This is a genomic window from Klebsiella sp. CN_Kp075 (genome assembly GCF_040065055.2).
Lineage (GTDB): Bacteria > Pseudomonadota > Gammaproteobacteria > Enterobacterales > Enterobacteriaceae > Klebsiella > Klebsiella aerogenes.
In genome coordinates this window covers 2987592-3101006 of record NZ_CM198050.1, presented here as the reverse complement: position 1 = coordinate 3101006, position 113415 = coordinate 2987592, and the positions used below count along the sequence as shown (strand labels likewise).

The 113415-nt window shown below is 54.6% G+C and carries 108 protein-coding genes, 1 other RNA gene, 3 pseudogenes and 1 other annotated feature (2 of these 113 running past the window's edge); of the genes and pseudogenes, 71 read left to right on the top strand and 41 right to left on the bottom strand.

From position 1 onward, the window contains the following. Positions 1–710, top strand: partial view of a TonB system transport protein TonB gene (gene tonB / locus ABLV78_RS14870; RefSeq protein WP_348865258.1) — the 3' portion only. The gene continues 16 nt to the left of window position 1, outside the view; only the last 710 of its 726 coding nucleotides appear in the window; its start codon lies beyond the left edge, outside the window; its stop codon occupies positions 708–710. Positions 711–747: 37 nt separating this feature from the next. Here the strand turns inward: tonB and ABLV78_RS14865 are convergent, their stop codons facing one another. From ABLV78_RS14865 to pfkB, 3 genes are all read right to left on the bottom strand, one after another. Further along, positions 748–1614: a fructosamine kinase family protein gene (locus ABLV78_RS14865; RefSeq protein ID WP_047046724.1), complete on the bottom strand. Its 867-nt coding sequence runs from the start codon at positions 1612–1614 to the stop codon at positions 748–750. 105 nt (positions 1615–1719) lie between these two features. Further along, positions 1720–2004, bottom strand: coding sequence for a type V toxin-antitoxin system endoribonuclease antitoxin GhoS (ghoS, locus tag ABLV78_RS14860; RefSeq protein WP_047046721.1), 285 nt, complete (start codon positions 2002–2004; stop codon positions 1720–1722). A gap of 86 nt (positions 2005–2090) precedes the next feature. Beyond that, positions 2091–3023: a 6-phosphofructokinase II gene (gene pfkB, locus ABLV78_RS14855; protein WP_045397531.1), complete on the bottom strand. Its 933-nt coding sequence runs from the start codon at positions 3021–3023 to the stop codon at positions 2091–2093. Positions 3024–3380: 357 nt separating this feature from the next. Here pfkB and ABLV78_RS14850 point away from each other — a divergent pair, with 357 nt between their 5' ends. The 9 genes from ABLV78_RS14850 to ihfA all read left to right on the top strand — a co-directional run bounded on the left by ABLV78_RS14850 (position 3381) and on the right by ihfA (position 11737). After that, positions 3381–4139, top strand: a complete 759-nt coding sequence (locus tag ABLV78_RS14850; protein WP_015705111.1) for a DUF481 domain-containing protein — start codon at positions 3381–3383, stop codon at positions 4137–4139. A gap of 431 nt (positions 4140–4570) precedes the next feature. Then, complete coding sequence (thrS, locus tag ABLV78_RS14845; protein ID WP_045397528.1) at positions 4571–6499, top strand: threonine--tRNA ligase; 1929 nt, start codon at positions 4571–4573, stop codon at positions 6497–6499. Between the two features lie 3 nt (positions 6500–6502). Then, complete coding sequence (infC, locus tag ABLV78_RS14840; protein ID WP_004189469.1) at positions 6503–7045, top strand: translation initiation factor IF-3; 543 nt, start codon at positions 6503–6505, stop codon at positions 7043–7045. 90 nt (positions 7046–7135) lie between these two features. Then, the gene (rpmI, locus tag ABLV78_RS14835) at positions 7136–7333 is read left to right on the top strand and encodes a 50S ribosomal protein L35 (protein WP_001124225.1); all 198 of its coding nucleotides are present in this window, start codon (positions 7136–7138) and stop codon (positions 7331–7333) included. Positions 7334–7383: 50 nt separating this feature from the next. After that, positions 7384–7740 (top strand): 50S ribosomal protein L20, encoded by a 357-nt coding sequence (gene rplT / locus ABLV78_RS14830; RefSeq protein ID WP_004102963.1) that lies wholly within the window; start codon positions 7384–7386, stop codon positions 7738–7740. Positions 7741–7858: 118 nt separating this feature from the next. After that, positions 7859–7983 (top strand) — a sequence feature (Phe leader region). Then, complete coding sequence (gene pheM / locus ABLV78_RS14825) at positions 7864–7908, top strand: pheST operon leader peptide PheM (protein ID WP_001386830.1); 45 nt, start codon at positions 7864–7866, stop codon at positions 7906–7908. Its footprint overlaps the feature before it by 45 nt. 63 nt (positions 7984–8046) lie before the next feature. Beyond that, entirely contained in the window at positions 8047–9030 is a 984-nt protein-coding gene (pheS, locus tag ABLV78_RS14820) for a phenylalanine--tRNA ligase subunit alpha (RefSeq protein ID WP_015367044.1), read from the top strand. 15 nt (positions 9031–9045) lie between these two features. Continuing rightward, positions 9046–11433, top strand: a complete 2388-nt coding sequence (gene pheT, locus ABLV78_RS14815) for a phenylalanine--tRNA ligase subunit beta (RefSeq protein WP_045422920.1) — start codon at positions 9046–9048, stop codon at positions 11431–11433. Positions 11434–11437: 4 nt separating this feature from the next. Continuing rightward, a complete protein-coding gene (gene ihfA, locus ABLV78_RS14810; protein WP_015367042.1) occupies positions 11438–11737 on the top strand; it encodes an integration host factor subunit alpha in 300 nt (99 codons plus the stop codon). Positions 11738–11794: 57 nt separating this feature from the next. Here ihfA and ABLV78_RS14805 read toward each other — a convergent pair whose 3' ends face one another. Genes ABLV78_RS14805 through admX form a run of 3 tightly spaced genes read right to left on the bottom strand, consistent with a single transcriptional unit; the run spans position 11795 to position 14363 of the window. After that, positions 11795–12148, bottom strand: a complete 354-nt coding sequence (locus tag ABLV78_RS14805) for a RidA family protein (protein WP_072251454.1) — start codon at positions 12146–12148, stop codon at positions 11795–11797. After that, positions 12145–13398 carry a D-amino acid dehydrogenase gene (locus ABLV78_RS14800; RefSeq protein ID WP_047046716.1) on the bottom strand — a complete coding sequence of 418 codons (1254 nt, stop codon included), beginning with the start codon at positions 13396–13398 and terminating at the stop codon, positions 12145–12147. The genes ABLV78_RS14805 and ABLV78_RS14800 overlap by 4 nt, the downstream gene beginning before the upstream one ends. Before the next feature lie 50 nt (positions 13399–13448). Beyond that, positions 13449–14363, bottom strand: coding sequence for an HTH-type transcriptional regulator AdmX (gene admX / locus ABLV78_RS14795; protein WP_045396052.1), 915 nt, complete (start codon positions 14361–14363; stop codon positions 13449–13451). Positions 14364–14640: 277 nt separating this feature from the next. On the opposite strand from admX, the gene ABLV78_RS14790 reads away from it, so the two are divergent. Both ABLV78_RS14790 and btuC read left to right on the top strand, forming a co-directional pair. After that, positions 14641–16074 carry a gluconate:proton symporter gene (locus ABLV78_RS14790; RefSeq protein ID WP_045396055.1) on the top strand — a complete coding sequence of 478 codons (1434 nt, stop codon included), beginning with the start codon at positions 14641–14643 and terminating at the stop codon, positions 16072–16074. A 127-nt stretch (positions 16075–16201) separates the two neighbouring features. Beyond that, positions 16202–17188, top strand: a complete 987-nt coding sequence (btuC, locus tag ABLV78_RS14785) for a vitamin B12 ABC transporter permease BtuC (protein ID WP_045362716.1) — start codon at positions 16202–16204, stop codon at positions 17186–17188. A 36-nt stretch (positions 17189–17224) separates the two neighbouring features. On the opposite strand, the gene ABLV78_RS14780 is transcribed toward btuC, so the two are convergent. Next, positions 17225–18025, bottom strand: coding sequence for a MetQ/NlpA family ABC transporter substrate-binding protein (locus ABLV78_RS14780; RefSeq protein WP_045362713.1), 801 nt, complete (start codon positions 18023–18025; stop codon positions 17225–17227). Positions 18026–18256: 231 nt separating this feature from the next. Between ABLV78_RS14780 and ABLV78_RS14775 the strand changes: the two genes are divergently transcribed. From ABLV78_RS14775 to selO, 4 genes are all read left to right on the top strand, one after another. Continuing rightward, positions 18257–18808, top strand: a complete 552-nt coding sequence (locus ABLV78_RS14775) for a glutathione peroxidase (protein ID WP_042893936.1) — start codon at positions 18257–18259, stop codon at positions 18806–18808. Then, a complete protein-coding gene (gene btuD / locus ABLV78_RS14770) occupies positions 18808–19557 on the top strand; it encodes a vitamin B12 ABC transporter ATP-binding protein BtuD (RefSeq protein WP_047046710.1) in 750 nt (249 codons plus the stop codon). Before ABLV78_RS14775 ends, btuD begins: the two co-directional genes overlap by 1 nt. Positions 19558–19638: 81 nt before the next feature. Beyond that, positions 19639–20103, top strand: coding sequence for an NlpC/P60 family protein (locus ABLV78_RS14765; RefSeq protein ID WP_045396070.1), 465 nt, complete (start codon positions 19639–19641; stop codon positions 20101–20103). 113 nt (positions 20104–20216) lie between these two features. Continuing rightward, positions 20217–21659, top strand: a complete 1443-nt coding sequence (gene selO / locus ABLV78_RS14760; protein ID WP_047046707.1) for a protein adenylyltransferase SelO — start codon at positions 20217–20219, stop codon at positions 21657–21659. A 28-nt stretch (positions 21660–21687) separates the two neighbouring features. Here the strand turns inward: selO and hemP are convergent, their stop codons facing one another. The 3 genes from hemP to ppsR all read right to left on the bottom strand — a co-directional run bounded on the left by hemP (position 21688) and on the right by ppsR (position 24072). Then, complete coding sequence (gene hemP / locus ABLV78_RS14755) at positions 21688–21867, bottom strand: hemin uptake protein HemP (RefSeq protein WP_161799839.1); 180 nt, start codon at positions 21865–21867, stop codon at positions 21688–21690. Positions 21868–22037: 170 nt separating this feature from the next. After that, positions 22038–23084: a 3-deoxy-7-phosphoheptulonate synthase AroH gene (gene aroH, locus ABLV78_RS14750; RefSeq protein WP_047046944.1), complete on the bottom strand. Its 1047-nt coding sequence runs from the start codon at positions 23082–23084 to the stop codon at positions 22038–22040. A gap of 154 nt (positions 23085–23238) precedes the next feature. Next, complete coding sequence (gene ppsR, locus ABLV78_RS14745) at positions 23239–24072, bottom strand: posphoenolpyruvate synthetase regulatory kinase/phosphorylase PpsR (RefSeq protein WP_015367027.1); 834 nt, start codon at positions 24070–24072, stop codon at positions 23239–23241. 330 nt (positions 24073–24402) lie between these two features. Here ppsR and ppsA point away from each other — a divergent pair, with 330 nt between their 5' ends. Then, positions 24403–26781: a phosphoenolpyruvate synthase gene (gene ppsA / locus ABLV78_RS14740; protein WP_015367026.1), complete on the top strand. Its 2379-nt coding sequence runs from the start codon at positions 24403–24405 to the stop codon at positions 26779–26781. A gap of 82 nt (positions 26782–26863) precedes the next feature. Here the strand turns inward: ppsA and rprA are convergent. Further along, an RNA gene (gene rprA, locus ABLV78_RS14735) (antisense sRNA RprA) lies at positions 26864–26971 on the bottom strand. 170 nt (positions 26972–27141) lie between these two features. Beyond that, positions 27142–28266: an AI-2E family transporter YdiK gene (ydiK, locus tag ABLV78_RS14730; RefSeq protein WP_015367025.1), complete on the bottom strand. Its 1125-nt coding sequence runs from the start codon at positions 28264–28266 to the stop codon at positions 27142–27144. Positions 28267–28484: 218 nt separating this feature from the next. Here ydiK and ydiJ point away from each other — a divergent pair, with 218 nt between their 5' ends. Beyond that, positions 28485–31541 (top strand): D-2-hydroxyglutarate dehydrogenase YdiJ, encoded by a 3057-nt coding sequence (ydiJ, locus tag ABLV78_RS14725; RefSeq protein WP_047046704.1) that lies wholly within the window; start codon positions 28485–28487, stop codon positions 31539–31541. Beyond that, positions 31538–31948, top strand: coding sequence for a 1,4-dihydroxy-2-naphthoyl-CoA hydrolase (gene menI / locus ABLV78_RS14720; protein WP_047046699.1), 411 nt, complete (start codon positions 31538–31540; stop codon positions 31946–31948). Before ydiJ ends, menI begins: the two co-directional genes overlap by 4 nt. 46 nt (positions 31949–31994) lie before the next feature. Here menI and ABLV78_RS14715 read toward each other — a convergent pair whose 3' ends face one another. Next, positions 31995–32183: a YegP family protein gene (locus ABLV78_RS14715; RefSeq protein WP_045396087.1), complete on the bottom strand. Its 189-nt coding sequence runs from the start codon at positions 32181–32183 to the stop codon at positions 31995–31997. Between the two features lie 167 nt (positions 32184–32350). Here ABLV78_RS14715 and ABLV78_RS14710 point away from each other — a divergent pair, with 167 nt between their 5' ends. Continuing rightward, complete coding sequence (locus ABLV78_RS14710; protein ID WP_020079088.1) at positions 32351–32599, top strand: GlsB/YeaQ/YmgE family stress response membrane protein; 249 nt, start codon at positions 32351–32353, stop codon at positions 32597–32599. A gap of 523 nt (positions 32600–33122) precedes the next feature. On the opposite strand, the gene ABLV78_RS14705 is transcribed toward ABLV78_RS14710, so the two are convergent. Then, positions 33123–33719, bottom strand: coding sequence for a hypothetical protein (locus ABLV78_RS14705; RefSeq protein ID WP_047046943.1), 597 nt, complete (start codon positions 33717–33719; stop codon positions 33123–33125). 177 nt (positions 33720–33896) lie between these two features. On the opposite strand from ABLV78_RS14705, the gene ABLV78_RS14700 reads away from it, so the two are divergent. Both ABLV78_RS14700 and ABLV78_RS14695 read left to right on the top strand, forming a co-directional pair. Then, the gene (locus ABLV78_RS14700; protein WP_047046693.1) at positions 33897–34706 is read left to right on the top strand and encodes an MBL fold metallo-hydrolase; all 810 of its coding nucleotides are present in this window, start codon (positions 33897–33899) and stop codon (positions 34704–34706) included. Between the two features lie 93 nt (positions 34707–34799). After that, entirely contained in the window at positions 34800–34973 is a 174-nt protein-coding gene (locus ABLV78_RS14695) for a hypothetical protein (RefSeq protein ID WP_155958895.1), read from the top strand. A 148-nt stretch (positions 34974–35121) separates the two neighbouring features. Here ABLV78_RS14695 and ABLV78_RS14690 read toward each other — a convergent pair whose 3' ends face one another. Beyond that, positions 35122–35241, bottom strand: coding sequence for a small membrane protein (locus tag ABLV78_RS14690; protein WP_141097063.1), 120 nt, complete (start codon positions 35239–35241; stop codon positions 35122–35124). A 552-nt stretch (positions 35242–35793) separates the two neighbouring features. Between ABLV78_RS14690 and sufA the strand changes: the two genes are divergently transcribed. The 7 genes from sufA (at position 35794) to ldtE (ending at position 42402) form a co-directional block, all read left to right on the top strand. Further along, positions 35794–36171: a Fe-S cluster assembly scaffold SufA gene (sufA, locus tag ABLV78_RS14685; RefSeq protein ID WP_045396094.1), complete on the top strand. Its 378-nt coding sequence runs from the start codon at positions 35794–35796 to the stop codon at positions 36169–36171. A 2-nt stretch (positions 36172–36173) separates the two neighbouring features. Beyond that, entirely contained in the window at positions 36174–37661 is a 1488-nt protein-coding gene (sufB, locus tag ABLV78_RS14680; protein ID WP_047046690.1) for a Fe-S cluster assembly protein SufB, read from the top strand. Positions 37662–37677: 16 nt separating this feature from the next. Then, positions 37678–38424 (top strand): Fe-S cluster assembly ATPase SufC, encoded by a 747-nt coding sequence (gene sufC, locus ABLV78_RS14675; RefSeq protein ID WP_045396098.1) that lies wholly within the window; start codon positions 37678–37680, stop codon positions 38422–38424. Next, positions 38399–39670, top strand: coding sequence for a Fe-S cluster assembly protein SufD (sufD, locus tag ABLV78_RS14670; protein ID WP_047046687.1), 1272 nt, complete (start codon positions 38399–38401; stop codon positions 39668–39670). Before sufC ends, sufD begins: the two co-directional genes overlap by 26 nt. Further along, complete coding sequence (sufS, locus tag ABLV78_RS14665) at positions 39667–40887, top strand: cysteine desulfurase SufS (RefSeq protein WP_047046684.1); 1221 nt, start codon at positions 39667–39669, stop codon at positions 40885–40887. The genes sufD and sufS overlap by 4 nt, the downstream gene beginning before the upstream one ends. Before the next feature lie 11 nt (positions 40888–40898). After that, entirely contained in the window at positions 40899–41315 is a 417-nt protein-coding gene (gene sufE, locus ABLV78_RS14660; protein ID WP_047046681.1) for a cysteine desulfuration protein SufE, read from the top strand. A gap of 100 nt (positions 41316–41415) precedes the next feature. Then, complete coding sequence (ldtE, locus tag ABLV78_RS14655; RefSeq protein ID WP_047046679.1) at positions 41416–42402, top strand: L,D-transpeptidase LdtE; 987 nt, start codon at positions 41416–41418, stop codon at positions 42400–42402. A gap of 60 nt (positions 42403–42462) precedes the next feature. On the opposite strand, the gene ABLV78_RS14650 is transcribed toward ldtE, so the two are convergent. The 3 genes and pseudogenes from ABLV78_RS14650 to ynhH all read right to left on the bottom strand — a co-directional run. After that, positions 42463–42699 carry a major outer membrane lipoprotein gene (locus tag ABLV78_RS14650; RefSeq protein WP_002908860.1) on the bottom strand — a complete coding sequence of 79 codons (237 nt, stop codon included), beginning with the start codon at positions 42697–42699 and terminating at the stop codon, positions 42463–42465. Positions 42700–43010: 311 nt separating this feature from the next. Further along, positions 43011–44423, bottom strand: coding sequence for a pyruvate kinase PykF (gene pykF, locus ABLV78_RS14645; RefSeq protein ID WP_045396113.1), 1413 nt, complete (start codon positions 44421–44423; stop codon positions 43011–43013). Positions 44424–44430: 7 nt separating this feature from the next. Further along, positions 44431–44565, bottom strand: a pseudogene (gene ynhH, locus ABLV78_RS14640) (protein YnhH); the annotation flags it as partial. Here ynhH and ABLV78_RS14635 point away from each other — a divergent pair. Next, on the top strand, positions 44561–44692 hold the full coding sequence (locus ABLV78_RS14635) for a hypothetical protein (RefSeq protein ID WP_161801916.1): 132 nt from the start codon (positions 44561–44563) through the stop codon (positions 44690–44692). The pseudogene ynhH and the gene ABLV78_RS14635 sit on opposite strands and share 5 nt — an antisense overlap. 234 nt (positions 44693–44926) lie before the next feature. Then, complete coding sequence (gene fumD, locus ABLV78_RS14630; protein WP_045396115.1) at positions 44927–45139, top strand: fumarate hydratase FumD; 213 nt, start codon at positions 44927–44929, stop codon at positions 45137–45139. 26 nt (positions 45140–45165) lie between these two features. Here the strand turns inward: fumD and ABLV78_RS14625 are convergent, their stop codons facing one another. After that, the gene (locus ABLV78_RS14625) at positions 45166–45804 is read right to left on the bottom strand and encodes a TetR/AcrR family transcriptional regulator (protein WP_045396118.1); all 639 of its coding nucleotides are present in this window, start codon (positions 45802–45804) and stop codon (positions 45166–45168) included. Between the two features lie 127 nt (positions 45805–45931). Between ABLV78_RS14625 and ABLV78_RS14620 the strand changes: the two genes are divergently transcribed. The 4 genes from ABLV78_RS14620 (at position 45932) to ABLV78_RS14605 (ending at position 50832) form a co-directional block, all read left to right on the top strand. Then, a complete protein-coding gene (locus tag ABLV78_RS14620; RefSeq protein WP_047046676.1) occupies positions 45932–47782 on the top strand; it encodes a bifunctional sugar phosphate isomerase/epimerase/4-hydroxyphenylpyruvate dioxygenase family protein in 1851 nt (616 codons plus the stop codon). A 76-nt stretch (positions 47783–47858) separates the two neighbouring features. After that, positions 47859–49181: an MFS transporter gene (locus tag ABLV78_RS14615; RefSeq protein ID WP_047046674.1), complete on the top strand. Its 1323-nt coding sequence runs from the start codon at positions 47859–47861 to the stop codon at positions 49179–49181. Positions 49182–49196: 15 nt separating this feature from the next. Then, complete coding sequence (locus ABLV78_RS14610; protein WP_047046672.1) at positions 49197–50033, top strand: shikimate dehydrogenase family protein; 837 nt, start codon at positions 49197–49199, stop codon at positions 50031–50033. 55 nt (positions 50034–50088) lie between these two features. Next, positions 50089–50832, top strand: a complete 744-nt coding sequence (locus tag ABLV78_RS14605) for a substrate-binding domain-containing protein (RefSeq protein WP_226473477.1) — start codon at positions 50089–50091, stop codon at positions 50830–50832. Here the strand turns inward: ABLV78_RS14605 and ABLV78_RS14600 are convergent. The 3 genes from ABLV78_RS14600 to ABLV78_RS14590 are packed head-to-tail and all read right to left on the bottom strand — an operon-like array spanning position 50816 to position 53617. Continuing rightward, on the bottom strand, positions 50816–51565 hold the full coding sequence (locus tag ABLV78_RS14600; protein WP_047046668.1) for an ABC transporter ATP-binding protein: 750 nt from the start codon (positions 51563–51565) through the stop codon (positions 50816–50818). The genes ABLV78_RS14605 and ABLV78_RS14600 overlap by 17 nt on opposite strands. After that, positions 51562–52569, bottom strand: a complete 1008-nt coding sequence (locus tag ABLV78_RS14595; protein ID WP_047046667.1) for a FecCD family ABC transporter permease — start codon at positions 52567–52569, stop codon at positions 51562–51564. The genes ABLV78_RS14600 and ABLV78_RS14595 overlap by 4 nt, the downstream gene beginning before the upstream one ends. Then, complete coding sequence (locus tag ABLV78_RS14590; RefSeq protein ID WP_047046664.1) at positions 52559–53617, bottom strand: ABC transporter substrate-binding protein; 1059 nt, start codon at positions 53615–53617, stop codon at positions 52559–52561. Before ABLV78_RS14590 ends, ABLV78_RS14595 begins: the two co-directional genes overlap by 11 nt. A 198-nt stretch (positions 53618–53815) precedes the next feature. On the opposite strand from ABLV78_RS14590, the gene ABLV78_RS14585 reads away from it, so the two are divergent. After that, positions 53816–54535 (top strand): purine nucleoside phosphorylase YfiH/LACC1 family protein, encoded by a 720-nt coding sequence (locus ABLV78_RS14585; protein WP_047046661.1) that lies wholly within the window; start codon positions 53816–53818, stop codon positions 54533–54535. Between the two features lie 80 nt (positions 54536–54615). Continuing rightward, on the top strand, positions 54616–56019 hold the full coding sequence (locus ABLV78_RS14580) for a CBM96 family carbohydrate-binding protein (protein ID WP_348865256.1): 1404 nt from the start codon (positions 54616–54618) through the stop codon (positions 56017–56019). 53 nt (positions 56020–56072) lie between these two features. On the opposite strand, the gene ABLV78_RS14575 is transcribed toward ABLV78_RS14580, so the two are convergent. Next, entirely contained in the window at positions 56073–57653 is a 1581-nt protein-coding gene (locus tag ABLV78_RS14575; protein WP_047046657.1) for a rhodanese homology domain-containing protein, read from the bottom strand. Next, a complete protein-coding gene (locus ABLV78_RS14570) occupies positions 57646–58251 on the bottom strand; it encodes a cysteine dioxygenase family protein (RefSeq protein WP_047046655.1) in 606 nt (201 codons plus the stop codon). Before ABLV78_RS14570 ends, ABLV78_RS14575 begins: the two co-directional genes overlap by 8 nt. Before the next feature lie 107 nt (positions 58252–58358). Here ABLV78_RS14570 and ABLV78_RS14565 point away from each other — a divergent pair, with 107 nt between their 5' ends. From ABLV78_RS14565 to ABLV78_RS14535, 7 genes and pseudogenes are all read left to right on the top strand, one after another. Then, on the top strand, positions 58359–59252 hold the full coding sequence (locus ABLV78_RS14565; RefSeq protein WP_045396152.1) for a LysR family transcriptional regulator: 894 nt from the start codon (positions 58359–58361) through the stop codon (positions 59250–59252). A 145-nt stretch (positions 59253–59397) separates the two neighbouring features. Then, a pseudogene (locus tag ABLV78_RS14560) lies at positions 59398–60502 on the top strand (LLM class flavin-dependent oxidoreductase). Next, positions 60480–61631 (top strand): acyl-CoA dehydrogenase family protein, encoded by a 1152-nt coding sequence (locus tag ABLV78_RS14555; protein ID WP_348865254.1) that lies wholly within the window; start codon positions 60480–60482, stop codon positions 61629–61631. The pseudogene ABLV78_RS14560 and the gene ABLV78_RS14555 overlap by 23 nt, the downstream one beginning before the upstream one ends. A gap of 5 nt (positions 61632–61636) precedes the next feature. Next, complete coding sequence (locus ABLV78_RS14550; protein ID WP_047046645.1) at positions 61637–62611, top strand: ABC transporter substrate-binding protein; 975 nt, start codon at positions 61637–61639, stop codon at positions 62609–62611. Continuing rightward, positions 62608–63645 carry an ABC transporter substrate-binding protein gene (locus tag ABLV78_RS14545; protein ID WP_047046642.1) on the top strand — a complete coding sequence of 346 codons (1038 nt, stop codon included), beginning with the start codon at positions 62608–62610 and terminating at the stop codon, positions 63643–63645. Before ABLV78_RS14550 ends, ABLV78_RS14545 begins: the two co-directional genes overlap by 4 nt. Then, on the top strand, positions 63626–64621 hold the full coding sequence (locus ABLV78_RS14540; RefSeq protein WP_047046639.1) for an ABC transporter permease: 996 nt from the start codon (positions 63626–63628) through the stop codon (positions 64619–64621). The genes ABLV78_RS14545 and ABLV78_RS14540 overlap by 20 nt, the downstream gene beginning before the upstream one ends. After that, positions 64615–65391 (top strand): ABC transporter ATP-binding protein, encoded by a 777-nt coding sequence (locus tag ABLV78_RS14535; protein WP_047046636.1) that lies wholly within the window; start codon positions 64615–64617, stop codon positions 65389–65391. Before ABLV78_RS14540 ends, ABLV78_RS14535 begins: the two co-directional genes overlap by 7 nt. Before the next feature lie 95 nt (positions 65392–65486). Here the strand turns inward: ABLV78_RS14535 and ABLV78_RS14530 are convergent, their stop codons facing one another. Next, positions 65487–67559: a TonB-dependent siderophore receptor gene (locus ABLV78_RS14530; RefSeq protein ID WP_072251462.1), complete on the bottom strand. Its 2073-nt coding sequence runs from the start codon at positions 67557–67559 to the stop codon at positions 65487–65489. Between the two features lie 505 nt (positions 67560–68064). Here ABLV78_RS14530 and ABLV78_RS14525 point away from each other — a divergent pair. From ABLV78_RS14525 to ABLV78_RS14490, 8 genes and pseudogenes are all read left to right on the top strand, one after another. Next, complete coding sequence (locus ABLV78_RS14525) at positions 68065–68886, top strand: ABC transporter ATP-binding protein (protein ID WP_047046631.1); 822 nt, start codon at positions 68065–68067, stop codon at positions 68884–68886. Further along, positions 68883–69908 (top strand): FecCD family ABC transporter permease, encoded by a 1026-nt coding sequence (locus tag ABLV78_RS14520; protein WP_047046628.1) that lies wholly within the window; start codon positions 68883–68885, stop codon positions 69906–69908. Before ABLV78_RS14525 ends, ABLV78_RS14520 begins: the two co-directional genes overlap by 4 nt. Then, positions 69905–70957 (top strand): FecCD family ABC transporter permease, encoded by a 1053-nt coding sequence (locus ABLV78_RS14515; RefSeq protein WP_047046626.1) that lies wholly within the window; start codon positions 69905–69907, stop codon positions 70955–70957. The genes ABLV78_RS14520 and ABLV78_RS14515 overlap by 4 nt, the downstream gene beginning before the upstream one ends. Before the next feature lie 11 nt (positions 70958–70968). After that, positions 70969–71921 (top strand): annotated as a pseudogene (locus ABLV78_RS14510) (iron-siderophore ABC transporter substrate-binding protein). Continuing rightward, complete coding sequence (locus tag ABLV78_RS14505) at positions 71918–72817, top strand: MurR/RpiR family transcriptional regulator (protein WP_045396181.1); 900 nt, start codon at positions 71918–71920, stop codon at positions 72815–72817. The pseudogene ABLV78_RS14510 and the gene ABLV78_RS14505 overlap by 4 nt, the downstream one beginning before the upstream one ends. Before the next feature lie 95 nt (positions 72818–72912). Then, positions 72913–73680: a basic amino acid ABC transporter substrate-binding protein gene (locus tag ABLV78_RS14500; protein WP_047046620.1), complete on the top strand. Its 768-nt coding sequence runs from the start codon at positions 72913–72915 to the stop codon at positions 73678–73680. Between the two features lie 63 nt (positions 73681–73743). Beyond that, positions 73744–74508: an amino acid ABC transporter permease gene (locus tag ABLV78_RS14495; protein ID WP_020079062.1), complete on the top strand. Its 765-nt coding sequence runs from the start codon at positions 73744–73746 to the stop codon at positions 74506–74508. Continuing rightward, positions 74495–75217, top strand: coding sequence for an amino acid ABC transporter ATP-binding protein (locus ABLV78_RS14490; protein ID WP_032715551.1), 723 nt, complete (start codon positions 74495–74497; stop codon positions 75215–75217). The genes ABLV78_RS14495 and ABLV78_RS14490 overlap by 14 nt, the downstream gene beginning before the upstream one ends. Positions 75218–75271: 54 nt before the next feature. Here ABLV78_RS14490 and ABLV78_RS14485 read toward each other — a convergent pair whose 3' ends face one another. After that, positions 75272–76471 carry an MFS transporter gene (locus tag ABLV78_RS14485; protein ID WP_047046941.1) on the bottom strand — a complete coding sequence of 400 codons (1200 nt, stop codon included), beginning with the start codon at positions 76469–76471 and terminating at the stop codon, positions 75272–75274. Between the two features lie 257 nt (positions 76472–76728). On the opposite strand from ABLV78_RS14485, the gene ABLV78_RS14480 reads away from it, so the two are divergent. Together ABLV78_RS14480 and ABLV78_RS14475 are read left to right on the top strand one after the other, a co-directional pair. After that, a complete protein-coding gene (locus ABLV78_RS14480) occupies positions 76729–77892 on the top strand; it encodes a M20 aminoacylase family protein (RefSeq protein ID WP_047040950.1) in 1164 nt (387 codons plus the stop codon). A gap of 55 nt (positions 77893–77947) precedes the next feature. Next, a complete protein-coding gene (locus ABLV78_RS14475; protein ID WP_020079058.1) occupies positions 77948–78439 on the top strand; it encodes a 2-thiouracil desulfurase family protein in 492 nt (163 codons plus the stop codon). A gap of 105 nt (positions 78440–78544) precedes the next feature. Here the strand turns inward: ABLV78_RS14475 and ABLV78_RS14470 are convergent, their stop codons facing one another. The 3 genes from ABLV78_RS14470 to ABLV78_RS14460 all read right to left on the bottom strand — a co-directional run bounded on the left by ABLV78_RS14470 (position 78545) and on the right by ABLV78_RS14460 (position 80990). After that, positions 78545–79291, bottom strand: a complete 747-nt coding sequence (locus tag ABLV78_RS14470; RefSeq protein WP_047046617.1) for an SDR family NAD(P)-dependent oxidoreductase — start codon at positions 79289–79291, stop codon at positions 78545–78547. Between the two features lie 70 nt (positions 79292–79361). Continuing rightward, positions 79362–80051, bottom strand: a complete 690-nt coding sequence (locus ABLV78_RS14465) for a helix-turn-helix transcriptional regulator (protein ID WP_047046614.1) — start codon at positions 80049–80051, stop codon at positions 79362–79364. Positions 80052–80090: 39 nt separating this feature from the next. Further along, on the bottom strand, positions 80091–80990 hold the full coding sequence (locus ABLV78_RS14460; RefSeq protein WP_045396202.1) for a LysR family transcriptional regulator: 900 nt from the start codon (positions 80988–80990) through the stop codon (positions 80091–80093). A gap of 295 nt (positions 80991–81285) precedes the next feature. Between ABLV78_RS14460 and ABLV78_RS14455 the strand changes: the two genes are divergently transcribed. Both ABLV78_RS14455 and ABLV78_RS14450 read left to right on the top strand, forming a co-directional pair. Continuing rightward, positions 81286–82515: an MFS transporter gene (locus tag ABLV78_RS14455; RefSeq protein ID WP_047046611.1), complete on the top strand. Its 1230-nt coding sequence runs from the start codon at positions 81286–81288 to the stop codon at positions 82513–82515. A gap of 13 nt (positions 82516–82528) precedes the next feature. Continuing rightward, positions 82529–83557, top strand: coding sequence for an alpha/beta hydrolase (locus ABLV78_RS14450; RefSeq protein WP_047046608.1), 1029 nt, complete (start codon positions 82529–82531; stop codon positions 83555–83557). A 266-nt stretch (positions 83558–83823) separates the two neighbouring features. Here the strand turns inward: ABLV78_RS14450 and ABLV78_RS14445 are convergent, their stop codons facing one another. From ABLV78_RS14445 to ABLV78_RS14435, 3 genes are all read right to left on the bottom strand, one after another. Beyond that, positions 83824–84330 carry an SRPBCC family protein gene (locus tag ABLV78_RS14445; RefSeq protein ID WP_045396209.1) on the bottom strand — a complete coding sequence of 169 codons (507 nt, stop codon included), beginning with the start codon at positions 84328–84330 and terminating at the stop codon, positions 83824–83826. A 133-nt stretch (positions 84331–84463) separates the two neighbouring features. After that, positions 84464–85372: a LysR family transcriptional regulator gene (locus ABLV78_RS14440; protein WP_032711470.1), complete on the bottom strand. Its 909-nt coding sequence runs from the start codon at positions 85370–85372 to the stop codon at positions 84464–84466. Positions 85373–85571: 199 nt separating this feature from the next. Then, positions 85572–86471 carry a LysR family transcriptional regulator gene (locus ABLV78_RS14435; protein ID WP_032709936.1) on the bottom strand — a complete coding sequence of 300 codons (900 nt, stop codon included), beginning with the start codon at positions 86469–86471 and terminating at the stop codon, positions 85572–85574. 129 nt (positions 86472–86600) lie between these two features. On the opposite strand from ABLV78_RS14435, the gene ABLV78_RS14430 reads away from it, so the two are divergent. Beyond that, on the top strand, positions 86601–87173 hold the full coding sequence (locus ABLV78_RS14430; RefSeq protein ID WP_047046604.1) for a flavin reductase family protein: 573 nt from the start codon (positions 86601–86603) through the stop codon (positions 87171–87173). A 955-nt stretch (positions 87174–88128) separates the two neighbouring features. On the opposite strand, the gene ABLV78_RS14425 is transcribed toward ABLV78_RS14430, so the two are convergent. Further along, the gene (locus ABLV78_RS14425) at positions 88129–88530 is read right to left on the bottom strand and encodes a RidA family protein (RefSeq protein WP_015705171.1); all 402 of its coding nucleotides are present in this window, start codon (positions 88528–88530) and stop codon (positions 88129–88131) included. A 138-nt stretch (positions 88531–88668) separates the two neighbouring features. Here ABLV78_RS14425 and ABLV78_RS14420 point away from each other — a divergent pair, with 138 nt between their 5' ends. Continuing rightward, on the top strand, positions 88669–89271 hold the full coding sequence (locus ABLV78_RS14420) for a TetR/AcrR family transcriptional regulator (protein ID WP_015705172.1): 603 nt from the start codon (positions 88669–88671) through the stop codon (positions 89269–89271). A 315-nt stretch (positions 89272–89586) separates the two neighbouring features. On the opposite strand, the gene ABLV78_RS14415 is transcribed toward ABLV78_RS14420, so the two are convergent. Both ABLV78_RS14415 and ABLV78_RS14410 read right to left on the bottom strand, forming a co-directional pair. Continuing rightward, a complete protein-coding gene (locus ABLV78_RS14415; RefSeq protein ID WP_015366962.1) occupies positions 89587–89805 on the bottom strand; it encodes a DUF7661 family protein in 219 nt (72 codons plus the stop codon). A gap of 202 nt (positions 89806–90007) precedes the next feature. Continuing rightward, positions 90008–90364: an ASCH domain-containing protein gene (locus ABLV78_RS14410; RefSeq protein ID WP_161798772.1), complete on the bottom strand. Its 357-nt coding sequence runs from the start codon at positions 90362–90364 to the stop codon at positions 90008–90010. Between the two features lie 338 nt (positions 90365–90702). Between ABLV78_RS14410 and ABLV78_RS14405 the strand changes: the two genes are divergently transcribed. The 3 genes from ABLV78_RS14405 to relB all read left to right on the top strand — a co-directional run bounded on the left by ABLV78_RS14405 (position 90703) and on the right by relB (position 93032). Then, complete coding sequence (locus ABLV78_RS14405) at positions 90703–91251, top strand: GNAT family N-acetyltransferase (protein WP_032707855.1); 549 nt, start codon at positions 90703–90705, stop codon at positions 91249–91251. A gap of 252 nt (positions 91252–91503) precedes the next feature. Beyond that, positions 91504–92124, top strand: a complete 621-nt coding sequence (locus ABLV78_RS14400) for a histidine phosphatase family protein (protein ID WP_071647597.1) — start codon at positions 91504–91506, stop codon at positions 92122–92124. A gap of 323 nt (positions 92125–92447) precedes the next feature. Then, on the top strand, positions 92448–93032 hold the full coding sequence (relB, locus tag ABLV78_RS14395; protein ID WP_015705175.1) for a type II toxin-antitoxin system RelB family anti-toxin: 585 nt from the start codon (positions 92448–92450) through the stop codon (positions 93030–93032). 19 nt (positions 93033–93051) lie between these two features. Here the strand turns inward: relB and ABLV78_RS14390 are convergent, their stop codons facing one another. Both ABLV78_RS14390 and ABLV78_RS14385 read right to left on the bottom strand, forming a co-directional pair. Next, positions 93052–93495, bottom strand: coding sequence for an acetyltransferase (locus ABLV78_RS14390; protein ID WP_047046600.1), 444 nt, complete (start codon positions 93493–93495; stop codon positions 93052–93054). Positions 93496–93852: 357 nt separating this feature from the next. Continuing rightward, positions 93853–95454 carry an aldehyde dehydrogenase family protein gene (locus ABLV78_RS14385; protein ID WP_047046597.1) on the bottom strand — a complete coding sequence of 534 codons (1602 nt, stop codon included), beginning with the start codon at positions 95452–95454 and terminating at the stop codon, positions 93853–93855. Positions 95455–95732: 278 nt separating this feature from the next. Here ABLV78_RS14385 and ABLV78_RS14380 point away from each other — a divergent pair, with 278 nt between their 5' ends. Then, on the top strand, positions 95733–96740 hold the full coding sequence (locus ABLV78_RS14380; RefSeq protein ID WP_072251460.1) for an AraC family transcriptional regulator: 1008 nt from the start codon (positions 95733–95735) through the stop codon (positions 96738–96740). 220 nt (positions 96741–96960) lie between these two features. Here ABLV78_RS14380 and fdhF read toward each other — a convergent pair whose 3' ends face one another. Then, positions 96961–99111, bottom strand: a complete 2151-nt coding sequence (gene fdhF / locus ABLV78_RS14375) for a formate dehydrogenase subunit alpha (RefSeq protein ID WP_047046592.1) — start codon at positions 99109–99111, stop codon at positions 96961–96963. 244 nt (positions 99112–99355) lie between these two features. Further along, the gene (locus ABLV78_RS14370) at positions 99356–100447 is read right to left on the bottom strand and encodes a malate/lactate/ureidoglycolate dehydrogenase (protein WP_015705181.1); all 1092 of its coding nucleotides are present in this window, start codon (positions 100445–100447) and stop codon (positions 99356–99358) included. Positions 100448–100818: 371 nt separating this feature from the next. Here ABLV78_RS14370 and ABLV78_RS14365 point away from each other — a divergent pair, with 371 nt between their 5' ends. Then, the gene (locus ABLV78_RS14365; RefSeq protein ID WP_080957264.1) at positions 100819–101442 is read left to right on the top strand and encodes a DUF2272 domain-containing protein; all 624 of its coding nucleotides are present in this window, start codon (positions 100819–100821) and stop codon (positions 101440–101442) included. Positions 101443–101496: 54 nt separating this feature from the next. Here ABLV78_RS14365 and ABLV78_RS14360 read toward each other — a convergent pair whose 3' ends face one another. Further along, positions 101497–102189, bottom strand: a complete 693-nt coding sequence (locus tag ABLV78_RS14360; protein WP_047046589.1) for a hypothetical protein — start codon at positions 102187–102189, stop codon at positions 101497–101499. A 2-nt stretch (positions 102190–102191) separates the two neighbouring features. Beyond that, positions 102192–102866 (bottom strand): hypothetical protein, encoded by a 675-nt coding sequence (locus tag ABLV78_RS14355; RefSeq protein ID WP_196796339.1) that lies wholly within the window; start codon positions 102864–102866, stop codon positions 102192–102194. A gap of 521 nt (positions 102867–103387) precedes the next feature. Here ABLV78_RS14355 and ABLV78_RS14350 point away from each other — a divergent pair. The 8 genes from ABLV78_RS14350 to cas7e form a co-directional block, all read left to right on the top strand. Next, positions 103388–104476, top strand: coding sequence for an ABC transporter substrate-binding protein (locus ABLV78_RS14350; RefSeq protein WP_020079034.1), 1089 nt, complete (start codon positions 103388–103390; stop codon positions 104474–104476). Positions 104477–104600: 124 nt separating this feature from the next. Further along, entirely contained in the window at positions 104601–106370 is a 1770-nt protein-coding gene (locus tag ABLV78_RS14345; protein ID WP_047046585.1) for an ABC transporter permease, read from the top strand. Continuing rightward, positions 106363–107433, top strand: a complete 1071-nt coding sequence (locus tag ABLV78_RS14340) for an ABC transporter ATP-binding protein (protein ID WP_047046582.1) — start codon at positions 106363–106365, stop codon at positions 107431–107433. Before ABLV78_RS14345 ends, ABLV78_RS14340 begins: the two co-directional genes overlap by 8 nt. A 354-nt stretch (positions 107434–107787) precedes the next feature. After that, positions 107788–110403: a CRISPR-associated helicase/endonuclease Cas3 gene (locus ABLV78_RS14335; RefSeq protein WP_047046579.1), complete on the top strand. Its 2616-nt coding sequence runs from the start codon at positions 107788–107790 to the stop codon at positions 110401–110403. Between the two features lie 3 nt (positions 110404–110406). Next, a complete protein-coding gene (gene casA / locus ABLV78_RS14330; protein ID WP_059355861.1) occupies positions 110407–111930 on the top strand; it encodes a type I-E CRISPR-associated protein Cse1/CasA in 1524 nt (507 codons plus the stop codon). 11 nt (positions 111931–111941) lie between these two features. Next, the gene (gene casB / locus ABLV78_RS14325; protein ID WP_047046572.1) at positions 111942–112508 is read left to right on the top strand and encodes a type I-E CRISPR-associated protein Cse2/CasB; all 567 of its coding nucleotides are present in this window, start codon (positions 111942–111944) and stop codon (positions 112506–112508) included. After that, positions 112501–113145 carry a type I-E CRISPR-associated protein Cas6/Cse3/CasE gene (gene cas6e / locus ABLV78_RS14320; protein ID WP_047046569.1) on the top strand — a complete coding sequence of 215 codons (645 nt, stop codon included), beginning with the start codon at positions 112501–112503 and terminating at the stop codon, positions 113143–113145. Before casB ends, cas6e begins: the two co-directional genes overlap by 8 nt. A gap of 29 nt (positions 113146–113174) precedes the next feature. Continuing rightward, a protein-coding gene (cas7e, locus tag ABLV78_RS14315) for a type I-E CRISPR-associated protein Cas7/Cse4/CasC (protein WP_047046565.1) crosses the window boundary here: on the top strand, positions 113175–113415 show its 5' portion. Its footprint extends 794 nt past the window's final position; the window shows 241 of its 1035 coding nt (coding positions 1–241); its start codon is at positions 113175–113177; its stop codon lies off the right edge, out of view.

Here is a 113415-nt window from a genome sequence, read left to right as displayed (position 1 = left end):
CTCGCCGCTTTCCGTGGCCAACGCTGCTGTCCGTGGCTATCCACGGTGCCGTTGTGGCGGGGTTGCTTTATACCTCGGTACATCAGGTTATTGAAAAGCCTTCGCCTTCACAGCCAATCGAAATAACGATGGTGGCGCCGGCGGATTTAGAGCCTCCACAGGCGGCGCAGCCGGTCGTTGAACCCGTTGTTGAACCGGAGCCGGAACCTGAAGTGGTGCCTGAGCCGCCAAAAGAGGCGCCAGTGGTAATCCACAAACCGGAGCCGAAGCCCAAACCTAAGCCGAAACCAAAGCCTAAGCCAGAGAAAAAGGTCGAGCCGAAACGTGAGGTGAAACCCGCTGAGCCGCGTCCGGTCTCGCCGTTTGAGAATAACAATACGGCGCCTGCGCGTACCGCCCCGAGTACGACGGCGGCAACGGCAAAACCGATGACCACCGCGCCGAGCGGTCCTAAGGCGTTGAAACGCGGCGATCCTTCTTACCCGCAACGTGCGCAGGCGCTACGTATTGAAGGTGACGTGAGCGTGAAATTTGATGTTACTGCCGATGGTCGCGTGGAGAACATCCAGATAGTCTCTGCTAAGCCGGCCAATATGTTTGAGCGTGATGTCAAAACAGCGATGCGTAAATGGCGCTACGAGCCTGGCAGACCGGGTACTGGCCTGACGATGAACATCCAATTCCGCTTAAATGGCGTGAAAATGGATTAATCCTGCTGATGAAAAAGGCCCCTTTGAGGGCCTTTTTTTACGCTTCTTGCAGGGCTTCATCGAGCGCTTTTTGCGCGGTAACCAGGTGTTGGCCGCCGAACAGAATCGCCCGATTAAGTAAGGTATATAGCTGGTAAATCGGTTGTCGTTCAAGGAAGCCAGCAGGCAGCGGCGAGACCGACTGGTAACCGTCATAAATCTGCGGCGGCTGTTCCGGATGAAGTGGCAGCATAGCCAAATCGCATTCGCGATCGCCCCAATAACACGCCGGATCGAAAATATACGGGCCATTGGGCCCCAGCGCGCAGTTCCCTGACCACAAGTCGCCATGTAATAAAGAAGGCTGCGGCTGATGGTTGCTGAGCCGCCGCTGTACGGTGTCGACAATGCTGTCGATATCGCCGAAGTGCAGCCCTTTTTCCGCCGCTAGCTCCAGCTGCCAGCCAATGCGTTGTTCAGCGAAAAACGTTGACCAGCGGCGCTGCCAGGCATTCGGCTGCGGGGTCGTCGACAGATCGTTGTCAAAATCAAGGCCAAACTGCGGCTGATCGCTCCACTGATGTAAATGGGCAATTTGCTGACCGAGCAGAAACGCGTTATGTGCATCCAGCGGGCGCGGCGGTAAATATTCCATCACCAGAAAGCTGTAATCCCGATCGCTGCCGACGGCGAAGACCTGCGGAACGCTAACGGTTTTACAGCGCGAGAGCAGCTCCAGCTGATCGGCCTCCGCGGTAAAAATGGGGAGCAGCTCGCGTTCATCGCATTTGACGAAATAATCTTTCCCGCCAAAACGTAAATGCCAGGCGGCATGGATTTCTCCGCCGGGTAGCTCGTTGCGCAGTTCGATTTCAGCGCCGTCAGTGTGCTGCTCGCTTAACAAATTGCTAATAGCTTGCCACATGCTGTCTCTCCCCATGTTTTCCACCATATCATAAGGTTAGCGTATAACCTGGCCGTAAAGTACGAGCTAACGCACAACTGGCGCCTTCAGCGGTGGCGATCGCACTTATTGAGCTTTTAACCATTCGCTAAATGTGGTGATGGCGATCTCTGCCGGTCTGCCTAAGGCCGTTTCCGCAAGACCTGCGCTTAAAGCCCGGACGTCGTCGGCGCTCTGCGCGCTCAGCAGGCCAAATGTGTTGGTGCCTAATTCATGAGTTTTGCCATCATCATCGTTGAGCGTCAGGACAAAACCTGCGCGGATGAAATGATTGCTGAGCTCATTTATCTCGGTCAGCGCCTGTTCCTGAAATTTAACGGTGATCACGTGCGCGGTAATATCGTTGCTCATTTTTCACTCTGTTGTTATGCATGGAATTTCTAGCATAGACCATGATGGAGAATTGACCCCCTTCACCGGAGCGAAGGGGGGCGAGGCTAGCGGCCACACAGGTAATCGTAGATTTTCTGCGTATTGGCTAAGGAACAGAGACGGGTGCCGTGGTTAATCGTGGCGGCGCTACCGGCGGCGACGCCAAAGCGGACCATATCTTCCAGCGAGGCGTGCTCGGCGAGACGCAAAGTCATCGCGCCGACCATACTGTCGCCGGCGCCGACGGTGCTTTGGCTTTTCATCGGCGGCGGCACCACCTGTACGCTACCGTTGGAATCAACACCCAGCGCCCCCTGCGGGCCCAGCGAAACCACTACCCGGCGTACTTTTCCGGAGCGGATGAGCTCCAGCGCGGCATTGCGCACATCGTCCGGCTGGCTGAGGTCGCGCTGTACCAGCGCGCTGAGTTCTTTCTGGTTAGGTTTGACCAGTTCGATATTGCCAACGTCCAGCGCGGCGGCCAGCGCATCGCCAGAGCTGTCGATGATGCAACGCAGCCCGTGTTGCTGGGCATTTTTTACCAGTTGAGTCAGATGCCCGACGCTGATACCGGGCGGCAGACTGCCGCTGATAACCAGCAGAGAACCGGGCTCAATCGCCAGCACTTTCTCTTCCAGGCGGCGGAATTCATCTTCGGTTAGCGCCGCGCCGGGCATGACAAAGCGATATTGTTCGCCGCTGGCATCGACATGCACATGTAAGTTTTGCCGCGTCCAGTCGCGGGTTTCTACTGTTTCGACCGGGACCTGCTCGTCAGCCATCAGGGCTGAAAGATGCTCGCCGGTGGCGCCCCCAACCGGAAAAATCGCCGTCGCTTTACCGCCCAGAAAAGTAATCGCCCGGGCGACGTTGATGCCGCCGCCGCCGGGTTCGAAAACCGGAGCGCTACAGCGTAATTTGCCTTCGGGGTAAATTTGCGGCGTCAGCGTTGCGCTGTCGAGTGATGGGGCTAGCGTGAGCGTATAAATTTTGGTCATCCTGTTCCTCCTTAATACGAATAAAGCTGCTTTTTTAAGCATGGCACCGAAATGGAGTGAGGGGAAGCGGGGCGGGCGGCGGATTTACAAAGATGTCTGTGTTTTTATCTTTATGAAATAAAGATTGTTTTGGGAACCGTCTTATTCAAAAAACGAAATAGCAACTGATTGCTAAGTTATTCGTGCTTTTTTATAATCAAGCGCCTTTCTTAAGACTCGCATTCAGCGCGCCTCGCGAAAGTTTCCGGGACCTGTCGGGTCTCCTTAAATGTTGTACGGACTCTAAATTCAATGAAGGGATCTCTGGTCCATTCATCATTTGTACTGTCCTGAAGATATGTATTTTAGAGAGTTATAATGAAGCTTTTGAAGACAGTACCCGCAGCGGCATTGCTGGCGGGGGGGCTTTTTGCGTCTGTAAACGCACTGGCCGATGATTCCGTTTTTACCGTCATGGATGACCCTTCCACTGCTAAGAAACCTTTCGAAGGTGCTGTGAATGCGGGTTATCTCGCTCAGTCCGGCAACACGAAAAGCTCCTCAATGACCGCTGACTCAACGCTGACCTGGTACGGCGATACCACGGCCTGGTCACTGTGGGGCAACGCGAGCAACACGTCCTCTAACGATCAACGCTCTTCGGAAAAATATGCCGTTGGCGGTCGTAGTCGTTATAACCTGACCGATATGAACTACGTATTTGGTCAGGCCAGTTGGCTGACCGACCGCTACAACGGTTATCAACAGCGCGACGTCCTGACCGCCGGTTATGGTCGCCAGATCCTCAACGGCCCGGTTCACAGCCTGCGTTTTGAATTTGGTCCGGGCGTGCGTTATGACGAATATACCGATGGCGATAACGAAACTCAGCCGCTGGGTTACGCGTCCGGAACCTGGGCGTGGCAGATGACCGACAACGCTAAATTTACGCAAGGTGTTTCGGTATTCGGGGCTGAAGACACGACGCTGAATTCGGAAAGTGCATTAAACGTGGCCATCAACGCCCACTTTGCGCTACGCGTCGCCTATAACCTGACGTGGAACTCGCAGCCGCCGGCCTCGGCGCCTGAGCATACCGACCGCCGCACCACCTTGTCGCTCGGTTATAAAATGTAATTTTTCAGGCCGGGCAGCCGGCCTGATTCCTGTTGTTTCCTGCCGGGTATGAATACTCACTATAACGGATGATTTTTTCATTCGTTTTTTAGCGGTGGGGGGATTTATTTATGTATGCAGGTAATTTATCGATTAATTAACCGCGTGGTATGAGCGGGAATTGCTGCGATTAATTGTCAGCGCCCCTTGCTATTTAAAAGAAGAATAACCATTTAGTTATTGCGACTTTAATCGCGCACTAATGATGTGTACACTAACACCCGGTGTTATCAACGAGCGGCTGCAGGTGAGGGCGGTTCAATAGATAGACGGGCGTACTCATATTTTCGCAGAGTGAAGCGGGAGCTGAGCCACAACTCGTTGATAATTATGATTATATTGTTTTGTATGTGCTCTTTCGTGTGGGGCACCACTGCAAATAAGGACATAAAATGCCTGTAATTACGCTTCCTGATGGCAGCCAACGCCATTTCGACCACGCAGTTAGCCCGATGGATGTTGCTCTGGATATTGGTCCAGGCCTGGCGAAAGCCACCATCGCCGGACGTGTTAACGGTGAGCTGGTTGATGCCTGCGACCCGATCGAAAATGATTCCACGCTTTCTATTATCACCGCAAAAGATGAAGACGGTCTGGAGATCATTCGTCACTCCTGCGCGCACCTGTTAGGTCATGCGATCAAGCAGCTGTGGCCGAACACTAAAATGGCCATTGGCCCGGTTGTCGACAACGGTTTTTACTATGATGTCGATCTGGACCACACCCTGACTCAGGAAGACATCGACGCGCTCGAAAAACGTATGCACGAGCTCGCCGAGAAAAACTACGATGTCATCAAGAAGAAAGTCAGCTGGCACGAAGCGCGTGAAACCTTCGTGAAGCGCGGCGAAACCTATAAAGTTTCCATTCTTGACGAAAACATCGGCCATGATGACAAGCCAGGCTTGTATCATCACGAAGAATATATCGATATGTGCCGTGGCCCGCACGTACCGAATATGCGTTTCTGCCATCACTTCAAACTGATGAAAACCGCTGGCGCGTACTGGCGTGGCGACAGCAACAATAAAATGTTGCAGCGTATCTACGGTACCGCGTGGGCAGATAAAAAAGCGCTGAACGCCTACCTGCAGCGTCTGGAAGAGGCCGCTAAGCGTGACCACCGTAAAATCGGGAAACAGCTAGACCTGTATCATATGCAGGAAGAAGCGCCGGGTATGGTGTTCTGGCACAATGACGGCTGGACCATCTTCCGTGAACTGGAAACTTTCGTTCGCTCGAAGCTGAAAGAGTATCAGTATCAGGAAGTCAAAGGCCCGTTCATGATGGACCGTGTGCTGTGGGAAAAAACCGGCCACTGGGACAACTACAAAGATGCGATGTTCACCACCTCTTCCGAGAACCGTGAATACTGCATTAAGCCGATGAACTGCCCGGGTCACGTGCAGATCTTCAACCAGGGGTTGAAATCTTACCGCGATCTGCCGCTGCGTATGGCTGAATTCGGTAGCTGCCACCGTAATGAGCCGTCGGGTGCGCTGCATGGTCTGATGCGCGTTCGCGGCTTTACTCAGGATGATGCGCATATCTTCTGTACTGAAGATCAGGTTCGCGATGAAGTGAACGCCTGTATTCGTATGGTTTATGATATGTACAGCACCTTTGGCTTCGAGAAAATCGTCGTCAAGCTGTCTACTCGCCCGGAAAAACGTATCGGTAGCGATGAGACCTGGGATCGCGCGGAAGCGGATCTGGCGGTGGCGCTGGAAGAAAACAACATCCCATTTGAATATCAACTGGGCGAAGGGGCGTTCTACGGCCCGAAAATTGAATTTACCCTGTATGACTGCCTCGATCGTGCATGGCAGTGCGGTACTGTACAGCTGGACTTCTCCCTGCCGCAGCGTTTAAGCGCCTCTTATGTTGGCGAAAACAACGAGCGTCAGGTACCGGTAATGATTCACCGCGCGATTCTCGGCTCGCTGGAGCGCTTCATCGGCATCCTGACCGAAGAGTTCGCTGGCTTCTTCCCAACCTGGCTTGCGCCAGTGCAGGTAGTGGTCATGAATATTACTGATTCTCAGTCTGAATACGTTAACGAATTGACGCGTAAACTACAAAATGCGGGCATTCGCGTAAAAGCGGACTTGAGAAATGAGAAGATTGGCTTTAAAATCCGCGAGCACACTTTACGTCGTGTCCCGTATATGTTGGTCTGTGGCGACAAAGAAGTCGAAGCCGGCAAAGTGGCCGTGCGTACCCGTCGCGGTAAAGACCTCGGCAGCATGGACGTAAATGAAGTGATCGAGAAGCTGCAACAAGAGATTCGCAGCCGCAGTCTTCAACAACTGGAGGAATAAGGTATTAAAGGCGGAAAACGAGTTCAAACGGCACGTCCGAATCGTATTAATGGCGAGATTCGCGCCCAGGAAGTTCGCTTAACTGGTCTGGAAGGTGAGCAGCTGGGTATTGTGAGTCTGAGAGAAGCTATCGAAAAGGCTGAAGAGGCTGGAGTAGATTTAGTTGAAATCAGCCCTAACGCCGAACCGCCAGTTTGTCGTATCATGGACTACGGCAAGTTCCTTTATGAAAAGAGTAAGTCTTCTAAGGAACAGAAGAAGAAGCAGAAAGTTATCCAGGTTAAGGAAATTAAATTCCGCCCTGGTACTGATGAAGGTGACTATCAGGTAAAACTCCGCAGCCTGATTCGCTTTCTCGAAGATGGCGATAAGGCCAAGATCACGCTGCGTTTCCGCGGTCGTGAGATGGCCCACCAGCAGATCGGTATGGAAGTGCTTAATCGCGTGAAAGACGATCTGGTTGAACTGGCAGTAGTCGAATCCTTCCCAACGAAGATCGAAGGCCGCCAGATGATCATGGTGCTCGCTCCGAAGAAGAAACAGTAAGGCCATCAAGTAACATTCCGGTGGGCTTCGGCTCACTGGTTTGTTCGCCTTTGTTTCGTTTATTAACAATGCGAAGTGGAAGTTATTAAAATGCCAAAAATTAAGACCGTACGCGGTGCTGCAAAGCGCTTCAAAAAAACCGGTAAAGGTGGTTTTAAGCACAAGCACGCTAACCTGCGTCACATTCTGACCAAAAAAGCTACCAAGCGTAAACGTCACCTGCGTCCGAAAGCCATGGTTTCCAAAGGCGATCTGGGCCTGGTAATCGCGTGCCTGCCGTACGCATAAGTCGTTAACCCTTTTAACTTTTTAATTAGAATAGATACAGGAGAGCACATATGGCTCGCGTAAAACGTGGTGTAGTTGCCCGTGCACGTCACAAGAAAATTTTGAAACAAGCTAAAGGTTACTACGGTGCGCGTTCTCGCGTATACCGCGTTGCCTTCCAGGCTGTTATCAAAGCTGGTCAGTACGCTTATCGTGACCGTCGTCAGAAAAAGCGTCAGTTCCGCCAACTGTGGATTGCGCGTATCAACGCAGCAGCACGTCAGAACGGTATTTCTTACAGCAAATTCATCAACGGCCTGAAAAAAGCCTCTGTTGAAATCGACCGTAAGATCCTGGCTGACATCGCCGTATTCGACAAATTAGCGTTCACCGCTCTGGTCGAAAAAGCGAAAGCAGCTCTGGCATAAGCCAGTTGAAAGAGGGAGCTTGTCTCCCTCTTTTCGTTTCAACACTATCAATACATTGACTTTTATCCGTGCAGGCTTTTCAATACAGGTCTGACATTTCTTACCAGACAAGGTAATGCAAGCATGAATGCTGCTATTTTCCGCTTCTTTTTTTACTTTAGCACCTGAACTCAGGAGGCTAGCGCGTGAAAGAAGAAACGGAAAACAGCGCCAGAAAGCCTCCCCTGTGGAGGCTTTTTTCGTATATAGATTCGGGATATTTATTTCACTAAAACCGGTGTCTGCACCGACATAATGAGGAAAACCATGTCACATCTCGCAGAGCTGGTTGCCAGTGCCAAGGCAGCCATTAACGAGGCATCAGATGTTGCCGCGCTGGACAACGTCCGCGTTGAATATCTGGGTAAAAAAGGGCATCTGACCCTGCAAATGACCACCCTGCGTGAGTTGCCGCCGGAAGAGCGTCCGGCAGCGGGTGCGGTCATTAACGAAGCGAAAGAGCAGGTGCAGCAGGCGCTGAACGCGCGTAAGGCTGAACTGGAAGGCGCCGCGCTCAATGCCCGTCTGGCCGCAGAGACCATCGACGTCTCGCTGCCGGGTCGCCGCATCGAAAACGGCGGTTTACATCCGGTTACCCGCACCATCGATCGTATCGAAAACTTCTTCGGCGAACTCGGCTTCACCGTGGCGACTGGCCCGGAAATCGAAGATGATTATCATAACTTCGATGCGCTGAACATTCCGGGTCACCATCCGGCGCGCGCTGACCACGATACCTTCTGGTTCGATGCGACCCGTCTGCTGCGTACTCAGACCTCTGGCGTGCAGATCCGCACCATGGAAAACCAGCAGCCGCCAATTCGTATTATCGCGCCGGGCCGCGTCTATCGTAACGATTACGATCAGACCCACACCCCGATGTTCCATCAGATGGAAGGTCTGATTGTCGATAAGAACATCAGCTTCACCAATCTGAAGGGTACCCTGCACGATTTCCTGAATAACTTCTTCGAAGAAGATCTGCAGGTACGATTCCGTCCGTCCTACTTCCCGTTCACCGAACCGTCTGCAGAAGTTGACGTTATGGGTAAAAACGGTAAATGGCTGGAAGTACTGGGCTGCGGCATGGTGCACCCGAACGTTCTGCGTAACGTCGGCATCGATCCGGAAGTTTACTCCGGCTTCGCCTTCGGCATGGGCATGGAGCGTCTGACCATGCTGCGTTATGGCGTGACCGATTTGCGCGCATTCTTCGAAAACGATCTGCGTTTCCTCAAACAGTTTAAATAAGGGCAGGACAGAACAATGAAATTCAGTGAACTGTGGTTACGCGAATGGGTTAACCCGGCGATCGACAGCGAAGCGCTGTCCGATCAGATTACCATGGCGGGTCTGGAAGTTGACGGCGTTGAGCCGGTTGCCGGTAGCTTCAACGGCGTGGTTGTCGGTGAAGTGGTCGAGTGCGGCCAGCATCCGAATGCTGACAAACTGCGCGTTACTAAAGTCAATGTCGGCGGCGAGCGTCTGCTGGATATCGTTTGCGGCGCGCCGAACTGCCGCCAGGGGCTGAAGGTGGCCGTCGCGACTATTGGCGCCGTACTGCCGGGCGATTTTAAAATTAAAGCGGCGAAACTGCGCGGCGAACCGTCGGAAGGGATGCTGTGCTCTTTCTCTGAGCTGGGTATTTCCGACGACCATAGCGGTATCATCGAACTGCCGGCCGATGCGCCGATCGGTACCGATATTCGCGAATACCTCAAGCTTGACGATAACACCATCGAAATCAGCGTCACGCCAAACCGCGCCGACTGCCTGGGTATCATCGGCGTGGCGCGCGATGTCGCTGTGCTGAACAAAGCGCCGTTGAACGCGCCGGAAATCACTCCGGTTGCCGCCACCATCGATGACGTGCTGCCGATTCAGGTTGACGCGCCGCAGGCGTGCCCGCGCTATCTGGGCCGCGTGGTGAAAGGCATCAACGTCAAAGCGCCAACCCCGCTGTGGATGAAAGAGAAACTGCGTCGCTGCGGTATCCGCTCCATCGATGCGGTGGTTGACGTGACCAACTACGTGCTGCTTGAGCTGGGCCAGCCGATGCACGCCTTTGACCGCGACCGCATTGACGGCGGTATCGTGGTGCGGATGGCGAAAGAGGGCGAAACGCTGGTGCTGCTGGACGGCTCTGAAGCTAAGCTCGACAGCGATACGCTGGTCATTGCTGACCATAATAAAGCGCTGGCGATGGGCGGTATCTTCGGCGGCGAACATTCCGGCGTTAACGACGAAACCCAGAACGTACTGCTGGAATGCGCGTTCTTCAGCCCGCTGTCTATCACCGGTCGCGCGCGCCGTCATGGCCTGCACACCGATGCATCCCACCGCTACGAGCGCGGCGTCGACCCGGCCCTGCAGTATAAAGCGCTGGAGCGTGCGACCCGTCTGCTGATCGACCTGTGCGGCGGTGAAGCCGGTCCGATTATCGATGTGACCAACGAAGAGACGCTGCCAAAACGCGCCACCATCACCCTGCGCCGCAGCAAGCTGGATCGCCTGATTGGCCATCATATTGATGACGCGCAGGTGAGCGATATTCTGCAGCGCCTGGGTTGCGAAGTGACCGTTGGTCAGGACGAGTGGCAGGCCGTTGCGCCAAGCTGGCGTTTCGATATGGAGATCGAAGAAGACCTGGTTGAAGAAGTGGCCCGTGTCTACGGCTACAACAACATTCCTGACGAGCCGGTACAGGCGGGTCTGATCATGGGTACTCACCGTGAAGCGGACCTGTCGCTGAAGCGCGTGAAAACGCTGCTTAACGACAAAGGTTATCAGGAAGTCATTACCTACAGCTTTGTTGACCCGAAAGTACAGCAGCTAATCCATGCCGGTGAAGAAGCGCTGATTCTGCCAAGCCCGATCTCCAGTGAAATGTCGGCGATGCGCCTGTCGCTGTGGACCGGTCTGTTGGGCACCGTCGTCTACAACCAGAACCGCCAACAGAGCCGCGTACGCATCTTTGAGAGCGGTCTGCGCTTCGTGCCGGATACGCAGGCGCCGCTGGGCATTCGTCAGGATGTGATGCTGGCCGGGGTGATTAGCGGTAACCGCTACGAAGAGCACTGGAACCTGGCAAAAGAAACCGTCGATTTCTATGATTTGAAAGGCGATCTGGAATCTGTTCTTGACCTGACCGGTAAATTAGCCGATATCGAATTCCGCGCAGAAGCGGCTACCGCACTGCATCCGGGACAATCCGCGGCGATTTATCTGAAAGGTGAACGCATTGGTTTCATTGGGGTTGTTCATCCGGAACTGGAACGTAAACTGGATCTCAACGGCCGCACTCTGGTGTTTGAAATTGAGTGGAACAAGCTTGCAGACCGCGTGGTGCCTCAGGCGCGCGAAATTTCCCGCTTCCCGGCGAACCGTCGCGATATCGCGGTACTGGTCGCGGAAAACGTCCCAGCAGCCGATGTTTTGGCCGAATGTAAGAAAGTTGGCGTAAATCAGGTAGTTGGCGTAAACTTATTTGACGTGTACCGTGGTAAGGGTGTGGCGGAAGGCTTTAAGAGCCTTGCGATTAGCCTGATCCTTCAGGATACCAGCCGTACACTCGAAGAAGAGGAGATTGCCGCTACCGTTGCCAAATGTGTAGAGGCATTAAGAGAGCGATTCCAGGCATCATTGAGGGATTGAACCTATGGCGCTTACAAAAGCTGAAATGTCAGAATATCTGTTTGATAAGCTTGGGCTTAGCAAGCGGGATGCCAAAGAACTGGTAGAGTTGTTTTTCGAAGAGATCCGTCGTGCTCTGGAAAACGGAGAACAGGTAAAACTCTCCGGGTTTGGCAACTTCGATTTGCGTGATAAGAACCAACGCCCGGGACGTAACCCGAAAACGGGGGAAGATATTCCCATTACAGCCCGGCGTGTGGTGACCTTCAGACCCGGACAGAAGTTAAAAAGCCGTGTCGAAAACGCTTCACCCAGAGAGAAATAATCTGGACTGACTAATTAAAAAGGCCGCTATGCGGCCTTTTTTCTTACCTAATTTATCTTACGCTTTTACGGCGGTGACCATGATCTCCACCAGAATATCTGGCCGCGCCATCTCGGCCTGAACGGCTGCCCGCGCCGGGCTATGGCCTTCCGGCATCCACTTCACCCAGACCTCATTAAACGCCGCAAAATCGCGTGAGATATCTTTAAGCCAGATTTGTGCGGAAAGGATGTGCTGCTTGTCGCTATCGGCCGCGGCCAGCAGGGCGTCGATCTTCTCCAGTACTTCGCGGGTTTGCAGCGCAATATCATCAGTGCTGCTTTTCGGCGTTTGGCCGGAGAGGAACACCAGATTGCCATATTCGACGCTGGCGGAAAGTCGGGGTTGCGGATTATTACGAATAATTGTCATGCGGATTGTTTCCATGTCAGACCATCTAAAGAAATTGCCGGCGCTTCGCCGTCGAGGAGCGCTCCCAGCACCACGGCGCTGCCGGCCGCGAGCGTAAAACCAAGGCTACCCTGGCCGAGATTCATCCACAGATTCTGGTATCCGGCGCGCCCCAGCATCGGTGGGCCCGCGGGCGTCGACGGACGCATACCGGTCCAGGCCTCGGCCTCATCCAGCCCCTGCAGATCGGGAAAGCTGCTAGCGACGATTTTCTTCAGCGCCTGAACGCGGCTATCACGTAGTTCATCCCCGTCGTAGCCGATATCCACCATCGCCGCGATACGCAACTGTTCTCCCAGGCGGGCGTAAACGATTTTATGTCCGTAGTCGGTCACGCTGATATCCGGCGCGATCCCGGCCTCTTTAGGGTAGGGAAGGGTCAGGCTGTATCCCTTCAGCGCGCACAGCGGCACGCGCACGCCCAGATGACCCAGCAGCGGGCCGCTACCGTTGCCGGCGGCGACGACATAATCATCGCCGGTTATCGTACCGCGGCTGGTCTCAAGCGAACTGATGCGCCCGTCGCGTTTATTGAGCTTGAGCACCTCGCAGTGGGTGAGCAGGCTGAAGTTGCTACTGGCATTGAGTTTGTCGAGCAGGGCGAGACAGAATTTATGGCAGTCTGCCGTTTCATCTCCCGGTGAATAAATCCCGCCCTGTAGCGAATGGCTGATGTGTTTCAGCGCCGGTTCCAGCTGCAGGCAGGCTTCGGCGCTTAGCGCATGCTGGTACTGCGGATTCATTCCTTTCGCCGCTTTATGAAAGTCATATTCCCGGCGATGGATAATAAGTTTGCCGCTACGCCGCCAGTGAAAATCGGCAAGATTATCTTCATCAAGCCACGACTGCATGACCTGACGACTGAGCAGGGATAAGCGCAAAATATGATCGCCGTTAATTTTGTTGCTTTGGCTATTGCAGGCACGCAGAAACTGCAACAGCCAGCGCCACTGCTGGAAAGACATTTGCAGGCGCATATTCAGCGGCGAATCGGCTTTGCCCATCCATTTAATTCCCTGCAGGGGGACGCCGCGGTCGGCAAGCGGCGCGACGTAGCGGTAGCTTAGCTGCCCGCCGTTGGCAAAGCTGGTGGCGCTGCCCGGCTCGGCGTTGCGCTCCAGCAGTTGAACCTGGTGTCCGCTCTTAATTAATACCCAGGCGGTGGCCAGTCCCACCACGCCGCCGCCGATAATCACAATGCGTTTTTTCATAACCTGATATATCCACCGCTGATAAATATCTTGCGGTTATGTCAAAGCATTTACCCTTGCGGCGCAATTGACTTTTTATGGTCAGGGTATAACTGCAGGTTAATTTCTTTGAGCTGTTGACGCAGCTGTCGACACAGAAAATCGACAAATTTCTGCGTGATTGGGCTGAGCGAAACATCGGCGCGACGCAGCAGGCAAAGGTTAATTTTCATCGGCGGCGTAATGGGGTGAATCATTTCCGGCGACAGATTATGCCGCGCCGAGAAAATATCGGTAATGCTGCAGCCGATGCCGCGCTTCACGAACTCGGTGGCCATGTAATAGGTCTGCACGTTAAGCCGGGTGGTGGAAAAGTCACGGCGAGTGGCGATGGCGGCAGAGAGCGAATGCGGCCCCGGCGAGATCCAGCGCTGCTGATCGATCTCCTTGATGTCCACCGCGCCTTGCCGGTAGTCGCGGTCGATATAGACCAGCGGCACTTCGGCAATCAGGGTGGTGATGATCTCCCCCTGCTGGACCGGCTGCAGCGTCAGCGCTAAATCTATTTCGCGTAGATCCAATTTCTTGACCAACGTCTCAGTATGCTCGGTGGTTAAGGTCATCACCAGATTACTGTTTTGCTGATAAAAATCGGTCACCAGTTCCGGCACCAGGCTTAATCCGAGGCTTGGTAAACAGCCTAAGGCGATCTTGGCGCGCGGGTCGCGGGCCAGATTATCGGCCAGCAGGCGCAGGTTATCGAGATCCTGATAAATGCTCTGCGCCTTTTCAAAAAGTGTGAGCGCTTCGCTACTCGGCAGCAGCTTGCCTCGTACCCGCTGAAACAGCTTAAAGCCGAGCTTAAGCTCGGCGTTTTTTAACGCTTTACTGGCGGCCGGCTGGGAGATATTCAGCGATTCCGCCGCGCGTGAGAGAGAGCCGCAAGTCATCACGGCGTAGAAGATTTCCAGATGGCGCAGTTTCATGAACAGTTAACTCAGGGTTATAGCTTGCCGATAAAAAGTCATTTTCTACTAACACTAAATTAACATAAATTTAATCGCCAATCAGCGCTTCGGTTACATATTGCGCTGCTGGTACCGTCTTCAGGCGGTCTTTTACGTTCTCAGAACCATTCCCTTTGTACCCTGCAAACCCTCAGGCCATGAAGCCAATAATGATAACGAGGGGGGATATTTTCTGAGCAGGCCCGAATACGCCAACCTGCAATTGTGGTCGGTTTTAATGGCTTTAAGGAGTTATATGAGTGACTCAACGCTCGCTGGCAATACCCTCGCCAGACGAAATATCACGAGAAAAAACGTTGTTATTGGCCTGTTATTGGTGCTTTTTGTGTTAACCGCGTGGTGGTGCCATGGCCGCCCGAGCAGTGAACTCGGCCTGTTGGGCTTTACGCCATTAGTGGCGTTAGCGGTGCTGTCGCTGGTCGGCGTCGATATTGTGTTGGCGGTGATTTCTTCGATTATCATCGCCATGATTATGACCTCGACCGGGTTGCCGGAAATGGGCACCATGCTGGCGAAATCCACCGGTTCGTTTATTGCCACCGTCGGGTTAATTATTATGCTCGGCGCCGGCGTGGGTGAAGTCGCCACCCGTACCGGCGCCGCGGTTGAGTTAGTGAAATTTGTGGTTCACCGCATCGGCCTTTCCAGCCAGACGCGGGTGAAGTTCGGCATCGTTGTATCTTCGATTTTAATCTGCGGCTCGCTGGGCACAATGGCCGGTGGTAACGCGATTATCGTCGCGGTGATCATCCCGGTGGCGGCTGCGGTACGCTTAACGCCGCCGACGGTGGCTGCGCTGATGATGACCGCCGGTTCGGTGGGGTTGTTTACCGGGCCGTTTACGCCCAGTACCGTCACCATCCTGAGCCTCGGCGGATTGAGCTATCCTGATTATCTGCTGTACGTTGGCCTGCCGATGAGCGCAGTCACGTTATTGGCCGGCTGGGTGATGGCGGGGCGGATCCAGAAGATGACCGAAGGTAAACTGCGCTATGAAGTCGATCTCACGGAGAAGCCAACAGAAGCACTGAGCGCCGCGCAGCTGCGTCGGCGTAAGCTTAGCGCGCTGGCTTTCGCGGCAACGATTATTGTAATGGCGGTCATTGGCGTGGTGATCAAAGCCGGATTCAGCTTTGCGATTATCGTGATGCTGCTGGTGGCCCTGATTACCGGGCTGGTGGGCGGCCTGCGCCCGACGCAGATCCTGCAGGCGCTGTACCACGGTTGTGGCCGTCTGGTGTGGATGTTTATTCTCTACTGGCTGTATAACCCGATCCTGGAGCTGATGGATGGCCTTCATGCCTATCAGGGGCTGCTCGACTATACCCAGCCGCTGCTGGAAGGCATTTCGCCTGCCTGGCTGTGCTTTTGCATCTTCGCTTTCAATATTATTGGTCACGTACCGGGGGCGGCGGTGGCGCAGATGACCTTCACCCACAAAATTTTCGGCCCGATGCTGATGGCCGCCGGCGTACCGCCGCAGGGAACCACTGCGGTGCTGCTGGCCTCTTCGCAGGTCGACTGGTTTGGCCCATTCCCCTCTTCGGATATGTTCGGTCAGATGGGGCTGGCGCAGTCTACCCATCTGAAATACATGCTGTATAACGGCTGGGCGATTGTGGTGGCGAATATCATTCTCTTCGCGCTACTGTTCCAGATACTGGTGTAACTTCCGTTTTCACGCAGGCGTCCTGGCGAGCACTGACGTCTGCGTGAAGATTGCTCTGCGTTTTTCCTTTTCTCCCCGCCATCGCCACCGTAAAATCAATCACCTCGCTCACTTGCCTCCGGGACTTATGCAGACCTTCGTCGATATTCAACAGCGCCATAACCGTCGTTGGCTAACCGCCTTAACGCTGATTCTGCTCGTCACATTGACTATTAGCCTGTGCGCTGGTGACCAATGGATCCCGCCGCAGGAGTGGTTTAGCGCCAAAGGCGAGCTGTTTATCTGGCAAATCCGCCTGCCGCGCACGCTGGCGGTGCTATTAGTGGGGGCGGCGCTGGCGCTTTCCGGGTCGATCATGCAGGCGCTGTTTGAAAACCCGTTGGCGGAGCCGGGTCTGCTGGGCGTTTCTAACGGTGCGGGCGTTGGGCTGATTGCCGCCGTGCTGTTAGGCCACGGCGTGTTACCCATGTGGGCGCTGGGGCTGTGCGCCATTGCCGGCGCGCTGCTGATTACCTTTATTCTGCTCCGTTTCGCCCGGCGCCACCTGTCCACCAGCCGTCTGCTGCTGGCGGGCGTGGCGCTCGGCATTATTTGTAGCGCGTTGATGACCTGGGCGGTCTATTTCTCAACCTCTTTTGACCTGCGCCAGCTGATGTACTGGATGATGGGGGGTTTTGGCGGCGTCGACTGGCAGCAGCTGTGGCTGATGCTGGCGCTAATACCGGTGCTGCTGTGGGTATGCTGGCAGTCGCAGCCGCTGAACCTACTGGCGTTGGGCGAAGTCTCGGCGCGTCAGCTCGGCCTGCCGCTGTGGTTATGGCGAAAACTACTGGTGGTGGCCACCGGCTGGCTGGTCGGCGTCAGCGTGGCGCTGGCGGGGGCGATTGGCTTTATTGGTCTGGTGATCCCGCATATTTTGCGCCTGTGCGGCCTGAGCGATCATCGGGTGCTGCTTCCCGCCTGCCTGTTAGCTGGCGCCAGCGCGCTGCTCGGCGCCGATATCATCGCCCGTCTGGCGTTATCGGCGGCGGAATTACCGATCGGCGTGGTGACGGCGACGCTGGGGGCGCCGGTGTTCATCTGGTTGCTGCTGCGTTCGGGGCGACGGGGGTAGGGAGACGCCGTCATAGTGGACGGCGTCGGGTGACGATTACCAGCCTTTGATGGCATCGCCTTTATAGACTTCCTGCGCTTTATCGGCGACTTCCCTGGTCTGGAAGGCCTCTTTCAGCTCCTGAATTTTCTTGCTGTCTTTATTATCCTCGCGCGAGACGATCGCATTCACATAAGGTGAATCCGGGCCTTCCATAAACAGGCCATCGCGGGCGGCGGATAAACCGACCTGCGCCGAGAAATTAGTGTTGATGATGGCAAGCGTAACGTTCGGATCGTCGAGCGTGCGGGTCAGCTGCGGAGTATCGACTTCAACAATCTTCAGATGCTTCGGATTATCGATGATATCCAGCGTGGTGGGCAGATAGCCGACGCCATCTTTCAGCTTGATTAATCCTTGTGCCTGTAACAGCAGCAGGCTGCGGCCGAGGGTGGTGGTTTCGTTAGAGATAGAGACGGTCGCGCCGTCAGGCAGTTCGCTGATATTTTTGATTTTGCGCGAATAGGCGGCAATCGGGAAGACGAACGTTTTACCGACGATAGCGAATTTATAGCCGCGCTCTTTCGACTGCGCCTCGAGATAGGGCAGCGTCTGGAAGGCGTTAGCATCGACATCTTTATTATTTAACGCTTCATTCGGCAACACGTAATCATTGAAAGAGATAACTTCAACGTCAAGGTTATATTTGTCTTTTGCTACCTGCTCCACGACTTTCCAGATAGCTTCATCCGGGCCGGTATTGATCGCGACTTTAACCTTATTGTTATCGTCCGGAGAGCAGGCGGATAACAGCGCCACCGATGTGGCGATTAACACCGAGCTTAATAACTTCTTCATCTCTAAAAACTCTCATAAATTAACAAGTAACGAAACACTATTACATACTTTTCACACTGTACACTGATTTGTCCGCTGCGGATATTGAGAGGAATTCATGTTGTCGTCGGCAAGCGCAGCGCTGTCACATCAAGCGACATTTGCCCGCGAATCAAAGTAGAATCAAGCGCGTTGAATCCGCTACAGTAGATAGGGATCTCCTTAACCTGCATTATTGACTGAGGGAAGGCTATGCAACACGACATTCTTAATACCGAAGTGACGACCATCGATGGCGAAAAAACCACCCTGGCGGCGTACGCCGGAAAGGTGCTGCTGATCGTCAACGTGGCCTCAAAATGCGGCCTCACGCCGCAGTATGAGCAACTGGAAGCGCTGCAAGAAGAGTTTGCCCCGCAGGGATTTAGCGTCCTTGGCTTCCCTTGTAACCAGTTTCTCGGCCAGGAGCCGGGCAGCGAAGAAGAGATTAAAACGTTCTGCAGCGTGACCTACGGCGTCACCTTCCCGCTGTTCAGTAAAATTGACGTCAACGGCGAACATCGCGCGCCGCTGTATCAAAAATTGATTGCCGCCGCGCCGAAGGCCGTCGCGCCGGAAGGGAGCGGTTTCTATGAGCGGATGGCCAGTAAAGGTCGCGCGCCGCTGTACGTTGACGACATCCTGTGGAACTTTGAAAAATTCCTCGTGGGCCGCGATGGTCAGGTGATTCAGCGTTTCTCGCCGGATATGACGCCGGACGACCCGCAACTGCTGGCTGCGGTAAAAGGAGCGCTAGCGCAATAATGCCGTTTTTGATGCAGCTACAGGATGTAGCGGAAGCGGGGCGGCTGTCGCCGTTTACCGCTGACGTTCGGCCCGGAGAGATAGTCCATCTGGTAGGGCCGAACGGCGCGGGCAAAAGTACCCTGCTGGCGCGGATGGCCGGGCTGACCGCCGGCCCTGGTCTGATTACGCTTAACCAGCGGGCGCTGGAACAGTGGCCCGCGGCGGAACTTGCCCGCCATCGCGCCTATTTGAATCAGCAGCAGCTCCCGCCCTTCGCGATGCCGGTCTGGCACTATCTGTCATTACATATGCAAGACAGCGCCCCGCAGGAGTTGCTCAACGAGATAGCCGGGCAACTGGGGTTAAGCGATAAGCTGGGGCGCCAGGTCAACCAGATCTCCGGCGGCGAGTGGCAGCGGGTGCGTCTGGCGGCGGTGATCCTGCAGATTCACCGCCGCGCGAATCCTGTCGGGCAGCTGTTATTGTTAGATGAACCGATGAACAGCCTCGATGTCGCGCAGCAGGCGGCGCTGGATAGCGTGCTGGCGTCGCTGAGCGCGCTGGGGATCGCTATCGTGATGAGCAGCCACGATCTCAACCATACGCTGCGTCATGCGCAGAGGGCGTGGCTCATTTGTGAGGGGCGGATGATTGCCTGCGGGGAAACGTATGAGGTGTTAAGTGAAGAGAATTTGACCGCCGCTTATCATATCGCGTTTCAGCGGGTGGAAGTCGCGGGTCATCTCATGCTCGTGGCGTCACAGTAGCGGTTAAGGATCTTGCCTGTAAGCCGCTAAACAGGCTAAATTATTTCAATTACAGGACAGGGAACAGAGGAATCGTCTGAGATGCGTGTGTGGTTCATTTTTATTGCGGCGATGGTGCTGGCAGGCTGTAGCAGCCACCGGGCGCCGCCGCCGAATCCACGGCTGGCTGATTCCATTACCGTGGTAGCGAATCTCAATGAGCAATTGCGTAACTGGCGTGGGGCGCCGTACCGCTATGGCGGCATGACGCCGCGCGGCGTCGACTGCTCGGGCTTTGTGGTACGCACGTTCCGCGATAAATTCGCCATGCAGCTGCCGCGGGAAACTCGTGAGCAGGCGGAAATCGGCACCCGCATTGATAAAAGCGATCTGTTGCCCGGCGATCTGGTGTTCTTCAAAACCGGCTCCGGCGAAAGCGGCCTGCACGTCGGTATCTATGATACCGACAATCAATTTATTCACGCCTCCACCAGCCAGGGCGTTACCCGCTCGTCGCTGGACAACGTCTACTGGAACAAGAAATTCTGGCAGGCGAGGCGCATTTAACCCGCATTCGGCGAAAAAAGGGAGCGAGGGCTCCCTTTTTTAATTGCCATAACCCTGCAGTTCGCCCGTGTTAATCCCCTGTTTAAGGCACTACACTGGCGGCAGGAGGAACCATGACCCTGTCTTTTACTACTCACTGGCGCGATCGGCTGCCGGGTTTTTACACATCGCTGGCACCCACGCCGCTGGATAACGCGCGTCTCATCTGGCGCAACACCGCTTTAGCGCAAACGCTGGGCGTCCCGGAGACGTTATTTAATCCGCAACATGGGGCGGGCGTTTGGGGCGGCGAAGCGTTGCTGCCGGGAATGTCGCCGCTGGCGCAGGTCTATAGCGGCCATCAGTTCGGCGCCTGGGCCGGCCAGCTTGGCGATGGACGCGGCATTTTGCTTGGCGAGCAGCAGTTGCCGAATGGTCTACGTTTTGACTGGCATCTTAAAGGCGCGGGTTTGACGCCCTATTCGAGAATGGGCGATGGCCGGGCGGTATTGCGCTCGACTATCCGCGAAAGCCTTGCCAGTGAAGCAATGCATGCGCTGGGCATTCCCACTACCCGCGCGCTGGCGATGGTGACCAGCGACACGCCGGTTTACCGCGAACGCGAAGAACGCGGCACGATGCTGATGCGCATCGCCGAAAGCCACGTACGCTTTGGCCATTTCGAACATTTTTATTATCGTCGCGAAGCGGAAAAAGTGCAGCAGCTGGCAGATTATGTGATTGACCACCACTGGCCGCAGCTGCAGCAGGAGGCGGATAAGTATATTCTCTGGTTCCGTGACGTTGTCACGCGCACCGCGGAGATGATAGCCAGTTGGCAGACCGTTGGCTTTGCCCACGGGGTGATGAATACCGATAATATGTCGATTCTTGGCCTGACCATGGATTATGGTCCGTATGGTTTCCTCGATGATTTCCAGCCCGGGTTTATCTGTAACCACTCTGATTACCAGGGGCGCTACAGCTTTGATAACCAACCGGCGGTAGGGTTGTGGAACCTGCAGCGTCTGGCCCAGTCGCTCTCGCCGTTTATCAGCGCCGACTCGCTGAACGCGGCGCTGGATGACTATCAGCATGCCTTATTGACCGCCTACGGCCGCCGCATGCGCGACAAACTCGGCTTCTATACTCAGCAAACCGGCGATAACACACTGCTTGATGGACTGTTCAGCCTGATGGAGCGTGAAGGGAGTGACTACACCCGTACCTTCCGGATGCTGAGCCAAAGCGAGCAGCACAGCGCGGCATCGCCGCTGCGCGATGAATTTATCGACCGCGCGGCGTTTGATAGCTGGTTTGCCGACTACCGGGCGCGGCTGCGCGATGAACAGATCGACGATAGCGAACGCCAGCAGCGGATGCAGGGCGTCAACCCGGCGGTGGTGCTACGTAACTGGCTGGCGCAGCGGGCGATAGAACAGGCCGAAGCTGGCGATATGCGCGAGCTGGAACGTCTGCATGAAGCCCTCGCGCAGCCGTTCGCCGATCGTGCTGATGATTACGCCAACCGCCCGCCTGATTGGGGAAAACATCTGGAAGTGAGCTGCTCCAGCTAACCGTAAAGCCTCGCCATCGCGCGGGGTTTTATTTGGTCAAAATTAGCTTACCGGCGTGGGTCTGGCGCAGCAGATAGCGCTGGCCGTCATGTTCGATCACCACGCGTCCTTCCGGGCCTAACAGCGTCCGGCTGCTGATTTGGCGATCGCTGGCAATAGGATAGGGAGCATTGTCTTTTGTTTTCTCTGCTGTGGCAGTGTTATCCATACGCGTCATAGCACCAAAATAAAAATAAAAGAAACAATGATAATCATTATCAGTAATGTTAATTTTCACGGCAAGCCTTTTTTGTCGTGGCTTACCATTTCAGGTAGCTATTGCGCAGAGGATGAACGGCGAGCGGTGAAAACCCGCCGCGAGCGCGGCGGGGGAAGGGATTACAACCGTGTAGCGGTGGCTGCAGCCAGTTCAGCGAGCATTTTTTCGCTATCTTCCCAGCTCAGGCACGGGTCGGTAATCGACTGGCCCCAGGTCAGCGGCTGACCTGGGATCACTTTTTGCGTTCCTTCGGCGAGGAAGCTCTCCGCCATGATCCCGGCAATGGCGGTGGATCCATCGCGGATCTGCTGGCAGATATTGGCGCACACTTCCAACTGACGGCGATGCTGCTTCTGACAATTGCCGTGGCTGAAGTCGACGACCAGTTGCTCAGGGAGATCGAATTCCCGTAGCGCTTCACCGGCGGCGGCGAGATCCGCTGCATGATAATTCGGCCGTTTACCGCCGCGCATAATGATATGGCCGTACGGGTTACCGCTGGTCTGGTAGATGGTCATCTGGCCCTGTTTATCCGGCGACAGGAACATATGGCTGGCGCGCGAGGCGCGTATCGCGTCGACCGCGATGCGGGTGTTGCCATCGGTACCGTTTTTAAAACCAACCGGGCAGGAGAGCGCCGAGGCCATCTCGCGGTGAATTTGGCTTTCGGTGGTGCGCGCGCCGATGGCGCCCCAGCTAATCAGATCGGCGATAAACTGTCCGGTCACCATATCCAGAAATTCGGTGGCGGTGGGGATACCCAGCTCGTTGACCTGCAGCAGCAGACGACGCGCCAGTTCAATGCCGTGGTTGACCCGGTAGCTGCCGTTGAGGTCAGGGTCGGAAATGAGTCCTTTCCAGCCCACGACGGTGCGCGGTTTTTCGAAATAGGTGCGCATGACAATTTCCAGCTGCGGCTGGTAACGTTCGCGCATGCCCTGCAGGCGGCGCGCATATTCCAGCGCCGCTTCGGGGTCGTGAATGGAGCAGGGGCCGATAATCACCAGCAGGCGGCGGTCTTCGCCGTTGAGGATCTTTTCAATCCGCCGGCGGGAAGCGGAGACGTGGGCGGCAACCTCGGCCGACACGGGATGGCGCTGCGCCAGTTCCGCGGGCGTTACCAGGCTTTCAATGCGCGCGGTACGCAATTCGTCTGTTTTATTCATTGGGGTCTCAAAAATCTGTTTCTTCCGCGGCGAAAATGCCGGGAAGTGATGCGCATCACGATAAACCAATCCCTGCTTATTGCAAGAGCAGGGCATGATCCTGTATAGGCCACGAGCGATAGCATAAACAAATTTTCAATAATGTACTAGTGTATTAGTACATCCTGCGATTTAGCCCCATGATATCCATGATTTTGGTGGCAATTTCCTCTACCGAATAGTTGGTACTGTTAAGGCAGGGGATCTTGTTTTTGCGATATAGCGCTTCGACTTCGGTGACTTCCATGCGGCATTGGCGCAATGAGGCGTAGCGACTGTTTTCCCGGCGCTCTTCGCGGATTGCCGCCAGTCGCTCCGGGTTAATCGTCAGGCCGAACATCTTGTGCTGCAGCGGCTTTAACGAGGCCGGGAGAACCAGATTGTCCATATCGTCGGCGATAAAAGGGTAGTTAGCGGCGCGAATACCATACTGCATGGCCAGGTACAGGCTGGTCGGCGTTTTACCGCAGCGCGAAACGCCGAGCAGGATCACCTGCGCCTGATCGAGATTGCGCAGCGAAATGCCGTCGTCATGGGCGAGCGTGTAATCGATGGCGGCGATACGCGCATCGTATTTAATCAGGTTACCGGGATTCAGGCCGTGGGTGCGGTGAGCCACCGGCGTGGGATCCAGATGTAATTCTTGCTGCAGCGGGGCTACCAGCGCCTGCACGATATCCTGACAAAAACCCTCGCTTTGCAAAATTATGTCGCGAATTTCGGGGATAACGATGGAATAGAAGACCAGCGGACGGATGCCGGTTTGTTGAAAAATGGCATCGATTTGCTCTTTTACCGCCCGGGCTCGACTGACATTTTCGACGAACGGCAATGTCACGCTACTGATGGCCACCGGGAATTGCGACATTACCGCATGGCCTAAAACTTCCGCCGTAATAGCGGTACCGTCAGAAATATAAAATACGTGGCGATCTACAGCACTGTCCATTTTGACCATCCGGTATAATTATCTAAAAGCAGAGTAAATTTAAGCACAGAGCTTTAACCTTTGTCTCACTTAAAAAAATGAAACGCTATTTTTGTTTTTAATGAAATGGCAGGTTCAGTTTCTGTTTTTGCACACTATTTGTATCAAATATCAATAGAATCCATTTTAATCATATAGTTAGGGAATTCCGGAAAACAATCCTAAAAACAGAAAATTAATTTGCTTGAACGATTCACCGTTTTTTTCAGCGGCATAAATATGTCAGGATGAATACCGTAGTCGATCGTGTGTTTTCTATAATTTGTATTAAATCACAAAAGGATTGTCTCGATGTCCAACAATGGCTCGTCACCGCTGGTGCTTTGGTATAACCAACTCGGCATGAATGATGTAGACAGAGTTGGGGGCAAAAATGCCTCCCTTGGTGAAATGATTACTAACCTGTCCGGTATGGGTGTCTCCGTGCCAAACGGGTTCGCCACCACCGCTGATGCTTTCGATCAGTTCCTGGACCAAAGCGGCGTTAACCAGCGCATTTATGCACTGCTGGATGAAACCGACATTGACGACGTTTCCGCATTAGCGAAAGCGGGCGCGCAGATCCGTCAGTGGATCATCGACACCCCCTTCCAGAGCGAACTGGAAAACGCGATTCGCGAAGCTTATGACCTGCTGTCCGCCGATGACGCCGAGGCCTCGTTTGCCGTGCGTTCTTCGGCGACGGCGGAAGATATGCCGGATGCCTCCTTCGCCGGCCAACAAGAGACATTCCTCAACGTGCAGGGCTTTGACGCCGTGCTCGTTGCCGTGAAGCACGTATTTGCTTCACTGTTTAACGATCGCGCGATCTCCTATCGCGTGCATCAGGGTTACGATCACCGCGGCGTGGCGCTATCCGCCGGGGTGCAGAGGATGGTGCGCTCCGACCTGGCCTCCTCCGGCGTGATGTTCTCCATCGATACCGAGTCCGGTTTCGACCAGGTGGTGTTTATCACCTCGGCGTGGGGGCTTGGCGAGATGGTGGTGCAGGGCGCGGTGAACCCGGACGAATTTTACGTTCACAAACCGACCCTGGCGGCTAACCGCCCGGCTATCGTGCGCCGTACCATGGGGTCGAAAAAAATCCGCATGGTGTACGCGCCGACTCAGGAACACGGCAAGCAGGTGCGGATTGAAGATGTGCCCCAGGCGCAGCGCGATGTTTTCTCGTTAACCAACGAGGAAGTGGAAGAGCTGGCGAAGCAGGCGGTGCAGATCGAGAAGCATTACGGCCGTCCGATGGATATCGAGTGGGCGAAAGATGGCCACACCGGTAAGCTGTTTATCGTCCAGGCGCGCCCGGAAACCGTCCGTTCACGCGGTCAGGTGATGGAGCGTTATACCCTGCATGCCCAGGGGCAGATCATCGCCGAAGGGCGAGCCATCGGCCACCGCATCGGCGCCGGCCCGGTTAAGGTTATTCACGATATCAGTGAGATGAACCGCATTGAGCCCGGCGACGTGCTGGTCACCGACATGACCGACCCGGATTGGGAACCGATCATGAAGAAAGCCTCGGCGATCGTCACCAACCGCGGCGGACGTACCTGTCACGCGGCGATTATCGCCCGTGAGCTGGGGATCCCGGCGGTGGTCGGCTGCGGCGATGCGACCGACCGTATCCAGGAAAACCAGAATGTCACCGTTTCCTGTGCCGAAGGCGACACTGGCTACGTCTACGCAGAGTTACTGGACTTCAGCGTGAAGAGCTCCAGCGTCGGCGAGATGCCAAACCTGCCGCTGAAGGTGATGATGAACGTCGGCAACCCGGATCGCGCCTTTGACTTCGCCTGTCTGCCGAATGAAGGCGTGGGGCTGGCGCGTCTGGAATTTATCATTAACCGCATGATTGGCGTTCACCCGCGCGCGCTGCTGGAGTTTGACGACCAGGAACCGGGCCTGCAGAACGAAATCCGCGAGTTGATGAAAGGCTACGACTCACCGAGAGAGTTCTACGTTGGCCGCCTGACCGAAGGGATCGCTACCCTTGGCGCCGCCTTCTACCCGAAACGGGTGATCGTGCGTTTGTCCGACTTTAAATCTAACGAATACGCCAACCTGGTGGGCGGCGAGCGTTACGAGCCGGAAGAAGAGAACCCGATGCTTGGCTTCCGCGGCGCCGGACGCTACGTTTCAGAAAGCTTCCGCGATTGCTTCGCGCTGGAGTGTGAAGCGATGAAACGCGTGCGTAACGACATGGGGCTGACCAACGTGGAAGTGATGGTGCCGTTCGTACGTACCGTCGCGCAGGCGAAAGCGGTGGTCGAAGAGCTGGAGCGTCAGGGGCTCAAGCGCGGCGAAAACGGGCTGAAGATCATCATGATGTGTGAAATCCCGTCGAACGCGCTTCTGGCGGAGCAGTTCCTCGAGTACTTCGATGGCTTCTCGATCGGTTCGAACGATATGACGCAGCTGGCGCTGGGCCTTGACCGCGACTCCGGCGTCGTGTCTGAGCTGTTTGATGAACGCAACGACGCGGTGAAAGCGCTGCTGTCGATGGCCATCCGCGCGGCGAAAAAACAGGGCAAATACGTGGGCATCTGCGGCCAGGGTCCGTCCGACCACGAAGACTTTGCCGCCTGGCTGATGGAAGAGGGGATCGATAGCCTGTCCCTGAACCCGGATACCGTGGTGCAAACCTGGTTAGGTCTGGCTGAACTGAATAAATAAGTTCAACGCGGCTAGCACAATCCCTGGCAGAGATGCCGGGGATTTTTTTGCCTTCAGCAACGTTTCGCTATTTGATTTTGACGTAAAAAAAAGCCCATCGTGGGAGATGGGCAAAGACTACACACAGCAATTCGTTGTTTCACTCAGGGGATTTCCATGCTTATAAATCAATATCTTGATCTATAACCGTGGGCTAATAGTAGGCATCAGGGCTGTTGGCGTCGATCGGATTCTTCTCAATAGTTAAATCAGTGTGAAGAATATGAGAGGTAAATATCGAGCTGGAACATGAATATGCCGGAAGTGGCGAGGGATTGATAAATTTAGCTTAAGTTTAAGGCGGGTTTCCCCGCCTTTCTGTTACTTTTCGCTTTTGTTATGGCTGGCATTAAGCTCGGCGAGCTCCGCCAGAACCAGATCGGGGTCCAGCGGCGGCGGTGGTACTTCTTGCACCCAGGCGTCGTAAAGACGCCAGGAGACGGCCAGCAGCACCGGGCCGATAAACAGGCCAATCATGCCGAAGGCGATCAGGCCGCCGATAACGCCGGAGAGGATCAGAATCATCGGCAGGTCGGCGCCCATGCGAATCAGCACCGGGCGAATCACGTTATCCATCGTACCCACCACGCAGCTCCACACCAGCAGCACCGTGCCCCAGGTCGTATCGCCGGTCCAGTACAGCCAGATAATCGAGGGCACCAGCACGATAAGCGGCCCCAGCTGTACCAGACAGGTGAAAATCATCACCACGGTCAACAGCGCGGCGTAAGGTACGCCGCTTATCGCCAGCCCGATACCGCCTAGAACCGCCTGCGCCAGCGCGGTGACAACCACGCCCAGCGCCACGGCGCGTACCGCCTGTCCGGCAAGGACCACCGCAGCATCGCCACGCTTTGAGGCCAGACGGGTTGCGAAGTAGCGGAAACCATAAGCGACGCGTTCGCCGCGCCAGTAAAGCAGGGCGCTGAACAACAGCATCAGTCCGCAGTAAACCAGCAGTTTACCAATATGCGCCGCCTGGCCGACAAACCAGGTGGTGGTGGCGCCGATATAAGGGCGGACCTTGGCCATAATCGCCGCGCCGCCCATCTCCAGCAGGCTATGCCAGGCGGAATAGAGTTTATCGCCGATCAGCGGAATCGAATTCAGCCAGGCGAAATCCGGCAGCGTTACCTGGCCGGTGCTGACGATTTTGATCAGCGGGGCGCTATTATCGACCAGGCTATTCACCAGTAAGGCGATAGGAATAACGAACAGTAAAAACAGCAGCAGCGTCATCACCAGCACCGCCAGCGAGCGCTTGCCAAACAGCAGCTTTTGCAGACGCAGCAGCACCGGCCAGGTGGCGATGACCACGGTGCCGGCCCAGGCAAAAGAGAGAATAAATGGTTGCACAACCCACAGGCAGGAAATAATTATCAGGGACAAAAACAGCACCGACAGCAGAATTTGCGGTATGTCCCGGGGCTGATGTTGGTTAATCATAGAGAAAATTTACCTTTCCAGTCGCGTCTCAATGCTGACGCAGCGTAATTCCATGTACAGATAATAATATCAATAATTTCGCGCGCCTGATTTTGCCCGTAAATCTCGTGGGCGGATATGAAAAAAATGTGATAAAAAGTTGAGTGCGCCACGCAAACGTTTAATTTGCGCATTATTACATCATCTAAACACAACATATTCAGGCAGGGTCAAGCGTCATGATCCCACAGATTTCTCAAGCGCCGGGCGTCGTTCAACTGGTGCTGAATTTTTTGCAGGTACTGGAGCAACAAGGATTCACCGGCGATACCGCCACCAGCTATGCCGACCGGCTCACCATGGCGACCGATAACAGCGTCTATCAGCTGTTGCCGGACGCCATTCTGTTTCCCCGTTCCACCGCGGACGTCGCTTTACTGGCGCGGCTGGCGGCGGAACCGCGCTTTCAATCGCTGATTTTTACCCCACGCGGCGGCGGTACCGGCACCAATGGTCAAGCGCTGAATGCGGGGATCATCGTCGATATGTCGCGCTATATGAACCGTATTATCGAAATCAATCCTGAAGAGGGGTGGGTGCGGGTCGAAGCCGGGGTAATCAAAGACCAGCTCAACCAGTTTCTTAAGCCCTACGGCTACTTCTTCGCGCCGGAACTGTCGACCAGTAACCGCGCGACGCTCGGCGGAATGATCAATACCGATGCTTCCGGACAGGGTTCATTGGTTTACGGTAAAACCTCCGATCATGTGCTTGGGGTGCGATCGGTACTGATGGGCGGCGATATCCTTGATACCTTGCCTATTCCCGCCGCGCTGGCGGAAACGCTGGGGCGAGAGCAGTCAGCGATTGGCCGCATCTATCGTACCGTCTATCAGCGCTGTAAAGCGCAGCGTCAGCTGATCATCGATAAATTCCCGAAATTGAACCGCTTCCTGACCGGCTACGATCTGCGTCATGTCTTTAATGATGAGATGAGCGAGTTCGACCTGACGCGCATTCTGACCGGCTCCGAAGGCACGCTGGCATTTATCACCGAAGCGCGGCTCGATATTACGCGTCTACCGAAAGTGCGCCGCTTGGTCAACGTCAAGTATGACTCCTTTGATTCGGCGCTGCGTAACGCGCCATTCATGGTTGAAGCGAAGGCGCTGTCGGTGGAGACCGTCGACTCGAAGGTGCTTAATCTGGCCCGCGAAGATATCGTCTGGCACTCGGTAAGCGAACTGATCGCCGATGTGCCGGATAAAGAGATGCTGGGTCTCAATATCGTTGAGTTTGCCGGGGATGATGCTGAATTAATCGACGGCCAGGTAACCACCCTGTGTCAGCGTCTTGATGAACTCATGTCGCAGGGCGCCGCGGGAGTCATTGGCTGGCAGGTCTGTCATGAACTGGATGGCGTCGAGCGCATCTATGCCATGCGTAAAAAGGCGGTTGGTCTGCTGGGCAACGCCAAAGGCGCCGCTAAACCGATTCCTTTTGCTGAAGATACCTGCGTGCCGCCGGAGCATCTGGCGGATTACATCACCGAGTTTCGTGCTTTACTCGACGGGCATGGCCTGAGCTACGGCATGTTTGGACACGTCGACGCCGGGGTGCTGCACGTTCGTCCGGCGTTGGATATGTGCGACCCGCAGCAGGAGGTGCTGATGAAGCAGATCTCCGATGAGGTGGTGGCGCTGACGGCCAAATATGGCGGCCTGCTGTGGGGCGAACATGGTAAAGGGTTCCGCGCCGAGTACAGTCCGGCCTTTTTTGGCGAGGAGTTATATAGCGAACTGCGTAAAGTGAAAGCGGCATTTGATCCGGACAACCGATTGAATCCGGGGAAAATTTGCCCACCTGAAGGCGTCGATGCGCCGATGATGAAAGTCGATGCGGTGAAGCGCGGCACCTACGATCGTCAAATTCCCATTGCAGTGCGTAGCGCCTGGCGTGGCGCGATGGAGTGTAACGGTAACGGTCTGTGCTTTAACTTCGATGTAAAAAGCCCGATGTGTCCGTCAATGAAGGTCAGTAATCAGCGCATTCATTCGCCGAAAGGCCGCGCGACGCTGGTGCGTGAATGGTTACGTCTGCTGGCCGACCGCGGGATAGACCCGAACAAACTGGAGCAAGAACTTCCGGAAAAAGGTGTGAGCCTGCGCGCCCTGATCGAGCGTACCCGCAATAGCTGGCATGCGCGTAAAGGCGAATATGATTTCTCGCATGAAGTGAAAGAGGCGATGTCCGGCTGTCTGGCCTGTAAGGCCTGTTCAACCCAGTGCCCGATTAAGATCGACGTGCCGGAATTCCGCTCCCGCTTCCTGCAGCTGTATCACAGCCGCTACCTGCGCCCGGTACGCGATCATCTGGTGGCGACGGTCGAATCGTACGCGCCGCTGATGGCCCAGGCGCCGAAAACATTCAACTTCTTTATCAATCAGCCATGGATGCGCAAGCTGTCGGAAAAACACATCGGCATGGTCGATCTGCCGCTGCTCTCCGTACCGTCGCTCAAGCAGCAGCTGGCAGGCCATCGCTCCGCCAATACCACGCTTGAGGATCTGGAAGCATTGAGCGTCGAACAGCGTGCGAAGAGAGTGCTGGTGGTGCAGGATCCGTTTACCAGCTACTACGAAGCGCAGGTGGTGGCTGACTTTGTCCGCCTGATTGAAAAAGTCGGCTATCAGCCGGTACTGTTGCCGTTCTCACCGAACGGTAAAGCGCAGCATATCAAGGGGTTCCTGACGCGCTTCGCGCGCACGGCGCAGAAAACCGCTGATTTCCTCAACCGCGTAGCGCAGCTGGATATACCGATGGTTGGCGTCGACCCGGCGCTGGTGCTTTGCTATCGCGATGAATATAACCAGACGCTGGGCGAGAAACGCGGCGATTTTCGCGTGATGCTGGTGCATGAATGGCTGACCGAGGCGATAGCGCCTTCAGCCGGGAGGGACAACAGCGGCGAACCCTGGTACCTGTTTGGCCATTGCACCGAAGTGACGGCGCTACCGGCCGCGCCCAAACAGTGGGCAGAGATCTTTGCCCGTTGCGGGGCGAAAATGGAGTACATCAGTACGGGTTGCTGCGGCATGGCTGGCACCTACGGCCACGAAGTGAAAAACCACGCCAACTCGCTGGCGATTTACGCGCTTTCCTGGCAGCAGGCGATGGCGCGTTTACCGCGCGGTCGCTGTCTGGCCACCGGCTATTCCTGCCGAAGCCAGGTGAAGCGTATTGAAGGTAGCGGGGTACGTCACCCGCTGCAGGCTCTGCTGGAGATTATGGGATGATTTGGAAACGTCAGGCTTCGCTGCCGCAGCTTAACGCGATGGGCGAGGGAAACATGGTTGGCCTGTTGGATATTCACTTTGTGTCCATCAGCGAAAACGCGATTGAAGCGACGATGCCGGTGGATCACCGTACACATCAGCCTTTTGGTCTGCTACACGGCGGCGCATCGGTGGTTCTGGCTGAAACCCTTGGCTCGGTCGCGGGCTATCTGTGTACCGAAGGAGAACAAAAAGTGGTCGGCCTGGAAGTCAATGCCAACCATATTCGTTCGGTGCGCAGCGGACGGGTGCGAGGGGTTTGTACCGCCTTGCATGTTGGGTCTCGCCATCAGGTGTGGCAAATCGATATCACCGATGAGCAGGGGCGACTGTGCTGCTCCTCACGGCTGACCACCGCCGTGGTGTAACGGTCGCCACAATATTTTAAGGGGATGCGCTTGCATCCCCTTCTTGTTATTGCGTTTCGTCCTTGATGACCTCGCTGGCGCCGTTTTTCTGCACCGAGGCGATACCCTTTTTAGCCGCATCTTTCGACGAGTACATCTCGCTGGTGGCGATAGTCTCATGGTTGTCAGCCTTCAGCAGAAAATACCACGGCTGCGAGACACTCTTTTCAGACTTTTTCAGTACGTAATATCCCATTTCTCACTCCTTCGGCGTTAACGAGCACTGAATAATCTGTAGACCATGGCTAACGGCACGGCAAGCAATCATCTAATAAATATATATTTGTTAAATCATTCGTTATAATTATGCTACTATTTTAATTACGAATTACATTCACGGTAACAAAGAGGACGGAGTTAACCATGGGTATCATTTCCTGGATCATTTTTGGTTTGATCGCTGGTATTTTGGCTAAGTGGATTATGCCGGGCAAAGACGGCGGTGGATTTATTGTCACCGTGATCCTCGGTATTATCGGTGCGGTAGTCGGTGGCTGGATCAGTACGTTATTCGGCTTTGGCAAAGTTGACGGTTTTAACTTCGGTAGCTTTGTCGTGGCGGTAATTGGCGCACTTGTGGTGCTGTTTATCTACCGTAAAGTGAAGAGCTAATACGCCGAGCGCCTATTCACTCTGAGACAGCAAACCGCCGTGAATCACGGCGGTTTTTTTTGTGCTCATGATAGCCGCAAGCAAACAAAAAAAAGCCCGCTGGATACCCGCGGGCGAACCCATTTTGGCAAATTTTTCGGATGCTTCCTTACAAAGGGCGTAAACACCGTTTTGCCGGATGTTAAGGCGCAGCCCGACCGCTTCCCGGCTGGAGAAGCGGCTGGACAATTTTATGCCCAATTCAGCGGTAAAATAAGCTAACAAAAACGGTAGGGGAAGGGGGGAATGGTTACTCCAGTAACACGCTCATCACCAGCAACACTACCATGCACATCGACATAATACTGATATCAATCATCCTGTAAGACACAAGCTCCCGTAAATAATAGCCCAGCGTTGCTCCGGCAAGTATTCATCAACGACGTCAATTGTACATGAGTAAACGCAGACTTAACCAACCCTGCTTTTAAGAATTAACTCACTTCATCACAAAATTGAATCGTTCTGCAAAGAAGGCTTGCTATTAATTGCCAGCAGCGTCGATTGGCGCTTTGGGGAAAATCTGTAGTCGGGCTTCGGATGTGTAAAATGGAATCAGCAGAAAAGCTAAACCTGCACCACCGGTTGCATACTGCACTGCCAGATCGGCGCTGCGGGTGATAAATATTTGATGACCTCCCCAACTACAAGCCACGCTCATATCCGGCGTACAGTTTTTCCATTTGCTCAGTAACTCGCCACTTTTTGTCAGGTATAAGTACTTCTTGTCCGAACCCGATGGCGGCGCCGCGGATTCGGCTAACAGGATGAACGTTTGAGTGCTTACTACTTTCCCTTGTCCGTCTAACGATGAGGCCTGTAGCGTTGCGGTAGGGTAGTTGAAGCGTAATTCAACGGTTGCGGCATTTTTATCACTGACGTAAAAAACCTGCGTTAAATTATCCGCGCCCCAATACTTTCCGCCGCTGGATTGAAGCGGTTTGATCTTAAATCGATATACGTTCTGCGTGCGTATATCCTGGCGCTGGGAGTATTCGGCATTGTATTGCGCGCTTTGCGGCGCGTTAACCGAGCAGCCGGTAAGTAACCCCATTAATATTAATGCTGAAAATTTGCGCATGCCTTCCCCGTCCATCATTCATCTATTGCCGCCGGTTGATTATGCCCGTTAAGCCAAACGATAAAAAACGCAGAACGCTACCAAACTCGGTAGGTCGTTGCATCACGCGCCATCTGACATATAGTTAAAATAAGTGGCGGCACGCTTGTTATTGCATCATGGAACAGAGAGGGAGATATGACAATTACGCTGTGCAAAGCTTGCGGTACCTCCTATGAATTTAGCGAAGTCCCTACACAACAACATTGCCCGATCTGCGAAGACGAGCGTCAATTTGTTCCTGTGGGCGGGCAGCAGTGGATTACGTTAAATAAGCTTACCGCATCGCATAACAATAAATGGCAGCAGCATAACAGTGGGCTTTTTAGCATTCGCACCATCCCCAGTTTTGCCATTAACCAGCGTGCATTTCTGGTGCGTACGCCGCAGGGCAATATTCTGTGGGACTGCATCGCCAACCTCGATGAGGCGACAAAAACGCTGGTTTCCGCGCTGGGTGGGCTGAAAGCCATCGCTATCTCACATCCGCATTACTACAGTTGTATGCAGGATTGGGCGGCGGAGTTCAAGGCGCCAATCTATCTGCATGGGGATGACCGCCAGTGGGTCATGCGCGACAGCCCGTGGATTACCTTCTGGGAGGGCGATAGCCTGCAACTAACGGCTGATGCCAGTCTGATCCGCCTTGGTGGGCATTTTGCTGGTGGCTGCGTCCTGCACTGGGCGCAGGGCGACGGCCTGCTATTATCCGGCGATATAGTCCAGGTTGCGCCGGGAGCTAACGCCGTTTCTTTCATGTGGAGTTATCCCAATATGCTGCCGCTGTCGGCTGCCGCGGTGAGTGATATCCTCCGACGTCTCGACGGGGTGAAGTTTAGTCAAATCTACGGCGCGTTTGAAGGGCGGGAAATTCTGGTTAATGCCCAAGAAATCGTACGTCAATCGGGGAAAAAGTATGTGGCATGTTTGGCCAGACATAGCGTCTAGTTATGCCGGGCTCTCTTTAGGACGAAAAAAAACTGAATCGGAAGTATTCTTGAACCAGTAATATGCCCGGCGAAAGTTCATGAGGAATTGGCCATGAATATTTCTGGTCTTAAGCGACACTTATTATTTTGTGTCAATGTTTCTGGTTTATTTACCACAAAAATGATAATCGATAGTCTGCTTTGGGCATTGCTTGTAGCGGTTTTTTACAATGGGGTTTATATCATTGTTTTCTTCGCCAGCGAGTCACTTACCGTGGTGCAATAAATATTCTATGGAAAGTCACTAAAGGCATGACGAAGAGCGTCAGCGTGGGGGACGTTTCTTGTTGTGTCTGTACGCCCCTGTGACGGGGCATGATTGAAAATTATAATAGAAAGTCTTTTGATAGAAGTAGGGAATAATATTTGAGTTATTAATATTTCTTTTTGAATGTGTTTTTTTGTTTTTTCCGATCCTTGATATAGGAGATGAAAACAGCAATGGCAAGTAACAAAAGAATTATCACAATAATAACGAAAAATAAATTTTCCATTTGAGATATCCTCAGGAATGAAGATCGGCGATTTTATTGTTATGGCGAAGAATCTACCTCTCTACCAGGAAAAATCCTAGTAAAAAATACGCGTCAGATAACAAAAAGTATAACCGAATGATGGTTCATAATAGAGGTGGCATTAAATTCCGAATTCCAGCGGCAGAAACGCTATTTTCTATAGCTAATTACTATTATTTCCCTTTGATGACATCCTGAAGGCACAAGCGTTCTCAATCCTGGCGCTGGGAAGGAAGCTGCCTGTGGCTACCACATAGACGGGCCTTTTGCCTATTCAATAAATAGGTATTTTCGATGCATCTTTCTTCATTGCCGCTTTATCTACGCGCTTATCCTAATAACTTATTATTTATCAATCTATTAATTGCAAAAAATGCGGCCTGATAACCTCTCGACCAGGGTCTATGCTTATAGAAAAGCGTAAAAAGGGGCGAAATGGCCGAATACCCCTGTTCCCGCAGGGTTGAAGTGATAATCATTATCACTAACATGAGGGTAGGGCCCGATAGCGGCAATCGATGAGGTAGAGCGATGGAATTACAAACAAGCACCTTTAATCCCGACGATTTTAACTGGCAGGGGCTGACGATGACCCCCGCGGCGGCGGCCCATATCCGCGAACTGATGCATAAACAGCCGGACAAGCAGGGGCTACGTCTGGGAATCAAAACCAGCGGCTGCGCCGGTTTTGGCTACGTGCTGGAGATGATTGCCGAACCGGCGGACGACGACCTGCTGTTTGAGCGCGACGGCGCGAAGCTGTTTGCGCCGCTGCAGGCGATGCCGTTTATTGATGGCACCGAACTGGATTATGTTCGCGAAGGCTTAAATGAAATATTCAAGTTTCATAACCCGAAAGCGCAGCACGAATGCGGCTGCGGCGAAAGCTTCGGGGTGCAGGCGGAGTAACTATGTCTCGAAATACTGAAGCAACTGACGATGTCAAAAGCTGGACCGGCGGCCCGCTCAACTATAAAGAAGGCTTCTTTACTCAGCTACAAACCGATGAGCTGGCCAAAGGCATTAACGAAGAGGTGGTTCGCGCGATTTCCGCGCGTCGTAATGAACCGGATTGGATGCTCGAATTTCGTCTCAACGCTTTTAAGGCGTGGCAGGAGATGGAAGAGCCGCACTGGCTGAAAGCGCATTACGATAAGCTCAATTATCAGGATTACAGCTACTACTCGGCGCCATCCTGCGGTAACTGCGATGATACCTGCGCCTCGGAACCCGGCGCGGTACAGCAAACCGGGACGAATACCTTCCTGACGAATGAAGTCGAGGAAGCCTTTAACCTGCTTGGCGTACCGGTGCGTGAAGGCAAAGAAGTGGCGGTGGACGCCATTTTCGACTCGGTATCCGTGGCGACCACCTACCGCGAGAAGCTGGCGGAGCAGGGGATCATCTTCTGCTCCTTTGGCGAAGCGATTCACGATCATCCGGAACTGGTGAAAAAGTACCTTGGTACCGTAGTGCCGGGCAACGACAACTTTTTTGCCGCGCTGAACGCCGCGGTCGCCTCTGATGGCACCTTTATCTACGTGCCGAAAGGCGTGCGCTGCCCGATGGAACTGTCGACCTATTTCCGTATCAACGCCGAGAAAACCGGCCAGTTTGAACGTACGATTCTGGTCGCCGACGAAGGTAGCTATGTGAGCTATATCGAAGGCTGCTCGGCGCCGGTACGCGACAGCTATCAGCTGCACGCGGCGGTGGTGGAAGTCATCATCCATAAAGATGCAGAAGTGAAGTACTCCACCGTGCAGAATTGGTTCCCCGGCGATAACAATACCGGCGGCATCCTTAACTTCGTCACCAAGCGCGCGCTGTGCGAAGGCGAAAACAGCAAGATGTCGTGGACCCAGTCGGAAACCGGTTCGGCCATTACCTGGAAATACCCGAGCTGCATCCTGCGCGGCGATAACTCGATCGGCGAATTCTTCTCGGTGGCGCTGACCAGCGGCCATCAGCAGGCGGATACCGGGACCAAAATGATTCATATCGGCAAGAACACCCGCTCGACCATTATCTCAAAAGGGATCTCCGCCGGACACAGCCAGAACAGCTATCGTGGGCTGGTCAAAATTATGCCGACCGCCACTAACGCCCGTAACTTCACCCAGTGCGATTCGATGCTGATCGGCCCGGACTGCGGGGCGCATACCTTCCCCTATGTCGAATGCCGCAATAACAGCGCCCAGCTGGAACACGAAGCCACCACCTCGCGTATTGGCGAAGATCAGCTGTTCTACTGTCTGCAGCGCGGCATTAGCGAAGATGATGCGATCTCGATGATCGTCAATGGATTCTGTAAAGACGTGTTCTCAGAATTGCCCCTGGAGTTCGCCGTCGAAGCGCAAAAATTGCTGGCTATTAGCCTTGAACATAGCGTCGGCTGATAATTAAGGAAAAAAGATGTTAAGTATTAAAGATTTGCAAGTCGCCGTAGAAGACAAAGAGATCCTGCGCGGGCTGAACCTTGAGGTGCGCCCCGGCGAAGTGCACGCGATCATGGGCCCTAACGGCTCAGGGAAAAGTACGCTCTCGGCGACGCTCGCCGGACGGGAAGATTACGAAGTCACCGGCGGCAGCGTCGAGTTTAAGGGCAAAAACCTGCTCGAATTAGCCCCGGAGGATCGCGCCGGGGAAGGCATTTTTATGGCTTTTCAGTACCCGGTGGAAATTCCCGGCGTCAGTAATCAATTTTTCCTGCAAACCGCGCTCAATGCGGTGCGCGGCTATCGCGGCCTGGAGGCGCTGGATCGTTTCGATTTCCAGGATTTAATGGAAGAGAAGATCAAACTGCTGAAGATGCCGGAAGATCTGCTAACTCGTTCGGTGAACGTCGGTTTCTCCGGCGGCGAGAAAAAACGCAACGATATTCTGCAAATGGCGGTGCTTGAGCCTGAGTTGTGTATCCTGGATGAATCGGATTCCGGGCTGGATATAGATGCCCTGAAGATTGTCTCGGAGGGGGTTAACTCGCTGCGCGACGGCAAACGCGCCTTTATTATCGTTACCCACTATCAGCGTATCCTCGATTACATCAAACCGGATTACGTCCACGTGCTGTATCAGGGGCGGATCGTCAAGTCAGGCGATTTTACTCTGGTTAAACAACTGGAGGAGCAGGGCTATGGCTGGCTTAGCGAACAGCAGTAACGCGCTGCAGCAGTGGCATCATCTGTTTGAAGCACAGGGCGAGGCGCGCACGCCGCAGGCCAATCAGCATCTGCAGCAGCTGTTGCGCCTGGGACTGCCGACGCGCAAACATGAAAACTGGAAATACACCCCGCTGGATACGCTGCTAAGCGGCACTTTTGTTGCAAGTCCGGCGACGCTCGGCGTGGCGCAGCGCGACGCGCTGGCGCTCAATCTCGACGCCTGGCGGATGGTGTTTGTCGATGGCCGTTTCAGCCCGGCGCTCAGTGACGATCTCACCGCTAGCGGTTTTGACGTCAGCGTTGATAACCAGCGCCAGCATCTGCCGGAAGCGGTACAGCCGGAAGTGTTTCTGCATCTCACCGAAAGCCTGGCGCAGACGGTGACTCGCATCAGCGTGAAGCGCAACCAGCACCCGGAAAAGCCGCTGCTGCTGATGCATATCACCAGCGGTCTGGCCGGCGACGAGCTTAATACCGCCCACTATCGTCATCATCTGGTGCTGGAGAGCGGGGCGCAGGCGACCATCATCGAACACTATACTAGCCTTGATGAGCAGCGGCATTTCACCGGCGGACGCCTGACCATGTCTGTCGCCGACAATGCCCATCTGCAGCATATCAAGCTGGCATTTGAAAATGGGCAAAGCTACCACTTCGCCCATAACGATCTGCTGCTTGGCCGCGATGCTTCGGCTTTCAGCAGCAGCTTCCTGCTGGGCGGCGCGGTGTTACGACACCATACCAGTACCCGTCTGGCTGGTGAAAACAGCAATCTGCGTATTAACTCGCTGGCGATGCCGGTGAAAAACGAGGTCTGCGACAGCCGCACCTGGCTCGATCACCGCGTTGGCTACTGCAACAGCCGTCAACTACACAAAACCATCGTCAGCGATAAGGGGCGGGCGGTGTTTAATGGCCTGATTAACGTCGCGAAACACGCGCTGAAAACCGATGGTCAGATGACCAATAACAATCTGTTGTTGGGAAGGCTGGCGGAAGTCGATACCAAACCACAGCTGGAAATTTACGCCGACGACGTCAAATGCAGCCACGGCGCTACCGTCGGGCGCATTGATGACGAACAGCTGTTTTATTTGCGCTCGCGTGGTATCGATCAACAGGCGGCGCAGCAGATGATCCTTTACGCCTTCGCCGCCGAGCTCACTGAAGCTATTAGCGATGATGCGCTGAAACAACAGGTGTTGGCGCGTATAGGCAAGCGCCTGCCGGGAGGAGATGCATGACATTTTCAGTGGAACGCCTGCGCGCCAATTTCCCGGTGCTGAGCCGCGAGGTTAATGGTCAGCCGCTGGTCTATCTCGATAGCGCCGCCAGCGCGCAGAAACCGGAAGCGGTGATTAATGCCGAAGCCGAGTTTTATCGCCACGGTTACGCTGCCGTCCATCGTGGTATCCATACCCTGAGCGCCGAAGCGACGGCGCGGATGGAACAGGTACGCCAGCAGGCGGCCGCTTTCCTTAATGCCCGTTCGCCGGAAGAGCTGGTGTTCGTGCGCGGTACCACCGAAGGCATCAATCTGGTGGCCAATAGCTGGGGCGGGGCTAACGTCGGGGCCGGCGATAATATTATCGTCAGCGAGATGGAACACCACGCCAATATCGTGCCGTGGCAGATGCTCTGCGCCCGCGTCGGCGCCGAGCTAAGAGTGATCCCCCTCAACCAGGATGGCACCCTACAGCTCGACGTTATCCCCGGCCTGTTTGACGACCGTACCCGACTGCTGGCGATAACCCAGGTGTCGAACGTGCTGGGGACAGAAAACCCGCTATCGGCACTGATCCCGCTGGCGCATCAGCATGGCGCGAAGGTGCTGGTGGATGGCGCGCAGGCGGTGATGCATCACCCGGTGGATGTGCAGGCTCTGGATTGTGATTTTTACGTCTTCTCGGCGCATAAGCTGTACGGGCCGACCGGTATCGGCGTGTTGTACGCCAAAGAAGCATTGCTGCAGGAGATGCCGCCGTGGGAAGGCGGCGGGTCGATGATCGCCACCGTCAGCCTGAAAGAGGGTACCACCTGGGCGAAAGCGCCGTGGCGCTTTGAAGCCGGTACGCCGAATACCGGCGGAATTATTGGCCTCGGCGCGGCGCTGGACTATGTCAGCCAGATCGGGCTTGAGCAGATTGGCGAATATGAGCAGACGCTGATGCGCTATGCTCTCGAGGAGCTGAAAAAGGTGCCGGATTTGACGCTTTACGGCCCGCAACATCGGTTGGGCGTCATCGCTTTTAACCTCGGGAAACATCATGCCTACGATGTCGGCAGTTTTCTCGATAACTACGGGATCGCGGTGCGCACCGGACACCACTGCGCGATGCCGCTGATGGCGTTCTACCAGGTTCCGGCGATGTGCCGGGCATCGCTGGCGATGTACAATACGATGGAAGAGGTGGATCGGCTGGTGGCCGGGCTACAGCGGATCCACAAATTACTTGGTTAAAGGACGCGACTATGGCGGCATTACCAGACAAAGACAAATTGCTGCGCAACTTTACCCGCTGCGCCAACTGGGAAGAGAAGTATCTCTACATCATTGAACTCGGCCAGCGCCTGGCGCCGCTCAGCGCGGAAGAACACATCGCGCAGAACATTATTCAGGGCTGCCAAAGCCAGGTGTGGATCGTGATGGAGCAGGAGCCATCCGGCGTGATTACCCTGCGCGGCGATAGCGATGCGGCCATCGTCAAAGGGCTGATTGCGGTGGTCTTCATCCTTTACGACCGCATGACCGCGCAGGATATTAGCGAATTCGATGTGCGCCCGTGGTTTGAAAAAATGGCGCTGACCCAGCATCTTACCCCCTCCCGCTCGCAGGGCCTTGAAGCGATGATCCGCGCAATTCGCGCGAAAGCTGCAAATCTTAGCTAGAATAAACAGGTAGATTTCATTCTGTTACGTGCGACGAAGGCGAGTGCTTTCGTCGCCGCGCAGATCCTGGCGTTTTATCAGCGAAAGAAGGAATCTCAGTATGAAACGCGCGTCTCTCATCACGATGACCCTTCTCGCAGCTCTGAGCGCGCAGCACGGCGCCTGGGCTGTCGATTATCCACTTCCCCCTGCCAACAGCCGTTTGATTGGCCAAAACCAATACTGGACGGTACAGGAAGGGGATCGCAACCTGCAGGCTATCGCCCGCCACTTCGACACGGCGGCGATGCTGATTCTTGAAGCCAACGATACGATTGCGCCGGTGCAGCCGAAGCCGGGCACCCGGGTCTTAATCCCATCGCAGATGCTGCTGCCGGATGTGCCGCGTGAAGGCATTGTCGTCAACCTGGCCGAGCTGCGGCTGTACTATTTCCCGCCGGGGCAAAATCAGGTGCAGGTCTATCCCCTCGGCATTGGCCAGTTGGGGCTGGAAACGCCGGAGATGACTACCCGCGTCGGGCAGAAAATCCCTAACCCGACCTGGACGCCAACTGCCGGTATTCGCGCGCGCTCGCTGGAGAAGGGCATTAAGCTGCCGCCGGTGATCCCCGCCGGGCCTAATAATCCATTAGGCCGTTACGCCCTGCGGTTGGCCTACGGTAACGGCGAATATCTGATCCACGGTACCAACGCCCCTGATAGCGTCGGGCTACGGGTGAGCTCCGGCTGTATGCGGATGAATGCCGATGACATTAAGGCGCTGTTCAGCCAGGTGCGCGCCGGGACGCCGGTGCGGATTATCAATCAGCCGGTGAAGTTCGCGGTAGAACCCGATGGTAAACGCTACGTAGAGGTCCACAGGCCGCTTTCGCAAACCGAAGGGGAAAATACCCGGACAATCTCTTACTCGCTTCCTGCCGCGTTTCAGGCCTTTTCTGACGATAAAGCGGTGGATGATCTGCAGCTGAAAAAAGCGCTGTCGCGTAGAGCAGGGTATCCGGTGGTGGTTTCGGAAGGGGCGGGCAGCGCGACGACGGAGTTGTCGGCGCAGAATAGCCAGCACAACGACGCTAAGCTGACGCAGTAGGGTAAAACGACAGGCAAAAAAAATGGCGCACAATGTGCGCCATTTTTATTACCAGAACTCTTACTTACGGTAAGAGTGAGCCTGGTTGTCCAGACGCTGGTTAGCGCGAGCTGCGTCGTCTTTAGCAGCCTGAACGTCAGAACGCATTGCGTTCACGTCGTTGCTCAGCTGGTCAACTTTAGCGTTCAGAGTCTGAACGTCAGAAGACAGCTGATCGATTTTAGCATTGCTGGAGCAACCAGCCAGCAGAGTAGAACCCAGGATTACCGCGCCCAGTACCAGTTTAGTACGATTCATTATTAATACCCTCTAGATTGAGTTAATCTCCATGTAGCGTTACAAGTATTACACAAACTTTTTTGGGATGAGAATATTTTTTTTATCCGAATGCACTTATTTTTGATCGTTCGCTCAAAGAAGCATCGAATTCGTCGATCTGGTTTAAAAAGCGCTGTGAAAACAGAAGGCTTCCATCGGATTCATCTTAGATAATCTCTTATTAAATAGTAAAATCCGATTTGCATTTTTATTAAGAACAGCTAGGGAATGAATAAAAAAAAGCGCCCCAGAGGGACGCTTTAAAAAAAGATAAAATAACCTGTAAATTATTACAGCACGTGCACGGAGGCTGTGTTAGTGGTGCCGCTTGGAACCAGCGCGCCGGAAACCATCACAACCACGTCGCCTTTACGCGCCAGGCCGCTCTGCAGCGCCAGCTCTTTACCCAGGTGGTAGAAATCATCAGTAGAGGCGATCTCTTTCACCAGCTGCGGTACCACGCCTTTGCTGAGAACTAACTGACGAGCGGTGGTTTCGTTGGTGGTCAACGCAAGGATAGTGGCGTCCGGGAAGTATTTACGCACTGCGCGCGCGGATTTACCGCCCTGGGTGGCGACGACGATCAGCGGCGCTTCCAGTTTCTCAGCGGTTTCAACAGCGCCGCGGCAAACCGCTTCGGTAATGCGCAGTTTACGGTTGTCGTTGTTGTAATCCAGACGGCTGGTCATCACGCGGTCGGTACGCTCGCAGATGGTCGCCATAATGGTAACGGCTTCCAGCGGGTATTTACCTTTCGCGGATTCGCCGGACAGCATAACGGCATCGGTGCCGTCGAGGATGGCGTTAGCGACGTCGCCTGCTTCAGCGCGGGTCGGGCGCGGGTTTTTGATCATGGAATCCAGCATCTGGGTCGCGGTGATAACGACTTTGCGCGCGCGGATACATTTTTCGATGATCATCTTCTGCGCGAAGATAACTTCTTCAACCGGGATTTCAACGCCCATATCGCCGCGAGCAACCATGATGCCGTCAGAAGCTTCGAGGATTTCGTCGAAGTTGTTCAGACCTTCCTGGTTTTCGATTTTGGAGATGATCTGGATGTTTTCGCCGCCGTGCGCCTTCAGGTGCTCGCGGATTTCAACGACGTCAGAACGTTTACGGATAAAGGAAGCCGCAACGAAATCAACGCCTTGCTCACAACCGAAGATCAGGTCCTGCTTGTCTTTGTCAGCCAGCGCCGGCAGAGCGATGGAAACGCCCGGCAGGTTAACGCCTTTGTTCTCGCCGAGGTCGCCGTTGTTCAGCACTTTACAGATAACTTTGTTACCTTCGATAGCGGTCACTTCCATGCCGATCAGACCATCGTCGACCAGCACGGTGTTGCCGACGCTCAGGTCGGTAGTGAAGCCTTCGTAGGTCACCGCAACGATTTCATTGTTGCCGACCACGGACTTGTCAGTGGTAAAGGTAAAGGTCTGGCCCGCTTTCAGGGAGACGTCGTTGCCGCCTTCCAGCTTAATGGTGCGGATTTCCGGCCCTTTGGTATCCAGCAGGATTGCGGCTTTCTTACCGGTTTTGTTCATCACATTGCGCAGGTTCTGGATGCGCTGACCGTGTTCCGCATAGTCGCCGTGAGAGAAGTTCAGACGCATGACGTTCATGCCCGCGTCCAGCATTTTGGTCAACATCTCTTCGGATTCGGTTTTCGGACCGATGGTGCAAACAATTTTGGTCTTTTTCATGACAGTCTTAGTCTTTAAGTTGTGAAGGATATGGAAATCTCGCTCCGGGGGCGCACTGCCGCGGAGTCAAACCTGTGTTACGAAAGTTGCAATGCCACGCTCTAAGGATAGGTGACAACAAAAGAGCGTGCAGAAGAATGTGTGCTGGCGGTTCAGCCCATGAAAAGTGGCAATGTTTTGTACGTTTTTTTGTGCAGTCCAATGCGCTGAAACCATTCAAGAAAGAATCGAGGCGCATTATACGCTGCCGAAACCAAAAAGGAAAATAAAAACGGCGTTTCATTTTTAGTGTGATTAATGTAACAAAATTCACACGATTTGCTCGCGAACCTGCAACACACTTTTGCCGCAGCGGATCAGATTAAACGGCGTTTTATCATATTTACTAACCGATTAAAGGCAGTAAAACGCCTCATTGAACGAAAAAAATAGCGCAGTTTGCTTTATTATAAAATCGTATCAATAATGAATTGATTGATAATGATAATTTAAGAGTCTTAATAATGGGAAATAAAGCGAAAGACGACGAGCTCTATCAGGAAATGTGCCGCGTAGTGGGTAAGGTGGTATTGGAAATGCGCGATCTTGGCCAGCAGCCAAAACATATTGTTATTGCCGGTGTTGTACGCACCGCGCTGGCAAATAGCAAAATTGAACGTTCCGCGCTAACCCGCGAGGCGATGGAAAGGGTGATTCACGCGTTATCGGGGCACTAATCGCCGCGCCCCGACATAAGTAATGCTTAAGAGATAACGAACCGAATCACCGCTTTCACCGCAATCTCGCAGTGGTGTGAAACCATTGCTTCGTCGTCGATTTCAGGCAGCGGATCGTCGAGGTACAGGCTACTGAATGTATAAAAATTCGATACCTGATAGAAGCTGAAGCTGCTAATCAGCCGGTGCACGTCGCGCGCCTGCAGACCGGCCTGGAAAATCCCCTGTTGCTGGCCGCGTTGTAAAATATCCTCGATTATCGACAACGCGGTACGGTTCAGCGGCTTCAGCTCCTCTGAACCCTTGAGCCACTTCCCGCGCTGCATGTTTTCCATGCAGATAACCCGCATATAGTCGGCATGCGTGGCGTGATAGCGCACGCTCCATTTCACCAGTTGCGCCAGCGCCTCTACCGGCGGCAGATGCTCCAGCCCCAGCTGTTGTTCCGTTTCACGGATCTGCGCATACACATGTTGCAGTACCGCCTGGTACAGCTGCTCTTTGCTCTTGAAGTAGTAGACCACCATACGCTTGGTAGTTTGCGCCTCGATGGCGATCTGCTCCATACGCGCGCCGGGAAGGCCATATTCGGCGAACACGGTAATGGCGGCGGCGAAGATGCGCTCTTTCAGGGATTGTGCTTCATCATGAGCAACGAGGGACATAACGACTCCTTTTTCTGTGGAGACAAAAAATACACATAATGATCACAATTCAGCAACCAAATCTGGCGCCTGTGAACCAAATGATACATAGTCAGTGCTCATGTCGAATGATGACCCGAGGACTCTTATGTTGCGTTCCATCGCTACCGTTTCGATATCCGGTACTTTACCTGAAAAGCTGCACGCTATCGCCGCGGCCGGTTATCAGGGCGTTGAAATCTTTGAAAACGATCTGCTCTATTATACGGGCACGCCGCGCGATATTCGCAACCTTGCCGCTGAATTAGGGCTAAAAATCACGCTTTTTCAACCCTTTCGTGATTTCGAGGGCGCCAGCCGCGCGCAGTTTGCCGCTAACCTGCAGCGGGCGAAGCGGAAATTCGCCCTGATGCATGAATTAGGCTGCAACACCATGCTGCTCTGTAGCAACGTTCAGCCGGACTGTTCTGCCGATATCGAACTGCAGGTCGCCGACCTGCGCGCGCTGGCTGAGCTCGCCGAGCAGGAGGGGATTATCATCGGCTACGAGGCGCTGGCGTGGGGAACCCACGTCAACCGCTGGCGTCAGGCATGGGAACGGGTGCAGCGGGTGAACAGCCCGGCGATGGGCATTGTGCTTGATAGCTTCCATATTCTGTCGCTCGGGGATGATCTACAAGGCCTTGCCGAGGTGCCGGTTGAGAAAATCACCTTCCTGCAGTTGGCTGACGCGCCGTTGATGAAGATGGATGTCCTTGAATGGAGCCGTCATTTCCGCTGCTTCCCGGGCCAGGGGCAACTGCCGCTGGTGGATTTCGCCTGTGAACTGACGCGCTGCGGCTATCGCGGACCCTGGTCGCTGGAGATTTTCAATGACGGCTTTCGCGCCTCACCCAACGGCGCCACGGCAAAAGATGGCTACCGTTCATTGCTGTGGCTCGAAGAGCAGACTCGTCGGCAGCTTGCGGATAGCGACGCGGCGTTATTTTCGCCACCTGCGCTACCGCACTATGACGGTCTGGAGTTTATTGAGTTCGCCGCTAGTCCGGCGGAGTCTACCGCGCTAGGCCAGCGCCTGACGCAACTGGGCTTTAAGCTTCAGGGCAAACATCGTTCCAAGCAGGTTGCGCTCTGGCGCAATGGCGAGGCGCGGGTGATTGTTAATGCGCAGCCGCACAGCTGGGCCGACCATTTTCATCAGCGCCACGGCGTCTCATTGTGCGCGATGGCGCTACGGGTAAGCCGCAGCGCGCCGGTTGTGGAACGCGCCCGCGCCTACGGTTATGCCACCTGGCAGGGGGATGCGGGGCCAAATGAGAGTTCGATCCCGGCGGTTTGCGCTCCGGATGGCAGCCTGATCTACCTGGTCGAAGCCGGTGACGATATCTACGCCCGCGATTTTCATTTACAGGCAGCGGCGCCGCGCGACGACTACCGCGGTATTGACCATCTCGCGTTAGGCATGGAGGCCGATAGCCGCGACAACTGGATTATCTTTTTCCGTACGGTTTTCGGCTTCAGTCTCGAACATGAACAGACGTTGCCTGACCCGTATGGACTGGTGCGCAGCCTGGCGGTTCATAGCCCGCAGGGCGATATTCGTCTGGCGCTGAATATATCGCAAAGCCGAGCCACGCAGATTGCGCGTTCGGTCGCCTGTTATCAGGGGGCCGGGCTGCAGCACGCCGCTTTTGCCTGTCGCGATTTACCCGTAACGCTCGAAAGTCTGCCGCAGGCTGCGCTGAACGCGCTGCCTATCCCGGCGAATTACTATGAGGATCTGCTGGCGCGCTTTGGCGAAGAGCCGCAGGTAGAGACATTGCAGCGCCTGCAAATTCTCTACGACCGTGACGCCCGCGGCGGCGAATTCCTGCATCTTTATACCCGTCCATTCGTGGCGGGGCGCTTCTTCTTCGAATTGACCGAACGGCGTGACGGTTACGCCCAGTACGGCGCGGTAAATGCCGCCGTCCGCCTTTCGGCCATGCAGTACAGTTAAACGTAGCAAATGGTTCACAACACAACATCACAAACACAATAACAACATTCATCTGTACTCAAGACAGGAAACGACTATGAATTCTTATAGCCATAACCAGGCGACGGCGGCGGATACTGCGACCACCGCGCCTCGCTCCCGGCGGCGTATCGGGATCCTGGCGCTGCTGGCCGTCGGCACGATGATTAACTATCTCGACCGCACGGTGCTCGGTATCGCAGCGCCGAGACTGACCGCCGAGCTCGGCATTGATGCCGCCATTATGGGAATTGTCTTTTCGGCCTTTGCCTGGACCTATGCGCTGGCGCAAATTCCCGGCGGTATTTTCCTCGATCGCTTCGGCAATAAGGTGACCTATTTTCTCTCCCTGGCGCTGTGGTCGCTGTTCACTTTATTTCACGGTATGGCAATTGGCTTGAAAACGCTGTTGCTGTGTCGTTTTGGGCTTGGCGTCAGTGAAGCGCCCTGTTTTCCGGTTAACAGCAGGGTAGTGAGTACCTGGTTTCCGCAGCAGGAGCGCGCGAAGGCCACGGCGGTCTACACCGTCGGCGAATATCTCGGGCTGGCCTGTTTCTCGCCGCTGCTGTTCTGGATTATGGGCAGCTTCGGCTGGCGTGCGCTGTTTATCAGCGTCGGGGTTGTCGGCATCCTGTTCGCGCTGGTCTGGTGGCGTTGCTACCGCGAACCCCATCAGGACAGCCGCCTGAGCGACAGTGAACGCGAACATATTCTTCGCGGCGGCGGACTGGCTAGCGCGCAGCAGCAGCAAAACGCTTTTAGCTGGCCGCTGGTGCGCCAGCTGTTGGCAAAACGACAGGTGATTGGTGCCAGCGTCGGTCAATTCGCCGGTAATACCGTGCTGGTCTTCTTTCTGACCTGGTTTCCAACGTACCTGGCGACCGAGCGCCACATGGCGTGGTTGAAAGTAGGCTTCTTCGCCATCTTGCCGTTTCTCGCCGCAGCGGGTGGCGTGCTGTTTGGCGGCTGGCTCTCCGACAAGCTGTTGAAAGCCACCGGTTCGGCCAATCTGGCGCGTAAGCTGCCTATCGTCGTCGGGCTGATGATGGCCAGCAGCATTATTTCCGCCAACTGGCTGCCGAGCGACCTGGCGGTGATCCTGATGATGTCTTTTGCCTTTTTCGGTCAGGGTATGGTTGGCCTTGGCTGGACGCTAATCTCCGATATCGCGCCGCAGGGGATGGGCGGGATAACCGCCGGTATCTTTAATTTCTGCACCAATCTGGCGGGGATCCTCACGCCGCTGATTATCGGTTTTATCGTTGCCGCTTCCGGTAGTTTTTTCTACGCGCTGGTCTATATCGGCGGCGCGGCGCTGCTTGGCGTAGTGGCCTATCTGTTTATTCTTGGCGATGTCAAACGCATCGAACTTTCGCAGTAACAACAGGAGTAGGGCATGATCATTAGTGGTCATACGCGGCTGATAGCGCATCTTGGTTATCCGACCGCCAGTTTTAAAGCGCCGATGATTTATAACCCATGGCTGGCCCATTGCGAGGCGGACGTCAAAGTGGTGCCGATGGGGGTGAAGCCGGAGGATTACGCGGCGCTGGTGCCAGCGCTGTTTTCCATGACTAACATCGTCGGCGCGCTGGTCACCATGCCGCATAAAATGGCTACCTGCGGGCTGGTAGACCAACTGAGCCCGACGGCGGCAATCGCCGGCGCCTGCAACGCCATCCGCCGCGAAGCCGACGGCAGCCTGCTCGGCGATATGTTCGATGGTGCAGGCTTTGTGCTGGGGATTACGCGCAAAGGCTTTCAACCACAAGGGGCGAGGGCGCAGGTGTTCGGCTGCGGCGGCGTCGGCTCGGCGATTGCCGCATCGCTGGCGGCCGCCGGGGTCAGTACCTTGACGCTGTTCGACACCTGTGTCGCCGCCGCCGAGGCGCTGGCGCAGCGGCTGCATCAGCACTATCCGCGTCTGGAGATCGTTCTGATGCAGTGCGATCCCGCCGCGCAGGATCTGGTGGTCAACGCCACGCCGCTGGGCATGAAAGCGGCTGATCCGCTACCGCTGGATGTTTCGCGCCTGTCGCCGCGTACCTGGGTCGGCGAGGTGGTGATGAGCGTTGAATATACTCCGCTACTGCGGGCGGCGCAGGCGCTGGGGTGCCCGATTCAGCGCGGTACCGATATGCTGTTCGAGATGATCCCGGCCTATCTCGAGTTCTTCCAACTGCCGGTGGCGACGCCGGAACAGCTGCGCGAACGGGCGGAAATTCGCTACTGAATCAGCAAAAAAGGCGTTACCCTAGCGCTATATCTTCATCTTTATAGCGATTGTTGTGATGACCACTTCATTGACCCTGCTGGCGGCGGGAAGCCTGAAAAGCGCTTTCCTCCCGCTGCTGGCGCGATTTCAGCAGCTTAGCGGCATTCTGGTCGAGGCGCAGTTCGGCCCGGCTGGTCTGCTGCGCGAACGCATTGAAGGCGGCGAACGCTGCTCGCTGTTCGCCAGTGCGAATACCGAACACCCTCAGGCGCTGCTGCAGGCCGGGCTTGCGATAAACTGCTGTTCGTTTGCCGCCAACCGGCTGATGCTGACTGCGCGCCGCGCGCCTGACACCGATCGCGCTGACTGGCTGGCGTTACTTCGCGACGGGCGACTGCGGCTGGCGACCTCGACGCCGGGCTGCGATCCTTCCGGCGATTACACCTGGCAGCTTTTTGCCCGTCTTGAGGCCAGCTATCCGGGCCTCGGACGGACGTTGATGGCCCGGGCGCAGCAGCTGGTCGGCGGTCGGGCGTCGCTCACTGTACCGTCGGGCGCTACCGCAGGGGCATGGCTAATTGGCGAAGACTTTGCCGATCTGTTTATCGGCTACGCCCACTATGCGGTTCAGATGACGGAGAGCGCGCAGTTTCGCACATTACTCATTCCCGAGCCGTGGAATATTCGCTGCGAATATCAGCTGGCGGAAATTGAGGAGAGCGCCGCCGCGCGGCAGCTACGGCGCTTTATCACCGCTGAGGAAGGGCAGAATTTTCTGCGCGCGGCAGGATTTTTGACCGTTAGCGATGGATCGTAAACTGCGGCGCCAGTAACGGCACTGCGCTACCGGGATGGTCGATTTTGTGAACCGGCAGGCCGTAGGCACGCTGCAGGTTCGCTTCGCTGAGTACCGCGAACGACTCTCCCGCCAGCCATTCGCCGCCGGGCAACAGCAGCAGGGTGTGGCTGGCTATCTGCAGAGCATGAGTCGGGTCATGGGTGGTGAATACCACGGTGCGCCTCTGTCGATGAGCAAGATTGCTAATCAGCTGTAATACAACCTGTTGATTAGCCAGATCCAGCGCCGAACAGGGTTCGTCTAACAGAATATTTTGACTGGCGCCGACCAGCGCGCGGGCAATGAGCACCAACTGCTGCTGGCCGCCGGACAGAGCGCGAAACACCTGATTGGCCAATGCGGCGATCCCCAGCAGCGCCAGCGCCTGTTGAACCTCCCGCTCATCTTCCGGCCCCGGCTGCGCGAACAGATCGACGAGTCGCGCGCGGCCCATCAGCACCACATCCCGTACCCGCCAGCCAAACGCCGGGCGGAACGATTGCGGCACGATGGCGATGCCGCCTTCTACGTTAAACTGCCCGCCGAGCGGCGGCAGGACGCCGGTAAGGGTATCCAGTAGCGTACTTTTGCCGCGACCGTTGGCGCCCAGTATCGCCCAGATTTCCCCGTGACGGCACTGCATGGACAGCGGGGCGAAGAGCGGCTGACGATGGCCGTAGCGCAGGGCGTTCAGTGATAATGAAATGTTCATTGGGCCACACCGCGGCGTTGGGACTGAATCAGTAAAAGGGTAAACAGCGGTGCGCCGAGCAGGGCGGTAATAATGCCAATCGGAATCTCCGCCTGGGTTAACGTGCGCGCCAGGTCGTCCACCACCACCATAAACGCGCCGCCGAGCCAGAATGCTGTTGGCAGCAGGCGGCGGTGATCGGCGCCGACCAGCAGTCGCGCCAGATGCGGAATAACCAGCCCGACCCAGGCGATGCTGCCGCTGACCGCGACCTGGGCGGCGACCAGCACCGCGCAGCAGACCAACACTCCGCGGCGCAACTTGACCACCGAAACGCCAAGACCGCGCGCATCTTTATCCTCCAGCGCCAGCAGGTTGATACGCCAGCGCAGCTTTAGCAGGATAACGGCGGCGACGGCGACCGGCAGCGCCATGGACAGCACTTTATGCCAGTTGGCGGTGGCAAAGCTGCCGAGCAGCCAGAAAACGATATTCGGCAGGGTTTCTTCCGTATCGGCAAGGTACTGCATCAGGCTGACCAGCGCGGCAAAGAAACCGCTGAGAATAATGCCGGAAAGGATCAGCGCCAGCGTGTTTTCACGCCCCTGCAGCGTGGCGATGAGATAAACCAGCGCCAGCGCGGCGAGGCCGAAGAAGAAGGTGCAACCCATCATCGATACGATGTCGAAGCCCAGCAGGATAGCAAGCGTGCCGCCGAAGGCGGAGCCGGAGGTTACCCCGATGATATGCGGGTCGACCAGCGGGTTATGGAATACGCCCTGTAGCGTCGCGCCGCATAGCCCCAGCGAGCCGCCGGCCAGCAGCGCCATCGCTACCCTGGGAAGTCTGACTGACCAGACTATCTGCCCGGCGACGCCGCTGCCGGGCGCGCCATGGGTGAGCTCATGAAAGACCTCGTTCAGGCCGAGGTGGTACTGCCCCAGGCATAGTGAGGCGATAGCGATAAATAGCGTCGCCGCCGCCAGCCCGCCGTGCAGCAGCGCCCAGTGAAGGTTACTGCGCATTCGGCGTCCATTTCACGCGGTAGAAGCGTTGATAGTAATCCTGCGCTTTGGCATCGACATCGACGTTCCGGTAGCGGGAAGGATAGAGCTTTTTCGCCATCCACAGCTCGCCTATCGCCAACGCCTCCGGCATCGGATAGCCCCAGGCCTTGGCGTATTCCGGCATCAGCCATACGCGGTGGTTTTTCACCGCGTCTATCGCTTGCCATTGCGGGTCGTTTTCAATCTTTTTGACCACCTGCGGATAGCGGTCCTGGACGAAGATAACCTCAGGGTTCCATTGCAGAATCTGTTCCAGCGAGACCTGGCGTGCGCCCTTGACCGTGGCGGCGGCGACGTTTAGCGCTCCGGCATGCTTCATCATCAGCCCGGTATATTTGCCGGAACCGTAGGTGTTGAGGTCCGGGTTGGCCATGTACACGCGCACCCGCTGGCTGTCAGGGATAGCGGCGACCGGGGCGTTAGCTTCTGCCCGCGCCGCGAAGGTGTAATCAATCAGCGCTTCGGCCTGGCTTTGGCGTTCGACCACTTCGCCAATCAGGCGGATCCCCTGTTTAAGGCCGTCGTTATAGGCCTGTTCTTCATTGGCCATTGTCGGGTTCATTTTGTTTTTCTCACCCGCCGCGTCCTGACGCAGGGATATCGCGACGACCGGAACCCCGGCGTTTTGGATCTGCTGGATCATCGCCTGCGGCGCGTAGTTAGCGACGAACACAACCTGCGGATGCAGTGCCAGCAGGCTTTCGATATTGACCTGAGTTAAATCGCCCGGCGTCGGCAGCTTTTCAATAGTGGGCATAAAGCGGACAAACTGCGGCCCGAGCTGTTTTTTCCAGCTGCTTAACACGCCAACGATATCGTCGGCGGCATTCAACTGGACCAGGAGATTAAGCGTCTGGTGCTGCAGGACAACCGCGCGGGTGATGTGATCCGGCAGCGTAACCTGGCGGCCCAGCTGGTCGGTGACGGTGCGCTCGGCAAAAGCCTGGCTGGTGAACAGGCTGGCGCTGCACAACGTCAGCGCCAAAAGTAAACGGTGTGGTGACATGGATTGACCCGGTTGGATAAGAATAATCGATGTATATTAAATTATATAGCGGTGCCGGGTGCAAATAATTACTGCGTTCCCACCTTGTTATGGCCGGCAGCGAGCTTGAGGTCCCGCCGGGAACAAAGCATCCACATCTTGCGTATCGATGGGCTTTGGCCTACGGTAAATCCACCACCAATTTATTTACGCGCCGTTATGTCTTATCCATCCCGCTTATTAAGTGATATCCCCGGTATTCGCTACGCTTTTCTTGATGTGCACGAAACCGCCGCCTTTCCGTACAGCGAAATGGCGCCGGTGAAGCTGGTGCACGGCAATGTGGTTCATCACTATCAGGGGCCGCAGGCAGAGCGGCCGCACGCCGATGCGGTGTTTACGGCCCTGCGTGGGCAAAAGGTCGGCGTCGTTACCGCCGACTGTTTACCGTTATTGATGGCCTCGCGGGATGGGCGCTATGTTTGCAGCGTGCATGCCGGCTGGCGCGGAGCGGCGAGCGGCATTATTGAAAACAGCCTGGCGCTGTTTCACCAGCATCAGGTGGCGCCAGAAGAGATAGTGGTGGTCTGCGGGCCGCATATTCACGCCTGCTGCTATGAGGTTTCGGCCGAGTTTTATCAAACGCTGTTGACCATGCCGGCGGGCGAGTTGGTACGACGCTACAGCGACGAGCTCTTTCATCAGCGCCTCGCTCCGCCAGAAGCGGGGCAAGCGCGGGCTAGCGGTAGCGATAATCTGTGGTTCGATCTCCGCGCGCTGGCGCAACGGGTGCTGCAACAGGCCGGGGTGGCGGCGGAAAATACCGAATGTCTGGGGAGCTGTACCTACTGCACGCCGCAGGCGCTCGGCTCCTACCGTCGGCGCACCCATTTTCCGGCGGTCAAAACCTTCCAGTACTCATGGATTATGCGTGAATGAGATAAAATGATGTTTGCTGATGTGTAACATCGGCGCCGGTTTGCTATCTCTGCGGTCCTTCAAACAAGGAGGATCGTAAAATGAAAGCTAACTCAATTGTACTGGCCCTGACCCCGCTGCTGGCCGCCAGCGCTTTTTCCGCCCATGCAGGACCGCAAGCCCAGGCGGTATGCGGCTACAGTCATACCCTTGGCGACGACGCGATTATGATGTTCGGTATGCCAAACCAGGCGATGCGGCATGATTTCTTCGGCAATACCCACACCGATGCCGTTTCTACCTATCAAACCCTGCGCGCGCCGCCGGAAACCACCTGTGATAACAAGGCCGACAGTTCTGCATACTGGGCGCCGTCAATGAAATTACCGGATGGACAGATAGTCACTCCTGCTTATCAGAAAACCTATTATCAGGCGACGAAAGTGGATCGCTATCCGCTACATCCTTTCCCGTCGGGGCTGGAGCTGCTGGCTGGCGACCACCACGGTTCCGCCCCAAGCTCGCGGATTACCTTCCTGTGCGCCAACGGTAAAGGCTATAGCAACAAGGCCGGTGAGGTTTGCGGCCTGCGTAAAGCGGGAGATGCGGTGCAGTTTAATATCGGTATTCAGTTCCCCAACTGCTGGGATGGCGTCAACCTGAAACCGAGCCATGACCACAGCAACGCCGCTTATGATGTCAACGGCGCCTGCCCGGCCGACTATCCGGTAAAAATCCCGACGGTCAATATGAATATCGCCTACGTACTGCCGCAGATTACGTCTCTGGACACGGCGAAAATTGAGCTGTCGATGGATCCGGTCATGAAGGGCGATAAACGTGAAGAGAAGTGGGGCAGTATCTATACCGCCCATGCAGATTTCATGAACGGCTGGACGGTAGAGGGCGCGCACTTCATGACCGAACACTGTATGAATGAAGGCATGGATTGCGGTACCAACGTGCCTTATAGCTTCTCGCTGGCGGAAGAAAACGCGGTGGTTGAGAGCGCGCAGCCGAATGTTAACTTCGGCGCGCCCGAAGCGCTGCAAATTTCCGATAACTGGAAGAACGGCGGCCGCACCAGCAACCCGGAAACTCTCACCCTGGTGAAGTTTAAAATCCCGGCGCTGCCGAAAGATCAGGATGCGTCGCTGTTTAAATATCGCCTGCGTCTGTATGGCGGCAAGGTTGAAACCAACGGCGCGGATCAGATTTTCTTCTATCCGGCGAGCAACAGCTGGAGCGCGTCAAGCGTGACCTGGAAGCATCGCCCGACCTGCAGCTACAATTCAGATGCTCAACTGTATCTCAATTCATCTCGTGAGTATCGGATGGTGGATATCGATAAAGCGGTACGTAAAGCGCTGGCGGAAGGGAAAACCGAGATCTCCTGGTACATCGGCGGCGATCGTCAGGGTAACCACTATCAGTTTGACGCCGCATCGGCGCAGAAGCAGCCGATCCTGATGCTGGTTGGTTTTAAAACCACTCCGGAAATTTAATTCACAATAAAGGTAAGTTATTCCCGGTGGCCGTGTTGCCACCGGGTTTTAACCTACAACACCTTAAAGCCGTGGGTGCCATCGCGCGCTAGCTGTTCCACGAGGCCATACTCCCAGTCGAGATAAGCCTGCATCGCCTCTGCGGTGTTATCGGTTCCTTCATATGGCCGTCGGTAGCGATCGCTACGTGCTGTCGCCAGATGCGTCTCGCCCTGTTCCAGCGCCAGCCCGGCATTAATCCACGCCAGCGTCCCGCCGCTTAACAGCTGTACCGGCTTACCGGTCAATGCCGCGACTTCAGGCGCGGCGTAGCGGGCCAGCAGACTGCTGCCGCATGTGACAACGTAACGTTCAGCGGGAGGAATGACTTCCAGCGCCTGACGCAGCTGCGAACGCACCAGCCACCAGGCGCCGGGGATATGCCGTGCGACATAGTTCGCGCTGGTGGTGAAATCCAGTACCACGGTGCCGGGTTCGCGCAATTGTTCCGCTAACTGCGCTGGGGTTATCTCCTCAACCACCGGCGCCGGCGGTACGTTGGCGGGCGGAACGCCGCGTTCGCTCAATTGCTCCACGCGGACATCGCGTAATACCGCCACTTCCCAGCCCATTTGCGCCAGCCAGGACGCCGCGATCGGCGCGCGTATCTCATCGTCGGCGACCAGCACAATCCGCGCTCCGCGTACGCTGGCGTAATGATCGGTTTCCTGCACCAGCTGGCCGCCGGGGGCATTCACACTGTGCGGCAGATGGCCTGCGGCATACTCCTCGGGGCTGCGAACATCAAACAGATAGGTGGTGCGGCTCGGCTGCTGTTGCCAGCGGGCTAAAGTCGGGGCATCAATGAAGGCCACGCCAGCGCGCTCGGCCAACTGCGTCACTGCAGCCACGCGTTGCGCTGAGGCGCGGAAATCGGCGTCGTAGCGCCGCTGCTGGCCGTGCTCGAGCTCCAGTCCGGCTAAGGTCCAGCCGATGGTGCCGTTGCGCAGCGCGTAAACCGGATTGGCTAAACCGGCATTACGTAGCGATTGGCTGCCGATAATGCTGCGGGTACGGCCGGCGCAATTAACGATAACCGGCGTTTGCTGCGATGGCAGCAGGCCTTCGATGCGTAACGCCAACTCTCCGCCGGGCACGCTGATGCTGCCGGGAATATTCATCGTTTGATATTCATCAAAACGACGCGCATCGACCACCACGACCGGCTGTGGACCCTCGATTAGCGCCTTCACTTCCTCGGCGCTCAACGAGGGCGTCTGGCGCTCGCTCTCTACCAGCTCGCCGAACGCTTTGCTCGGGGAGTTAACGTCCTGAAAAAGCTCGCCGCCGCTACGCTGCCAGCCCGTCAGGCCGCCTGCCAGTAGCGCAACATCCTGATAGCCCCAGCGTTGCAGCCGCTTAACGGCCTGCTCCGCGAGACCTTCGCCATTGTCGTAGAGGGTAATCGGCGTCGTCAGGCGCGGTACGCGGCGAAAAATCTCCAGCTCCAGCTTGCTCAGCGGCAAATTAGCGGCAAACAGCGGATGGTTAGTGGCAAATGCGGCCTCTTCGCGAACGTCGATGAGCGCCACTTCCGCGCCATCGATCAGCGCCTGGCGCACCTCGGCTGGCTGGCGGTAATTGTAATCAGGCATATGAATTATCCTTTGAGAGATCCCAGATATTGGGCAAGTGACGGTTGGAGTAACCGGAGACGAAAGGTTTGGCGATCCCATCCGCGCTATAAACCGCACGCCTGACGCCGCCGATGTTAGCGCCATAGACGTGAATACTGATTGAGACGTGGTCCGCGAGCGCGTTACTCACCCGATGAATATCGCCATCGCGGGAAGAGACTTTTTCTACTTTGCCGGCAGAAAGCCGTTCAGCAGGACCATTGGCGATCGGTAAACCGCGCTCGTCGAGTCGATAGCGCTGATTTTCCTCCGCGCCGCGCAACATACCGATGGCCCCCCATACCCGGTGGTCGTGGATAGGCGTCGATTGCCCCGGTCCCCAGACGAAGCTGACAATCGAAAAGCGTTGGCCGGAATCGACATGCAGCAAATACTGCTGATAGTGGTGGGGATGCGGCAGGGTGTACTCTTCCGGCAACCAGTCATCTTTTTGCACCAGCGAAGCCAGGCGCACGGCGACGGCGTCGAGCAGGGTGGCCTCATCGGTAAAATGGCGATGCAGGGCATCAAGGTCTTGAATGAACTGGCGTAATTTTTCCACTCGCGGTGCGGTCATGGTGATTTCCTGTGGTCGGGACTGGTCATTACGCTAGCAAAGGCGTTAATATAATTAAAATGCAATTTCCGCATATATTAATATGCAAAAATCACATTAAGGATTGTATGCGTATCGATGACATTGATGCTCTGCTGGCTACCGTGCAGTTTTCCTCTCTGAATCAGGCGGCGGAATACCTTGGCATTACCCAATCGGCGATTACCCGTCGGCTTCAGCGTCTGGAGCAAACCCTCAATGTGACGCTGCTGGAGCGCCAGACCCGGCCCCTGACGCTCACCGCCGCCGGACATCGGGTGTATGAGCAGTGCCTGAGCATCAAGCGGGAAACCAAAAAGCTGTACGGGCTGCTCGATCCGGAGGCGGAGCCGCAGGGCGTTCTGCGTCTCGGCGTGCCGCAGAGCGTGGCGGAAATTGCCCTCCAGCCGGCGCTGAGCGCGCTACGCCAGCAGTTCCCGGCCCTTGAGCCGCAGGTGACCTGCGGCTGGAGCGGGCTGCTGCAAAAACGGCTGGAGAGCGTCGAACTGGATGGCGTGCTGGCGATGGGACCACAACAGCAGCGCTTTGCTGACGGCTACAGCGGGAGACTGCTGTGTCCGCTGGATATCGTGGTCATCGCGGCGAAAAGCTGGCGACTGCACGCCGGAGCGCTGCGCGACTGTGCGCAGCGAGGCTGGATACTCAATCCCGACGGCTGCGGCCTGCGGGCCGGGCTAATCCGCGAACTGCACTCGCAGGGGCTGCGGCTGGCGCTGAACGTCGAGACCGCCGGCGCCCAGTTGCAAATCAGCCTGGTGGCGCAGGGGCTGGGGCTTGGCCTGGTGCCTCGCGCCGCGCTGGCCGCCAGCCCGTGGCGCGATGAAGTGTCCACGCTTGCGCTCGCGGATTTTCAGCCGCAAGTGCATCTGTGGCTGGTACAGGCGCAGAATCTGGCTAACCTCAGCCAGCCGCTGACTTTTTTCGCCGGGAAAGTGGTCCAGCAACTTAATGCATCTGACTGATACATATATGTTATTTTTATAAATGCTTATCTTGCATATTAAGTTATGACAAAAATGCATTTTGCTCATTAAGGGCCTGTGTATAGGGTAATGAAAACGCGCCGCCGCCGCGGCCCATTCATTACCTTACTACCAGGAGTTCTGTATGAGCATTCAGTTTCTCGGCATGATCGGCCACCGCCTGTCGTCGGAAACCATCGCCCCGGTAGGGCCGGTTTTCGACCGTGATTATATTGTGCGCTTCGCGCAAACACATGAAGCCGCGGGGTTTGACCGCCTGCTGGTGGGGCACTGGTCCGATCAACCTGACGGCTTTTTGGTGACCGCGCTGGCGGGGTTGTCGACGCAAAAGATAGCTTTCCTGCTGGCGCACCGTCCCGGTTTTGTCTCGCCAACTCTCGCCGCGCGTAAATTCGCCACCCTTGAACATCTGCTTGGCGGCCGGCTGGCGGTACATATCATCAGCGGCGGCAATGACGCCGAGCAGCGCCGTGACGGCGATTATCTCGACCACGACCAGCGCTATGCGCGCACCGACGCCTTCCTCGATACCATCCGCCAGGTCTGGACCGCCGAACAGCCGGTGGACATCGACAATGATTTTTATCAGGCGCAACAGGCCTGGTCAGCTATTCGCCCGCTGCAGAAACCGCATATTCCCCTCTATTTCGGCGGTTCGTCGGAAGCGGCGATTACGGTGGCCGGTAAACACGCTAACGTCTTCGCGCTATGGGGGGAGTCGCTGGCGCAAACGGCGGAAACTATCCAGCGGGTACGGGCGGAAGCGGCAAAACATCAGCGCGAGATCGATTTCAGCGTGTCATTCCGGCCGATTATCGCCGATAGCGAAGCGGAGGCCTGGGAGAAGGCCGAGCATATTCTGCATGTCGCCACCGAGCGGGCGGCGCAGAGTGAGGGGGGCTTTAAAGCCAAGCCCGATAGCGTTGGCGCGCAGCGTCTGCGGGCCACGGCGGCGCAGGGTAAGGTGGTGGATAAACGCCTGTGGACCGGCATCGCGCAGCTGGTGGGCGGCGGCCACAATTCCACCGCGCTGGTCGGCACGCCGGAACAGGTGGCCGATGCGCTGCTCGACTACTATGACCTCGGCGTACGTAACTTCCTGATCCGCGGATTCGACCCGCTGAACGATGCGCAGGAGTATGGCAAAGCGCTGCTGCCGATTACCCGCGAAAAAGCCGCGCTGCGCGCCGTGGCGGAGCGCGCATCATGAGGCCTCACCCCAGCGATGACTGGGTGCGGCAGCTCGCGGAGATCCGCCATCTGATGACGGAGGAGGCGGCCAGCCTTGATGCCAGCGGCGATTTTCCCCATCGCAATATTGACGTTCTGCGCCGACGCGGGTTTTTAAGCCTTGCCGTACCGCAGCAGTACGGCGGACCAGCCGCCAGTTTAGCCAAGCTGCAACAGGCCATTGCCGCCATCGCCTGGGGCGAACCGGCGACCGCGCTGATTGTCTGCATGCAGTACCTGCATCATCTGCGGCTGGCGGAAAATGTCCATTGGGCTGAGCCGCTACGCCAGCGCGTGTTTGATGATGCGCTCACAAACGGCGGGTTGATGAATAGCCTGCGCGTCGAGCCGGATCTGGGCTCTCCGGCGCGCGGCGGTCTGCCGCAAACGATAGCCAGCCGGAACAGCCGGGGCTGGCTGATTAACGGTCACAAAATTTATACCACCGGGATCGAAGGGTTGAGCTGGCTGGCGCTGTGGGCGCGTAGCGACGACAATCCGCCGCTGGTCGGTAGCTGGCTGGTTCCTGCCGACAGCGAGGGCATCAGCGTAGTGAAAAGCTGGGATCACGTCGGCATGCGGGCCACCGGCAGCCACGAGGTGGTGCTGAAAAACGTGCAGGTGTCCGCCGGGCATGCGGTTGATGTTTGGCGCGCCGACGAGCCGCCCGCGCCGGACGCCGAACAGTTTCGTCTGTTTGCCAACCGTCATACGGCGTTGCTGGCGGCGATTTACGATAGCGTGGCCCGCGCGGCGCGCGACTGGCTTGTCGCGTGGCTGGGTGCGCGGGTCCCCGTCAATCTTGGACAACCGCTTTCCAGTCTGCCGCGGGTACAGGAAAAAGTGGGGCAGATAGAGGGGCTGCTGCTGGTTAACCGCGCGCTGCTGGAGAATGCCGCGGAGCTGGGCTTTTCCGCTATTGAGGCCAATCTGGCGAAAGTCACTATCACCGATAACGCCATTCAGGCGGTCAATCTGGCGCTTGAACTCACCGGCAATCATGGTTTAAGCCGGCAAAATCCTCTGGAACGCCACTATCGCAACGTCCTGTGCGGGCGGGTACATACGCCGCAGAACGACAGCGCGTGGCAGGCGGCGGGTAAACACGCTTTTCAACAACAAGGATAATTCAGATGCGCATACCTCATTTTACCCGCATAGCCGGGGCGCTAATGCTATTGACGCTGAGCGGCTATGTTGCGGCTCAGGAAAGAATCACCCTGCGAATTGCCGATCAAAAAGGCGGCATGCGGTCGCAACTGGAAGCTGCTAACGCCTTGCAAAACCTCGCTTACGATATTAAATGGGCCGAGTTTCCTGCCGCCGCGCCGCTGGCTGAAGCGCTCAACGCCGGCGCGGTTGACGTGGGGATTATCGGCGATGCGCCGCTGCTGTTCGCGCTGGCGAACGGCGCGCCGGTAAAAGCGATTGCCGTCGATAAGAGCAACCCGGCGGGGACCGCCGTGCTGGTGCCGCCCGGCAGCGCGTTAAAAAGCGCGTCGGATCTAAAAGGTAAACGCATTGCCACCGGTAAAGGATCGATTGGCCATTTTGTGGCGCTGAAAGCGCTGGAGCAGGCGGGGATTTCGCCGAAGGATGTGCAGTGGGTATTCCTTGGCCCGGTGGATGCGAAAGTCGCGCTGCTTAACGGTTCGGTAGATGCCTGGGCGACCTGGGAGCCCTATACCACGCAGTTGGTGAAAACCGCCGAAGGGCAGATTCTGGTGAGCGGCAAAGGGCTGCTGCCGGGTAATACCTTCCTGGCCGCCACCGATAATGCGCTGAAGGATCCACAAAAGCGCGCGGCGCTTCAGGATTATCTCACCCGACTGGCCGGCGCCGAGCGTTGGGCTTATGCCAATCTCGATAGCTATGGCAAAACGCTGGGGGAGATCATTCGCTTCCCGGCGGAGATCGCCCGCGCGCAGTTTGCCAACCGCCAGTCGCAGTGGCAGCGGCTGGACGCGCCGACGGTCGCCCAGCAGCAGTCGACGGCGGACTTTTATCTTGCCAACGGCCTCATTCGCGCAAAGCTCGATGTAACGCCGACATTTGATAACGGCTTCAGCGTGCCCGTCGCGCCGGTTCATGCGGAGGCGGCGCCATGATGACCACACGTTTTACCCGTCGTCGTTTCTTACAGTTTACCGGCGGTCTGGCGCTGGCCGGGGCGTCTGCGCCGCTATGGGCTCACGATATGGCGGAGATGGCGAGCGGCGATGAACATCCGGCGCTGCGTCTGGCGCAGCCTTACAAAATCAAGCTGGCGATCAACAAAAGCGCGGTGTGCCTGGCGCCGGTCGCCGTCGCGGAGCAGCAGAAGATTTTTAGTAAATATAATCTCGACGTTGAGTTTGTTAACTTCGGTAACTCGACGGATGTCCTGCTGGAAGCGATTGCCACCGGCAAGGCCGACGCCGGGGTCGGCATGGCGCTACGCTGGCTGAAGGCGCTGGAGCAGGGCTTTGATGTCAAGCTCACCGCCGGGACGCACGGCGGCTGCCTGAATCTGCTGACGGCCAAAAACTCGCCTTTTAGCGCGCTGGAGAGTCTGAAAGGGCAAACCATTGGCGTCACCGATATGGCCGGGCCGGATAAAAACTTCTTCGCCATCTTGCTGAAACGCCACGGTATCGACCCGATTAGCGATGTGCAGTGGAAAGTCTATCCGGCCGACCTGCTCAGCGTGGCGCTGGATAAACGCGAAATCGCCGCCATCAGCGGCAGCGAACCCTTCAGCTATCGCCTGCTGGAAACCGGCAAATATCAGCTAATCGCCAGCAATATGACCGGCGATTACGCCAACCTTTGCTGCTGCGTGCTGGGCGTCAGCGGCTCCCTTGCGCGCGATCATAAACCGGCGGCGGCCGCGCTTACCCAGGCGATTCTGGAAGCGCACAGTTATGCCGCCGCGCACCCGGAAAGCGTGGCGCAATCTTTTCTCGCCCATGCGCTAAACACTAACGAAGCGGAGGTGAGCGGCATTCTTCACGGCCAGGGGCACGGCCATCATGCGGTGGGCGAGGCTTTTGTTAAAGAGCTGACGCAGTATGCCGTGGATCTGCAGCGGGTACAGGTCATCAAACCGGGAACCGATCCTCATCAGTTTGCGGAGAGTATTTATGTCAACGTTTTCGCCTGATCGCGCGCTCGCCCGCCCGGGGCCCGGCGCTCTGCTATGGACGGAGGGCGGGCTTGCCGCCGTGCTATGGCTGCTGGGCGGCCTGTTCACGCAGGCCTGGCCCGATGCCGGGCGGCGTTGGCCCTTTAGCGAAGAGTGGGCGCTGGCGCAGTTCACTCTCGGCGGCTGCCTGCTGTTACTGACGCTGAGTTACCGTTACTGGCGGCAGCGGGGGGCGCGTTTGCAGCGTGCCGGGAAATGGCTGGCGCTGCTGCCGGTGCTCTTCGCGCTATGGGAAGGGCTGACGGCCAAAACAGCGTTTTTGCCGGTGCCGTTTTTCGCTCCGCCGCAGGCGCTGGTTGAAGTGCTGCACGATGACTGGCCGCGGCTGCTTGATAGCCTGTTGCATTCGCTGGGGCTACTCGGGCTCGGAGTGCTGCTTGGCACCAGCTGCGGGTTTATCAGCGGGCTGGCGATTGGCTGGTCTCAGCGTATTGGTTATTGGGTGCATCCGATTTTACGCCTGCTGGGGCCGGTGCCTTCCACCGCGCTGCTGCCGCTATGCCTGTTTATCTTTCCTTCAAGCTTCGGCGCCAGCGTGTTTTTGATTGCGCTCAGCACCTGGTTCCCGGTCACGGTATTGACCTGGTCCGGGGTCATCGGTATCGATAAAGCGTGGTATGACGTGGCGCGAACGCTGGGAGCCAGCCAGCGATTTCTGATCCTGCGCGTGGCGATCCCCGCCGCGCTGCCGAACGTGTTTGTCGGCTTGTTTATGGGGCTTGGCGCGTCGTTTTCGGTGCTGATTGTCGCCGAAATGGTCGGCGTCAAATCCGGGATCGGTTTTTATCTACAGTGGGCGCAGGGCTGGGCGGCCTATCCGAATATGTACGCGGCGCTATTCGTGATGGCGTTGTTATGTTCCGGCCTGATTAGCGGGCTATTTATGATTCGCGATCGGCTGCTGAGCTGGCAGCGCGGAGGGATGCAATGGTAAGTGCCCAGACAATTTCGACCGGCGCGGCGGTGGCGGTAGGTCATCTTCATCATGCGTTTACGTTGGGCAAACAGACGGTGCCGGTGCTGGAAAATATCAGCCTGCAGCTGCGGCCAGGCGAGAGCGTTGCGCTGCTTGGCCCTTCAGGATGCGGTAAATCGACGCTGCTGCGCCTGCTGGCGGGGCTGGAGCCACAGCAAAGCGGGTATATTGAGATTGACGATGCGGCGATGGGCGGACCGGGGCCGGAACGGATCCTCGTTTTCCAGGACCCGACGCTTTATCCGTGGCTGACGGTGCGGCAGAACGTGCTGCTGGGGCCGCAGGCGCAGGGGAAAAAGGGGCTGGAGCCGAAGGCCGACGCGCTGATTTCGCGCATCGGGCTGCAGGCGTTCAGCGAGGCGTGGCCGCGGCAGCTTTCCGGCGGGATGGCGCAGCGTGCGGCGCTGGCGCGCGCGTTGCTCAATGAACCGCGTTTACTGCTGCTTGATGAGCCGCTGGGTAAGCTGGATTCGCTCACCCGCATCAGCATGCAGCGCGAACTGATTGCGCTATGGCAGCAGCAGGGTTATACCAGCCTGCTGGTCACTCATGATATCGAAGAAGCGCTGCTGCTATGCGAGAGAGTGCTGGTGATGTCGCCGCGGCCGGGGCGCATTATCGCTGAGTTTACGCTGCCGCTGGCGTTTCCCCGCCATCGCGACAATCCGCTGTTATTGCAGCATCGGCAGGATATTTTGCGTATCCTCGGCCAGGAAGAGGATTGGTAAGCCAGGTGCGTTGTCCGGTATTTCCCCGCAGCAGGGGTTGGGGAGAAGTAGCCCGGATAAGGCGCAGCGCGCCGCTATCCGGGGCAGGGCAAGGTTTAAAAATCCATTTTCACCGTAAACTGCACTTCACGCGGGTCGCCAATCTGGTTGCCGAGATTATTGGTGCCGATTGACGAGGTGTAATAGGTCTTATCAAACAGGTTCTTCACATTCACCTGTAGCGTTACCGGATACTGCAGCTTCATTTTGTAAGCCGCGAAGACGTCGGCCACCGCATAGCCCTGCAGATAATAATCCGCGCCGTTGGTGCCGGACCGTTTGCTGACCGCGTGGCCGCCGCCGCCAACGGTCAGGGTGTTGCTGTTATAGACGTTATGAATGTCATAGGTCAGGAACAGCGAACCGGTATGTTTTGGCACGTTCGGTAGCGGTTTACCGGCATAATCAGGATCTTCCAGCACTTTAGCATCGGTATAGCCGTAGCTGGCGATGATGCTGAGGTTATCGGTGAGCGAGCCCGCCAGATCCACCTCCACGCCGCGCGAGCGAACCTTACCCGCGGTCTTCGCCACCGTCTCGTCGCCGATACTTTCGGTATACAGCACGTTACGTTTATGAATATCAAATAATGCGATATTGGCGGTAATACCCTCTAACAGGTCGAATTTGGCGCCGACTTCGTAAGAGGTGGACTCTTCCGGCGGCAGTTCGCCGATGTAGCTGGCAATCGACGACTGCGGCATAAACGATTGAGCGACGTTAGCAAACAGCGACACGTTTGGCGTTACCTTGTAGACCAGGCCTGCCTTCGGCGTCCATTTCTCATCGCGGCTATCGGTATTGACGTTAAACGGTCGGCCTTTCCCGGCATACTGGGTGTAATACTGGTAGCGTACGCCGGCCACGGCAATCCAGTTGTCGGTCAGATACAGGGCGTCCTGCAGATAGGTTGCGTAGCTCTCCTGCTTGATACGCTGATCGCTATCGGCAGCGGAGACGGTATTACAGGTATCGAGAGTGCCGTAAACCGGATGATAAATATTAAAGCCTTTCACGTTCTTACAACGCAGCATATCGGTACGCAGCAGATCGTAATTCTCATAGGCGACGCCGGTCAGCACTTCATTATAAAAGCCGCCGATTACCACATTGCCTTGTAGATCGGCGCGGGTGGAATGCATTTTTTGCGTTGAGCCATGGGTACCGTCGACCCGGCGGGTCAGGTTGCCGGTCGCAGAATCATAGGCCATCACCCTGGCCTGATTATCGTTGTAGTGATCCTGGCTGTAGCTGTAATCAAAGCGCGCGGTCCAGGCGCTGTTAAGTCGATACTCGGCATTCAATTGGGCAATATCGGAATAACCATCGGTGATATTAAAGGCTTCATCGAAACGGGTTTTACGGTCGACGTTGACCGCGTGGCCAGTCTTGAGATCGAAAATGGTGCCGCGGTCAAAGGGGGCGCTGTAATCGCGATGTGAATACGAAGCGGTAATAGTCGCGCTATCGCCAAACCAGCTCAGGGAAGGGGCGATAAAGCTGCTTTTGTTCTTGCCGAAATTACGCCAGTAATCTTCATTTTGATATTCGCCGATCAGTCGATAGGCCAGACGAGTCCCTTCTATCGGACCGGTCACGTCGAAGCTACCCGTGCCGCCGCCAAAACTGCTGGAGGTGGCGGAGACAGAACCAGAGAACTGGCGCTCGGGGCGTTTGGTGACAACGTTAATCAGTCCGCCGGGGTCGAGAATACCGTACAGCGTCGAGGCCGGGCCTTTCAGAACTTCCACCCGTTCGGTAGCGGCGTTAAAGCTGCGCGGCAGAACGGTGCGCAGGCCGTTGGTCATGATAGAACCGTCGCGATTGGCGCCAAAGCCGCGGCGGGTAAAGGCATCCTGGGTACCGCCGAGGGTATTGGTCTGCACCACGTTGGCGACGTTATACAACGCTTCATCCAACGAGGTGGCGTGCTGATCTTCCAGCACCCGGTCGCTGACGGTATTCACCACCTGCGGAATATCCAACAGCGGCATTGAGGTCAATGTCGCCGTAGATGAACTCAGTGGCTGATAGCCGCTGGTGGCGTTCTGCTGGCGGCCGTCAGCCACCACGGTAATGGTGTCCTCGGCGTCTTTTGTATTATTTGCCGCGTTATTTTCTGCGGCCATTAATCCCGGTGAGGCTAAAAAAAGAAGCGAAAAAAGCGCGCGCCCTTGCAACGTCCTGCAGGCGACATGGGGTTGAGTCATTATCTGTTTCTCGTGAACGAATCTGCCTTTGCGGTCAGATAAAGCCAATAAAATCATTGCCCTGAAAATAAAACCTATCTGTTAAGCGTCTGAACGCGCCTTCAGATATGTAATTGAGAATCATTCAAGCACGAAGAAATGTAGTAGTAAATGTTATGTAAGATAAAAAATCGTCGCAGAAGAAAAGCACGATTTCGCAGCCTGTCGTAGGTAGTGGGATGCTTTTATTTTATTGATTATAAATACTATTCATAAAATTCATTTTGTGTCGCCGCGGGGTAGTGAACGTAACGATAACAACATGAAGCACAGTATTGACTACTACATTCATCCCCTTCATGATCAAAAGAGAATGAGATTTATTTTGATTTGACTGCAGAACGTCGAGGGCTGATGCCGGAACGCTGCGGCGCAGGAGCGAGTTATGCCACAGCGGGTAAACCCTGCAGAAAAGGGGATCGTCCTGGAATCCCTGTCGGCCGGATATGGCCAGACGCTTATCGTCGATGACATTAACCTGACGATCCCCAGCGGTAAAATGACGGTGCTTGCCGGGGCCAACGGCTCAGGCAAATCAACGCTATTATCGACCATCGCCCGGATGCTAAAACCGCTCGGCGGCTGCGTGCGTCTGGACGGAAAGACCATCCACGACATGCCGACCAAAGCGGTCTCCCGCCAGCTGGGGATCCTGCCGCAATCGCCACTGACGCCGGAAGGGCTCACGGTGTTTGAACTGGTATCGCGCGGGCGCTACCCGTGGCAGGGGCTGATGCGCCAGTGGTCTGCAGCCGATGAACAGGCGGTGGAAGAGGCGCTGCAATTAACCGGCACCGCCGAATTCGCCCATCTGCCGGTCGATAGCCTTTCCGGTGGCCAGCGTCAGCGCTGCTGGATTGCGATGGCGCTGGCCCAGCAGACGAAAACCATTTTACTGGATGAGCCAACCACCTGGCTCGACCTGCGCTATCAGGTCGATATTCTTGAACTGCTGCAAAGCCTGACCCGCCAGCATGGCCGCACGGTGGTAACGGTCCTTCACGACCTGAACTTTGCGGTGAACTACGCCGATCTGCTGGTATTTCTCAAAAAGGGGCGGATAGTCGGGACCATTTCAGAACAGGAAATCTGCAGCCCCGAACTGATTAAAAACGTCTTTGATGTTGATGTGCAGATGTCAATCAATCCGCAAACCGGCAAACCTTTCTTTATGCCGTTTCGCGCACCCCAGGCCGTTGCCCGATGAGCGCCTCCGTGCTGTACGCCACGCGGCGTCGTACCCGTCCGCGGCTGCCATTGCTGCTATTAACCCTGATGCTTATCGCCGGTTCGCTGGTTCATCTTGGTTTAGGCGCCCGCTGGATCGCGCCGCAAACGGTCCTGCAGGCGCTGCTCGAGTACGATCCGCGGAACTTCGATCACCGTATTATTGTTGATTTACGTCTGGTTCGGCTGGCGGCGGCGCTGGTGACCGGCGCGGCGCTCGGCGTAGCCGGGGTGCTGCTGCAGACGGTGATCCGCAACCCGCTTGGCGAACCGCATATTCTTGGGCTTAACGCCGGCGCCTCGCTGGCGGTGGTCGCGACCTCGGCGCTGGGCCTCTCTCTCGGCGATTTTCCGGCGGCACGCCCGCTAACCGCCGCCTGTGGCGCGGCGCTGCTGTTCGGCGGGGTGATGGCGCTGGCCGCTGCCGGGCGCGGCGGGGCGACGCCGCTGCGCATCACGCTATGCGGCGTGGCGCTCTCGGCGTTTGCCTCGGCGGTGACGGCGGCGATATTAATTCTTGATGAACAAACGCTGCTGGCGATGCGCACCTGGCTTGCCGGCGATCTGTCCGGGTTGAACTGGGCTAGCCTACAGGCGGCGCTGGTGCCGGCGCTTTCTGGCATGGGACTGGCGCTGCTTCTCGCGCCACGCCTGAACGTGCTGGCGCTGGGCGATAAAGTGGCGCTGGGGCTGGGGGTGAATCTGGTGCAGACCCGACTGTTGGGGCTGGTCGCTATCGCGCTGCTGTGCGGCGCGGCGGTGGCGGTCGCCGGGCCAATTGGGTTCGTCGGGCTGGTGGTGCCGCACGTAGTGCGCCGTCTGATAACGCAAGATATTCGTCTGGCGTTACCGCTGGCGGCGCCGGTCGGGGCGCTGGTGCTGGTGTTGGCGGATATCGCCGCCCGTACCCTCGTCGCGCCGCAGGAACTGGCGACCGGGGCGATGACCGCGCTGGTGGGCGCACCGCTATTTATCTTTATCGCCGCGAGGTTTTTTAAATGAAACGCGCCGTTCACCGCGCCGGATTTCGGCCACTGGGTTTTGCTTCAAGGCATCTGTTGTTGCGCCCGGCTTCATTAAAAATTGCCGCCTTCATCCTGCTGCTTTTGCTGGCTCTCGGGCTCTACAGCCTCAGCCGAGGCAGCTTCCCGCTGCCATCTTCGACATGGGCGCGTGCGCTGCTGGCGCCGGAGCAGATTGGCGAACAGCAGCGTTTTATCCTGTTTGACATCCGCCTGCCGCGAATTTTGATGGCGCTGCTGTGCGGCGCCATGCTTGGGCTGGCCGGGGCGGCGATGCAGAGCATTACCCGTAACGGTCTGGCGGACCCCGGCCTGATTGGCGTCAAAGAGGGCGCCTGCATTGTCGTGCTGGCGCTAATTCTGTTTTTTCCGGCCGTAGGGCTGGCGTGGCGACCGCTGGCGGGAATGCTCGGCGGCGTGCTGGTGGCGCTGTTGGTGCTGGCGCTGGCGCGCGATTGTTCACGTCCGCGCTTTATTTTGATTGGCATTGGCGTGTCGTGGACGCTGGCGGCAGCGGTTGGCATTTTTATGACCACCGCCGACGTACGCGATGTACAGACGGCGATGATCTGGCTCTCCGGCAGCCTGCACGCGGCGAGCTGGCCGCTGCTGGCGGTGGCGTTTTGCTGGGCGCTGCCTGGCGCACTGATTCTGTTCTGCACTGCCCGCGCGGCGGATGTGGCGCTGCTTGGCGACAGTACCGCCATCGGTCTTGGCGTGCGTTTGCCCCAGCTCACGTTACTGCGTTTCTTCGCCCCCGTGCTGCTGACCTCTGCCAGCGTTTCCTGCGTTGGCAGTCTGGGTTTTGTCGGTCTGATGGCGCCGCATATGGCGCGCTTCGTCCTGCGCGGCGGTCAGGTGGCGCTGCTCTGCGGCAGCGCGCTGATTGGCGCGTTGCTGGTGCTGGCAACCGATACGCTGGGGCGGCTGGCGTTTGCGCCGCTGCAGATCCCGGCGGGGATTGTCATTGCGCTGGTAGGGTGCCCATTTTTTATTGCTCTGCTTTGGCGTCGCCGTGACGCCCTGTAAATCAAAAAGGATTGTTATGCGTTGGTTCGTTTCTCTGCTGGTGCTGTGCGCGGGCGCTGCCGCGGCTGTCGATTCGCAAACCTTCACCGACGATTTAGGTCGTACGGTGAGCGTACCGCTGCATCCGCAGCGTATCGTTTCGATGCACGATCTCGATATTACCATCCCGCTGATCGAGCTTGGGGTGCCGCCGGTGGCCAGCCATGGCCGCACGCGCCCTGACGGCAGCCATTACCTGCGCTCGAGCGCTCAGTTAACCGGCGTCGATTTCGACAATAGCGATATTCGCTTTATTGGCACCGCCGATATTGACCTTGAAGCCGTGGCCGCGGCGAAGCCGGATCTGATTATTACCGAGCCCAGCCGCCATGTCTCGGTGGAGCAGCTGGCGAAAATCGCGCCGACGGTCAGTATCGATCACCTGCAGGGCAGCGCGCCGCTGATTTACCGCAAACTGGCGCAGCTCACCGGCAGCCAGGCCCGGCTGGCGGTGCTTGAACGTCGTTATCAGGAACAAATTAAACAGCTAAAGGCCACGGTCGACCCGCAGCAGTACCGAGTGTCGGTGATTCAGGCGAATAACGGCAAGGTGACGGTACACCACTCGTATCACGCGCTGGGGCGGGTTCTGCGCGACGCCGGGTTCCGCTTCCCGCCGTTGATCGACAAGATCCCCGATGGCCAGCGAATCGACGTCAGCGCCGAACAGCTACCGGAGCTGGATGCCGATTTTGTCTTCGCCACCTGGCGTTCGGACACCGGCGGTAAGCCGCAGGATGAGCTAAAGGCCATGGAGGCGGTCATGCCCGGCTGGTGTGACTTTATGCGCGCCTGCCGAACCGGCCGCTATATTTTGCTGCCGCGCGAAGAGGTTATTTCTAATTCGTACGCCGCATTGACGCTGATGGTGGCTCAGGTGCAGTCGCACATCGCCGGACGGCCGATTCCAGCGGGGGCGAAATGAAAGCAGGGGTGAAAAAAGAGAAGGGCAGAGTCGATCTGTTTGGCGAGCGCTTTCGCGCTCGCGCGCACCAGCTTTCGCCCCGTTTACGCGAGGTGGCAAACTACATCAATGATAATCGTGAAGTGGTGCTGGAACGCACGGCAATGGAGATCGCCACCGCCACCCACACCTCCGATGCCACCGTGGTGAGGGCGATTCAGGCATTGGGTTTTGCTGGGCTGCGCGAGTTAAAAGAGACCATGGCGCGCTGGTTCGGGCCGTCAGCGACCTCGTCGGAAAAGATGCGCTCGACGGTGGGGGCGCTCTCCTGTGATGTCAATTCCAGCATCGATTTTGTGCTGGATGGTCATCAACGCGCCTGTGAGGTGCTATCGCGTGCCGATAATCGCGCGGCGGTAGCCCAGGCGGTGGCGCTACTGGGCGATGCGCGTCAGGTGGCGATATTTGGCATCGGGGCGTCGGGGATCCTCGCCGAGTACACCGCGCGTCTGTTTAATCGTATTGGCTTACCTGCCTGTACCCTCAACCGTACCGGCTTCAGTCTTGCCGAGCAGTTGATTAGCCTGCAGCGCGGCGATGTGCTGATTATGATGGGGCAAAAATCACCGCATCGGGAGGGCATGACCACATTGCGCGAGGCGCAGCGGCTGGGGATCCCGACGATATTACTCACCCAGGCGCTGGATTCGCGCTTCAGTCAACTGGCGCAGGTGGTGATTGATGTTCCGCGCGGCGGCGATAACGGGCGGGTGCCGCTGCACGGCACCGTGCTGATTTGCCTTGAGATGATCGTGCTGTCCGTCGCCTCGACCGCGCCGCAAAAGACGGTCAAATCAATGAAGCGAATCAATGAATTGCATCGAGCCATCGGCAAATCAGGTGGTCAACGCGGTTGAACAAAAGATAATTCACTATCCGGATGCTTTCCGGTTGCATGCCATGCTAAGTATGTGTATTTTTATGCAAAATAAATGCATAAAAAGGATATCTCATGGTCAAGAATTTGCTCAAAGCGTGTTTCATGATGGCCGCGCTGGCGGCAGCCGGACAGGCGGCTGCGGAAACCTATACCGTCGGCTCCGGCGGCACCTACCGTCCCTTTGAATTCGAAAATAGTCAAAAACAGCTGGAAGGCTTTGATATCGATATCATCAAAGCCATCGCCAGGGCCGAAGGTTTTGACGTGAAGCTGGTCAACACCCCCTGGGAGGGCATTTTCGCCACCCTGGGCACCGGCGATCGCGACATTATCATCTCGGGTATTACTATCACCGATAAACGCAAACAGATGGTGGATTTCTCTACGCCGTACTTCCCGGCCGAGCAGTCGATTGTGGTGCCGGAAGGTTCAAAAGTGAACTCGCTGGCGGCGTTGAAAAACGAGAAAGTTGGGGTGGTGAACTCCAGCACCGGCGATATTGTGGTTTCGCAGGAACTGGGTAAAAACAGCACCTCCATTAAGCGCTTCGACAATACGCCGCTGATGCTGCAGGAGCTGTTTGAGGATGGCGTCAGCGCCGCGGTAGGTGACGTCGGGGTAGTAAAATACTACATCAAGCAGCACCCGGAAAAGCAGTTCAAGCTGGTGCCTGACGCTAAATTTGAGCGCCAGTATTTCGGTATCGCCGTCGCTAAAGGTAACAGTGAACTGCTGGGCAAAATCAACGCCGGTTTGCAGAAAATCGTTGCCGACGGCACCTACGCCAAAATCTATAAAACCTGGTTCGATGACAACGTACCGACGCTGCCTGCGCAATAACACCCATTTTCAGTGACCGCGGCTGTCGCTCAGGCGATGGCCGTATTTTTTTAGGGAAGGACTATGACGGGATTCCGTTGGGAGATCATCGAGGAGTACGGCCCGCTGTTTATGGACGGCGCCTTGATGACGATTAAATGTACCATTATCTGCGTGATCCTCGGGACGCTGTGGGGGTTAACGCTTGGACTGGGGCGGATGGCGAAGGCCGAGCACGGACCATGGAAATATATTCTGCGTTATCTGGTGCAGTTTCCGGTACGCTTCTACGTCAGCGCCTTCCGCGGTACGCCGCTGTTCGTGCAGATCATGGTGGTACACTTTGCGTTGGTGCCGCTGTTTATTAACCCGCGCGACGGCCTGCTGGTCACCAGCGGGATAATGAGCGCCGATTTTGCCCGCGAACTGCGTTCTAACTACGGCGCGTTTCTCTCCTGTATCGTGGCGATTACCCTCAACGCCGGGGCCTACGTGTCGGAGATTTTCCGCGCCGGCATCCAGTCTATCGATAAAGGGCAGATGGAAGCTTCGCGCGCGCTGGGTATGCCGTGGTGGAAAACCATGCGTAAAGTGATCCTGCCGCAGGCGTTTCGCCGCATTCTGCCGCCGCTTGGCAACAACGCTATCGCTATTGTTAAAGACTCATCGCTAGCCTCGGCGATCGGGCTTGCCGATCTGGCCTACGCGGCGCGAACCGTCTCCGGCGCTTACGCCACCTACTGGGAACCCTACCTGACTATCTCGCTGGTCTATTGGGTGATTACCTTCCTGCTGGCGCAGCTGGTTAACCGTCTGGAAAAGAGGTTTGGCAAAAGTGATTCACATTAATAACTTACATAAGCGCTTTGGCGATAGCCACGTACTGCGCGGCATCAGCTGCGATATTAAACCGCAGGAAGTGGTGTGCATTATCGGGCCCTCCGGCTCCGGCAAAAGCACCTTTCTGCGCTGCATGAACGCGCTGGAAACTGTGAGCGAAGGCGAAGTGGTGGTCAACGGCTTTGCCGCCCATGACCGGACGACCGACCTCAACAAGATGCGCGAAAGCGTTGGCATGGTGTTCCAGCGCTTTAACCTGTTCCCGCATATGACGGTGCTGGAAAACCTGCTGATGGCGCCGATGAATCTGCGCAACATGCCGCGCCAGCAGGCGGTCGACCTGGCGGATGCCTTGCTGGCGAAAGTGGGCCTCAGCGATAAGCGCGATGCCTGGCCTTCCAGCCTCTCCGGCGGTCAGCAGCAGCGGGTAGCGATTGCCCGCGCGCTGGCAATGAAGCCGTCGATTATGCTGTTTGATGAGCCCACGTCAGCGCTGGATCCGGAACTGGTAGGGGATGTGCTCGAAGTGATGAAAAATCTCGCCAGCGAAGGGATGACGATGGTAATCGTGACCCACGAAATGGGCTTTGCCCGAGAAGTGGCTGACCGGGTGATTTTCATCGATCAGGGGGTGATTCAGGAAGAGGGCAAACCGGCGCAGATCTTTAGCGCGCCGACCAATCCACGCACCGCCGCCTTCCTCAGTAAGGTGCTGTAGCCATAAGCAAAACGGGCAGGTGGAGTCCCGCCTGCCCGTTATCAACAACGCCCACTATTGCGCGGTCTCGGTAGCCTCTTCCATGTCTTCTTCCTGCTCATTGGCGAGCAGCGTTTTTTCATTCTTGCTAAGGCACTGGATAAGCAGGAACAGCACGCCGCTGGCGAACAGGGTGATGATCAAGCCGTCGTAGCCGGAGACGCCAATCAGCATGCCGCTGACAATCGGCCCGGCCACGCTACCGGAGGACCAGAAAAAGCCAAACAGGGCGTTAATCATGATTAACTTTTGCCCGCTAAAGGTTTTACCCGCCCGCACCAGCGACAGGGTATAAAGCGCCCCCGCCGCGGCGCCGAGCAGCAGGCAGATAGCCATCAGCTGTACGCGCGAGGCGAGCATAAACGGCAGCGCCAGTAGCGACAGGCTAAAGACAACCGCGCAGATAAGATGCACGCGACGGATGCCGAAGCGGTCGGCAACCCAGCCCAGCGGCGCCTGAAACATGGCGTCGCCGGTGAGGACGACGGTGACCAGCAGTACCGCCATCGTTTCATTTAAACCTTTATCGATGCCGTACAGCGGCAGTAGCGCGAGAATACTGGCGTCGAAGAAGGCAAAGCAGAATACCCCAGAGGCCAGCACCGGCAGAAACGCCCCCAGGCTGCGCCAGCTGGCGCGCTCGGCAAGGCTTTCGCGACTGCCGCGCGGCAGATGACGCAGCATTAGCAGGCAAACGGCGGTAATGGCGACAATGGCCATCAGCGCCGCGTGTTGCCAGGCGGGGCCGACGGAGATAAGCAGCGGGCCGGCGAGCTGGCAGCCGGTAAAGGCCGAGGCATAGATGCCGGTGAGAGTAGCGCGATTACTGCCCGCCGCGCCGCCGGTTATCCAGCTTTCCCCCAATACGATAATGACGCCGGAGGCGAGTCCGGTCAGCAGACGCGGCACCAGCAACAGCGTCATGTCGGTGGTCATGCAGGAGGCGATGGTCGCCAACGCCAGCAGGATCAGGCTAACGCTGAGCAACGCGCCCATTTCAAAACGACGGCACAGCGCGGGAGAAAGAAAAGAAGAGAGCATCATTCCAGCGGGCGGCAGCGCGGCCAGCAGGCCGACATAAAGCGGAGCAACTTGCTGCTGCGCCAGCTCGAGGCTGATTAATGGCACCGTATAGCCGGTGATAAATCCCACAAGTGAAGCGGCCATGATCATCGCCAGCGTGGGGGCCAGGCGATTCTGGTCTGGGTTAAACATTGTATTCCCGATAACGGAAGGTTGCAGGTGGATAATCCGGCAAGACGCCGACCAGTCTGCATGATAATTAATCAGCTGACGGAAGTCACCGCTGAAACAGCTACTATTTTTGATATCGATAAAACGATCCGCTGGTGAATAGACAAAAATCATCATCGCTGAAGTTGTCAGCCGCGGGGGCGAAAGGATATAACGAAGGGTGCCGCCTGGAAGCAGCAGGACGGGGACCACTCATTCAGTAATGGAAGGAACAGGACATGGCGGTATCGTCTTCACTGATTGCCGAAGCTATCGGCTGGCGTCGCGATTTTCATGCTCATCCGGAGCTCGGGTACCAGGAGCAGGAGACCTCGCGTCGGGTTGCCGGGCTACTGGCTTCGTTCGGCCTGCAGGTACATGTCGGGCTGGCAGGTACCGGGGTGGTCGCGACGCTTGAGAACGGCCCGGGGCCGGTGATTGGCCTGCGCGCCGATATGGATGCGCTACCGATCGCTGAACAGGGGACGGTGGAATATCGTTCGCGTCGTGCTGGCGTGATGCATGCCTGCGGTCATGACGGCCACACCGCCATGCTGTTGGCTGCCGCCGCGCACCTTGCCCAGACCCGCAACTTTGGCGGCACCGTGCATTTTGTCTTTCAGCCCGCGGAGGAGAACCTCGGCGGCGCGCGCAAAATGGTGGAAGAGGGGTTGTTCGAGCGCTTCCCGATGGACGCCATTTACGCGTTGCACAACTGGCCAGGCTTGCCGCTGGGGCATGTGGCGGTGAATCCCGGGGCAATGATGGCCTCGCTTGACGCCTTCGAGATAACGCTCACCGGTAAAAGCTGTCATGCGGCGATGCCGGAAAGCGGCGCCGACCCTATCGTCGCCGCCGCCCAGCTGATTATGGCGCTGCAGACGATTCCGTCGCGCCGCCTGTCGCCGCAGGATTCCGCGGTGGTCAGCATTACCCAGATCAACGGCGGTGAGGCGATCAACGTGCTGCCGGACCGCGTGGTGCTGCGCGGGACTTTTCGCTGCCTGAGCAATACGGTGCGCGAGCGGGTAAAAAACCTGATTGAGCAGTACGTGCATACGCAGCCGCAGGTTTCCGACGTTGACGGTCAGATTGCGTGGTATCCGGGCTATCCGGTGACCAAAAATGATGCGCAACAGGCGCTGAAGGTGCGCGAGGTGGCGCAGGCCGAGCTCGGCGAAGCCGCGGTGCGCTGGCAGATCAATCCTTCCATGGCGTCGGAGGATTTTGCCTGCATGCTGGAAGCGTGTCCCGGCGCCTATTTCTGGATAGGCACAGACGGCGAGACGCCCTCCAGGCCGCTACATAATGCCAGCTACGATTTTAACGACGATCTGCTGGCGCCCGGCGTGGCGCTGTGGACGGCGCTGGTGGAATCACTGCTGCCTGCCGGGCAGGGCTAAGTTTTCGTGTGCCGCGGAAAGCGCGGGTGAACGGTCTCCGGGGGCCAACAAAGAAATGATAAATAAAATATTGGTCAGTGCCTGCCTGATGGGCCTTAAAGTCCGTTATAACGGAAAAGAGAAAGCGCAGATGACCCATCAACTTGCTCGCTGGCAACGGGAGCAGCGCCTGGTAATCCACTGCCCTGAGCTGGCTGCCGGGCTACCTGTTCCGCGACCACCTGCCGAGATCGTGTCGGCTGATGGGAGAGACGTAATGAGTGGACAAGCCAGAATAATTGAGAATACGGGAAGGGATGTTACGCCGCATTATCAACTGGCAGCCTGGCTGGCTCTGCGAGCAGCACAAGAAGCAGGTTGTACCGCCGCATTATTAACTGATGGTAGTCCTACGTGCGGCAGTCAGTTTATCTATAACGGTTCTTTCAGTAATCAGCGTAAATCGGGTATGGGAGTGGCGGCGTCACTGCTCAGTGAGCATGGCATCGCGGTATTTTCAGAAGCTCAGTTTGCGGAGCTTGTGAGCTGGATAGAAGAACGGGAATGAGCGGTTCCCCAGGGTTAACGTCGAACTGTATGAGGTTCATACCTCGACATAGCCGACGTTAAAGCCTTATGAAACTCTTGCAGTTTAAAAGCACTGGGGGGAGTTTCACTCAGCTAAATAACCACCATCGATGGGATAAACGCCGCCGGTACAGAACGCCGCATTTTCTGACAGCAAAAACAGTATGAAGTCTGCTATTTCCCGCATTTTTGCCATCCTCTTCATAGGGTGGCTATTGGCGAAACTACGTACGATATTGTCAGGAAATTCACTCATTCGTGGCGTTTGGACATAGCCCGGAGCGACGGCATTGATTCGAATGCCTTGCGTTGCAAACTCTAATGCTGCGGTTTGGGTCAAACCGATGATACCGTGTTTAGCCACGGTGTAAGGCGCTAATCCTGGAATGCCAACCAGACCATTTACTGCAGATAAATTAACGATAGAACCGCCAGACTTCATCATTGCAGGTATTTCGTATTTTAGGCAGTAAAAAACGCCGCTCAATGAAGTGGCAATAACTTTATCCCAGTTTTCAACTGTCTGCTCTGTTATATTTTTACCATGTTCACCTGTGATGCCCGCATTATTTACAGCATAATCAAGTCTGCCAAAATGTTTGATAACTTTAGCGATCATTTTCTCTACTTGCTCGGGTTGTGACACATCGCATCCGATCGCCAGCGCCTGTTGCCCCTGTGAAGATAATTGTTTCGCTTTTTGGATGGCCTGCTCTGGTGAACGGGAGACAATAACGACCTTAGCCCCATGTTGGTGTAATTGCTCTGCGACTGCCTCACCTATCCCTGTCGTGCTTCCTGTGATGACAGCAACTTTATTCTGGAAATTCATCATTCCCCCTATGACGTAGTATTGAGTCTTGCATCTGGGGGAGTATACAAAATCGCTGTGACAGTTTTTGTCAGTACTCTTTTGCCTCGTCGATCCTTTCTTTTATTCTCCATTTTTTCAATAAAGCCGTCCGGCTTTCCTTGTAGATAGAGTCCAGTTGTGCCATCTCTGCAATTTGATCAGTTCTAAAGTGACGAAAATCATTTCTCATTTCGCACCATGCGACCAAAAGCCAACATGACTGCATATATGCCAATCCGATGGGCCATATAACACGAAAAGAGTAAGCGCCTTTCTTGTCACAATATTTTATTTTGATTTTCCTTTGCTTTTTAATAGCGCTTCGAATGTCTTTGAAAAATACCTCATTACTTTCTGCAGGGCCGATCAAATAGGATTGGCTTTCGATAAGGTTTTTTAATTCATCAGGAATGACGGCGTGTATTTTGGCAAGCGCGTTCCTTGCTGTATTTTTGAAATCATCATCTGTGTTATGAGATACCCAGTTTAGCCCAAGGGTAATAGCATTGATTTCTTCATGAGAAAGATTTAAGGGCGGCAAATGAAAATCAGACTTGACGATATAACCAATACCGGCCCCACCTTCAATACGAACCCCTTGATCCTGTAGCGTTTTTATATCTCTATAAAGCGAGCGCACGCTTATTCCTAATCTTTCTGAGAGCGTGGATGCCGTGATGGGATATCTTTGCGCCCTTAATATCTGTAGTAACTCGAGAAGCCTCTCTGTTCTGGTCATATTGATAAATCCATCCCGATACTGCGAAAAATCTTAAATCTAAAGTTTCCCGTTCATGCGCAGCGCATCAACAACGAGTGAAAAGGCAGGGGAAGGCTGCTTGCGGCTGGGATAATAAAGATAGTAGCCCGGAAAAGGATGACACCAGGACTCAAGCACCCGCACGAGACGACCTTCTCTGATGTGTGAGCCGAATTCCTCTTCAGGTAAAAAGGCTATGCCTAACCCGGCCAGGGCGGCGTCGACAACATGATCCGACGTGTTAAACGTCAACTGTCCATTAACCCGGACGTTCAACTCTCCTCCCTCGCGATCGAATTCCCAGACATAAATCCCGCCGGAGCGGACCATGCGCAAATTAATACACTGATGCTGCGTCAGCTCATGAGGCGTTTGCGGCTGCGGGTATCGCGCGAAATAATCTGGCGAGGCGGCTGCGGCCATGCGTAGTTTCGGGCCGATTGGCATCGCTATCATATCTTTATCAATCGTATCGCCAAGCCGCACGCCCGCATCAAACCGATCCGCCACGATGTCCCGGAATCCGTGATTAGCATCGAACTCAATATGAATATCCGGATATTCGCGGAGCAGCGGCGCAAGCTTGGGCAGCAGGGTCGTTTTCAGCACGTTCGGCCCGCAGGTGATGCGGACGGTGCCTGCAGGCTTGTCCCGCAGTTCAGTCAGCATATCCAGCTCAGCCTCTATCTCGTCAATACGGTGGCCCACCGATTGCAACAGGCGCTCCCCGGCGGCCGTCGGGGACACACTGCGGGTGGTCCGCGTTAATAGTCGGATTTGCATTCGTTCTTCCAGCCCGGAAATCGCCTGGCTTAGCGCAGGCTGGGTCACGCCAAGCTGCGCGGCGGCGCGCGTGAAGCTGCCTTCCCGCGCCACGGTGACGAAAGAGAGTAAATCGTTGAGGTTGCGTCTTGCCATGTTGGTTTCCGGGCTATTTATAAATTTTACTTATAAGGCTATTAAGCATTCATTAGCTAGTTTCACTGCTGCCTATTGGTAACAATAATGCGATGAAAAAGTCAACGCTAAACGAGATGGAAAATGCTCACCGTAAAACGCCACTGCTGATGATCCTCTCCGCCGGGCTCAGGGCTGTGGATTGAGCCGTCGCGCCTTCCATATCCATCGTTCTCTTTTACTCACGCGCTTATCCCCCACGTCGCCGTTTCAGGAGGGGAAGGGCATCGCATTATCAACAGAAAAGAAAGGCTAAATGCGTAATCAGAAAACTGAAACCAGAAATCAGAACGGAGCCAGTGAAAAACAACAGGCGCACTGGGGCGGCGTGTTTGCTATGACGCTGTGCGTCTTCGCCCTGATTGCCTCCGAATTTATGCCGGTCAGCCTCCTGACATCGATGGCGCAGTCCCTGAAGGTCACCGAAGGTATGGCCGGGCAGGGAATTGCCATTTCCGGCGCGTTTGCGGTGATGACCAGCCTGTTTATTTCCCGACTGGCAGGCACGCTTAATCGAAAAACGCTGTTGCTTGGCCTGACGTGCATCATGGCTCTTTCCGGGGGCGTCATTGCGATGGCACCTAATTACCTGACCTATATGACGGGCCGGGCCCTGATTGGCATCGTGGTCGGCGGGTTCTGGTCGATGTCGGCGGCGACAGCGATGCGCCTGGTGCCGGTGCACCGTGTTCCGCTGGCCCTGGCCATTTTTAACAGCGGCAACGCGCTGGCAACCGTTGTGGCCGCGCCTCTGGGCAGCTGGCTGGGTTCCGTCATCGGCTGGCGGGGAGCCTTCTTCTGTCTGTTACCCGTCGCCATCGTCGCGTTTATTTGGCAACTGCTCAGCCTACCTTCCATGCCGGTTACCCGCCAGCCTGCGGGGGCTGGCAACGTCTTCGCACTGTTACGCCGTCGGGTGGTCATGCTGGGCATGTTGGGGGTGGGGATCTTCTTTATGGGACAGTTCACGCTCTTTACCTATATCCGGCCTTTCCTTGAGACGGTCACGAAGGTAGACGCCTCAGCGGTGACTCTCATCCTGCTGGTTATCGGGATGGCGGGTTTCATCGGCACCACGCTGATTGGCCGGGTATTGAAGCGCGGATTCTACTCGACGCTAATGGCGATTCCCGTGCTGATGGCGATCGTCGCGCTGGCTCTGATCGCGTTTGGCAGCCAGGCAGCCATCGTGACGGCCTTGCTCGGGCTGTGGGGGTTTATTTCAACCGCCGCGCCCGTGGGATGGTGGGCATGGGTTCCACGCACGTTCCCCCAAAATGCCGAAGCGGGCGGCGGGCTGATGGTGGCGATGGTGCAATTGTCCATTGCGCTGGGATCCACCGTGGGGGGCCTGCTGTTCGACCATCATGGCTACCAGAGCACCTTTCTGGCCAGCGCCGCGATGTTGATTATCGCAACCGTACTGATTTTCCTGACCTCACGTGCAGACGCGTCTGCCGATGGTCTTTCATCACACTCGTCCTGACAAGGAAACTATCATGAATAAATTTGCGTTAGCCCTGGGAATGTTCATCAGCGCATTTGCCGCCTCGGCGGCGGATATGTCCAGAGGCGCTGATAACTTTTATAAAAGCGAAAAAGTGACGCAGCAGAAAGTCACTTTTAAAAATCAGTATCAAATGAACGTGGTTGGCAATCTGTTTGTCCCGAAAACGTTAAATCAGAACGCCAAAAACCCGGCGATCGTCGTTGGTCATCCAATGGGCGCGGTCAAGGAACAAAGCGCAAACCTATACGCGCAGAAGCTGGCGGAGCAGGGGTTTGTTACGCTGGCGATCGATCTCTCGTTCTGGGGGGAAAGCGAAGGCAAGCCGGGGCACCTGATTTCACCAGAAATCTACGCGGATGATTTCAGCGCGGCGGTGGATTACCTCAGTACACAATCGTTTATTGATCCAGAAAATATCGGCGTGCTGGGCATCTGCGGTAGCGGAAGTTTTGTCATCAGCGCCGCGAAAATTGACCCGCGTATGAAAGCTATCGCCACCGTCAGTATGTATGACATGGGCGCCGCGTTTCGTAACGGCCTTAACCACTCCCAGACGCTGGAACAGCGTAAGGCCTTTATCCAGTCGGCCATTGAGCAGCGGTTTGCCGAGTTCAAAGGAGGAGAGAAAGCATACATTCCGGGCACTGTGAATAAGCTGGACGCTTCCACGCCGGAAATTCAGCGCGAGTTCTTTGATTTCTACCGTACCGAACGCGGCGGTTATACCCCGCAGGGCGAGAAAGAGGAACTGACGACAAAACCGATGCTGAGCAGTATCGGTAAGTTTATGAACTTCTATCCTTTCAATGATATTGAAACCATTTCGCCGCGTCCGATGCTCTTTATTACCGGTGACCAAGCCCATTCAAAAGAGTTCAGCGAGGACGCCTTTAAACGCGCCGGTCAGCCTAAAGAGCTGTATGTCGTTCCGGGGGCAGGGCACGTCGATCTGTATGACCGCACGGACGTGATCCCCTTCGACAAGCTGACGGACTTTTTCCGCAACAACCTGAAATAACGCGTGGAAATGGGTTGTATCAACAGCTACCGGCCTTCGGGTCGGTAGTGGGGCGTAATTTAAGCAAAAGGACAAAATGCTGCCGCATCACTGAGAGTTGAAATGTCTGTGTAGTGCCAGGAGGGGACATTACAGAGATGGCTGTGTGGTGTCACTTGCGGGGGTTACATGATTTACCTGTAATCAAGTGCCATAGCAAACGGGCAAATATTCTTGAGGCTGCGGGGAAGTGCAGCCTCAGTGATATGACTGTGGAAAGCGGTTTATTATTTCTTTGCTGCTCGAATCAGGCCGTCAAGCCATTCCTGATGACCATTAAGCATTGGGTTCGGGCGGGTATTGGCCAGATCTTTTGCCGGGACTCCGTTCTGTGTTTCCTGCGTTAGGATACGGACCCTATGACCGGAAAGATCCTCCAGTAGCCACGCATGATGGACATCGAGTCGTTGAGCGGTATCTTTTTCACCGGCCCATCCGTGCCATGCCAGGCGAGCAGGTTTACCCTCAGCAGGTGGAACAAACTCCACAACCTGAGCTTCAACTGGGAAACCAAACGTGCTGAAGTAGAAGCGAACCCCATTTTCCAATTCTGGACCTTTGTTGTCATAAAAGCGCACATCGGCGGAATTTTTATAGTATTCCGGCCATAGCAGTGGCTGACACAGGAGCGGCCAGACATCATTGACGTTCAGACCTGAGATGATCATTTCATTAGAAACAAAGTTATCGGTAAAACCCGGAATAAAGCCTTCAGGCCAGTTAATCGCGTTCATAAATTTCTCCAATTGCTATAGTTGAGTGTACTGCGTGTGTCATTACGGCAGTAACGTGATGACAGTGATTATTGGTGCAATGGAGTTATAAGGCGAATTGTCATTACTTATATTCTTAATAAGATAAATTATATCAGGGCGCGGGATGTTGGCTTACTTCTGCGCATAAAGCACGAATCCACTGATGACTTGGGTCACGATGGGTTCGCTCATGCCAGGCCATGCTCTTGGTAAAGCCGGGTACTTTCAGGGGCAAAGGGAGAATGATGAGATCGTTGTTAGTCAAGACCATGCGGTGAGGTACAACTGCAATCATATCAGTCACTTGCAATATATCAGGTATCACCTGAAAACTGTTAACTGACATGCCTACTCGTCGTGTCAGACTGAGCTTAGCCAGTGCTTCATCTGTAACACCGGTGAAGTTACCTTCTGATGACACCAAAATATGTTCCTGTTTGCAAAATTGTTCGAGCGTCATTTCCGAACTCGCTGCCAGAGGATGATGACGTCGTGCTACGCAGACATAATCTTCTTCATAGAGCGCTCTTCCATGCAGGTCTTCGGGGGTTGTTTGCGGTGTTATCAAAGCCAGATCAACTTCACCCCGAGACAACTGCTGATACATTCGCTCATTGTCCACGGGCCGCACGGCGATTTTAATATTCGGTGCACGTTGTTTTAGCTCAGCCATCAACGGAACGACAACAGCCTTAAGTGCATAGTCCGTTGCTACGATGGTATAAGTCAGCTCCGCCGCCATAGGATCAAATTGCTTTGGTTTCAGCATGATAGCGATATCGGTGAGTATTTGTTTCACCGGCATAGAAAGTTCGGTGGCCCGCATTGTGGGAACCATACCGTGACTGGTGCGAACAAAGAGGGGATCGTCAAAATAATCACGCAAGCGAATAAGCATGCCACTGACGGCAGGTTGTGTCAGGGAGAGGCGCTGCGCAGCCCGGGTCACGCTTCCTTCATCCAGTAATGCATCAAGGGCCTTAAGAAGGTTAAGGTCGAGGGTTCTCATATCATTTTTCATAGTGAAGTAGCCTGACAGATATAAAATTTTAATTCAGGCTAAATGCTCGGGAAAAGGTTGTCTAGAAGGTTTATGAGTGTTTTCCTTTTGGTGATCTTTTAGTTTTGGCTGGTAACCTTTGTAAAGATAAATCCGCTCTTCGCTTACGGCAGACCTGAGTTTGTCCGCTCCGTGCCAGAGGCGGACGTTGAGGAGAATGTTATTTTGATGCGAAATATTTGCGTAATATTTTTTCTAATAGCGAGAAAACGACCGTCACCCTTTTTGGAGTAATCAGCTGGTAAGGCCGATATAAATAGAATTGCCATTTCTCCTGTCGCAGTTCTGGCAGTGGGGGAACAAGTTGGCCGCTTGTTAAGTACTCCCTACAAATAAAATCGCTGGATTGTACAACTGTTTTCCCGGCCAAGGCAGCCTGAATTTCGGCGTATGGGTCTGTTGTATAAAACTCGATATGACGAGGGACAAAAGTATTCACTGCGTCACTCATAAACTCAAATAATTTTCCTGTATCAGGGTTAATTAAACCACTAAATGGATAACGCTGCCGAAGATCTTCTAAATCAGTTGGTGCTCCCAGGCGTGCAATGAGTTCAGGGGATGAGACTAAAATATGTTCAACTTGCCCGATGTTTTTAATGATAAAGTTAGGATTAGGTTCTCGCCCTACGCGTATACCTATATCGATACGATGCTCTATAGTATCAAGTTTCATCATATCTAAACGCCAGTCGATAAATAACTCAGGATAGGGACGTAGTGCAGTCAATAGTTCATACAATATTTGTTCATGATTTGGAAATCGAAGTAATGTGATACGAACAATACCCTTCATTTCATTATCATCTTTCGCCGTCTGAAATAGTTTTTCAGAATCCTCCAGCAGTCGCTTCGCTTGGGGTAAAAATAGCTCGCCGAAACTGGTGAGAAAGATCGAACGAGTATTGCGTTTGAAAAGAGGTTCACCAAGTTGTTTCTCCAGCTCAGCGACTGTCCGCGTGACTACTGATGGTGAAACCGACAGCTTGGTTGCTGCTTCGCGGAAGTTCAGGGTATCAGAGGCGATGATAAAAAACTTTAGAGCATCAAGTTTGTTCATGATTGTTGTGAAAATTGCAATAATGTATTTTGATAATAGCAATTAATTTGCAACTATTCCAGTCATATAATCGAACAATCAAATAAGTAACCTGTCTTAATTTTTTATCAGAACTCAAAAGAGTAAATTATGTCAATTCAACCAGTAGAGTTAAACAAAGCCTATCGTTTATTGCAGATCGGGCCAACAACAATGATATCGGCTAAAAATGATGGCATTGAAAATGTCATGGCAGCGGCTTGGGTGGGATTAATAGGCAATAACAAAGTGATGGCTTTTATAGGTCCACAGGCATTTACTCGTGGGCTTGTAGAAAAAAGCGGATATTACGTTGTCCAGATCCCAGTAGTAAATCAGATGGAAATGGTTTTATATGCTGGGGGCAACAGTTATTCTGACACACCCGATAAAAACAGTAAAATTCCACTGTTTTATCAGAAAGAGTTTGATCTGCCTTTAGTTGAAGGTTGCGTTGGTTGGCTAGTCTGTAAGGTCATACCCAATGAAGAAAATGAAAAGCAGCACAACTTGTTCATGGGGGAAATTGTCGGAGCATGGAGCGATGACCGCGTTTTCAGAAATGGGCACTGGATTTTTGATGATGCGCCTGATGAATTACGTACTGTCCATTACGTAGCTGGCGGACAGTTTTACGCCATTGGCAAAGGTACAAAATTTAATTATGGTCCAGGAAAAGACTAATCCTTACCTCTGTCTCAATGTAGCCATATAACATGGCTACATTGAGGTAGTAGCATAAAAAAATAATTAAGATGTCCGCTTCTCGTTCACTGCGGACCTCCAGCTAAGTTCGCCTTGTCATAACAGGAAAGCCCATTATACACGTGTATAATGGGCTTTCCTGTGCTGATTCGTTGGCTTGCTTCCCTTCATTATTAAGTGATGCCACCATTGAGAACCTGTTCCATAGGTAAGCATGACAGCTCTTCGCTCACAGTGGCCTTTCTGCTCAGTGAATCCGTCCACTCCGTGCCAGAGATAACCTCTTGATCTCAATAATAAATGGCATCTAATTTGTCCTGACTGATGCGGGATGACAGCACCTGATGGCTCTATTTTCGCTCGCTGTATCTCGGCAAGGTATCCGCTTTATCCTGGCTGTAACCATCAATAGTTTGAGGAGAGGGGATAAGTACCGTTGTACTTTTATCATAACTCCTGCTTTTGAGTTTCATATATTAAACAGAGATCAAAACCACGTACACCCATACGACGGCCTTATTACAGCAGAGCACAGAATCCGGGCACAATAAAACAATCTAAGCCGCTGAGGGCAGGTCAGTTGTATATAGGCGGTTTGAGCACCTGTGGAAAAATTGAATATTTAGCGCTGTTTCGTCAATACCCAGAAGCCCAGAAGGATAATAGTTTACCTGTGTAGAGCAAATTGCACCCTGACCATATGAAAAGGGGGTAAAAAGTGTCATATCGATATGGAATGGATTCGTATGAGTCTCAGGGGCATTATAGCGAAATACCATATCACGTTGAAACATGTGCAAGAGCTGACTGCAGAGCTTAAAAAAAGAAAATATTCACTCGATTGGATGAAGTGAATGCCGAAGCCAGACTTAGCTGACCTGGTGGCGGGTTTACACACAGATATCGGAGCTCGTGATATCTGTGTGTGAAGTTTTTAAAGCTGATGTTCCGGAATCCGGGCGATAACCTTTATCTCAAAATCAAATCCCGCCAGCCAGTTAACCCCCACGGCTGTCCAGTTGGGATATGGCGGCTTCGGAAAAACGGTTTGTTTCACCTGCATAATGGTTGAAAACTGACTCTCCGGATCGGTATGAAAGGTTGTCACATCGATAAGATCTTCAAACGAACATCCTGCGGCGGTAAGAGTGGCCTTGAGGTTTTCAAAGGCACGTTCTACCTGCGTTGCAAAGTCGGGCTCAGGACTACCATCTTCCCGGCTACCCACCTGACCGGATACAAACAGTAAATCACCAGAGCGGATCGCAGCAGAATAACCATGCTTCTCATAGAGAGCGTGGCGATTCGCCGGGAAAACAGGTTTCGGTTGGTTCATAACGTATCCTTTTTTCGGATGTGTGAAGCCGTGCGTGACATAAATAAATCAATTAATATACGCAGTGTATGTAAACTTAACCACACATACGCGGCGTATGTCAAATTTCATACGCTGCGTATATTGCAAGGAGTCCGCATGGCTGCCAAACGCCGCGCCGAAACGATGGAAGAAACCCGCACGAAGTTGATTACAGCCGCACGAAAAGCCTTTGCCGAAAAAGGGTTTGCAGCAGCATCAATGGATGATTTGACTGCCAGCGTTGGCCTGACGCGTGGGGCTCTGTACCATAATTTTGGGGACAAAAAAGGGTTGCTTGCCGCTGTGGTTGCCCAGATTGACTCAGAAATGGCACAAAGTGCCAAGAGTGCAGCGACACAGTTCAGGGATGACCAGCAAAAGCTTCTGGCTGAAGGGATAGCCTATATCAGAATGGCTCTGGATGAAGAAGTCCGGCGTATCGTTCTGCTTGATGGCCCGGCTTTTCTTGGCGATCCTACGAAATGGCCGAGTCAGAACAACTGCCTTGACGCCACCCGAGAGAGCATTTCAGATCTGATTGAACGCGGCTTAATCAAGCCGGTAGATGTGGATGCTACCGCCTGGCTGCTAAATGGAGCTGCACTGAATGCCGCTCAGTGGGTGGCTGCCAGTGAAGATCCGCAGCATGCTTTACCAAAAGCGATTCAGGTTTTCACCCTGCTGGTAAATGGCCTGCTGGAAGAGGGCAAGCACCCATAACCTCCATTCTCAACCTGAAGGTTCGTTAATAAGTTGAGCTCCGTGCCGCTTGTTCCGGCTTCGATTCTCTCGGGTCAGTAATTCAGTCTGAAAATCACATAAGGCCGGTTCAATACGGCCTTCACGAATCTTGATAGTAAAGAATTTTGTGTAGCAATGTTTTACCAGATTTTTCGGACGTTACAATACAGCCAGCCCGATTGTGTATAAACAGGCTCGAGAAGCTAAACTCCACCTTTCATTCATAGAGATCGTACGGCTATTCAGGCAGTCCGCGTCGCGCCAGAAGCGGATATTGATAATTTGATCAATTAATTATTCGATGCGTTTAACATCTGGATGACGTTCGGTTGCAGCTTCATGGAAAATATCATCTAACCAGCCTGCAATTTCATCTTCTGCCAGATCATCTGGAATAACAACGTCATAGATACGGGAATACTTTCTTTCTGTCAGATCTACTCGAAAAACCAACCAGCACTCATTCTTACGCAGAATGCCAAGGTATCGACCAAAGACATTATAAACCAACATGTTATACCTCCAGTAATGTCAATCAAACCACACGTTATATTACTTCGAATAAGAAAGGCAGAGAATAAATCCTGCATTCGTTAGAGGACAACATCTTCTTTTGTCATGACAGTTCTGGTGATCCTGCATGCTGACCGCTTCGTGCCAGGAGCGGACGTTTATGAAAAGGGTGATAGATAAACATCAGCAATTTTATCTCCGATTACAGCACCTCAACCACTTCGAATTCTTCTGCGATCAACTCCATATCCTCAGAAAAATGACCTTCACGGATGAAAAATCGCTGATGCTCTTTCTTCCAGTATTCAAGACTTAAATCGCCTTCACCCTCTTTGCGAGCGAACTCCTCATTAATATCGCAAAAACGCACCAATTGTAGCGAAACCAGCCGGATCACGCATACCGGGACATTCTGTCCATCAAGAATTATGTTATAGCTGCCAATCCTCGGAGCAGATTCTTCCTGTTGGTAAGAGGCAAAAGATCCACAAGAGGCCGTTTTGATTCCTTTTTTAATAAGGTTAGCAAGCTCGCTTGCCAGTTCTGGACTGTCTCCCATTTGCCAGGCCCCTGCGCCTGGATATTTCATTTCTATTTCCCTAAGCTTAACCATTAATGCATCTGCCTAACCGTTGATGAAAAAAGTAATAATAGTATTAGCGTTAATGGGGTCACCATTAACAGTAATACGTTACCTCAGATAGTGTGGTTTGCTCTTCGCTCAGACTGGAGCTTAAACTCAGTTGGTTCATCCGCGCAGTGCCAAAAACTGCCCCTGACTGCTTGTTAACCGCGCCTCCTATTGTATAGATATTTTCTGTACATCAAGATACATTGAGATAGCTATTTAATGGCTTAAATAGTAATAGACACTAAGTTCAGGAAGGAAAAGTGCTGATGCCAATACCTATTCTCTATACAGAACGCTTACTGTTAAAACCATTATCCTCAGAAGATGCCTCACAAATTCAGATACTTTATCCTCGCTGGGAGATTGTTCGGTACATGGTCTCATCAGTACCGTGGCCCTATCCGGATAATGGCGCCGAGAATTATGTCAATAACGTTGCCTTGCCTGATATAGCAAATGGAATCGCTTGGATCTGGACTATTAGGCATCGTGAAACACCTGACAACATGGTAGGTTTAATCTGTCTTTATGATGTTGAGGATAACAACCGAGGATTTTGGTTATCTCCGGAGCATCAGGGCAAAGGTTTTATGCGTGAGGCCTGTAACGCAGCTACAGATTATTGGTTCAATTCCTTAAATAAGACTATATTGCGTGCGCCGAAAGCGGCTCTCAATAACCGCTCCAAACGTATCTCACAAAGCAGTGGCATGCGGCTCATTAGGACTGAAAAGAAAGCATATGTCAGCGGTCTGCTGGATTCCGAGCTATGGGAAATCACACGTGATGAATGGAATGCTCGTAAAGGTGGCTGATAAGCTGATGGCATGTCCGCTAAGCGCTCCCAGCGGACCTTCAGCTTCGTTAACACGTCCGCTCCGTGCCAAAAGCGGAAGTTAACTACGGATAAAATTCAGCGCCCCACACCCAGAGCCGCTGCATAACGGCAATAAGCTACACTTGTTCATTATTTCCACAACAGGAAAGCCTTCCGCTGCTTCAACGGTGTGTGTTTGACATCGCGCAGTTGGGACATTTTGATCAACAACGAGCATGGCCAGCTAACGATGAAATTGATACTTGTTCGACACGCAGAAACAGAGTGGAATTGGGAAGGAATTATTCAGGGGCACAGCGATAGCTCCTTGACCTGTCGGGGTTTGCGTGAAACATCCCTCCTACTAGCAGCGTTTAGTGCAAGTGAGTATCAAATAGAGCGTGTTTACGCTTCTCCGCTTGGGCGTGCCTGGCAAATGGGGCAAAGCCTGGCTGAACACTTTCATTGTTCACTGACGGCTGAACCGGCCCTTAAAGAGCAGGCCTTTGGTCAGTTTGAAGGTATGCCGTTAGAACTACTCAGACAAAAACATCCAAACTATGCAAATGCATTATTCAGGCTTGATGCAGAGTATTGTCCACCAGGGGGGGAGTCACTGGCGCATGCTTCTCAGCGAGTTATGCGTTTTTTACAAAACCTGGAAGATACCTCATCACATCAACAAACAATATGTATTGTGTCTCACGGGCATGTCAGTCAGGGCACTCTGGCAATTCTTAAAGAAGGGACTGTCGATAGTTTCCCTCGCTATGCTCATCCCAATGCAAGTTATTCTGTTATCGACCTGATTAATGGAAAATGTATTGGCCTAAAGTGGGGGATTGCTACACATTTACGTCACCTGAATTAGTGGCTACCTTCCAGGCATTGAAAACCCATCCTGCCAGAGTCATCATTATTTAAGCACAATGTTCACTCCTCGCTGTGAGTTCAACGGGTCGATGCAACGCTATCCTTAATCAAGGGGGGACGTTGCTATGAAACGAAGAACTCGGATTAACTTACCCGCGTTGTGCCGGATGCGGGCATCGCAAACTCATGCTCTTCTGATGACGTGGGTGCTAAAGATAATTGTCCACCCATTGAAACCTGACTTTTTCACACTGACCCAATCAATGATTCCAGCCTAATTTAGGTAATGGCATAATCAGGCTGGCGAAAGTGAGGGTGAAAATGGATAAAACAGCGAAAAATCAGATAGTAGATAGCGACATTGCACAGTTATTACTAAAGCACAGGAAAGCTCGTAACTGGACGGTAACGGAGCTTGCGCAACGCTCAGGCGTGAGCCAGGCGATGATTAGTAAGATTGAACGAGGCGTCTCCAGCCCCAGCGCGACTATCCTTAGTCGTTTAGCGAACGCCATGAATATTACGCTATCAAAACTTTTCGCCGAGCTTGAGCAACATCAGAACTCGCTGGTTCGTTTCGCTCACCAGCAGCAGCATTGGACAGATGAACAATCAGGCATTATTCGTTGGACATTGTCCCCGGCGGGCGCCAGTCCGGAACTGATAAAAGTTGAAATCCCTGCAATGGGTCAACTGACGATCCCCGCCTCCGCTATTGAGCATCTTTGCGGGCAAACACTTTGGATGCTGAGCGGCAACCTTGATTTTAGGGTCAATCATCAGACTCATCATTTGCAAGCGGGTGATTGTCTTGCTCTTACCTTTGCAGGCGAGTGCCAAATGACTAACCCGGATAGCGAACAGAGCTGTACATACATCGTTGCGTTTAGCCAAAAAAACAGATGATATTTCCCCTGGCAAACGGTTAGACGCCATTCCCTTTACGCAGATGCAGCAGGGGATAAGGTCTTCCCTGACTATCCTGCCCGGAGCGCCCTGAAACCTGGAAGCCCATATGTTGATAAAACCCGACGGCCTGTTGGTTTTGTTCATTGACGTCGACGCTTAAATCAGGATGAAGAGCAAGGGCATGGGATATCAACTGTTTGCCGACGCCAAGCCCGCGAGCAGAGGCATCGACGAACAGCGCCTCCAGATGACCATCATGTAAAAACATAAATCCGAGTGGAAGGTCTTCATCATTTGTCGCTACCCATACAGGGGTTTCTGAAAAAAAACCGACCACCTCTTTTTCGATCTCTTGCCGGTCATGTGTTGTCAGAAAATCGTGCGTAGCATCTACAGAACTTTTCCAAATCTGGATGATGTCTTCCGCTTCAGAAGGTCGTGACATTCTGATTTTTATCATTTTATTTTCCTTAAAGTGGACATGGTTTGGGGTAATTACCTACAAAAACAATCCCATTAATTTACTATGGTGTAATTAAATTCACAATAGTGGTTATGTCGCCATGTCTATCGTTGCTAGACTCACTTTCAGGTGCAGAATGCCACGACCGGCTCTGGCCTGATAGCGCTCGAACTGGCGTACAAGCCGTTCGAGCGTATGGAAAGCCGCGATGAGTTCCGATTTATTGTTGTGGAGCTCACCCTATGCATGTCCTCAAGGTCGTAGTCACTGCCCCGGCTATGAAGCAGACTCGCTACAAGATAGTCGAGTAAAGGGCAATGGATAAGGCCTTTCAGGCCGATGCGTTCTACTGACTCAGAAATCTTTTTTACGGAAGCTATCGCGGATGGCGTCCCCCATCAGACAGGTCAGGTTCATCCAGGTAGGCTCGACTGCGAAATTCGCCATGTTTCCAGCCATATTGTCGAATGCTCGCTTGTTGGTGTACAGCATGTGCCCTGGTGACATAAACTTTGCCTCCATGATCGATTTCTCAACGTTCTCGTAATTGAGTAGGTTGCCAAAGTTGCCGCGACCAGAAACGAACGTCTTGCCTGCCTCATTTCCACCCCAGGTAAGATAGGGGTTGAGAAAAATGAAGGACGGCATGCTGTTGATGGCGACCGCACCATATTCCAGGTCAGACACCGCTTGCTCGAGTAATTTCTGATGGGCCTTTCTGGTGTCCTCATCGATAAGTATCGCACTGGCGAGCGTGCCCAGGAGCTGGGTGTTGGCGAACTTGACGGCGCCGGGGAGGAAGTGCGCGGCATTGGCTGGCAGGTCTAGCGGCACCTCAGCGAGCACCAGGCTGAACGCTTCATGTGAAGTGGCGTAGCCACCGGGCTCAACGTCTGTTAGTAATATGACGTCGGAATGCGGATACTTGCCGCCCTCGGGGCTCAGTACTACCGCATCGGGATAGGCCTGTCGAAAACCATCCACGACCTTGTCGGCGCCGGGGTAGTACATACCCATGGCCGGAGTAGTCTCCGAGATAGCGACCCGCAGCGCGTCGAGGAATTCCTTGCGCTGCGGCCAGTGTTTGCTTGTCACCAGAGTCTGGGGACGACCGCAGTTCGCGCCACCATTGAACTTTGCCATGGTGGCTATCTGCACTGCCTGATGCTCAATTTCCTTCTTTGTCCATGGCCGGTCGCCCGGCACGATGATGCATGGGTTATTGCCGCCGCATTCGGAGATAAGCGGCGTCTCTGTCGCTGACATGATAGCCTCGGCCGTTGCGGTTCCACCTGTAAAGTAGATCCGGGAGAGGCGGGGATCTACTGTCAGGTCTTGTCCCCGATCGGCATCGCAGAAGCTCAGAACGCGCCGATCGATCAGCGGCTGCATGATCTTCGCCCAAATCCTGTCGGTTTCTTCGTTCAGGTGATGCGGTTTGTGTACGACTGTACAGTTCTCGAAGAAGATCGCTTTCAACACCTCGAGCGCTGAGCTGTAGTTGCCTGCACCCAGCACGGCAATAATACCCGCGGGCTTTTCCATCGGATTGATTTGTTTCGGTGCGCCTTTCACACGGATGCGACTCTTTTGATCCGCGTACATCAACTTGTCCTTCCGCTCCTGCGGAAAGACATAAATGTCGTAGAGATCCTCACTCACTTTTTCCACGCTCAGCGGCTGTGGCATCTTGCCGTCGAGAATGGATTCATAAAGGATGATGGCTGCCGAGACGGTACTCGCCATAGGAACGACGGTAGCAACCTTTGACATTGGGTATGAAAAAAGAGGCGCACCGAGGATGCCATTCTTCATCTTGCTGTCGGCGAAGGCGAGGTCATCACCGTACTTCTTCAGGTTTGCACGGATTTCCTCCAGCAGATGCAAACGTTCTGCGGGAGATGTTGTAGTCCATTTTTGGGGATCCAGTTGGTCGATAGCTTCGGTAGCATTCATTGGGATTTCTCTATTGTTCAGATTGGACCGTCAGGACTGGTGGAACGTGCCCTGGCTGGTGTGATGTTTTCATCTCACTATAGGAAGCAAGCCGCGACAACGCTCTGGCAATCCGCGCCAATTTTAATGCGGGAGATGCCAGCACAGGGAGTGAGTCGCGGATGTTACAGGTTGGCGCAACGTGCAGTCATTGTGGCGCGGTTTGACGGGGGTTAAGCGCACGACTGCTCTATACTCTGAGCGTCGGTTGAATGAGCAATAGTGACGGAGTGCTGAAGGTGCAAAACAAAACTTTTCCCATGGATATTGGCTGGCTGGCAATACTGAAGGACTTAGGTGTTCAGCCTGGCCATGTATTACGTCGGGCCGCCCTTCCAGACGATTTACTCTCCCGTACAAGACAGGGGCTTTCTGGCGAAGACTATTTTCGTTTCTGGCGCGCTTTAGAGGCTGAGGCAAGTGATGCCATGTTTCCCTTACGCCTCGTCGAGACTCTCTCGGCTGATTCTTTCAACCCACCGCTGTTCGCTGCCCTGTGCAGCACGAATCTGGTACAGGCTATGCAGCGCCTCGCCAAATACAAGCAACTTGTGGCGCCCATGAGCCTTGAAGTCAATACGGGTGACGCAGGCGAGCTGGTCGTGACGCCTCGCTGGTTGTCGATACAAACCGCGGTACCTCACTCGCTGCAAGTGGCCGAGATTGCGTTTTTCGTGCGACTAGCCAGACTGGCTACCCGTGAGCACATTAAGGCGCATCGCGTTATCCTGCCGGAACTTCCGTCCAGTCGTTATCTCCGGCGTTACGAGAATTTCTTCGGCGTACCTGTGCAAAAGGGAGAGTATCCAGCAATCGCTTTCGCCGCTGTGGATGCTTTGCGTCCATTCCTCACGGTCAACGAAAGCATGTTTCACGCGTTCGAACCCGATCTTCGTCGACGGCTCAGTGAACTTGATTCGACGGCGTCGACGGCGGAACGCGTGCGTGCTGTCTTACTGGAGCTGTTGCCTGGTAACGCGGCTACCATTGAGAAGGCCGCGGAACGACTGGGTTTGAGCAAGCGTACGCTTCAACGTCGGCTTGAGGAGGAGGGGGAAAACTTTCGCGCCCTGGTCAATATGGTGCGGGAGAGCCTTGCCCGACATTATCTGGCAAATACCACGATGTCCGGCGCAGAGATCGCTTTCCTCCTTGGATTCGAAGATCCCAATTCCTTTTATCGCGCATTCCAGGGGTGGACTGGAAAAACACCTGACAGCGTCCGTCATGCCATGCGCTTGAATTGAGGAAAAACACACCATGTCTAAACTTACCGAACAACGGAAAGTCCTGCTTGCTGGCGCCACAGGGCTGGTGGGCGGCTATATACTTCAGTCCCTGCTGGCAGGTCCCTGAGCGGTACATAAGATTTTCACAAAGTCGTCCTGCCAAAGAAGGCCTATTTTGATGTCAATCCAGACAGCGTCAGATTCCAGGGAGAAGCTAAGCCTCCCCCTGAATTCACCCTCAGGCGTTAGCCGCCGCCTTTAACCGCGCCTTCATCAGACTATAGGTCGTCCAGGCGTACCGTTCCGCCCAGTCCTGGTCGGCAATGGCCTCGACCTTCACCGCGCAGTACTTGGTTTCCGGCGTTTTCGAGATAGGATCCAGATTATCCTGGGTCAGCTCATTACAGGCGCCGACCCACCACTGGTAGGTCATGTACACCGCGCCGGGGTTGATACGCTCGCTGAGATCGGCGCGAGTCATCACTTTGCCGCGCCGCGAACTCACCCAAACCAGCTGACGATCGGCAATACCTGCCCGCTCGGCATCGGCAGGGTGCATCTGTATCCTGCCCGGTTCGTCCGCCAGCGACTGCAGCGCGGCGCAGTTGCCGGTCATTGAACGGCAGGAGTAATGTCCGACTTCGCGCACCGTGCAGAGCACCAGCGGGAAATCATCGTCCGGCGTTTCCGCCGGCGCGCGCCACGGCGCGGCGAACAGTTGCCCTTTGCCCGATGGGGTATCAAAGTGATTATCCTGATACAACCACGGCGTACCGGGGTGATCGAGCGTCGGGCACGGCCACTGCACGTGGCCCATATCGCCCATTTTCTCCCAGGTTACGCCGTAGAACAGCGGGCAGAGTTCACGCATCTCATCCCAGATTTGCTGGTTACTGGCGTAATGCATCGGATAGCCCATCTCGCTGGCCAGCAGGCTGATAATTTCCCAATCGCGTTTCACGTTACCTGTGGGAGAAATAGCCTGCTCGAAACGCTGGAAGCCGCGGTCGGCGCAGGTAAAGACGCCGCCGTGCTCGCCCCAGGACGTTGCCGGCAGCAGTACGTCAGCCACTTCCGCCGTTTTGGTCATAAAGATATCCTGCACCACCACGAAATCCAGCGCCTCCATCCCTTTGCGTACCAGACCCAGGTCAGCCTCGGTTTGCAGCGGATCCTCGCCCATGATGTAGTAGGCTTTGATTTCTCCCGCCAGCGCTTTATGCGGGACTTCGGTGATACGAGTGCCGATTTGCGTATCCATCATCGCCGGATCGATGCCCCAGGCATTGGCGAATTTGGCGCGCACCGCGGCGTCGGTGACATCCTGATAGCCCGGGAACTGGTTGGGTAATACGCCCATGTCGCAGGCGCCCTGAACGTTATTTTGTCCGCGAACCGGGCCGACGCCGACGTTAGGCCTTCCGAGGTTGCCGGTCAGCAGCGCGAGGCTGGCGAGACCACGAACGACATCAACCGCCTGGCCGAACTGGGTTACGCCCATTCCCCACATAATGGTGGCGGAAGGGGCGGCGGCGAAGGTACGCATCGCCCGCCGGATAGCCAGCGCCGGGACGCCGACCAGTGCTTCCACGGCTTCGGGAGAGTAGTCTTTCACCGCTTCGCGGTAGGCCTCCAGCCCTTCGGTATAACGCTCAACGTAATCGTGGTTGTAGAGATCTTCCTCCAGCAGGACGTGGGCGAAGGCGTTGACCAGCGCCATATTGCTGCCGTTGTTGAGTTGCAGATGCTGGTCGGCGATGCGGGCGGTTTCAATGCGCCGCGGATCGCAGACGATGATTTTCGCGCCGTTATCGCGGGCTTTGAGCACCCGTCGCGCCACGATAGGGTGAGAATCGGCGCAGTTGTAGCCAAAGACCAGCAGGCATTTTGAGTTCTCGATATCGCTTATTGAGTTACTCATCGCGCCATTGCCGAGTGAAGCCTGCAGTCCGGCGACCGACGGCCCGTGGCAAACGCGGGCGCAACAGTCGACGTTATTGGTATTGAGTACCGCTCGGGCGAATTTCTGCATCACATAGTTGGTTTCGTTACCGGTGCCGCGGGACGATCCGGTGGTCATGATGGCTCGCGGCCCGTACTTGGCTTTGATCTCGCTGAGCTTAGCGGCGGTGTAGCGAATCGCTTCTTCCCAGCTGACCGGGGTGAACGGGCCGCCTTTCTGATAACGAATCATCGGTTGCTTGAGGCGAGGCGTGAGAAGCTGCGTGTCATTGAGGAAATCCCAGCCGTAGTAGCCTTTCAGGCATAGCTGGTTTTGATTGGTGACGCCGTCGGCGGCTTCGGCGCGAATGATTTTATCATTTTCGACAACCAATTTGAGTTTACAACCCGCCCCGCAATAGGGGCACACGCTGGTAATTTTATTCATCAGTAACAGACCTGTTAACAGTGAAGATAGGGCGATAGCGCGCCGGGCCCGGCAGGCTACCGTCAGCAAACGCGCGACGTCGATCGTCGTGCGATGCAGTTCGATTGCATAATGCGTGCCAAAGTGAAAATAGCGCTGATGACGCGGGATGAAGGTGATGAAGACGTGGGAAAATCACTGACGTCGTCACAAGTGACGATGACGCGGGACGCCGTGGCTGACGATCGCCCCGCGGGGACTGAGGTTAAGCGTTAACTTCCATATTTTGCTGCAGTTGGTTCAGCGTCTCTTGCGACATGCCGGCCTGCCGCGCGGCGGCGCAGATCGCCTGCCAGCTACTGGCATCGAGCGGAATACCGTTTGCCAACCGCTGCTGACGATTGGCCGCTTCCCACTCTCCAGGCGCCAGAATAGGCGTATCGGCATCATGCGGCGACTGTTTACACCAGTCGATAAAGGCCTCGGTTTCGCGCTGCATCTGCGGCGCATCGAAGGCTTCAGGGCTGAGAATAATGGTAGTCATGCAGTTGAAGATGGCGTCGACGCAGCCCTGCAGGCTGTCCTGATGGGTCGTTTGCCCGCCTGAGACCGCACCGCCGAGTACTTCGCAGAGCGTCGCCAGGGCATAGCCTTTATGTTGAGCAAAAGTGAGCAGGGCGCCAAGCGGCGAGGTCTGCATCACCGCCGGATCGGTGGTCGGTTCGCCGCGAGAGTCAATCAATGAGCCGGCAGGCACCGCTTCGCCTTTATGCCATGCGACGCGGGTTTTGCCAAAAGCGATGGCGCTGGTGGCGTAATCGAGCAGCAGCGGCGGATGGCCTTCACGCGGGAAGACCACGCAGAGTGGGTTAGTGCCGAAGCGACTATCTTTGCCGCGAAATGGCGCCACCATCGGGTCGCCGACGACGCTAACGAAATGAATGGATATTAACCCCTGCGCCGCGCATTGTTCCGCCCAGTAACCGATGCGCCCGATATGGTGAGCATTGCGCAGCGCCACGGCGGCGAGGCCGTGCTGTTTGGCTTTTTCAATCCCCAACTGCATGGCTTCATGGGCAACGACCTGGCCAAAACCGGCGTTGCCGTCGAGGGTGACGACGGCGCCGGCGTCTTTCATCACGCTGGCATGGCGGTTAAGTTGCAAAAAACCTTCGCTATGGGATTTTACGTAGCTCGGGATCATGCCGACGCCGTGGGAATCGTGTCCGGCAAGGTTGGCGGCGATCAGGTGGTCTGCGACCAGCGCGGCTTCGGTTGGCGTACTGCCCAGTTGTGTGAACAGGGTAGTGACGAAGTGGTGTAGCTCCGTGGGGCGAAATCGATGTCCTGTAGGCACGGATAGTCTCCTCGATGTATGTTGTTGTTTTGTTGCGTTTGCCGTTCCATGCTGCGCCGCAAGGCGCAGAAGATCAAGGAGCTAGCAGTAGAATTTAGGTTTAGACATAATAAATCGGTATGCTTGTTCGTGTAAAAAATAACCGATATATCATATGGATACGATCTTCTTAGCAAAGTGTTATTTAGAGAAGATAGTAAATAGCGATACCGCCTTTATTTCTTGAGGCTTTATATCTAGAGTTATATTTGTGACGCATTAAATGCGCACCAGGCATTCGCCTGCATACCAATAAATATGCCAGAGTATTTTCTTAATAGCATGGAAAACTAACATTAATGATATTCTACTTTATCATATAGAGGTTTATTATGCCGATTTCTGCACAGCAATTATCTAAGGTTGTTATTAATGAGTGGGATAGATGGGGAACCTACCCAGGAACGCCGAATTTAAAATCCCAACATTTGGAGTCACAGGCTAAGTTCTCGCCTATTGTTCATCAATACTGGCAATCTATAGGTGCTGATTTGGACGGTACGAGCCCTTATGCATGGTCGGCTGCTTTTATTTGTTTTTGTATAAAACAGATAGGCTATACTGGCCATGATTTTCCACTAAAATCGTATCATTCCGAATATTGCGCCTATATCTATGCGGGGAAATATCCAAAATTTTCATTGTTAGATCCAGAACTTACCCCGGTGCAAGTAGGCGATATCATTTGTAAAAGACGGCCTGATGCAAATGGCAATTATCATGAGCCATTAACCTACTATAGTGCAATTTCTTTTTATAATAACATTCTTGTTGACGATAGTAATAATTTTGATTCTCACAGTGATATTGTTATTGAGGTTAACAATGGTACGATTTTAGCTGTAGGGGGAAACGTTAGCGATGCAGTTGCTTCATCAACCTATGATCTGACAAGTAATGGCGGACTGAACATGAATGATGCTCCTTTTTTAGCTATTATTAGAATAAACTCATAATAGAGCTAAGGTAAATGACAGGAGAGCATCAATGATGTTCTCCTGGTTTATATCCTAGTTCAGTTTGGTTTCGCATTTTTTCATTTCATTCAATAGCTCGTCGGTTTCCGCTTGAGACATGTTAGAGCCACTATTTTTATTATTTTTTGTAATGACAGGGGGTGGCATTTTATATGGGTTGTTAATAATGGCGATTAAACCAGAAATATCGGGGGTGCCGAGTACCATCGAATATTGCAACTGTCTTAACTTCTCTCTGACATTAGTTAATGAGTCCAGTGCTGCGTTACGAATGGCATGGTTATCAGGAAACCTACGGTCTTTGAAAGGAAATGTTGCCATATATAGACACTGCATCGCCTGAGAAGCCAAATCGTAATTATGCGATTGCACTTCAAGGCGGTATCGCTTGCTGTATAGGGTACCTGCCGCACCCACTGACGCGCCGGCAATCACCGTCTCAGGGGATTTAGTGGCTAGTCCGACAGCACTGGCCAGTAATCCGTAAAAGGTTATTTCATCTGCTGTTTGCGACTCCAACTTTTTGGTATCGGCAACGTGCTCCCATTTTATGGCGAAGGCTTTATATGCACCAACTACCTTTTTAAAAGAATCCAGACCATCGGCATAATTATGACATGTACGAGCGTTCTGAATACACTCTTTATCGGCATCAATAATCGGAACCGGGAGTGGTGAGCTGCAGGAGATAAGCATTGATAACCCGGACAACAACCAGTATTTCATAGTTAATGATGCTTGGTGGGGAGTAACGGGAATCCCGGAGTGGCTTTACCGGGCCAAATTTCATACCTGACGGCAATTTCATCAATTCCTCCATGTAGCGGATTTCCGCCTACCCCGAGCGCCTCTGCTGCAGCGATGCTTAATTCACCAATACCATTGCCGCTACTATCTGCAACCACACAATTTATAGATTTATCTTTCCATGTTACTCTCGCCTGGCATCCAATCACTGTGCCTTTTGTTTGCGCGATCACTATCATTGGTACGGCAATGTAGAGAACTGTCGCTGCATCGATATAAGCTTTGGGGTCATCTAATGAAATATGTTGATAATGTAATGATGTTTTAGATGCAATAATTCCTTGCGGAAATATTTTTGGTTGACCATTGCCGTCTAAGATGGCATTAACTCCACTTGTAGGGTTTATTTTGTGGAATACACCATTGGAATCTATTTTTAAATTAAGGTTAACTAAACGATCGCTGCCTATTTCCTTAAACTGGTCATTTATTTGGTAAGCGGCGGGAAAACCGTTTTGCCCATTGGCGCCATCCGCATCAATACTGGCATCCGCCGTATAATAGACATACTCTCCTTCCTCAGTATTTTCAAGGTGTATATCAACCGGAATTTTGTGCTCTTTATGGACGACATAAAGTGTACCGATAATAGGCATGAGATTTGCTCCAGCTTAAATAGAGATAGATGACTTGTTAAAAGTAAACGGAATTGCACGCGCTTAAAATATTCAACATCAACAGACTGATAGCCGCAAATTGCTATCATGTTATTTATAAAAACGGTCAACGAAAAATACGGCAGATAAAAATGTTATTGTCGATTAAAATGAGTCTGGCACAAAAGCAAGAAAATACAATGCTGGCCGGTAAAAATAATTTCGCATAGTAACTTTATGTATTTATAAGAAATTACCATGATGACTGTATATGCTCGTTACTGAGACCCGCAGTTAGTGGTCGACTATAGGCGCTGGATAAACAGGCTTCAATACGCAGCATTAATCTGTGACCTCGCTCGCTGTTTTCACTACTCGCTGAATAAACTCCATAAACACCACTTTTTAAACTACACCACTGTCACAAAAGCTATAAAAAACCCGGCCCATGCGTTGCAGAGGTTCTTACAGCACTATATGTTAAATTTGTGTTTAATTATTGATGCTTAAGGGTTGATTTTATGTATAAGAAAATCGGTGGTTTAGTGGTTTCACTGACGACAGTCTTCTCGTACTCCGCGCTGGCGGAGGTGCCGCAGGGCTACCCGGCAGATTATCAAAAGGTCGTTGATGCCGGGGTGAAAGAGGGCAAAGTCGTGGTTTATTCCACAACGGACACCAAAGCGGCAGGGCCGTTAATTAAAGGCTTTGAAGCGCAATATCCTGGGATTAAAGTTGAATATAACGATATGAACAGCACCGAGCTGTACAACCGTTATATTAGTGAACAAGCCGCCGGCGGCGGGAGCGGCGACGTAGTGTGGAGCTCTTCCATGGACACGGCGCTGAAATTAGCCACCGATTATGCGCAAGAGTATGCCTCGCCGGAAGTCGGCAAGCTGCCGAAATGGGCGGTCTGGCAGCAAAAAGCCTACGGTACAACCTATGAGCCGGTGGTCTTTATCTATAACAAACGGCTGATCCCGCAAAATGAAGTGCCGGATTCACATACCGCATTGGCCAAACTTATCGCCGGGCAGGCTGATAAATTTAAAGGCAAAGTCACCACCTACGATATCGAGAAGTCGGGGCTTGGTTTTATGCTGGCGGTGCAGGATAGCAAGGCTGACGGCAATTACTTTGCAGACCTGGCGAATATCGCCAAAGGCGGCCTGACGGTGCAATCCTCTACCGGCACCATGATGGAGCGCGTCTCCTCCGGTGAAAACCTGATCGGTTATAACATCCTCGGCTCCTATGCCGAAGCGCGCGCTAAAACCGACCCGTCATTAGGTATTGCCTATCCGAAAGACTACGTGCTGGTGCTGTCCCGCGTCTCATTTATCACCGCGGAAGCAGGGCATCCTAACGCGGCGAAACTGTGGTTCGACTACGTACTGTCGGAAAAAGGGCAAACGATTCTCGCCTCTCAGGGTGATATTCCATCAATTCGCAACGATATTGAAGGTAAAAATGATATCGACGGAATGACGAAATTACTGGGCAATGCCCTGAAGCCGATTCCGGTGGATGAAAGCCTGTTGCAATATCTGCAACCTAAACAGCGTCTGGAATTTATTAAGCAATGGCGTGCCGCCGCTGCGAAATAAAGTTATGGCTTTTGAAAATTCCCCCGGAATGCAGTCGGGGGAATGACCTTATCAGTGTTCAGTAAATAAGTACTCATATCTCTTCTTGATAATTTATCTCTGCACTTTGCCAGGGGAATTAAAGATGAACATTTTACGCAGAAAGTGGCAGGGACTACCGCGTGGCATGGTGGTATTGATTGCGGCGCTGGTGATTTACGTTCCGCTATTATTTATCGTGGCGCAAAGCTTTCTTTCCGCGCCATTTTTTGCCCGCTCAAAAGAGTGGAGCCTCGAAGCCTTCGGTTTTATTTTTACCGATCCGGATTTTTATCTGGCCTTACGCTCCGGATTTATTCTCGCCTTTGGTCTGGTCATTATCGCGATTCCGCTGGGCGGCATTCTGGCCTTTTTAATGGTTCGCACCGATTTACCCGGGCGACGTTTTATTGAGCCGCTGATCCTGGTGCCGATTTTCGTCTCGCCGATGGTGCTGGGCTTTGGTTACGTGGTGGCCGCCGGGCCGGTCGGTTTCCTGTCGCAGTGGGCGCAGGAGTGGCTTGGTTTTGTGCCGTGGAATATCTATTCGATGTTCAGCATCGTGGTAATCGCCGGTTTAACGCACGTCCCGCACGCCTATCTTTATATCTCCTCGGCGCTACGTAGCGTCGGTTCGGACGTGGAAGAGGCGGCGCGTACCGTCGGCGCCACGCCGCTGCAGGTGATGACCTCGGTGAGCTTGCCGATGGTACGGCCGTCCATTCTCTACGCCTGCGTGCTGCTGTTCTTCCTCGGCCTGGAGGTCTTTGGCCTGATGCTGGTGCTCGGCGATCCGGAGGGCAACATGGTGCTGGCGACCTATCTCTATAAGTTGACCAATAAACTGGGAACGCCTTCTTACCATCTGATGGCGGCGGTCGCGGTGGTGTTAATCTGCATTACCATTCCGCTGGTGATGTTGCAGCGCCGGTTGATGCGTACCGCCAACCGCTTCGTGACCATGAAAGGTAAAGCGTCGCAGTCGCGCGCCTTGCCGCTGGGGAAATGGCGTTGGGTCGCGGGCGCGGTCGTGGTGGCGTGGTTGACCGTGACCATCGGCGTCCCGCTGCTGGGCGTGGCGCTACGGGCCTTTATTTCCAATTGGGGCGTTGGCGTTTCGCTATGGGATGAGCTGTCGCTGGCGACTTTCCGCAACATCTGGCAGCAGCCGAACCTGCTGCGGGCGATCGTCAACTCGATGGCGATCGGGATTATCGGCGGCGCGCTGGCGGTGGTCTGCTATCTGTTTGTCGGTATCGCCATGCACCGTAAGCCGGATAACGTGACGCGTTTTCTCGACTACAGCGTGCTGGTACCGCGTGCGGTGCCGGGCCTGTTGGCCGGTCTGGCGTTTCTGTGGGTGTTTCTGTTTGTGCCGATGTGGCTCGATCAGTCGCTGAAAAACGGCTGGCTCTCGGCGCTGCCGGTCGCCGACTGGCTGCGCGAACACCTTATCGTGCAACTGCGCGCGCTGCGCAACACCATTTTCAGCGTCTGGTTGGCCTATACGGTGGTGTGGATGGCCTACGGACTGCGCCTTATCTCGTCAACGCTGCTGCAGGTGGCGCCGGAGCTGGAGGAGGCCGCGCGCAGCACCGGCGCCTCTCGCGGGCAAATCACCCGCCACGTCACTGTTCCTCTGGCGCGCTACGGGCTTATCGGCTCCTGGCTGCTGATGTTCCTGATCTTTGAACGCGAGTATTCAACCGGCGTTTATTTGTTGTCGCCAGGCACTGAAACGATCGGTTCGATGCTGGTCTCTCTGTGGGCGGCGGGCGCCATTGATATCGTCGCGGCGCTATCGTTTATCAATATTCTGCTGGTGGTAGTCGGTCTGGGTATCGCCCTGCGCTTTGGAGTGAAATTACATGATTGAGTTATCGGTAGACAATTTACATCTGACCTATGGCGACAACCCGGTGCTGAAAGGGGTGTCGATGGAGCTCAAACGCGGAGAGGTGGTGTCGCTGCTCGGCCCTTCAGGCAGCGGGAAAACCACGCTGCTGCGTGCGGTTGCTGGTCTGGAGAAACCGACCGCCGGGCGGATCACCATTGGCAATAGCGTGGTTTATGACGGCAGCCCGCGTAGCGAGATCCCGGCGGAAGAGCGTAATCTCGGGCTGGTGTTCCAGTCCTACGCCCTGTGGCCGCATAAAACGGTATTCGACAACGTGGCCTATCCGCTGAAACTGCGTAAGGTGGCCAGCGGCGAGATTAAACAGCGGGTGCAGAGCGTACTCGAGCAGCTAGGTCTGGGACATCTGGGCAACCGGCACCCGCACCAGCTTTCCGGCGGCCAGCAGCAGCGCGTGGCAATTGGGCGGGCGCTGGTCTATAACCCGCCGGTTATTCTGCTGGATGAGCCGCTATCCAACCTCGACGCCAAGCTGCGTGAAGAGGCGCGGGTATTTCTGCGCGAGCTCATTATTAAGCTGGGCCTGTCGGCGCTGATGGTCACCCACGATCAGAATGAAGCGATGGCGATTTCCGATCGCATTTTGCTGCTTAACAACGGCGTGATTGAACAGCAGGGGACGCCGCAGGAGATGTACGGTAACCCAGCTACTCTGTTCGCCGCCGAGTTTATGGGCAGCAATAACCGCCTGCACGGTAAGGTGACGGCGCTGGAGAACGGACGCGCGCGGGTTGAAGGCGCCAGCTGGGCGCTATGGGGCCGCGCGGGCGAGGGGATAAGCGTTGGCCAGCCGGCGACGGCGGTGATCCGCGTCGAACGCCTGCGACTTGACTGCTCGCCGCAGGATAACAGCCTGGAACTTCCGCTGCTGACCAGCATGTACCTCGGCGATCGGTGGGAATATCTGTTCCGCACCGAGGGCGATGACTTTGCGATTCGCGCCTACGGCACGGCCCTGCGTGACGCCGAACATTGTCACCTGACGCTGCCCGCGGACGATGTGTGGATCTTCCCGCAGCGATAAACTTTGCTTAGGGCGCTATGGCGGTAGGGAAACCGCCATGGCTTTCGTATTCATCTTTTTGTGAAATGACTTCATATTAATGAGGGTTAATTCATCAATCTGAAATAATAAAAACATATGAATTAATTGTTTCGTATGATTACGGTGCATGTGTTGTTGTGCTGAAATATATTTTGTAAAAATGTGGGTTAAGCAATTATTAACAACAATTTAATGCGGCCTAATAAATATGCCTTGCAAATTATTTTAATTAAAATGGTTTTTTGATGTGCATAAATTAGTGGTGGATTTCTATTGGGAATGATGTGATTTTAATTGCCGAGATTATAATGCATTCGTCATGGAAGATTCCCTGTGAGACGTTTAACCCGAATTCATTTGCATTCCGAAAATGCCGTCACGGCGATCGGTTTTGAAAAGTGTCCCGCGAAAACAAGAAGGCTTAGTAACGGAAGTGTAGCGATAGGGCGCTCGGTGCTGGAACACTGTCAAATAGTGGGAGAGATCGCCCGAGTTTTAATTTCCCGATTCCCCGAGGCAATGCGCGGCCATTTATTCCCCGCAGGGAGCGAAATGGCTGCCGCTTGTCATGATATTGGGAAGGTCAGCCCAACGTTTGTCGCAAAGATATTTTCAGCCTGCGGCATTAGTTATCGGCAGTACCCCGCGCTGGCTGGGGTAAGCCCTGAACTTGAAAGCCAGTGGGGTGGGCACGCAGGCGTCAGCCAGGCGAGCGCAGAAGCGTTCGGAGTGCCGCGATATGTCGCCGAAATACTCGGACAACATCATGGTTTTAATCCGCGAGTTGATGGCCGGCGCGGCAATGCCGATATATTTGGCGGCCCTTTGTGGTTCGATGAGCGCCAAAAATTAGTGGCTCAGCTAAGACAAAATCTGCAAACCGATTGGCCAACGTTTGATTCGGCAGCCCAGGCCAGGGTGGTTGCTGGTTTAACCTCCGTCGCTGACTGGATAGGTTCTTGCGAATATTTTGACAATCCGGAAGAAGATTGGCGGCCGAATATATCAACAGCTTTAACGCAGGCGGGTTTTATTAAGCCAATTATTCGCCAGAATCTCTCTTTTGCTGAAGTGTTTGACCCTGTAAAACGGATTATGCAGCCGCGTACGCCCCAGTCGCTTTTTATTGAACAGGTTGCCGAGCCCGGCGTTTATATTCTTGAAGCACAAATGGGGATGGGTAAGACCGAGGCCGCGCTATATGCGGCTTATCAATTGTTGGCGCAGAACAAAGCCAGCGGAATTTATTTCGCGCTCCCCACGCAGTTAACCTCAAATAAAATCTACGATCGCTTCAATGCTTTTCTGGCGCAGATTATTGATACGAATACGCCTGAACGCGCTTTATTGCTGCATTCTGGCGCCTGGTTACTGGATACCGAATTGGGCGGAGAGGGCTGTCCCGGCGGGTCATGGTTTAATCACCGTAAACGCGGTTTATTAGCGCCGTTTGCCGTCGGCACCATCGATCAGGCGCTGATGGCGGTGATGAATGTGAAGCATGGTTTTGTCAGAGCCTATGGGCTTGCAGGCAAGGTAGTGATCCTTGACGAAGTTCATACTTACGATCTGTATACCGGCACGATTCTCAATGCGTTGGTCGAATTTCTCCGTCAAATCGACTGTACGGTGATTATTCTCAGCGCCACGCTGAGCCGGCAACGCCGTGACGCCTTGCTGCAGCAAACGACAAACAGTGAGGCATATCCGCTGATCACCGCCGCGCCCACCTGCGCTGCGGAATCGACGCTGGCCGAGATTGCCGTTCCTGTTTCAGAGCATACTACCTTCGCTCTCCATTGCTGCGGTAAAGATGAAATCGCGTTGGAAGAGGCGCTACGACGCGCAGAACTTGGGCAGCAGGTGTTGTGGATTGAAAATACCGTTGCTGAAGCGCAGCAACGTTATCTTGATATGGCTAGCCGGGCGGTTGACGCTGGCTGTGAAATAGGACTATTGCATTCGCGCTTTACACCTCAGCACCGTAACCGGCATGAGCAGCGCTGGGTCGCACTTTACGGCCAGGCTGGTTGGGCACAACGCCAGCGGTGCGGGCGTATTTTAGTCGGGACCCAGGTCCTGGAACAATCTCTTGATATTGACGCTGATTTCCTCGTGAGCCGTTTTGCGCCCACCGATATGTTGTTGCAACGTCTTGGCCGACTGTGGCGACATGCGGAAACTCCCCGCCATGCCAGCGCGACTGCGGAATGCTGGCTATTGTCCCCAGCCCTTGACTGCGCATTAGCCAACCCTGGTTCTGCATTCGGCATGAGCGCGATGGTCTACTCACCCTATGTGTTATGCCGTAGCCTGGATGTCTGGAAAGCGCTCCGCGTTATCTCGTTGCCTGGGGATATTCGCCCCCTAATAGATCGGACCTATAGCGCGCGTTCTGAAGAGGGGCCATGGGCCACGCTATTGCATGAACTGAAGAATGGCAGCCGCTATCGCTCAGGTGAACAGGCGCTGCAGTCGCTGGCGAAGCTAACGTTATCGACCGGCGGGAAAACGCTGCCGGAGCATAAGGCTGAGACCCGCTATAGCGACCGTGACACCACTGACCTGTTGCTGCTACGTGGCCTGCGTTCACATGACGGCGCTACGTATTTCCGCCTGCTTGATGATTCTGAATTAACCCTCCCGCATGGCCGACATCGTTTAAATCGGGCCCAGTGGCGGCAGTTGGCGGTAGCGCTTAATCAGCAACTGGTACGAGTGAACCCGACTTATTGCCCGCCCCAAATCGCCAGCAATGAGCTGGAAAAATTACATCTGCAGGAGGTGTTCTATCTTGGCCGTCCCGAAGATGACGAGGCGCTTTTGCGCGTTGCCATTGTCAGCCCAGCGGGCGAACTAAAGACGCTGGATGGCCGGCCAGCAGGCGATAAATACACCCTCGAATACAGTGAATATCTTGGCTTCCGGGCCATTTCCAAAAAGGAATAAACCATGGAAAACCGCTTCAATTTGATTGATGAACCCTGGATTGCGGTCGTGGACGTGGGGTTGGTCAGTTTAACCGATATTTTTAGTCAGCCGGAATTGCGCGCTTTAGGGGGTAATCCGGTACAAAAAATAGCGCTCACCAAATTGCTCTTAGCTATCGCTCAGGCCGCCGCGACGCCTGCGGATGATAACGCCTGGCAACAGATGGGCTGGCAGGGAATGGCCAATTGTTGCCTGCAGTATCTTGCTAAATGGCACGACCGTTTTTATCTATATGGCGAAAAGCCATTCTTACAGATGCCGGCTATTCAAGCAGCTGAACGTAAGCCATTGGGCGTATTATCACCGGAGGTAAGTACCGGCAATACCACGGTTTTGAACGAAAGCCAGCAACAGCAGCAACTAACCGATGCGGACAAAGCGCTAACAATTGTTACACAGATGGGATTTGGCCTCGGGGGCAAAAAAACTGATAACTCTGTGGTGTTAACGCCAGGCTATCGGGGGAAGCAAAACGAAAAGGGTAAACCGAGTAGTGGTAAAGCCGGTATTTCAGTCGGGCACATGGGGTTGTTGCATTCGTACTGGCTGGGGAATTCCATCGTACAGAGCATTTGGCTCAACCTATTCACTGCCGAAGATATTGCGCAGTTGGAGATGTATCCCACGCTAGGGATTGCTCCATGGGAGCAAATGCCGGCAGGAGAAGATGATGACATTGCGCGCTCGTTAAAAACATCGCTGCTGGGACGCCTGATCCCGATGGGTAAATTTTGTCTGTTAGCCGATGACGGTATTCACTATAGTGATGGAATAAGCCATGCCGGCTATCTTGAAGGCAAAACCGACCCCACGGTGTCCGTCGATTTTTCCGCAAAGAAACCGAGGGTGTTATGGGTTAATCCGGGTAAACGCCCCTGGCGCGAACTGACCTCGTTACTCCAGTTTATCGCCCAGGGTGATAGCCGGGGATTTGAAACCCGCCAGCTTAGCCTTCCTCTGCAGCGGATAACCCGTAGTACAGAGCAGTTTGCGGTATGGTCGGGCGGATTAAGGGTGAGTAGTAATGCGGGTGAGCAATACGCTTCAGGTACGGATGATTATGTTCAGTCAGAAATATGGTTGTCATCCGATCTCATCAATAGTTCCTTTCTTGAATATTTAAAATATGAAATGACGCAGCTTGAAGCTGTGCAAAAACAGCTTTGGGGGGCGGTTGTGCGTTATTTCCGCCAGCTATCAGATATTGATAAATCAGCGACCGGGAAGGCTCAGCCCTTTGTGGCAAGGCAGGCTGAAAAAGCCACGGCGCTATTCTGGCATCTTTGCGAACGTCATGCTCAGGCGCTTATTGATACTTGTCTTAGCTCCGTGGGAGATCGTTCCACGCGTCTTCCGCTACGAAAAATGTTTGTCGGCTATGCCGAACAGGTTTTTGACCAACTCTGCCCCGCCGACAGTGCCCGTCAAATAGATGCCTGGGCTCAGTCCCGGCCTAATTTTTGCCAATATCTTACCGTTGATTAAGGAGGATCATAATGGATCAGTTTCCCGCAGATGTTACCGCCGAAAGCGCGGGTAGCGAATCGCCCGCCAAACGATTTGTCGGTTACGTGATTGAGCGTATCGGGAAGGACAATGGCTTTGCCGCCCGCCTGAAACGGGCGGACAACCCGGCGACCGAATATCAGAGTTGGGAAATTCTGACGGGGTTTGGCATTGACCTGGAAAAAGAGTGGCAACGCCTGCCGTACTGCATCATTGGCGCCGCTCTGGCCAAGGCGAAACCCGCCTGTAACGGTACAACCGCTCTGGGGGCCGCTATTGCGGGGTGTTATCCCGAGGGCAACCAGTCTGAACAGGCCAAAGCCCGGCTGCGGCGATTGTTGGCCTGTTCCTCGACGAGCGAAGCGTGCCGTATTTTGCGCCCGCTGCTGGCATTAATGGCAGGCCGCAATGTGACGCCGGATTTCGCCCGGTTACTCAACGAACTGCAGTGGTTCTCCGGCAATAACCGCGAACGGATCCGCGCCAGCTGGGCGCAACAATTTTATCGTCGTGCCGAGGAGGTCAGCAGAAATGAGGCGGGGAATCCACATGACTGAACTTTTTGCCAGTGCCTTACATCTCGACCGCGCCGCGGTGAAAGCGCTGAAAATCAGCGATGCCTATTCCTTACACCGTGTGGTGTACAGCCTGTTTGCTGACGTGCGTACAGACCGGCAGAAGTGCAGTCATATCTCGAGCGGCATCGCCTACGCCGACCGCGGCGGCGATTTTCACGGTCGCAAAGTATTGATTGTCTCTGATAGACCCCCGGCTGCAAAGGTTGATGGGCGGTACGGCGAGGTCATCAGCAAATCGATTCCTGCTGCTTTTCTCTCACATTCGCGTTATCGCTTTGAGGTACAGGTGAATCCGGTGCGAAAAGATAAACAAACGGGTAAGCGCATGGCGATTAAAGGCCGGACGGATATCGCGCAGTGGTTTATTCAGCGCGCCGGCCGCTGGGGCTTTGACGTTGATCTTCCGAGCCTGCAGGTAGAGGCGATGGAAGTGCTGCAGTTTAAAGATAAAGCCGGCCGCCAGGTGACGCTTGGCAAGGCGACGGTACAGGGGCTGCTTACCGTAACCGACCGGCCGCAGTTTCAGCATAGCTTTCATCACGGCATTGGCAAAGGGCGCGCCTTTGGCTGCGGCCTGCTGCAGATTGTGCCCGTTGTTGATGCGCTTTTTTCCTGATGATTAATAAATTGATTAAGGATAATCCAATGACTACCCCGTTCAAAAACACTCGAATCGAGTTTCATATTTTGCAGTCTTTCCCGGTGACCTGCCTTAACCGCGATGATGTGGGGGCCCCCAAGTCCGCCATTGTTGGCGGAGTTTCGCGAGCCAGAGTGTCATCGCAGTGCTGGAAGCGCCAGGTTCGTCTGGCGCTGCCTGATTTTGGTATTCGTCTCGGAGTGCGTAGTAAAAAAATTGCCTCAATACTGGCCAACGCCTGTACCG

Excerpts from the sequence above, each read along its gene's own strand:
- ABLV78_RS14565 (WP_045396152.1), top strand. The coding sequence starts at position 58,359 with ATGCGTATCGATGACATTGATGCTCTGCTGGCTACCGTGCAGTTTTCC.
- ghoS (WP_047046721.1), bottom strand. The coding sequence starts at position 2,004 with ATGAGCAACGATATTACCGCGCACGTGATCACCGTTAAATTTCAGGAA.
- ppsA (WP_015367026.1), top strand. The coding sequence starts at position 24,403 with ATGTCCAACAATGGCTCGTCACCGCTGGTGCTTTGGTATAACCAACTC.
- ABLV78_RS14440 (WP_032711470.1), bottom strand. The coding sequence starts at position 85,372 with ATGAAAAATGATATGAGAACCCTCGACCTTAACCTTCTTAAGGCCCTT.
- ABLV78_RS14360 (WP_047046589.1), bottom strand. The coding sequence starts at position 102,189 with ATGAAATACTGGTTGTTGTCCGGGTTATCAATGCTTATCTCCTGCAGC.
- ABLV78_RS14435 (WP_032709936.1), bottom strand. The coding sequence starts at position 86,471 with ATGAACAAACTTGATGCTCTAAAGTTTTTTATCATCGCCTCTGATACC.
- ABLV78_RS14585 (WP_047046661.1), top strand. The coding sequence starts at position 53,816 with ATGTCTTATCCATCCCGCTTATTAAGTGATATCCCCGGTATTCGCTAC.
- ABLV78_RS14695 (WP_155958895.1), top strand. The coding sequence starts at position 34,800 with ATGAATATTTCTGGTCTTAAGCGACACTTATTATTTTGTGTCAATGTT.
- ABLV78_RS14455 (WP_047046611.1), top strand. The coding sequence starts at position 81,286 with ATGCGTAATCAGAAAACTGAAACCAGAAATCAGAACGGAGCCAGTGAA.
- btuC (WP_045362716.1), top strand. The coding sequence starts at position 16,202 with ATGCAGACCTTCGTCGATATTCAACAGCGCCATAACCGTCGTTGGCTA.
- ABLV78_RS14530 (WP_072251462.1), bottom strand. The coding sequence starts at position 67,559 with ATGGCCGCAGAAAATAACGCGGCAAATAATACAAAAGACGCCGAGGAC.
- ABLV78_RS14520 (WP_047046628.1), top strand. The coding sequence starts at position 68,883 with ATGAGCGCCTCCGTGCTGTACGCCACGCGGCGTCGTACCCGTCCGCGG.
- ABLV78_RS14715 (WP_045396087.1), bottom strand. The coding sequence starts at position 32,183 with ATGGGATATTACGTACTGAAAAAGTCTGAAAAGAGTGTCTCGCAGCCG.
- ABLV78_RS14500 (WP_047046620.1), top strand. The coding sequence starts at position 72,913 with ATGGTCAAGAATTTGCTCAAAGCGTGTTTCATGATGGCCGCGCTGGCG.
- fdhF (WP_047046592.1), bottom strand. The coding sequence starts at position 99,111 with ATGAATAAAATTACCAGCGTGTGCCCCTATTGCGGGGCGGGTTGTAAA.
- ABLV78_RS14705 (WP_047046943.1), bottom strand. The coding sequence starts at position 33,719 with ATGCGCAAATTTTCAGCATTAATATTAATGGGGTTACTTACCGGCTGC.
- sufD (WP_047046687.1), top strand. The coding sequence starts at position 38,399 with ATGGCTGGCTTAGCGAACAGCAGTAACGCGCTGCAGCAGTGGCATCAT.
- ABLV78_RS14865 (WP_047046724.1), bottom strand. The coding sequence starts at position 1,614 with ATGTGGCAAGCTATTAGCAATTTGTTAAGCGAGCAGCACACTGACGGC.
- ABLV78_RS14355 (WP_196796339.1), bottom strand. The coding sequence starts at position 102,866 with ATGCCTATTATCGGTACACTTTATGTCGTCCATAAAGAGCACAAAATT.
- ABLV78_RS14465 (WP_047046614.1), bottom strand. The coding sequence starts at position 80,051 with ATGACCAGAACAGAGAGGCTTCTCGAGTTACTACAGATATTAAGGGCG.
- ABLV78_RS14550 (WP_047046645.1), top strand. The coding sequence starts at position 61,637 with ATGCGCATACCTCATTTTACCCGCATAGCCGGGGCGCTAATGCTATTG.
- ABLV78_RS14790 (WP_045396055.1), top strand. The coding sequence starts at position 14,641 with ATGAGTGACTCAACGCTCGCTGGCAATACCCTCGCCAGACGAAATATC.
- ABLV78_RS14610 (WP_047046672.1), top strand. The coding sequence starts at position 49,197 with ATGATCATTAGTGGTCATACGCGGCTGATAGCGCATCTTGGTTATCCG.
- ABLV78_RS14590 (WP_047046664.1), bottom strand. The coding sequence starts at position 53,617 with ATGTCACCACACCGTTTACTTTTGGCGCTGACGTTGTGCAGCGCCAGC.
- ABLV78_RS14415 (WP_015366962.1), bottom strand. The coding sequence starts at position 89,805 with ATGTTGGTTTATAATGTCTTTGGTCGATACCTTGGCATTCTGCGTAAG.
- ABLV78_RS14525 (WP_047046631.1), top strand. The coding sequence starts at position 68,065 with ATGCCACAGCGGGTAAACCCTGCAGAAAAGGGGATCGTCCTGGAATCC.
- ABLV78_RS14595 (WP_047046667.1), bottom strand. The coding sequence starts at position 52,569 with ATGCGCAGTAACCTTCACTGGGCGCTGCTGCACGGCGGGCTGGCGGCG.
- menI (WP_047046699.1), top strand. The coding sequence starts at position 31,538 with ATGATTTGGAAACGTCAGGCTTCGCTGCCGCAGCTTAACGCGATGGGC.
- ABLV78_RS14765 (WP_045396070.1), top strand. The coding sequence starts at position 19,639 with ATGCGTGTGTGGTTCATTTTTATTGCGGCGATGGTGCTGGCAGGCTGT.
- ABLV78_RS14555 (WP_348865254.1), top strand. The coding sequence starts at position 60,480 with ATGAGGCCTCACCCCAGCGATGACTGGGTGCGGCAGCTCGCGGAGATC.
- ABLV78_RS14650 (WP_002908860.1), bottom strand. The coding sequence starts at position 42,699 with ATGAATCGTACTAAACTGGTACTGGGCGCGGTAATCCTGGGTTCTACT.
- ABLV78_RS14340 (WP_047046582.1), top strand. The coding sequence starts at position 106,363 with ATGATTGAGTTATCGGTAGACAATTTACATCTGACCTATGGCGACAAC.
- sufE (WP_047046681.1), top strand. The coding sequence starts at position 40,899 with ATGGCGGCATTACCAGACAAAGACAAATTGCTGCGCAACTTTACCCGC.
- ABLV78_RS14800 (WP_047046716.1), bottom strand. The coding sequence starts at position 13,398 with ATGAAAAAACGCATTGTGATTATCGGCGGCGGCGTGGTGGGACTGGCC.
- ABLV78_RS14690 (WP_141097063.1), bottom strand. The coding sequence starts at position 35,241 with ATGGAAAATTTATTTTTCGTTATTATTGTGATAATTCTTTTGTTACTT.
- sufS (WP_047046684.1), top strand. The coding sequence starts at position 39,667 with ATGACATTTTCAGTGGAACGCCTGCGCGCCAATTTCCCGGTGCTGAGC.
- ABLV78_RS14345 (WP_047046585.1), top strand. The coding sequence starts at position 104,601 with ATGAACATTTTACGCAGAAAGTGGCAGGGACTACCGCGTGGCATGGTG.
- ABLV78_RS14475 (WP_020079058.1), top strand. The coding sequence starts at position 77,948 with ATGATAAATAAAATATTGGTCAGTGCCTGCCTGATGGGCCTTAAAGTC.
- ihfA (WP_015367042.1), top strand. The coding sequence starts at position 11,438 with ATGGCGCTTACAAAAGCTGAAATGTCAGAATATCTGTTTGATAAGCTT.
- ydiJ (WP_047046704.1), top strand. The coding sequence starts at position 28,485 with ATGATCCCACAGATTTCTCAAGCGCCGGGCGTCGTTCAACTGGTGCTG.
- ABLV78_RS14805 (WP_072251454.1), bottom strand. The coding sequence starts at position 12,148 with ATGACAATTATTCGTAATAATCCGCAACCCCGACTTTCCGCCAGCGTC.
- ABLV78_RS14485 (WP_047046941.1), bottom strand. The coding sequence starts at position 76,471 with ATGTTTAACCCAGACCAGAATCGCCTGGCCCCCACGCTGGCGATGATC.
- ABLV78_RS14710 (WP_020079088.1), top strand. The coding sequence starts at position 32,351 with ATGGGTATCATTTCCTGGATCATTTTTGGTTTGATCGCTGGTATTTTG.
- ABLV78_RS14400 (WP_071647597.1), top strand. The coding sequence starts at position 91,504 with ATGAAATTGATACTTGTTCGACACGCAGAAACAGAGTGGAATTGGGAA.
- ydiK (WP_015367025.1), bottom strand. The coding sequence starts at position 28,266 with ATGATTAACCAACATCAGCCCCGGGACATACCGCAAATTCTGCTGTCG.
- ABLV78_RS14575 (WP_047046657.1), bottom strand. The coding sequence starts at position 57,653 with ATGCCTGATTACAATTACCGCCAGCCAGCCGAGGTGCGCCAGGCGCTG.
- ABLV78_RS14495 (WP_020079062.1), top strand. The coding sequence starts at position 73,744 with ATGACGGGATTCCGTTGGGAGATCATCGAGGAGTACGGCCCGCTGTTT.
- ABLV78_RS14425 (WP_015705171.1), bottom strand. The coding sequence starts at position 88,530 with ATGAACCAACCGAAACCTGTTTTCCCGGCGAATCGCCACGCTCTCTAT.
- ABLV78_RS14385 (WP_047046597.1), bottom strand. The coding sequence starts at position 95,454 with ATGAATGCTACCGAAGCTATCGACCAACTGGATCCCCAAAAATGGACT.
- ldtE (WP_047046679.1), top strand. The coding sequence starts at position 41,416 with ATGAAACGCGCGTCTCTCATCACGATGACCCTTCTCGCAGCTCTGAGC.
- sufC (WP_045396098.1), top strand. The coding sequence starts at position 37,678 with ATGTTAAGTATTAAAGATTTGCAAGTCGCCGTAGAAGACAAAGAGATC.
- pheT (WP_045422920.1), top strand. The coding sequence starts at position 9,046 with ATGAAATTCAGTGAACTGTGGTTACGCGAATGGGTTAACCCGGCGATC.
- ABLV78_RS14625 (WP_045396118.1), bottom strand. The coding sequence starts at position 45,804 with ATGTCCCTCGTTGCTCATGATGAAGCACAATCCCTGAAAGAGCGCATC.
- ABLV78_RS14635 (WP_161801916.1), top strand. The coding sequence starts at position 44,561 with ATGTGTGCTGGCGGTTCAGCCCATGAAAAGTGGCAATGTTTTGTACGT.
- sufB (WP_047046690.1), top strand. The coding sequence starts at position 36,174 with ATGTCTCGAAATACTGAAGCAACTGACGATGTCAAAAGCTGGACCGGC.
- pfkB (WP_045397531.1), bottom strand. The coding sequence starts at position 3,023 with ATGACCAAAATTTATACGCTCACGCTAGCCCCATCACTCGACAGCGCA.
- casA (WP_059355861.1), top strand. The coding sequence starts at position 110,407 with ATGGAAAACCGCTTCAATTTGATTGATGAACCCTGGATTGCGGTCGTG.
- ABLV78_RS14505 (WP_045396181.1), top strand. The coding sequence starts at position 71,918 with ATGAAAGCAGGGGTGAAAAAAGAGAAGGGCAGAGTCGATCTGTTTGGC.
- pykF (WP_045396113.1), bottom strand. The coding sequence starts at position 44,423 with ATGAAAAAGACCAAAATTGTTTGCACCATCGGTCCGAAAACCGAATCC.
- rpmI (WP_001124225.1), top strand. The coding sequence starts at position 7,136 with ATGCCAAAAATTAAGACCGTACGCGGTGCTGCAAAGCGCTTCAAAAAA.
- ABLV78_RS14445 (WP_045396209.1), bottom strand. The coding sequence starts at position 84,330 with ATGAACGCGATTAACTGGCCTGAAGGCTTTATTCCGGGTTTTACCGAT.
- casB (WP_047046572.1), top strand. The coding sequence starts at position 111,942 with ATGGATCAGTTTCCCGCAGATGTTACCGCCGAAAGCGCGGGTAGCGAA.
- hemP (WP_161799839.1), bottom strand. The coding sequence starts at position 21,867 with ATGGATAACACTGCCACAGCAGAGAAAACAAAAGACAATGCTCCCTAT.
- btuD (WP_047046710.1), top strand. The coding sequence starts at position 18,808 with ATGCCGTTTTTGATGCAGCTACAGGATGTAGCGGAAGCGGGGCGGCTG.
- ABLV78_RS14460 (WP_045396202.1), bottom strand. The coding sequence starts at position 80,990 with ATGGCAAGACGCAACCTCAACGATTTACTCTCTTTCGTCACCGTGGCG.
- fumD (WP_045396115.1), top strand. The coding sequence starts at position 44,927 with ATGGGAAATAAAGCGAAAGACGACGAGCTCTATCAGGAAATGTGCCGC.
- ABLV78_RS14535 (WP_047046636.1), top strand. The coding sequence starts at position 64,615 with ATGGTAAGTGCCCAGACAATTTCGACCGGCGCGGCGGTGGCGGTAGGT.
- ABLV78_RS14700 (WP_047046693.1), top strand. The coding sequence starts at position 33,897 with ATGACAATTACGCTGTGCAAAGCTTGCGGTACCTCCTATGAATTTAGC.
- ABLV78_RS14545 (WP_047046642.1), top strand. The coding sequence starts at position 62,608 with ATGATGACCACACGTTTTACCCGTCGTCGTTTCTTACAGTTTACCGGC.
- ABLV78_RS14600 (WP_047046668.1), bottom strand. The coding sequence starts at position 51,565 with ATGAACATTTCATTATCACTGAACGCCCTGCGCTACGGCCATCGTCAG.
- ABLV78_RS14480 (WP_047040950.1), top strand. The coding sequence starts at position 76,729 with ATGGCGGTATCGTCTTCACTGATTGCCGAAGCTATCGGCTGGCGTCGC.
- ABLV78_RS14580 (WP_348865256.1), top strand. The coding sequence starts at position 54,616 with ATGAAAGCTAACTCAATTGTACTGGCCCTGACCCCGCTGCTGGCCGCC.
- ABLV78_RS14405 (WP_032707855.1), top strand. The coding sequence starts at position 90,703 with ATGCCAATACCTATTCTCTATACAGAACGCTTACTGTTAAAACCATTA.
- ABLV78_RS14430 (WP_047046604.1), top strand. The coding sequence starts at position 86,601 with ATGTCAATTCAACCAGTAGAGTTAAACAAAGCCTATCGTTTATTGCAG.
- sufA (WP_045396094.1), top strand. The coding sequence starts at position 35,794 with ATGGAATTACAAACAAGCACCTTTAATCCCGACGATTTTAACTGGCAG.
- rplT (WP_004102963.1), top strand. The coding sequence starts at position 7,384 with ATGGCTCGCGTAAAACGTGGTGTAGTTGCCCGTGCACGTCACAAGAAA.
- ABLV78_RS14515 (WP_047046626.1), top strand. The coding sequence starts at position 69,905 with ATGAAACGCGCCGTTCACCGCGCCGGATTTCGGCCACTGGGTTTTGCT.
- relB (WP_015705175.1), top strand. The coding sequence starts at position 92,448 with ATGGATAAAACAGCGAAAAATCAGATAGTAGATAGCGACATTGCACAG.
- admX (WP_045396052.1), bottom strand. The coding sequence starts at position 14,363 with ATGAAACTGCGCCATCTGGAAATCTTCTACGCCGTGATGACTTGCGGC.
- ABLV78_RS14350 (WP_020079034.1), top strand. The coding sequence starts at position 103,388 with ATGTATAAGAAAATCGGTGGTTTAGTGGTTTCACTGACGACAGTCTTC.
- ABLV78_RS14850 (WP_015705111.1), top strand. The coding sequence starts at position 3,381 with ATGAAGCTTTTGAAGACAGTACCCGCAGCGGCATTGCTGGCGGGGGGG.
- ABLV78_RS14570 (WP_047046655.1), bottom strand. The coding sequence starts at position 58,251 with ATGACCGCACCGCGAGTGGAAAAATTACGCCAGTTCATTCAAGACCTT.
- aroH (WP_047046944.1), bottom strand. The coding sequence starts at position 23,084 with ATGAATAAAACAGACGAATTGCGTACCGCGCGCATTGAAAGCCTGGTA.
- ABLV78_RS14540 (WP_047046639.1), top strand. The coding sequence starts at position 63,626 with ATGTCAACGTTTTCGCCTGATCGCGCGCTCGCCCGCCCGGGGCCCGGC.
- ABLV78_RS14420 (WP_015705172.1), top strand. The coding sequence starts at position 88,669 with ATGGCTGCCAAACGCCGCGCCGAAACGATGGAAGAAACCCGCACGAAG.
- ABLV78_RS14615 (WP_047046674.1), top strand. The coding sequence starts at position 47,859 with ATGAATTCTTATAGCCATAACCAGGCGACGGCGGCGGATACTGCGACC.
- ABLV78_RS14450 (WP_047046608.1), top strand. The coding sequence starts at position 82,529 with ATGAATAAATTTGCGTTAGCCCTGGGAATGTTCATCAGCGCATTTGCC.
- thrS (WP_045397528.1), top strand. The coding sequence starts at position 4,571 with ATGCCTGTAATTACGCTTCCTGATGGCAGCCAACGCCATTTCGACCAC.
- ABLV78_RS14780 (WP_045362713.1), bottom strand. The coding sequence starts at position 18,025 with ATGAAGAAGTTATTAAGCTCGGTGTTAATCGCCACATCGGTGGCGCTG.
- ABLV78_RS14470 (WP_047046617.1), bottom strand. The coding sequence starts at position 79,291 with ATGAATTTCCAGAATAAAGTTGCTGTCATCACAGGAAGCACGACAGGG.
- ABLV78_RS14410 (WP_161798772.1), bottom strand. The coding sequence starts at position 90,364 with ATGGGAGACAGTCCAGAACTGGCAAGCGAGCTTGCTAACCTTATTAAA.
- cas6e (WP_047046569.1), top strand. The coding sequence starts at position 112,501 with ATGACTGAACTTTTTGCCAGTGCCTTACATCTCGACCGCGCCGCGGTG.
- ABLV78_RS14390 (WP_047046600.1), bottom strand. The coding sequence starts at position 93,495 with ATGATAAAAATCAGAATGTCACGACCTTCTGAAGCGGAAGACATCATC.
- ABLV78_RS14620 (WP_047046676.1), top strand. The coding sequence starts at position 45,932 with ATGTTGCGTTCCATCGCTACCGTTTCGATATCCGGTACTTTACCTGAA.
- ppsR (WP_015367027.1), bottom strand. The coding sequence starts at position 24,072 with ATGGACAGTGCTGTAGATCGCCACGTATTTTATATTTCTGACGGTACC.
- selO (WP_047046707.1), top strand. The coding sequence starts at position 20,217 with ATGACCCTGTCTTTTACTACTCACTGGCGCGATCGGCTGCCGGGTTTT.
- ABLV78_RS14775 (WP_042893936.1), top strand. The coding sequence starts at position 18,257 with ATGCAACACGACATTCTTAATACCGAAGTGACGACCATCGATGGCGAA.
- ABLV78_RS14365 (WP_080957264.1), top strand. The coding sequence starts at position 100,819 with ATGCCGATTTCTGCACAGCAATTATCTAAGGTTGTTATTAATGAGTGG.
- pheS (WP_015367044.1), top strand. The coding sequence starts at position 8,047 with ATGTCACATCTCGCAGAGCTGGTTGCCAGTGCCAAGGCAGCCATTAAC.